This is a genomic window from Dyadobacter psychrophilus, from assembly GCF_900167945.1.
GTDB classification, from domain to species: domain Bacteria; phylum Bacteroidota; class Bacteroidia; order Cytophagales; family Spirosomataceae; genus Dyadobacter; species Dyadobacter psychrophilus.
This window is the reverse complement of the sequence record NZ_FUZA01000005.1, coordinates 1-115343: the sequence shown is the minus strand read 5'-3', so window position 1 is coordinate 115343 and position 115343 is coordinate 1. Positions and strand designations below refer to the sequence as shown.

99 protein-coding genes, 1 pseudogene and 2 riboswitches (1 of these 102 running past the window's edge) are annotated in these 115343 nt (G+C 45.9%); of the genes and pseudogenes, 57 read left to right on the top strand and 43 right to left on the bottom strand.

Translation table 11 applies throughout. The features are described 5' to 3' along the window. The 3 genes in view from B5X68_RS18540 to B5X68_RS18530 are tightly spaced (at most 18 nt apart) and all read right to left on the bottom strand, a layout consistent with a single transcriptional unit that may run on beyond the window. Positions 1-1307 carry the 5' portion of a magnesium chelatase subunit D family protein gene (locus tag B5X68_RS18540; RefSeq protein WP_082216265.1) on the bottom strand. The gene continues 511 nt to the left of window position 1, outside the view, so the window shows 1307 of its 1818 coding nt (coding positions 1-1307); its start codon is at positions 1305-1307; the stop codon falls past the left edge of the window. A gap of 18 nt (positions 1308-1325) precedes the next feature. Then, positions 1326-5609, bottom strand: coding sequence for a cobaltochelatase subunit CobN (gene cobN, locus B5X68_RS18535; RefSeq protein ID WP_082216264.1), 4284 nt, complete (start codon positions 5607-5609; stop codon positions 1326-1328). Positions 5610-5611: 2 nt separating this feature from the next. Continuing rightward, complete coding sequence (locus B5X68_RS18530) at positions 5612-6994, bottom strand: cobyrinic acid a,c-diamide synthase CobB (protein WP_229208478.1); 1383 nt, start codon at positions 6992-6994, stop codon at positions 5612-5614. A gap of 160 nt (positions 6995-7154) precedes the next feature. Next, a riboswitch (cobalamin riboswitch) is annotated at positions 7155-7339 on the bottom strand. A gap of 75 nt (positions 7340-7414) precedes the next feature. Further along, a riboswitch (cobalamin riboswitch) is annotated at positions 7415-7678 on the top strand. Positions 7679-7807: 129 nt separating this feature from the next. Between B5X68_RS18530 and B5X68_RS18525 the strand changes: the two genes are divergently transcribed. Then, a complete protein-coding gene (locus B5X68_RS18525) occupies positions 7808-8437 on the top strand; it encodes a cytochrome c biogenesis protein CcdA (RefSeq protein WP_082216263.1) in 630 nt (209 codons plus the stop codon). After that, the gene (locus B5X68_RS18520) at positions 8421-10601 is read left to right on the top strand and encodes a TonB-dependent receptor plug domain-containing protein (protein WP_082216262.1); all 2181 of its coding nucleotides are present in this window, start codon (positions 8421-8423) and stop codon (positions 10599-10601) included. Before B5X68_RS18525 ends, B5X68_RS18520 begins: the two co-directional genes overlap by 17 nt. Before the next feature lie 57 nt (positions 10602-10658). Here B5X68_RS18520 and B5X68_RS18515 read toward each other — a convergent pair whose 3' ends face one another. Continuing rightward, positions 10659-12986 (bottom strand): DUF7133 domain-containing protein, encoded by a 2328-nt coding sequence (locus B5X68_RS18515; RefSeq protein WP_082216261.1) that lies wholly within the window; start codon positions 12984-12986, stop codon positions 10659-10661. Between the two features lie 2 nt (positions 12987-12988). Continuing rightward, positions 12989-14077, bottom strand: a complete 1089-nt coding sequence (locus B5X68_RS18510; protein ID WP_082216260.1) for a Gfo/Idh/MocA family protein — start codon at positions 14075-14077, stop codon at positions 12989-12991. Between the two features lie 169 nt (positions 14078-14246). On the opposite strand from B5X68_RS18510, the gene B5X68_RS18505 reads away from it, so the two are divergent. Both B5X68_RS18505 and B5X68_RS18500 read left to right on the top strand, forming a co-directional pair. Next, positions 14247-15059, top strand: coding sequence for a pseudouridylate synthase (locus B5X68_RS18505; protein WP_082216259.1), 813 nt, complete (start codon positions 14247-14249; stop codon positions 15057-15059). Positions 15060-15123: 64 nt separating this feature from the next. Beyond that, on the top strand, positions 15124-15660 hold the full coding sequence (locus tag B5X68_RS18500) for a hypothetical protein (protein ID WP_141110341.1): 537 nt from the start codon (positions 15124-15126) through the stop codon (positions 15658-15660). A gap of 4 nt (positions 15661-15664) precedes the next feature. On the opposite strand, the gene B5X68_RS18495 is transcribed toward B5X68_RS18500, so the two are convergent. The 6 genes from B5X68_RS18495 to B5X68_RS18470 all read right to left on the bottom strand — a co-directional run bounded on the left by B5X68_RS18495 (position 15665) and on the right by B5X68_RS18470 (position 21005). Then, a complete protein-coding gene (locus B5X68_RS18495; RefSeq protein ID WP_082216257.1) occupies positions 15665-17368 on the bottom strand; it encodes an alpha-amylase family protein in 1704 nt (567 codons plus the stop codon). Further along, positions 17365-18075 (bottom strand): DUF421 domain-containing protein, encoded by a 711-nt coding sequence (locus B5X68_RS18490; RefSeq protein WP_082216256.1) that lies wholly within the window; start codon positions 18073-18075, stop codon positions 17365-17367. Before B5X68_RS18490 ends, B5X68_RS18495 begins: the two co-directional genes overlap by 4 nt. Positions 18076-18083: 8 nt before the next feature. After that, positions 18084-18773 carry a YetF domain-containing protein gene (locus tag B5X68_RS18485; RefSeq protein WP_082216255.1) on the bottom strand — a complete coding sequence of 230 codons (690 nt, stop codon included), beginning with the start codon at positions 18771-18773 and terminating at the stop codon, positions 18084-18086. A gap of 107 nt (positions 18774-18880) precedes the next feature. Beyond that, positions 18881-19786, bottom strand: a complete 906-nt coding sequence (locus B5X68_RS18480; RefSeq protein WP_082216254.1) for a histone deacetylase family protein — start codon at positions 19784-19786, stop codon at positions 18881-18883. Positions 19787-19792: 6 nt separating this feature from the next. Continuing rightward, entirely contained in the window at positions 19793-20212 is a 420-nt protein-coding gene (locus tag B5X68_RS18475) for a DUF1810 domain-containing protein (RefSeq protein ID WP_082216253.1), read from the bottom strand. A 112-nt stretch (positions 20213-20324) separates the two neighbouring features. After that, the gene (locus B5X68_RS18470) at positions 20325-21005 is read right to left on the bottom strand and encodes an Abi family protein (RefSeq protein WP_082216252.1); all 681 of its coding nucleotides are present in this window, start codon (positions 21003-21005) and stop codon (positions 20325-20327) included. Between the two features lie 352 nt (positions 21006-21357). Here B5X68_RS18470 and B5X68_RS18465 point away from each other — a divergent pair, with 352 nt between their 5' ends. From B5X68_RS18465 to B5X68_RS18445, 5 genes are all read left to right on the top strand, one after another. After that, a complete protein-coding gene (locus B5X68_RS18465; protein WP_082216251.1) occupies positions 21358-21867 on the top strand; it encodes an RNA polymerase sigma factor in 510 nt (169 codons plus the stop codon). An 8-nt stretch (positions 21868-21875) separates the two neighbouring features. Next, the gene (locus tag B5X68_RS18460) at positions 21876-22448 is read left to right on the top strand and encodes a hypothetical protein (RefSeq protein WP_082216540.1); all 573 of its coding nucleotides are present in this window, start codon (positions 21876-21878) and stop codon (positions 22446-22448) included. A gap of 10 nt (positions 22449-22458) precedes the next feature. Beyond that, a complete protein-coding gene (locus B5X68_RS18455; RefSeq protein WP_082216250.1) occupies positions 22459-23349 on the top strand; it encodes a DUF4097 family beta strand repeat-containing protein in 891 nt (296 codons plus the stop codon). A 21-nt stretch (positions 23350-23370) separates the two neighbouring features. Continuing rightward, a complete protein-coding gene (locus B5X68_RS18450; RefSeq protein WP_082216249.1) occupies positions 23371-24660 on the top strand; it encodes a hypothetical protein in 1290 nt (429 codons plus the stop codon). 69 nt (positions 24661-24729) lie between these two features. Continuing rightward, entirely contained in the window at positions 24730-25974 is a 1245-nt protein-coding gene (locus B5X68_RS18445; protein ID WP_082216248.1) for a hypothetical protein, read from the top strand. Between the two features lie 66 nt (positions 25975-26040). Here the strand turns inward: B5X68_RS18445 and B5X68_RS18440 are convergent, their stop codons facing one another. From B5X68_RS18440 to B5X68_RS18430, 3 genes are all read right to left on the bottom strand, one after another. Beyond that, on the bottom strand, positions 26041-28602 hold the full coding sequence (locus B5X68_RS18440) for a TonB-dependent receptor (protein ID WP_082216247.1): 2562 nt from the start codon (positions 28600-28602) through the stop codon (positions 26041-26043). 273 nt (positions 28603-28875) lie between these two features. Beyond that, positions 28876-30429 (bottom strand): SusD/RagB family nutrient-binding outer membrane lipoprotein, encoded by a 1554-nt coding sequence (locus B5X68_RS18435; protein ID WP_082216246.1) that lies wholly within the window; start codon positions 30427-30429, stop codon positions 28876-28878. Between the two features lie 32 nt (positions 30430-30461). Continuing rightward, entirely contained in the window at positions 30462-33641 is a 3180-nt protein-coding gene (locus tag B5X68_RS18430; RefSeq protein ID WP_082216245.1) for a SusC/RagA family TonB-linked outer membrane protein, read from the bottom strand. Positions 33642-33986: 345 nt separating this feature from the next. On the opposite strand from B5X68_RS18430, the gene B5X68_RS18425 reads away from it, so the two are divergent. The 3 genes from B5X68_RS18425 to B5X68_RS18415 are packed head-to-tail and all read left to right on the top strand — an operon-like array spanning position 33987 to position 39406. Beyond that, on the top strand, positions 33987-36011 hold the full coding sequence (locus B5X68_RS18425) for a beta-L-arabinofuranosidase domain-containing protein (RefSeq protein ID WP_082216244.1): 2025 nt from the start codon (positions 33987-33989) through the stop codon (positions 36009-36011). A gap of 26 nt (positions 36012-36037) precedes the next feature. Beyond that, positions 36038-38002 carry a glycoside hydrolase family 127 protein gene (locus B5X68_RS18420; protein ID WP_082216243.1) on the top strand — a complete coding sequence of 655 codons (1965 nt, stop codon included), beginning with the start codon at positions 36038-36040 and terminating at the stop codon, positions 38000-38002. Positions 38003-38032: 30 nt separating this feature from the next. Next, positions 38033-39406 carry a sulfatase family protein gene (locus B5X68_RS18415; RefSeq protein WP_082216539.1) on the top strand — a complete coding sequence of 458 codons (1374 nt, stop codon included), beginning with the start codon at positions 38033-38035 and terminating at the stop codon, positions 39404-39406. 83 nt (positions 39407-39489) lie between these two features. Here the strand turns inward: B5X68_RS18415 and B5X68_RS18410 are convergent, their stop codons facing one another. Next, complete coding sequence (locus B5X68_RS18410; protein ID WP_082216242.1) at positions 39490-41262, bottom strand: RagB/SusD family nutrient uptake outer membrane protein; 1773 nt, start codon at positions 41260-41262, stop codon at positions 39490-39492. A gap of 6 nt (positions 41263-41268) precedes the next feature. Beyond that, the gene (locus B5X68_RS18405; protein WP_229208477.1) at positions 41269-44610 is read right to left on the bottom strand and encodes a SusC/RagA family TonB-linked outer membrane protein; all 3342 of its coding nucleotides are present in this window, start codon (positions 44608-44610) and stop codon (positions 41269-41271) included. A gap of 347 nt (positions 44611-44957) precedes the next feature. On the opposite strand from B5X68_RS18405, the gene B5X68_RS18400 reads away from it, so the two are divergent. Together B5X68_RS18400 and B5X68_RS18395 are read left to right on the top strand one after the other, a co-directional pair. Then, the gene (locus B5X68_RS18400; protein WP_082216241.1) at positions 44958-48113 is read left to right on the top strand and encodes a TonB-dependent receptor; all 3156 of its coding nucleotides are present in this window, start codon (positions 44958-44960) and stop codon (positions 48111-48113) included. An 85-nt stretch (positions 48114-48198) separates the two neighbouring features. Next, a complete protein-coding gene (locus B5X68_RS18395) occupies positions 48199-49545 on the top strand; it encodes an alkaline phosphatase family protein (RefSeq protein WP_229208476.1) in 1347 nt (448 codons plus the stop codon). Positions 49546-49649: 104 nt separating this feature from the next. Here B5X68_RS18395 and B5X68_RS18390 read toward each other — a convergent pair whose 3' ends face one another. Genes B5X68_RS18390 through B5X68_RS18380 form a run of 3 tightly spaced genes read right to left on the bottom strand, consistent with a single transcriptional unit; the run spans position 49650 to position 51605 of the window. Then, on the bottom strand, positions 49650-50192 hold the full coding sequence (locus B5X68_RS18390; RefSeq protein ID WP_082216240.1) for a hypothetical protein: 543 nt from the start codon (positions 50190-50192) through the stop codon (positions 49650-49652). Positions 50193-50248: 56 nt separating this feature from the next. Beyond that, the gene (locus B5X68_RS18385) at positions 50249-51001 is read right to left on the bottom strand and encodes an esterase family protein (RefSeq protein WP_229208475.1); all 753 of its coding nucleotides are present in this window, start codon (positions 50999-51001) and stop codon (positions 50249-50251) included. A gap of 1 nt (position 51002) precedes the next feature. Next, positions 51003-51605 (bottom strand): GDSL-type esterase/lipase family protein, encoded by a 603-nt coding sequence (locus B5X68_RS18380; protein WP_082216239.1) that lies wholly within the window; start codon positions 51603-51605, stop codon positions 51003-51005. 227 nt (positions 51606-51832) lie between these two features. Here B5X68_RS18380 and B5X68_RS18375 point away from each other — a divergent pair, with 227 nt between their 5' ends. After that, positions 51833-53968 carry a hypothetical protein gene (locus B5X68_RS18375; protein ID WP_082216238.1) on the top strand — a complete coding sequence of 712 codons (2136 nt, stop codon included), beginning with the start codon at positions 51833-51835 and terminating at the stop codon, positions 53966-53968. A 93-nt stretch (positions 53969-54061) separates the two neighbouring features. On the opposite strand, the gene B5X68_RS18370 is transcribed toward B5X68_RS18375, so the two are convergent. The 4 genes from B5X68_RS18370 to B5X68_RS18355 form a co-directional block, all read right to left on the bottom strand. Next, complete coding sequence (locus B5X68_RS18370; RefSeq protein WP_082216237.1) at positions 54062-55471, bottom strand: sulfatase family protein; 1410 nt, start codon at positions 55469-55471, stop codon at positions 54062-54064. A gap of 37 nt (positions 55472-55508) precedes the next feature. Further along, positions 55509-56939: a RagB/SusD family nutrient uptake outer membrane protein gene (locus B5X68_RS18365; protein ID WP_082216236.1), complete on the bottom strand. Its 1431-nt coding sequence runs from the start codon at positions 56937-56939 to the stop codon at positions 55509-55511. Positions 56940-56961: 22 nt separating this feature from the next. Next, positions 56962-60030, bottom strand: a complete 3069-nt coding sequence (locus tag B5X68_RS18360; RefSeq protein WP_082216235.1) for a SusC/RagA family TonB-linked outer membrane protein — start codon at positions 60028-60030, stop codon at positions 56962-56964. Positions 60031-60190: 160 nt separating this feature from the next. After that, positions 60191-61348, bottom strand: coding sequence for a zinc-dependent alcohol dehydrogenase (locus tag B5X68_RS18355; protein ID WP_082216234.1), 1158 nt, complete (start codon positions 61346-61348; stop codon positions 60191-60193). Between the two features lie 363 nt (positions 61349-61711). Between B5X68_RS18355 and B5X68_RS18350 the strand changes: the two genes are divergently transcribed. Together B5X68_RS18350 and B5X68_RS18345 are read left to right on the top strand one after the other, a co-directional pair. Continuing rightward, positions 61712-62026 carry a hypothetical protein gene (locus B5X68_RS18350; protein WP_082216233.1) on the top strand — a complete coding sequence of 105 codons (315 nt, stop codon included), beginning with the start codon at positions 61712-61714 and terminating at the stop codon, positions 62024-62026. A gap of 107 nt (positions 62027-62133) precedes the next feature. Then, positions 62134-62565 (top strand): SRPBCC family protein, encoded by a 432-nt coding sequence (locus B5X68_RS18345; protein ID WP_082216232.1) that lies wholly within the window; start codon positions 62134-62136, stop codon positions 62563-62565. 58 nt (positions 62566-62623) lie between these two features. Here the strand turns inward: B5X68_RS18345 and B5X68_RS18340 are convergent, their stop codons facing one another. Then, positions 62624-62977, bottom strand: coding sequence for a nuclear transport factor 2 family protein (locus B5X68_RS18340; protein WP_082216231.1), 354 nt, complete (start codon positions 62975-62977; stop codon positions 62624-62626). A gap of 187 nt (positions 62978-63164) precedes the next feature. Between B5X68_RS18340 and B5X68_RS18335 the strand changes: the two genes are divergently transcribed. The 3 genes from B5X68_RS18335 to B5X68_RS18325 all read left to right on the top strand — a co-directional run bounded on the left by B5X68_RS18335 (position 63165) and on the right by B5X68_RS18325 (position 65788). After that, positions 63165-63716 carry a dihydrofolate reductase family protein gene (locus tag B5X68_RS18335; RefSeq protein WP_082216535.1) on the top strand — a complete coding sequence of 184 codons (552 nt, stop codon included), beginning with the start codon at positions 63165-63167 and terminating at the stop codon, positions 63714-63716. Between the two features lie 13 nt (positions 63717-63729). Next, positions 63730-64959, top strand: coding sequence for an exo-beta-N-acetylmuramidase NamZ family protein (locus B5X68_RS18330; protein WP_082216230.1), 1230 nt, complete (start codon positions 63730-63732; stop codon positions 64957-64959). Positions 64960-65266: 307 nt separating this feature from the next. Next, positions 65267-65788, top strand: coding sequence for a hypothetical protein (locus B5X68_RS18325; protein WP_082216229.1), 522 nt, complete (start codon positions 65267-65269; stop codon positions 65786-65788). Positions 65789-65900: 112 nt separating this feature from the next. Here the strand turns inward: B5X68_RS18325 and gdhA are convergent, their stop codons facing one another. Continuing rightward, positions 65901-67238, bottom strand: a complete 1338-nt coding sequence (gene gdhA, locus B5X68_RS18320; RefSeq protein WP_212568019.1) for an NADP-specific glutamate dehydrogenase — start codon at positions 67236-67238, stop codon at positions 65901-65903. Positions 67239-67478: 240 nt separating this feature from the next. On the opposite strand from gdhA, the gene B5X68_RS18315 reads away from it, so the two are divergent. Next, positions 67479-67856 carry a hypothetical protein gene (locus tag B5X68_RS18315; RefSeq protein WP_141110339.1) on the top strand — a complete coding sequence of 126 codons (378 nt, stop codon included), beginning with the start codon at positions 67479-67481 and terminating at the stop codon, positions 67854-67856. A 45-nt stretch (positions 67857-67901) separates the two neighbouring features. Here the strand turns inward: B5X68_RS18315 and B5X68_RS18310 are convergent, their stop codons facing one another. After that, positions 67902-69707 (bottom strand): sulfatase-like hydrolase/transferase, encoded by a 1806-nt coding sequence (locus tag B5X68_RS18310; RefSeq protein WP_082216226.1) that lies wholly within the window; start codon positions 69705-69707, stop codon positions 67902-67904. Between the two features lie 191 nt (positions 69708-69898). Between B5X68_RS18310 and B5X68_RS18305 the strand changes: the two genes are divergently transcribed. The 6 genes from B5X68_RS18305 to B5X68_RS18280 all read left to right on the top strand — a co-directional run bounded on the left by B5X68_RS18305 (position 69899) and on the right by B5X68_RS18280 (position 74932). Next, on the top strand, positions 69899-70228 hold the full coding sequence (locus tag B5X68_RS18305; protein ID WP_082216225.1) for an ArsR/SmtB family transcription factor: 330 nt from the start codon (positions 69899-69901) through the stop codon (positions 70226-70228). A 54-nt stretch (positions 70229-70282) separates the two neighbouring features. Then, the gene (locus B5X68_RS18300; RefSeq protein ID WP_082216224.1) at positions 70283-70828 is read left to right on the top strand and encodes a DUF6428 family protein; all 546 of its coding nucleotides are present in this window, start codon (positions 70283-70285) and stop codon (positions 70826-70828) included. Beyond that, positions 70828-71349 carry a GNAT family N-acetyltransferase gene (locus B5X68_RS18295; protein WP_082216223.1) on the top strand — a complete coding sequence of 174 codons (522 nt, stop codon included), beginning with the start codon at positions 70828-70830 and terminating at the stop codon, positions 71347-71349. Before B5X68_RS18300 ends, B5X68_RS18295 begins: the two co-directional genes overlap by 1 nt. Before the next feature lie 132 nt (positions 71350-71481). Then, a complete protein-coding gene (locus tag B5X68_RS29090; RefSeq protein WP_082216222.1) occupies positions 71482-71721 on the top strand; it encodes a hypothetical protein in 240 nt (79 codons plus the stop codon). A gap of 178 nt (positions 71722-71899) precedes the next feature. After that, positions 71900-72235 (top strand): PadR family transcriptional regulator, encoded by a 336-nt coding sequence (locus tag B5X68_RS18285; RefSeq protein ID WP_082216221.1) that lies wholly within the window; start codon positions 71900-71902, stop codon positions 72233-72235. A 21-nt stretch (positions 72236-72256) separates the two neighbouring features. Then, positions 72257-74932 (top strand): ABC transporter permease, encoded by a 2676-nt coding sequence (locus tag B5X68_RS18280; RefSeq protein WP_082216220.1) that lies wholly within the window; start codon positions 72257-72259, stop codon positions 74930-74932. Between the two features lie 83 nt (positions 74933-75015). Here the strand turns inward: B5X68_RS18280 and B5X68_RS18275 are convergent, their stop codons facing one another. After that, entirely contained in the window at positions 75016-75261 is a 246-nt protein-coding gene (locus B5X68_RS18275) for a DUF3253 domain-containing protein (protein WP_082216219.1), read from the bottom strand. A gap of 115 nt (positions 75262-75376) precedes the next feature. On the opposite strand from B5X68_RS18275, the gene B5X68_RS18270 reads away from it, so the two are divergent. From B5X68_RS18270 to B5X68_RS18260, 3 genes are read left to right on the top strand one after another with little or no spacing between them, the layout of a single operon-like run. Next, entirely contained in the window at positions 75377-75739 is a 363-nt protein-coding gene (locus tag B5X68_RS18270; RefSeq protein ID WP_082216218.1) for a YtxH domain-containing protein, read from the top strand. Further along, positions 75739-76170 carry a YsnF/AvaK domain-containing protein gene (locus tag B5X68_RS18265; protein ID WP_229208474.1) on the top strand — a complete coding sequence of 144 codons (432 nt, stop codon included), beginning with the start codon at positions 75739-75741 and terminating at the stop codon, positions 76168-76170. The genes B5X68_RS18270 and B5X68_RS18265 overlap by 1 nt, the downstream gene beginning before the upstream one ends. 46 nt (positions 76171-76216) lie before the next feature. Beyond that, positions 76217-77080, top strand: a complete 864-nt coding sequence (locus B5X68_RS18260) for a YsnF/AvaK domain-containing protein (protein WP_082216217.1) — start codon at positions 76217-76219, stop codon at positions 77078-77080. A 170-nt stretch (positions 77081-77250) separates the two neighbouring features. Here B5X68_RS18260 and B5X68_RS29365 read toward each other — a convergent pair whose 3' ends face one another. Beyond that, positions 77251-77382 carry a hypothetical protein gene (locus B5X68_RS29365; RefSeq protein WP_255700588.1) on the bottom strand — a complete coding sequence of 44 codons (132 nt, stop codon included), beginning with the start codon at positions 77380-77382 and terminating at the stop codon, positions 77251-77253. Between the two features lie 177 nt (positions 77383-77559). Here B5X68_RS29365 and uvrA point away from each other — a divergent pair, with 177 nt between their 5' ends. Continuing rightward, positions 77560-80073 carry an excinuclease ABC subunit UvrA gene (gene uvrA / locus B5X68_RS18255; protein ID WP_082216216.1) on the top strand — a complete coding sequence of 838 codons (2514 nt, stop codon included), beginning with the start codon at positions 77560-77562 and terminating at the stop codon, positions 80071-80073. A 117-nt stretch (positions 80074-80190) separates the two neighbouring features. After that, the gene (locus tag B5X68_RS18250) at positions 80191-80610 is read left to right on the top strand and encodes a helix-turn-helix domain-containing protein (RefSeq protein WP_082216215.1); all 420 of its coding nucleotides are present in this window, start codon (positions 80191-80193) and stop codon (positions 80608-80610) included. Between the two features lie 261 nt (positions 80611-80871). On the opposite strand, the gene B5X68_RS28960 is transcribed toward B5X68_RS18250, so the two are convergent. Beyond that, on the bottom strand, positions 80872-81084 hold the full coding sequence (locus B5X68_RS28960) for a hypothetical protein (RefSeq protein WP_170916681.1): 213 nt from the start codon (positions 81082-81084) through the stop codon (positions 80872-80874). A 213-nt stretch (positions 81085-81297) separates the two neighbouring features. On the opposite strand from B5X68_RS28960, the gene B5X68_RS18240 reads away from it, so the two are divergent. After that, positions 81298-81864 (top strand): Crp/Fnr family transcriptional regulator, encoded by a 567-nt coding sequence (locus tag B5X68_RS18240; protein WP_212568018.1) that lies wholly within the window; start codon positions 81298-81300, stop codon positions 81862-81864. A gap of 58 nt (positions 81865-81922) precedes the next feature. After that, positions 81923-82294, top strand: a complete 372-nt coding sequence (locus B5X68_RS18235) for a VOC family protein (RefSeq protein ID WP_082216212.1) — start codon at positions 81923-81925, stop codon at positions 82292-82294. A 210-nt stretch (positions 82295-82504) separates the two neighbouring features. Here the strand turns inward: B5X68_RS18235 and B5X68_RS18230 are convergent, their stop codons facing one another. The 6 genes from B5X68_RS18230 to B5X68_RS18205 form a co-directional block, all read right to left on the bottom strand. Next, positions 82505-83668, bottom strand: a complete 1164-nt coding sequence (locus tag B5X68_RS18230; protein WP_082216533.1) for an acetyltransferase domain-containing protein — start codon at positions 83666-83668, stop codon at positions 82505-82507. Between the two features lie 97 nt (positions 83669-83765). Next, positions 83766-84680: a helix-turn-helix domain-containing protein gene (locus B5X68_RS18225; RefSeq protein WP_229208473.1), complete on the bottom strand. Its 915-nt coding sequence runs from the start codon at positions 84678-84680 to the stop codon at positions 83766-83768. A gap of 42 nt (positions 84681-84722) precedes the next feature. After that, positions 84723-85463, bottom strand: coding sequence for an SDR family oxidoreductase (locus B5X68_RS18220; RefSeq protein WP_141110337.1), 741 nt, complete (start codon positions 85461-85463; stop codon positions 84723-84725). Between the two features lie 186 nt (positions 85464-85649). Next, the gene (locus B5X68_RS18215) at positions 85650-86618 is read right to left on the bottom strand and encodes a zinc-dependent alcohol dehydrogenase family protein (protein WP_082216211.1); all 969 of its coding nucleotides are present in this window, start codon (positions 86616-86618) and stop codon (positions 85650-85652) included. Between the two features lie 48 nt (positions 86619-86666). Continuing rightward, on the bottom strand, positions 86667-86972 hold the full coding sequence (locus B5X68_RS18210; RefSeq protein WP_082216210.1) for an ArsR/SmtB family transcription factor: 306 nt from the start codon (positions 86970-86972) through the stop codon (positions 86667-86669). Beyond that, positions 86950-87420: a sialate O-acetylesterase gene (locus B5X68_RS18205; RefSeq protein WP_212568017.1), complete on the bottom strand. Its 471-nt coding sequence runs from the start codon at positions 87418-87420 to the stop codon at positions 86950-86952. Before B5X68_RS18205 ends, B5X68_RS18210 begins: the two co-directional genes overlap by 23 nt. Before the next feature lie 31 nt (positions 87421-87451). On the opposite strand from B5X68_RS18205, the gene B5X68_RS18200 reads away from it, so the two are divergent. The 4 genes and pseudogenes from B5X68_RS18200 (at position 87452) to B5X68_RS29490 (ending at position 90803) form a co-directional block, all read left to right on the top strand. Further along, positions 87452-87784, top strand: a complete 333-nt coding sequence (locus B5X68_RS18200; protein ID WP_082216209.1) for a helix-turn-helix domain-containing protein — start codon at positions 87452-87454, stop codon at positions 87782-87784. A gap of 189 nt (positions 87785-87973) precedes the next feature. Beyond that, entirely contained in the window at positions 87974-88999 is a 1026-nt protein-coding gene (locus B5X68_RS18195) for a sensor histidine kinase (protein ID WP_082216208.1), read from the top strand. Continuing rightward, positions 88996-89751 (top strand): LytR/AlgR family response regulator transcription factor, encoded by a 756-nt coding sequence (locus tag B5X68_RS18190; protein ID WP_082216207.1) that lies wholly within the window; start codon positions 88996-88998, stop codon positions 89749-89751. Before B5X68_RS18195 ends, B5X68_RS18190 begins: the two co-directional genes overlap by 4 nt. A 132-nt stretch (positions 89752-89883) precedes the next feature. Next, positions 89884-90803, top strand: a pseudogene (locus B5X68_RS29490) (DUF6268 family outer membrane beta-barrel protein). On the opposite strand, the gene B5X68_RS18180 reads toward B5X68_RS29490, so the two are convergent. After that, a complete protein-coding gene (locus B5X68_RS18180; protein ID WP_082216206.1) occupies positions 90786-91133 on the bottom strand; it encodes a LysR substrate-binding domain-containing protein in 348 nt (115 codons plus the stop codon). The pseudogene B5X68_RS29490 and the gene B5X68_RS18180 sit on opposite strands and share 18 nt — an antisense overlap. A 102-nt stretch (positions 91134-91235) precedes the next feature. Between B5X68_RS18180 and B5X68_RS18175 the strand changes: the two genes are divergently transcribed. Beyond that, positions 91236-91472, top strand: a complete 237-nt coding sequence (locus tag B5X68_RS18175) for a hypothetical protein (RefSeq protein WP_082216205.1) — start codon at positions 91236-91238, stop codon at positions 91470-91472. Positions 91473-91627: 155 nt separating this feature from the next. On the opposite strand, the gene B5X68_RS18170 is transcribed toward B5X68_RS18175, so the two are convergent. From B5X68_RS18170 to B5X68_RS18160, 3 genes are all read right to left on the bottom strand, one after another. Then, on the bottom strand, positions 91628-92380 hold the full coding sequence (locus B5X68_RS18170) for an SDR family NAD(P)-dependent oxidoreductase (RefSeq protein ID WP_082216204.1): 753 nt from the start codon (positions 92378-92380) through the stop codon (positions 91628-91630). Between the two features lie 80 nt (positions 92381-92460). Then, positions 92461-93411: a helix-turn-helix domain-containing protein gene (locus B5X68_RS18165; protein ID WP_082216203.1), complete on the bottom strand. Its 951-nt coding sequence runs from the start codon at positions 93409-93411 to the stop codon at positions 92461-92463. Positions 93412-93532: 121 nt separating this feature from the next. Next, positions 93533-94411 carry an SDR family oxidoreductase gene (locus B5X68_RS18160; RefSeq protein ID WP_082216202.1) on the bottom strand — a complete coding sequence of 293 codons (879 nt, stop codon included), beginning with the start codon at positions 94409-94411 and terminating at the stop codon, positions 93533-93535. A 111-nt stretch (positions 94412-94522) separates the two neighbouring features. Here B5X68_RS18160 and B5X68_RS18155 point away from each other — a divergent pair, with 111 nt between their 5' ends. From B5X68_RS18155 to B5X68_RS18130, 6 genes are all read left to right on the top strand, one after another. Continuing rightward, positions 94523-94912, top strand: coding sequence for a winged helix-turn-helix transcriptional regulator (locus B5X68_RS18155; RefSeq protein ID WP_082216201.1), 390 nt, complete (start codon positions 94523-94525; stop codon positions 94910-94912). 176 nt (positions 94913-95088) lie between these two features. Then, positions 95089-95748, top strand: a complete 660-nt coding sequence (locus tag B5X68_RS18150; RefSeq protein WP_082216200.1) for a carbonic anhydrase — start codon at positions 95089-95091, stop codon at positions 95746-95748. A gap of 259 nt (positions 95749-96007) precedes the next feature. Beyond that, entirely contained in the window at positions 96008-96577 is a 570-nt protein-coding gene (locus B5X68_RS18145) for a Crp/Fnr family transcriptional regulator (protein ID WP_082216199.1), read from the top strand. A gap of 78 nt (positions 96578-96655) precedes the next feature. Next, complete coding sequence (locus B5X68_RS18140) at positions 96656-97519, top strand: SDR family oxidoreductase (RefSeq protein WP_082216198.1); 864 nt, start codon at positions 96656-96658, stop codon at positions 97517-97519. Positions 97520-97662: 143 nt separating this feature from the next. After that, positions 97663-98721: an LLM class flavin-dependent oxidoreductase gene (locus tag B5X68_RS18135; RefSeq protein WP_082216197.1), complete on the top strand. Its 1059-nt coding sequence runs from the start codon at positions 97663-97665 to the stop codon at positions 98719-98721. A 21-nt stretch (positions 98722-98742) separates the two neighbouring features. Then, positions 98743-99627 (top strand): pirin family protein, encoded by an 885-nt coding sequence (locus B5X68_RS18130; RefSeq protein WP_082216196.1) that lies wholly within the window; start codon positions 98743-98745, stop codon positions 99625-99627. Between the two features lie 78 nt (positions 99628-99705). Here the strand turns inward: B5X68_RS18130 and B5X68_RS18125 are convergent, their stop codons facing one another. From B5X68_RS18125 to B5X68_RS18115, 3 genes are read right to left on the bottom strand one after another with little or no spacing between them, the layout of a single operon-like run. Beyond that, a complete protein-coding gene (locus B5X68_RS18125; RefSeq protein WP_082216195.1) occupies positions 99706-100620 on the bottom strand; it encodes a helix-turn-helix domain-containing protein in 915 nt (304 codons plus the stop codon). Between the two features lie 34 nt (positions 100621-100654). Further along, positions 100655-101392: an SDR family oxidoreductase gene (locus tag B5X68_RS18120; protein ID WP_082216194.1), complete on the bottom strand. Its 738-nt coding sequence runs from the start codon at positions 101390-101392 to the stop codon at positions 100655-100657. A 1-nt stretch (position 101393) separates the two neighbouring features. Then, the gene (locus tag B5X68_RS18115) at positions 101394-102305 is read right to left on the bottom strand and encodes an NmrA family NAD(P)-binding protein (RefSeq protein ID WP_082216193.1); all 912 of its coding nucleotides are present in this window, start codon (positions 102303-102305) and stop codon (positions 101394-101396) included. Between the two features lie 220 nt (positions 102306-102525). Here B5X68_RS18115 and B5X68_RS18110 point away from each other — a divergent pair, with 220 nt between their 5' ends. The 3 genes from B5X68_RS18110 (at position 102526) to B5X68_RS18100 (ending at position 104312) form a co-directional block, all read left to right on the top strand. After that, the gene (locus tag B5X68_RS18110; RefSeq protein WP_082216529.1) at positions 102526-103119 is read left to right on the top strand and encodes a Crp/Fnr family transcriptional regulator; all 594 of its coding nucleotides are present in this window, start codon (positions 102526-102528) and stop codon (positions 103117-103119) included. A 100-nt stretch (positions 103120-103219) separates the two neighbouring features. After that, the gene (locus tag B5X68_RS18105) at positions 103220-103873 is read left to right on the top strand and encodes a hydrolase (protein WP_082216192.1); all 654 of its coding nucleotides are present in this window, start codon (positions 103220-103222) and stop codon (positions 103871-103873) included. A 73-nt stretch (positions 103874-103946) separates the two neighbouring features. Further along, the gene (locus tag B5X68_RS18100) at positions 103947-104312 is read left to right on the top strand and encodes a nuclear transport factor 2 family protein (RefSeq protein WP_082216191.1); all 366 of its coding nucleotides are present in this window, start codon (positions 103947-103949) and stop codon (positions 104310-104312) included. 108 nt (positions 104313-104420) lie between these two features. On the opposite strand, the gene B5X68_RS18095 is transcribed toward B5X68_RS18100, so the two are convergent. Further along, positions 104421-105317, bottom strand: coding sequence for an alpha/beta fold hydrolase (locus tag B5X68_RS18095; RefSeq protein ID WP_082216190.1), 897 nt, complete (start codon positions 105315-105317; stop codon positions 104421-104423). Between the two features lie 329 nt (positions 105318-105646). On the opposite strand from B5X68_RS18095, the gene B5X68_RS18090 reads away from it, so the two are divergent. The 9 genes from B5X68_RS18090 (at position 105647) to B5X68_RS18050 (ending at position 115291) form a co-directional block, all read left to right on the top strand. Then, on the top strand, positions 105647-106675 hold the full coding sequence (locus B5X68_RS18090; protein WP_141110336.1) for an alpha/beta fold hydrolase: 1029 nt from the start codon (positions 105647-105649) through the stop codon (positions 106673-106675). 29 nt (positions 106676-106704) lie between these two features. Next, on the top strand, positions 106705-107157 hold the full coding sequence (locus B5X68_RS18085) for an organic hydroperoxide resistance protein (RefSeq protein WP_082216189.1): 453 nt from the start codon (positions 106705-106707) through the stop codon (positions 107155-107157). Positions 107158-107249: 92 nt separating this feature from the next. Continuing rightward, positions 107250-108014 carry a DUF1223 domain-containing protein gene (locus B5X68_RS18080; protein WP_082216188.1) on the top strand — a complete coding sequence of 255 codons (765 nt, stop codon included), beginning with the start codon at positions 107250-107252 and terminating at the stop codon, positions 108012-108014. Positions 108015-108398: 384 nt separating this feature from the next. Next, positions 108399-109100 carry a peptidoglycan-binding domain-containing protein gene (locus B5X68_RS18075; protein ID WP_082216187.1) on the top strand — a complete coding sequence of 234 codons (702 nt, stop codon included), beginning with the start codon at positions 108399-108401 and terminating at the stop codon, positions 109098-109100. Positions 109101-109105: 5 nt separating this feature from the next. Beyond that, a complete protein-coding gene (gene hxsD / locus B5X68_RS18070; protein ID WP_082216186.1) occupies positions 109106-109480 on the top strand; it encodes a His-Xaa-Ser system protein HxsD in 375 nt (124 codons plus the stop codon). Beyond that, complete coding sequence (gene hxsB / locus B5X68_RS18065; protein WP_082216185.1) at positions 109477-110973, top strand: His-Xaa-Ser system radical SAM maturase HxsB; 1497 nt, start codon at positions 109477-109479, stop codon at positions 110971-110973. Before hxsD ends, hxsB begins: the two co-directional genes overlap by 4 nt. A gap of 2 nt (positions 110974-110975) precedes the next feature. Then, entirely contained in the window at positions 110976-112097 is a 1122-nt protein-coding gene (gene hxsC / locus B5X68_RS18060; RefSeq protein WP_212568015.1) for a His-Xaa-Ser system radical SAM maturase HxsC, read from the top strand. Between the two features lie 5 nt (positions 112098-112102). Then, positions 112103-114091 (top strand): PD40 domain-containing protein, encoded by a 1989-nt coding sequence (locus B5X68_RS18055; protein WP_082216184.1) that lies wholly within the window; start codon positions 112103-112105, stop codon positions 114089-114091. 6 nt (positions 114092-114097) lie between these two features. After that, positions 114098-115291, top strand: coding sequence for an MBOAT family O-acyltransferase (locus tag B5X68_RS18050; RefSeq protein WP_082216183.1), 1194 nt, complete (start codon positions 114098-114100; stop codon positions 115289-115291). The last annotated feature ends 52 nt before the right edge of the window (positions 115292-115343 follow it).

Below are 115343 nucleotides of genomic sequence, written 5' to 3'. Positions count from 1 at the left end.
GCGGCCATCGAGCCCGAAGCATCCACAACAAAGAGAATCAGATGTCCCGTTTTTCCAGCTTTAATTTTTTGATGCAAATCCTCCTTACTGATTTCAAAATGGTCGGGATTGCGCATCACCGCATGCCTGACCGTTTCCGAAACGGCCAGACTGCCAGCCGTTAATTTCTCAGCTTCGATCTGAAATCCCTTTGGCATATCCATTGTTTTCGTGCGGCGTCCTGCATTTAATTCAGGTGAAAAAATGGTTTTGTCTACATTTATTTCAGGGATTTGGGTCAAAACACCCGGCAGAATAACCTGCTCATTAGCATCCGGCGCGCAAGTTCCTTCTCCGCTTTCATTCTGATTATCATTATTGCCAGACTGAAATGCTTCCGATGCAGCATTCTGGCCGGTTTTTGGGTTGTTTTGTTTTTGCTCAAAAGGCTTTTTCCCTTTCCTATGCATCAAAACGAGTTCCGCAGCCTCGCGGATATCGTCAGCAATAACGGTTTTCCGATTCGCTAATGCGGCAATCGCAATGGCTGTTTTATACATCACAATGTCCGCGCGCAAGCTCGCCACCGACCATTGAATGCAGAGCTGGCTGATCAATGTCAACAAACCTTCGGGCATGACAACCTTAGAAAGCAGGTCCCTTGCTTGCGTGACCTGGTTTTGCATTGCGAGTTGATCGCTGTTCCAGTTTTCGATAAATGCTCCCGGGTCATTTTCAAATGCGATACGGCGCTTTACCACTTCGGTCCTTTCCAAAACGTCCTGCTGCGCCTCCACTTCCACCATCAATCCGAAACGGTCGAGAAACTGCGGGCGAAGATTGCCCTCTTCCGGGTTCATGGTGCCGATCAGCACAAACCGTGACGGATGAGACACAGAAAGTCCCTCGCGTTGAATCGTATTCACACCCGAAGCCGCCACATCCAGCAGAATGTCAACCAGATGATCGGGCAGCAGATTTACTTCATCCACATATAAAATGCCACCGTGCGCAGTAGCCAATAACCCTGGCAGCAGCTTTTGCTTCCGTTCAGAAATCATAGCAGCAATGTCCATGCTTCCGATTACCCGTTCTTCCGAAGCGCCCAGCGGCAGGTCCACAAAAGGAACCATGGTTTCTTTGGAAGATGTTTCTGACTTCGTGAAAGGCATCATGGCTGCTAGTCCTCTGGCCGCCGTGCTTTTGGCCGTGCCCTTCTCACCTTTGATCAATACACCGCCGATAGCGGGGTTCACCGCGCAAAGCAGCAAGGCTTTTTTCAGTTTCTGCTGCCCTACTATGGCAGAAAATGGATATTGTTGACTCATTTACAGTTCTTTAATGCGCTACTCCGCCCGCACTTCCAGCAGTGCCTCGCTTTTGATATACAAATCCTTTAAACCCTCCAAAGCCGATTGAGAAGGCGCCTCCCACATGCCCCGCTGGACTGCTTCAAGCAATCTTTCTGCAATTGCATTAAGCGCCCAGGGGTTACTTTCTTCAAAAAACTGCTGCATTTGCGGATCCAGCGCATAGGTTTGAGCCAGCTTTTCATACATCCAATCCTCGGCGACATGCGCCGTCGCGTCGTATCCGAAAATATAATCGACCGTTGCAGTCAGTTCCAATCCGCCCTTGTAACCATGTTTTTTAATGCTTTCTATCCATTTGGGATTGATCACCCGTGACCGGAAAACGCGCAATGTTTCCTCTTTTAGATCCCTGACAACCGGCAATGCCGGATTTTGTGAATCACCAAAATAATGTTTCGGCTGCTGGCCAGTGAGGCTACGGATCGTTGCAATCATGCCGCCGTGGAATTGCAGGTAATCATCGCTGTCGAAAATGTCGTGTTCGCGGTTATCCTGGTTATGCAGCGCCACTTCCACGCCCGCCAGTCGCTGCCTGAATTCGCTTTTCGCGTCCACGCCCTGCGCATTTCTTGAATAGGCAAAGCCACCCCAATTCACGTAAGCTTGTGCCAGGTCCGCATCCGAATGCCAGTTCCGCTCGTCGATCAGCGGCAAAATTCCTGCGCCGTACGTGCCCGGCGCTGCACCAAAAATCCGGTAAGCTGCCTTTTCCTCAGCCTCCTCGATGGTCAGATTATCGTCCTTTTGTAATGCTGACAGATCTTTTAAATAATGTTTCCGGACAAAATTATCTTCCAGCGGCTCGTCGCGGGCAATGACCATTTGTACCGCGTCATCCAGTAATTCGATTAAATGCGGGAATGCGTCCCTGAAAAAACCACTGATCCGTGTGGTGACGTCGATACGCGGGCGGCCCAGCTCAGCCAGTTCAATGATCTCAATGCCGTTTATGCGCCTGCTTTCCGCCTGCCAGACCGGACGCACGCCCAGCAACGCCAGCACTTCGGCCACATCGTCCCCATGCGTGCGCATAGCGCTTGTCCCCCAGATGCTTATCGCTACACTTTCGGGATAGCGACCGGTTTCTTTCAAATGTCTTTCCAAAACTTCCCGCGCAAGCTGCTGCCCAACTTCCCAGGCTGCTTTGGAAGGAAGTACGCGAGGATCCACCGCATAAAAATTGCGTCCGGTTGGCAAGATATGCGCCATCCCACGCGTAGGCGCGCCGCTCGGACCAGCGGGAATGTAGCCCCCCGAAAGCCCATGAAGCAGGTTTGTAATTTCCTCGTCCGTTCGGGCCAGGTTGGGTAGCAACTCGCCGCAAACGAATGCGAGAATGGATCTGATATGGTCAAAACCCGGATGTGCCGGCGTAATGTTAAGCGTTTCAAAAATCGCCTGATCAATCGACGCGGGCCTGAAACGGTAATATTCCAAAAGTTTGAATAAATGATTGCTCAGCTCATCCATCACTTCCAATGCATCCGCGCCGGTAACAATTGCCCTTCCGGCAAGCTGTTCAAAATGCAAATTAACGCCACTTAGCTTTTCGCCCTTTTTTGTGAGGATAACATTCAATTCAAGATCGAATAACGTCGCTAGTTCCGATTGCAGACCTGGAACTGAGCCGTTTTGGAGCCTTGTGAGTGCTTGTAACATGTCGGCAAGAGCGTCGCCGGCGGGCATTTCTCCCAATGTATGCAGTCCGTTACGGATCTGCGCAGCGCCCAGTTCGCATAAATAACCGTCAATGTCTTCAATAAGGTGGGCAATGTCCTTTCCATCCATTTCTGTCAGGCTTACGGGCACACCTTCTGGTGTCATTTCGTCGTCCCAGTCGTGCTTGTGATCCCCGTGGTCGCGGCTGAGCATGGCAGAAAGGTCGGCATCCAGGTTCGTTTGCCGGATCAATTCCCATATTTGTCTTTGCAACAGAGGCAATTTTGCAGGATCCAGACTTTCTACCTGATAATATTCGTCAACCAGCTGCGTAAGCTGCGCCAGTTCGCCATAGCTGTCCGCCGAAGTCATGGGTGGCGTAAGATGGTCGACGATAACTGCGTGAGCTCGCCGTTTCGCCTGAGAACCTTCGCCGGGATCATTGATGATAAACGGATAAAAGAGGGGCATATCGGCCAGGAAAGCGTCGGGAAAGCAATTTTCTGAGAGCCCTATGCCTTTTCCAGGCAACCATTCCAATGTTCCATGCTTGCCTACATGCACGATCGCGTCGGCACCCCAGCTGTCGCGGAGCCACCGGTACAATGCATAATAATGATGCGTTGGCGGCAGATCCGGCTGATGATAAATAGCATCCGGATCCATGCCGTAACCGCGCGGTGGCTGCAATGCCACGAACGCATTACCCAGGTCCAGTCCGGCCAAAGCGATCTGGCCGTTATGCACAAAAGTTTCTCCCGGTGCTGGCCCCCACTGTTTGGTAATCTTACTTTTCAATGCCTCCGGTAGCTCTTCAAACCATTTCTGATATCGTTGAACGGGAACATGCCCGGCTGCATGATCAAGCTGTTCATCGGTCAGATAATTCCGGTCATACGAGCAGCGATCGATCAATGTATGGATCAGTTCGTTGCCTGTCGCGGGCACATTCCGGATGTCGTAACCTTCTGCCTGCATCGCGTGCAGCATGTTCATCAGCGAGGCCGGGGCGTCCAATCCAACCGCATTTCCAACCTGGGAAGCTTTTGTATTTGAATTGGTAAAAATGAATGCAATGCGCTTTTCGGCATTATCCAAATGTCTTAACCGCGCAAAACGGAGCGCCAGGCCACTAACCCGCTCCACCCTGTTTTCGAGCGGCTCGTAGCCTTTTGTTTCTTTTCCCTTTTCCTTAAATGACACAGGAACCGTGATGATCCGGCCATCAAATTCCGGGATAGCAACATTCATCGCCGTATCGAGCGGGTTCAGGCCCCGCGACGAAGTTTCCCAGGGTCCGCGGCTCATGCCACTCGTAATCGCCTGTAAAATAGGCACATCCAGGGTTGTCAGTGCTGTTACCGGTTTGCTGATTGTCCCCGCAGGCTGAATGTCCGTGATCGCGAATGAAATGGTGTTGATCAAAACATCAACCTTAACCGATTCATCATCAAAATATTGAAAAGCAAGCGGCTTGCCGGTGATTGCGTCTGTGGATTTTAAGGAGGATGTAAAGACCGGCAGCACATTCAAATTCCGGCTTTCCAGCGAACGGATCATGGCATCCACAAAATGCGTATTGCCGCTGATCCAGTGTGCACGGTAAAAAGTGATGGCAACGGTTGGAAGAGCAGGATTTTTGTATTTCAACCAATCGGAAATGTCGGCGTTTTCAGGAAGGTCGGGATGGTAAATGCCGTGTTCGGGCAACTGAGCCGCAGGTTCCGCCCCGAAGCCTGTCATCAGCAAATGATCCGACAGATAGCACAGCAATGACGTAAAATTGGCATAACCGCCCGCTTGCAAATAATTTAACGTTTCCTGCAAAATAGCCGGCGAAACGGTGGAAACGGCCGCAAAATCCGGGTTTAGCTCGCCGGTTCCGCTGACAATAATCAAATGCTGCTGCCGCTCTTTCGCCAGTTTTACCAGCTCCCCATAGCCAGGGATACTGCTCAGTCTGCCATGAATGCGAACCACAATGATCTGCGCTTCCGCCAGTTCACGACCGAGTAACTGCTGCATCTGTTCTTCACTTTTTAAGGCCAGCAGACTGATTCCCATTGTTTTGGGAAAATCTTCGGGCAATGTTTCCATGGCGCGGTTCAATGTCAGCAAGTCCGTATCCGCGTGCGTCATGAACACAATGCCCTCTGTGGGAATGGCAGGCTGTCCGTTCATAGTCGCCGTTTCTGACCCCTTCCATGTATAAAATTGAAACACATACTCAGCAAGGTCCGAAGGTGGAACCAGATAGCGGTCCGCTTTTACCATGCTTTCGATATAATCAAAAATCGCAATGATCTGCCAGTCGTTATTAATGGAATGAAACCACACAGAATGCCCGTCAAACAGCAGCGTAACCACATTTGCAAGCGTGCACGGCCCCAGGCAGCCGCCTTTTGTCATGTGCACCACGTTGCGTAGCTTCCTTTTGAGCCACTCGCTTTTGTACAGTTCTACGGGAATCGCCGCGTAGCCCCGGTCAACCCTGCCGCAGCAGCAGGCGTTGTAGCAATACGACAAATGTCCCCGTCGCTGCACAAGGTTGATCGCTTTTCCGTCTGCTCGCGTGATGCGCTGGCGTTTTACCGACATTTTTAGTTTATGGCTAATAGATTTTCTATAAATGACTCATTATCTGCCCAGTACAGGTGCATGTAAGAAGCAACAGTATTTTGGAATCTGTAAAATTTTGTGTCCGTTTCGACACCTTTTGCATTCGTGACATTTATCGCTTCACACGGCATATCATTGTCGAGAAAATTGCTGTAGTGAAACTCGTGGCCTTTTATCCGGATATTATTCCAATCGGCGATGCGGTAACCCAATGTCATTTTTGCGCGCTGCATGGAAGTGGCACAATCCAGCACGCCCGCCATTGGAAATATATCTCCGCTTTGATCTGTGAGGTTTTTGGCGAGATACATCATGCCTCCGCATTCTGCCAGCGCACGGCCGCCGCGCTTGCAATAATCATTAATGCTGGCACGCATGGAGGTGTTTTCACTGAGCTTTTCTGCAAATAATTCCGGATAACCGCCAGGCAAATAAAGGAAATCTGTCTCTGGCAAAACTGCATCATGCAATGGACTGAACCATCGGATTTCGCCAAACCGCCCCAGCATTTCTATATTTTGCTTGTATATAAATGAAAAGGCCTCGTCCCTAGCAATGCTTATCTTTAGATTTGAAATTTTTGGTAATGCATGAACCGGTCCGGGGTAATTGTCTTCGTCGGGGCGCTGCGTGATTTCCAGTAACCGATTCAGGTCCACGGTTTTGGGGAGCGCCTCTGCGAGGTCTCCAATGATCTGCTCATAGTTCGTTTCGGCAGAAATATGCAGGCCCAGATGCCTGGATGGAATACTTAATGTATTGTTTTGTGGAAAGTAACCCAATGACTCCACGCCGGCATCCACGCAAGCCTCCTTCAAAAACCGGTAATGTGAGGGCGTACTCACAAAATTGAAGATCACACCTGCGACATTGACGCGCTTGTCAAAATTTTTGAAACCAAATAAAAGCGGAGCGGCTGAATAAGCCATGGATCTCGCATTCACTACCAGAATCACAGGTATATCCATCAAATGCGCAATTTCCGCGCTGCTGCCGCTCATTTTATCTGCTCCGTCAAACAGTCCCATCACCCCTTCCGTCACCGAAACATCGGCCCCGTCGCTGTATTTTGCGTAAACCCGGCGGACATGATTTTCCGAAGCCATGAATGTATCCAAATTAATGCTCTGACTTCCGGCGGCCGAAGTATGATGGATCGGATCGATGTAGTCCGGTCCGCATTTGAAAGGCTGCACGCTTAACCCCCTGTTTTTCAGCGCACGCAATAACGCCAGCGTAAGCGTAGTCTTACCAGAATTACTCGACGGCGCCGAGATCAGGAAGTGGGAACGGGTAAAGCTTTGCATTAATGTTGAATTGCTTCTGTCGTCAGTTCGCGGACGGCAGTTTTGTAGCGTTTGCATACTTTTAACATAAAATCATGTGAGTTAAAAGCTCTTGCCAAAATTTTAAAATGCAGACGAAACAAAGGCAGGATGGAGAAGAATGGGCGAATTACACCCGATAATCGCAGTTTAAAAAACCGGACATATCCAGACCAGACGAAGCTTCATTTCGCGGAAGCATTGTCAACAAAAAAAGGCAGGTCTCCTGACTTGTAACATTCACATCATCCTTCCCGGTTACCCAGTGGATATCATTCCGATGTAAACTTTAAGCGTTACTTACAGTTGCGCGACAGCTCGTGATTTGCACACGATTCCCTATTAATTCACGTGGTTAGTAAAACCTTTTCCTATTGGAAAAACAAAGCAAAGAACTATTTCATGACTGTAAAAGTAGGGGAATAATAGTTTTTCCCGTTGCATAAAACAAAAAAACTCCATCTTTGCGGCTCAATTGGTTTGCGCCTTTGGGCGTGATGAAAAGGGAATCCGGTGAAAATCCGGAGCAGTACCCGCTGCTGTAAGTTCATAATGAAGCGTTGCAACAAGTTTGTGCCACTGGGAAGAAATTTGAATGAGTGAATGAATGAATGAATAATAAAACATTCACTCATTCAATCATTCACTCATTCACTCATTAATCACCCGGGAAGGCGTTGCGACGGAACGAGCCAGAAGACCTGCCAGTCGATATTTTATCCGGATTGCTTTCGGGAAGAAAGGCAATAGGAAACCGGCAGTGGCTTTTTGGGCTATTGCCTGCTCCTGCATTGTTCCCTAAGTTTTTCGAGATAAGCACTTTTTACTTATCTAACCCAATACGAAAAACGAATGGTCAACATCCTTCTGATTGATTCCCTGTTACTTGGTGTCCAGCATTCTTTCGAGCCCGATCACATGGCGGCGGTGTCGGTGCTTGCCAGCGATGACACCAAAAATCCTGCCCGGCGCTGGAAACTGATCTGGCGATCGTCTCACTGGGCGCTCGGACATTCCTTTACGCTGATCCTTTTTGCAGTGCTGGTTTTGCTGCTGAAATCAACCATTACCCTCGACGTTTCAGAAAAAGTAGAGCTACTCGTCGGGCCGTTGATGATCTGGCTGGGGGTGGTTGCCATCCGCCGGAATCTTGTGAAAGACACGACTTTACATTTTCCCAATTCCCAGCAAAAGTTCAGCCGCTCGTTTTGGGTGGGCATGGTGCACGGACTCGCAGGAACGGGCGGCGCCTGCGCAGTGGCCCTTACCCTCGCAGCGAGTGATGCGTCCACAGCTGTGTGGATCATTATCCTGCAAAGTGTCGGCATTATCCTTTCCATGTCCGCATATGGATACTTTTTTGCGACTTCCATCAACCGCTTTGCCAGTAAAAGAGAAACTTTTCTCAAAATAATCAACTACTCGGTAGGCACATTTTCAACTATTATCGGAGCAATCACCTTATATGAATCCCTTGCATAGCACTTTACCTTTATCCGTCTTCTGCCTTACATTCGCAGGCTGTTTTTCCGTAGCGGCCCAGGACGCGACTACCGATTCTGCCGACGTGAATCTGCTGAACCCGATTGTGGTTACGGCAACACGTTTTGACACGCAGAAAGAACGGATCGCCCAAAAAATAGACCTTATTTCCTCAGAGGACATTCGCCTGACGCCGGCGCAGGATCTTACCGACATAGTCCGTAAATCAGCAGCTGTGGATGTGATCCAGTATCCTAACCTGTCCAGCGGAATCGGAATTCGTGGTTTCCGGCCTCAATTTTCAGGACTTAACCAGCGGACATTGCTCCTCATAGACGGTCGTGCGGCGGGTGCGACGAATTTATCGCAGATCAATTTGAATGGCATTGAAAGGATCGAGGTTTTGAAAGGCCCCGCTTCTTCTCTTTACGGTTCTCAGGCTATGGGAGGCGTTATTAATGTGATCACGAAGCATTCAAAAGGCCCGGCAAGCGGCAATGGTTTCGTGGAATACGGGAGTTTTAATACAGTTCAGGCTGGCATCAATACAGGTGGAAATTTGACCAAGAAATTCGATTTCGACCTTTCATTTGCTTATTTGGAAAGGTCAAAAGATTATAAAACAGGAAGCAATAACTGGCTGCGAGATGCTTTTGGCTATCGTTCGGCACAAAAAAATTACAACGACCGGCCGATTGAAAAAGTCGACGAAACTGTAAACGATGGGGCAAAACGGCCTTATACACAGCTGCATTATTACTCCGGGGCGTTGCGGCTGGGTTATCAGTTGAACCAATATTTCAGGTTGGATGTGCGGGGTGAGACATTTCAGGCGAAAAATGTTGAGTCACCGGGCGAGATCTCGTCCGGCAGCACGGAAGCAAGCACCAAAGACATCGGCCGATCTGCATTGGACATTTCGCTTACCGGGCAAATTGGCTCACACAGTCCGACCGTTAAAATTTTTGGAGCAGGAGAAAACACGTCCAATTACACCCTCAATGTTTCGGGCAAGCCCGTGGTTCCTTTCCGTTCTGCTGCGGGGAAAAACGAGTGGAAGGGAATCCAGGTTAAGGATGTCTGGAAGATCGGGCAACATTCAATAATCGTGGGTTATGACTATCTGAACGCTTCCACCAAAAGTCGCCGCTGGACGAATGACACCACGGAGCGCGCTCCCACGCAGCCCGAATATGCGATCATTTCGTCCGCATTTTTTGCACAGGCATTGCTGGAATTTGGAAAAATAACCTTGCAGCCGGGCGTTCGCCACGACAACATTACATTCGATGTGCGCCAAACAGCATTGCTACCAACTTATAAAGCGGGCAGAGAGCACACGCCGTTTACAAGTCCGAGTCTCGGGATCACCTATAACCCTGTGCGTAATGTATTTATAAAGGCAAATGTTGGCCGTGCATTCGTTACGACGGATGCGTACAGTGTGGCCGGTTACAACGAGATAAGGGATTCAAAAGGCAGGATTGCGGTCACTGCGGGAAACCCCGGCCTAAAAAACGAAAGCAGCCTGAGCTGGGACCTGGGTTTGCACTTGGACAAACCAAAATCGGGGCTATCGGCCGGTGTCACCTACTTTTCGACCCAGGTTGAAAACCGGATAGCCAAGATTATCCGGACGGTGAATGAGCCGCTGCAGAATGGTGATGTGATCGTTTCCAGGGCCACTTTTGTCAATGCTGCCGACGCAAATATCAATGGTTTGGAAACGGAAATCTCCTACGATTTCGGGGCGTTAAACGATTTCCATTATACATTAAGAGCATTCTGGAACGGCACCTCCCTACTTAAAGCAAAAGAATTGATCATCGGATCGGACGCTTCGGAAACGGTCCGCAATATTCAGAATGTGGCCAGAAATACATTCAATTATGGACTTGAATATGACAATTTGAAATGGCTGCGACTTCGGTTATCGGGCCGGACGGTGGGCATGCGGACGGATATCGATTATACCGATCCGATCAATCCTGAAATTGAGTATCCGAATTATATGGTGCTTGATTTTGCCGCTGCATTCAAAATAACCGGAAATCATTCAATAACCTTCAAAATCGCGAATGTAACGGACGAGAATTACTACGAAAAAAGAGGTTATAACCTGCCGGGAAGGGCTATTTCTGCTCGATATTCTTTTAATTTTTAGACACATTGCGATCCGTGTAAAATACCCGGATCGCAACATTGTTTTTCGCACTAGTTTTTACTCCTGAATTTCCGGTTTCAGCTCCTGGATTGTCCAGGCCGTTGTCCGTGAAGCACTTTCCTCCCTTATTTTTTTGACTTCCCCGGCCGTTACAATAGGTGAAGATGCTTTCCTGACTGGAAAACCGGATTCATTATTGACAGCCGCGGGTGCCATGCCTGGAATCTCACCCTTTTTCCGTGGAGGCTTGCCGCCAAAGTCGTGGCGGATGTAGCTCACAACCGATGCCACCCATTCGTCGCTATTGGCTTCCATTGCGGGCATAATGCTGGTATATTCTTTGCCTTCAACCGGGCCGGTCAGGCCTTTCAGCACGATGCGGACCAGGTTATTTTTTTCGATGAATTCCAGTCTTGGTGAGCCAACGAGTGCTGGCGCGGCCATTCCTGCCCCGCCTATCGCAAGTCCTTTGGCATCCGCACCATGGCAGCTCGCACACAATGATTTAAAAATCGCTGCGCCACTGATAATCAGTTTCCGCGACTCCTCATCCATTTGCCCTAGCCTGCTGCCGAATGTTCTCACATTTTCGTTTTTGTCCAAAGCCGTTTTGGTAGCCAGCAGCATTTCATGGTTTTTACCTTTGTCCAAAATCTCACTCACAATTACTTTCGCCTGATCAGATTTGCTGTTATATAATGACAACAACACCTGAACGCGCACGTCATCATCTGTATCACTCGCCAATTTCCCAACCTGCGTAGTCAGCTTTTCATCACCCGACTTTAAATATGGCTCGCTAATCCAAACAGCCGTCTTCCTGACCCGCGCGTCGGCATCATTCATTGCGGTTATTAATAATGCAGTATCCATGGCGTCCAAGCCTTCCAACGTCCACAATGCGTGGATTCTAGCCAAATGTTCAAATTCGTTCGTTGCAATGTTGCGCTTACCGGTTGCGATGTCTTTCAGTGCGGGAATTACTGATTTATCTGCGCGGGCGATGAGTTCTTTTTGTGCATTATCTCGCCACCAGCCGTTCGGATGGCCCAGATGAAGGAGCAGTTCTGCTGATTTCTCGTTCAGCATTTGCGGTTTAGCGGCCATTTTGGAGCTTTCATGAACGATCCGGTAAATGCGGCCGTGCCCCACGTTTTTGGCGAGGCCAATGCTGTCGATCTTTTGTCTGAGAAATGATCCCGGCGGCGTCCAGTTGCCTTGCTGAATGATCCCGCGGTGCATATCCACGATGTAGAGGTTGCCATCGGGCCCTGTTGCGGAATTTACAGGCCTGAAATTCATGTCCGAAGACGATAGGAATTCTTTGCGCTGATATACATTTCGGAGCGTCGTTTTTCCATTTTGGTGCACCACTTTTGCGCGCCTTACTGCCCTAGCAACCGGCTCACAAACAATGTAATCGCCCGAGAAATCGGCGGGATACTGCTCACCCCTGTAAATGGATTGACCGGTTGGCGCAGTAAAATGGTTCAGCGTTTCATTCGGACGTAGCCGCGGAGGCCCGCCCTGTACATCAGGCGTAGCAATGATCGGCCACACTTCGGAAAATTCAGCATTATATTGGTCTGGAAAATCCAGCGTTCCGTATTTTGGATTGATCTGAAAACCGAGTGCCGGTATTTCACCGCCTGCGCGTGAGTAGAAAATCCGGCCATAGTTATCATGGGTTAGCCCCCACTGTCCGCTCGACCCGCTCACAATCGTATCCACCTGCATTTTGCCATTGGTGTAACGAAAACGGACCGCGTCGTACGTGAGATACATCCAGTTGTCCAGGTTCCAATCCAGCCCACTGCGCTGGTGTTCCATGTTCACGTCATTGACCACATATTTGTCATTTTGGTAAACAGGCTTTTTCAAATCAGCTTTTCCATCCCCGTTCGTATCGCGGTAACTGTAAATGTCGATGGTGTTGGTTTCATTCACGAGCAGCTCATTACCAACAGTCTGCATCATTCTTGGCAGCAGCAGGCTATCGATAAAGACGGTGCTTTTATCCATTACACCATCGTTATTTGTATCTTCTAAAAGTGAGATCCGGCTGATTTTTTGTTGCTCGCCCACCGCGTCTGCATCCTGCATGTAAGTGAGCATTTCAGCCACATACATTCGGCCATTGCCATCCCACGCAATCGCCACCGGCTCTTTGATCATCGGCTCGCTCGCAACGAGCTGCAACCGATATCCCGGCGGAAGGTGCATGGTTGCCATGCTTTCCTTCGGCGATAAATATTTGCCGGTTGGATTAGGATTGAATTCGGGCGTCAGAAACTCGGCAGTAACCCCGTTTTTCTTGGTTCCGGTACAATTATAAATCAGCAGGGAAGCCAGCAGCAGCCCTGAAAACGCAATGGCATGTTTCATTTCTAGATTTTTACGGACTGGCCGGATTTAACCGACTTATAAATAGCTTCCACGACGCGGATATCGCGAAGTCCTTCTTCTCCCGGAGCGATCAGGTCTGTGTTGTTCATGATGGCCAGGCAGTCCTCATCCATTTGCTTCGCTTGCTGGCTTTTGATAGGAAAATTAATAATGGTGCCGTCCGACATACTGCCTTTGTTGCCACTATAACCCGATTGCGGCTCCATTTTTACCCAGCCTTTTTCGTAATTAATTTGCAAATGGTTCATATTGATCCCAAAACTCGTCTGGCATGCTGCACGCGCTCCGCTTGGAAAATCGAGCATGAACATCATTGTTTCTTCTACTTCCTTATATATTTCCGGCCGGGTGGTTGAAGCCTGCGCAATCACACTGATCGGCTCTTCGCCCGTGGCAAGCCTGGCGCCCTGCAATGCGTAAACGCCCATATCGCCCATTACGCCGCCGCCCAAGGCTTTGTTTTGTTTCCAATGCGTGGTGCGATTGTCTACATAACCCGCCGCACTATTTACCATTTTTACCTTACCAAATTTCTGCTCTTTGGCCACTTTCATATAAGCCTGAATGTTCGGATCGTGCTGGCAGCGGTAACCAATGGCCAGCTTCACCTTATTACTTTTGCAGGCACTTATCATCGCCTCGCAGTCTGCAACAGACGGTGCCATCGGTTTTTCACAGAACACATGCTTGCCAGCCTTGGCCGCCCGCACCACAAACTCGCGGTGCATAGAAGGCGGAAGGACTACATATACGATGTCAATGTCCGGATTATTGGCGATCTGGTCGAAATTCTGATAGTTATAAATGTTCTTTTCCGGGATGTTGTATTTAGCTTTCCAGGTTTCGGCTTTTGACGGTGTGCCGGTAACGATCCCCACGAGTTGACATTTTTCAGTCAATTGCAAAGCCGGTGCAAGCAAATCGGTGCTGTAATATCCCAGACCGACCAGGGCGATGCCCAATTTTTCTTTTTTGGGAGCCGTAGCAGCCAGCAATGAGCTGCCCGTAAATAAGGTGGCCGCACTGGCCAAAGTCAATGAGGATAGGAAATCGCGCCTTTCTAATAGCATAGCTCAAATTGTTATATTATAACTCACTCTGCAAATATCAATATTTATTTAAATTGAAGTGTTGGATTTACAATTATTATCCCTGAATAAATTTTCATGTTGTATTTTTGATGTCGGATACGCCTGTTGTATTCAGCAGGATTTTGTAATTGAAGTATCCCTATCACTTTTGTTAACGCCCTCAACTTTACCCGCAGACACTTTCTTCACACCGTTTGAAGATTTTACGGCCGATTATCCCTTACCTGATAAATTCGGTTTCCCGTTTCAATACGAACCTCATCCGATCAGTTTACTGGCTGTTAAAATGCTGCAAACGCACCTTGGAAACCAGCAGGACTGGGATCATAATTTCGGTTTGACAAATGACATGGAAAATGTAATTGGTAAAATGTTCGGGGTCCTTGTTGTTGAAACCGAGCAAGCTCAGATCGGATACATTGCTGCATTTTCGGGGAAGCTGGCTGGCGGAAACCATCATCCAAAATTTGTCCCTCCCATTTTCGATGGGGTCGCAAAAGACGGCTTCCTTAACACGGGAATGACGGCCCTTTCGAAGATGAATGATGAGATTCGGATGTTAGAGAAACTCGAAAATGAGGCATTTGCAACAGAAATTACAGACCTGAAAGTTTTACGCAAAAAGCATTCTGTTTCATTGCAAAACGAGATTTTTGATCAATACAAATTCCTGAACCAAGCCGGGGAGCACAAAAGTCTGCGTACGATATTTGCTGATGCATCCTACAAAAATCCTCCCGCAGGCGCCGGCGAATGTGCGGCCCCGAAACTACTGCAATATGCCTTTCAAAATAAGATGAAGCCGCTCGCGCTGGCTGAATTTTGGTGGGGAAAGTCCCCCAAATCGGCTTTCTGGAAACACGGCCATTTTTATCCTGCGTGCCGTGAAAAATGCGCACCGATTCTGGCACATATGCTGGCAGGAATTGAAATGGATGCGGTTCCAGCAGGTGAAAATTAAGTTTTCAGCGTTATTAAGGAAATTTCGCTCAACTGCTATGAAATATTCCTTCATTTTTGGCTTCATGCTAACTTTATTGACATTAACCGCGCATTGTCAAACCGTTGCCGATATCACGCAAATTGCCTTGATGAAACCCGGTAATGATTCTATCGGGGTTGTCGCGGGAGACAGCGCGGCACAATTAATCGCTATTTTAGGAGAACCTGATCAAATTTCTGATTACTACTCGGAGATCGACGAGGACACATTGAAGCTTTATAAATATGGAAAGAACAATATTTTTTTCCTGCACGATAAGCTCGTAAACTGGGATTTGTCGGACAGTGGCATTTGGGTGGGTGCGGTTCACGGCCAGACATTTAAGGTTGGTGATAAACTGGTTAGCCAAAACCAAAACTTTCGTCAGAAGCCCGGAACCAGGCCTACCGCTCAATTCCTCGGTTTTCCCGTCACACACAAAACAGGCATTTCCCGAAACCTGCATTTCGATTCTGCATGTGTGCTGCAACTTACGAAAGGGGCCATACAACTCGATTCGCGCGTTGAGTTGCTTTTTGACAGGACAAACAAGCTGTTTTCAATTGCACTGCTTGACTAGGATTTTATTTAAGCCGGAACCATTTATAGCCATATCCTCTGAGTTTGATGTTGTATTTTCCGGAGGATGCGTTTTGATCTTCCTTTTGCATCAAGTCTGTTAAAGCCTTATTCCCAGTTAAGTTAAATGTGGACTGTTGCGGCTGATCGCTGAAATTATGCAGGATCAACAGCGACTTACCTTCATGCTCATACTGAATAGCAAAAACATACGGTGAGCCAGCTTCGATCACCTTATAAGTGCCTAAGCCAATCTCAGGACAGGATTTTCTGAGTTTGATCAATTCCGTGGTCCAGTTGAGCATGGATGCGGAATCGCGCAGTTGCTGCTCCACGTTGATCTTTTTGTAACTATAATCGCCAAAATCGATAACGGGACGAAACGCAGTGTCAGCCGTCGTGAAACCAGCATTCTTGTCGCTTGTCCATTGCATAGGCGTGCGGACGGAAATACGCTCTTTCAAACGCAGGTCGTCCCCCATCCCCAGCTCGTCGCCGTAGCGGATAACCGCAGTTCCCGGAAGCGAAAATAACAAGCTGTAAGCCAGTTCCATATGCTTGCGGTTATTGCCGAGCATTGTGGCCAGCCGCCGCCGGATGCCCCGGTCGTACAGCTGCATGCTCGTATCAGGGCCAAATTTGTCATACACTTCCTGCCGTTGTTTGTCTGTAAGCCTGCCAAGGTCAATTTCATCGTGATTTCTAAGAAAATGTGCCCATTGGGATGCCTCCGGAATGGTTTGTGTTTCTGAGATCGCTTTCTTGAACGGATCGAGTTTTCCTGTTGCCAGAGCGTAAAATAAATGTTGGTTAGCAAAGAAATTGAACATCATTTGCATTCCCTCACCGTTCTTTCCAAAATAATTTTGATTTTCTTCGGGCATCACATTTGCTTCGCCCAGAATAGCAACATCCGCTTTCCGGGACTGAGCAAACTGCCGGATATCCATCAAAAACTTGTAATCCAGCTTGGGTTTTTCACTACCCGTTTTGGGCACTTCGATGATAAAAGGAACCGCGTCCAGACGAAAGCCGGAAATGCCGTGGTTGAGCCAGTAACCAATGATCTTTTGACTTTCTGTCACCACATCCGGATTAGCGAAGTTCAGATCTGGCTGAAAGTCGTAAAAACGATGGTAATAATACTGCCCGGAAAGCGAATCCAACTTCCAAACAGCCTTTTGCACGCCTGGAAACACCATTCCCTTGTCATAGTCCTTCGGCAATTTATCCGACCAAATGTACCAGTCGCGATACTTGGAGTCCTTGCTTTTTCTCGCATTCTTAAACCAGGGATGCTGATCTGACGTATGATTGATCACCAGATCCATAATGACCCGCAAGCCCCTTTTTTCTGCTTGGAAAACCAGTTCCGCAAAGTCGCCACTGGTTCCCAGCTTTTCATCAACCCCATAAAAATCCGCGACATCATAACCGTCATCCTTACCCGGCGAAGGCTGAAACGGTGCCAGCCAGATCGCATCCACGCCCAGTGCACGGATATAGTCAAGTTTTTCGATCAGCCCCTGGAAATCGCCACGGCCGTCCCCGTCGCTATCTTTAAAAACACCCACTTCAAGGTTGTATATAATGCTGTTTTTGTACCACAAATGGTTTTTCAGATCGACACCCGCGAGTTTTTCCTGCGCTTCGCAAAGGGCCGGGAACATTAAAATAATGAGCATTAAAATCCTGACTGGCTGCTTCATTCGGTTTTTTCTTTGGTGTTAATGACTGCCTTAATCCATTCCTTTTTACCACAATTATTGCATTTCTTGATTTCTGTGCCCGCTTGCGCCAGCAGGTTCCCGCAATGGTTACAGACTATTTTTCCAGTGTCATTGCAAAGCTTATTAATGTATTCCTGATCCCAATCCGGCAATATGCACAGTCCGGGCACAGCGCGCTCGTGCTTGATAACCGTGAAGGTCCCGTTTGCTTCCAGATACATTCTCCGGACCTCACCCAACTGGCAATAACCCTGGTTACGGAGCTGGCCGAAAACGCGTTCGCGTGTCAATCTGGTTCTTGACATTTCTTTTAATTCCAACCTGCTTTCAGAAACCAGCGTACTGATCTTGTCCTGCGTAATGGTTTCAAAATTCTCGCTGGTCGTGGTTTTGCCGGCTATTAACTGCTGAATTGCAACAACAATGCCCGCAATGATCACAGCTGGCAACAAACCTCTGTCGGGAGACTGCAAGGGCACCCCTATTGCTGCCGCCATCGAAATCATTGCGATCATTTCGTTCCTTCCCAGCTGAGATGCAATTTTTTTTCCCATTAACCGCATTGCAACCATCAGGATGAGGTAAATGAACGCCGTGCGAAAGATGACTTCTATAAAAAACGAAAACGGGACTTCACCAAAAAATATCCTTGGCCAGTCAAATGGATGTATATCTTCTTTTTTCATAGGAGTTTTTAAATAGATATTGTGGCTTGCAACCAGGCACTGGCCTCGCAAACGGGACATTTATCCTCCGGCGCTGCTTCATCCTGCACATGCCCGCAGCTTGTGCACGCAACCTGTGGAGCTTGATTTCGGGCATTGATAGGTAAATTTTCCTTAGGCGGAAGCACGGAAAGCCCTGGCCTGGCCTGGTCAAATTTGTACACGCTGAACATACCGAATGATTCGAGGTAAACCCGCTCAACCTCGCCCAGGTTAAAAATCCCTTCGTTCCGCAACACCGCGAACAACTGCTGCCTGGACATTTTCGCCCGGTTCATCTCATGCAGCATGAGCGTTCCGTTTTTCACCAGCATTACCACTTTCCCGTGGCTGAGCTCTTCCAGTTTGCTGCTCCTGAATTCCAGCCAGTTGAGGCCGCGTTGAAACAAGAGAGCTAACAGCAAAATAAGGGTTCCTTGTAATAAACCCACATTAGGAATCTGCATAGCAGGTGAGACAATCGCACCTAATGTGAGCATAACCGCCATTTCGGCAATTGTTAGCTGGCCGCTCATTCTTTTGCCCATTAACCGGACCGCGATAAGCAGCATTACGTAAATCAGGGCTGTTCGCACGAACACCTCAATTAGAAACGATGCGGGAGCCTCCCCTATCAAGATCCGCTGCACATCCCAGAGATGTATATCTTCCTTTTTCATAATTTTTTTTCGTCACCGCGGTGCTGTTTAAAAATTATGCCTGATGTTTTTCAAAGCCGGCTCCGGTTAGAAAACTTTACAATCGTGCAATTTCTGTCCCGAAAAAGTCACAGGTGAAAAATTTGACCAGCTACACGGTAAGTGTTTGCGTGTGCGTTCAGGATTGTCCTCAGTTGAGAGGAATAGCCGCCGCCCATGCTGCATTGAACCGGAATATTGTGCTTTCTGGCCATTTGTAAGACCATTTCGTCCCGACGCTCGCAGCCTTGCACGGTGCAGGACATACGTCCGATTTTGTCGGTTTGCAGAATGTCAACTCCCGCCTGATAAAAGATGAAGTCCGGCCTGACCTGCTCAAATAATTTGGGAAGTGTGTCTTTTAGGATTTGCAGATATGCATTATCGTCCGTTCGGTCATCCAAAGGCACATCCAGGTCACTTTTTTCCTTTCTGAAAGGATAATTATTTTTTCCGTGCATTGAAAACGTGAAAATGCGCGGCTCATCAGCAAAAATATGGGCCGTTCCGTTTCCCTGGTGTACATCAAGATCAATGATGAGCACTTGTTTCGCTTTGTTGTGATCGAGCAGATATTTCGCCGCAACGGCCTGGTCGTTGATCATACAAAAGCCTTCCCCAAAATCCCGGCCGGCATGATGCGTTCCGCCGGCAATGTTAAAGGCAATGCCCGTATCCAATGCTTTCAACGCGCCTTGCACTGTTCCGTTTGTAATCCTCAGCTCGCGTTCAGCCAGCAAGGGCGTTTGAGTGAAACCAATCCGCCTCATTTCCTGCTTACTCAGCTTTCCCTGTACAAAGCGGTCTGCATAGGCACGGTCATGAACCGCGTATACTGCTTGCATATCAACGGGTTCGGGGCTAAAAAAATCAGCAGGCTCTGCAATGCCTTCCCGTAACAATTGCACCGGAAGCAATTCGTATTTATCCATCGGGAAACGATGTCCGTCCGGCACCGGGTATTTGTATATGGGGTCAAATGCGATTGGGAACATGCAAAGTCATTTATTGAGGATTTCAATGGTTTTCTGATCGGGCTTGCCATCGAAATATTTATTCAAAACCTCCTGAAATACCGGATCCCCATTCGTGACCATACTAAACAGCGTCATACTCGACCGCAACTTTAAATCATCCGGAGAACCCATGATCTCGTTGGCCGTTTTGCCCTCAACAGCCAATATTGCAGCTGCAATTTCTACCAATCTTTTTCCGAGCACCGGATGTTTAAAATAACGGCTTGCCTGTTCCAGATCCTCAATCGCATAGTGCACCGAAGTGCTGCTCATCCCCAACCCCGCTATCTGCGGAAAAACATACCATATCCAATGCCCCCGCTTCCTGCCGCTCCTCATCTCCGCCAGCGCCCCCGCATAATCCCGCTCCTGAGCCGCAAGGTATTTATTCAAGTCCGAATCCATTTGTTTGATTTGAGTTTGTTGATTAGGATTGTATTGAACAAAAGCTTGCCAGGGCAGCAACTAAGCCAGTATTTCTATTTGGCACTGCCCATTGCTTTGTATTTTTTAAACATTAAACGGCTAATAGTTGGTCCACGCTTTCTGTAACATTGTCAATCTCATTAAAAAATGGCAACAGTTCCGGTTCAATCCACTCAATTAATTCATACAAATTCATTCTTACTGCAAGGGCTTGCGTACAGTCTATATAATTTGCATGAAAACAAAGTGGTTCGCAATGATTTACCCTGTTTCGAAAATTCCTGATCATTTCCAGCCTACCGTATATGCTTGCACGGTTCTCGGTAGACGGCTTGTACTTAAATACTTTTATGGGCTGACCTTGCAATAATCTGTAGTGCGCAGGCTCAAAGATTGAAGACCAAAATCCAAATGTCTGATCAGAGACTATCTTCGCATTTGTTACGGGCAATCTGGCCTTCCGGGATTTGTTTTCAACAGCTTCCACACATTTATGTAGGTAAAAATTAGATTTGCGAAGCGATTGATCACTCATGAATCCTTGCTTTTCATTGATAATCCAGTTCTTATCCATGAAGTGTTCTATCAAGACAGAATCAATACTATTTCGGAGGATCACCTCAAACTGGCTTATTAGTGGATGGAATGCTTTTGAAAGAATAATATTTGCATGATAGAGACTGGCGGCCCGTTCGTGGTCATTCGTCCCAGCTATTAAATATCTGCTATATCTTGGTTTGGATAAGTACTTATTTCTTAAATTATTTTTCATGCAATTTTTGGAACTTTCGACAAAAGGTATTTTGTTTGCAACACGTAGGCCTGGTCAAGCCTCTTTCCTTCGTGGAAACGTAACCAGGTAAGTTTAGGGAGTTCTTAACGGAGCTCCCTTTTTTTGTGTCAAATCCCTGGTTACTGCAAAAATTTCAATCATCGGTCTTCATTATTTTAAGTGTGTAAATTCTGTTAATCCTGAACGCGAATATTTCAAGGATTTCCATGGAAAACAAGCTCGGCAGAAACGTTATAGGTGTAGCCTATATTTTTTAATAATTTTCCATTTCCCATACAACCTTTTCCCCTTCTTGCGGCCTCTTTGAGTTGAATACATTAAAAAACAATGCATGACATCTGAGGCCGAGCTTATTTCAGGATGCCTTTTACATGACCGGATTGCCCAACGGCAATTGTATGATCGCTACAAAAAAGCGATGTATACGCTTGCTTACCGCATCACGGGAGATTTTGATGATGCCAATGATGTGTTGCAGGATGCATTTATGGACGTTTTCAAACATTTGAGCCAGTTCCGCGGCGACTCGGCGCTTGGGGCGTGGATCAAGCAGATCGTTATCAGAAAATCTACCAAGAAGAAAAGGATTGTGGTCTGGCAGGATCTGGATGAGTATACAGGTGAAATCATTGATTGGAACGAAATAGAGATTAATACCGCGCATCTGGAAACTGCTGTCCTTTCTCTGCCCGACGGTTTCCGCACCATTTTCGTGCTGGCACAAGTGGAAGGTTACACGCATAAAGAAATCGCCGTGATGCTCAGCATTTCGGAAGGAACGTCCAAATCACAACTGTTTCATGCCAAAAGAAAGCTGCGTAGCATGCTTTTACCAAAATGATTGCCAATATGGAAAAGAACCAGCATATCCTAAAAAACGCTCTCACCAAACTTCCACATTACTCACCGGGCGACGGCGTATGGACTTCCATAAACCAGGAAATGAATGAGTTACCCTTAAAATCGGCAACGCAATCCCTGCCGGAATATGAGCCGGACGAAAAATTGTGGGATCTGATCGCGAAAGGTCCTGCTGTAAACAGAATGGCTTATTTCTGGCAGTATGCCGCCGCAGTAATATTGCTGATAGGCGTTGCAGGGGTGTGGTTTGTAGGTAAAAAATCAGGAAAACAAATTGCTTTTACCCAGGAAACAGTTGATAAACGACTGCAAACCAAAGCAGACCAGGTGACAGACCGGCAATATGAAAAACTCAAAGCATACTGCGAAACGGAAACCTTGATTTGCGCCAGCAGCGACTATAAGCAATTACAGAACGAGTACGAGGAATTGGTCAGCGCAGCTACTCGATTGCAGCAAGCCATAGGCGAGTACAATGCCGAACCCGACCTGGTGCGCCAGTTTGCAAACATTGAACAACAAAAGGCCGAATTATTGAACGAAATGGCCAAAATGATATAATTCCTAAGACATGAAACGAGCTTTTTATCTCAAATTACTACTGCTCGCTATGCTTGCGGCCGCCAACATGGGCGTCGTCAAAGCTCAGGGCGTTTTGCAGGTCGCGACTAAAGTTGTGGAAAAAAATATAGCGGCGCCTGCTATACGCACGTTGCATATCAACGCGGAAAAAGCTGACATTGAACTGACAACCTGGGACAAATCGGAGATATCGATTGTGATGGAACTGTCTGCGAGGCATCCGGATAAGAACACTGCTGCAAATGACCTTTCGAAGGTTCAGTATATAGCCGACCGTAATGGCAAAGATTATTTCCTGCGCAACTACATTGTGCTGAAAGATGGTGAAAGCAAACCTGTCTCCAACCTCAGAGCCCGTTACAAAATTCATTTACCTGCATCCTGCGCAGTGAATCTGAAAAACTCATTTGGCACCATCACATTGAAGGGACTAACGAACAGCTTGCAGTTGAAAGCCGATTTTTGCATAACAACCCTGGCTGAAATTAAAGGAAAAGGTCAAATGCAGACGTCATTCGGAGAGCTGAAAGTGAATGAGATCTCAGGAATTTTCACCTTTACAAGTGACCATACGAAGGTGTCCCTGCAAAGCATCGCCGGCGTTATCAAGGTCGATGCGCTTTATGGAGATATCGAGCTTTTCCCCACCAGCGGGCTGACGAGTCTGGCTATCAAGTCCCGGAAGGCAGAGGTTACATTACAGACCAAAAACTGGCAGAATTTCGATTACACCATTCAAAGCGCCTACGCAAATATGAAGCTCCCGAATGGTTTCAAATGGAAGCGCAACACCACTGATTTTAAGGAAGCATTCTTCTCGAAAAACCAGCTAGCAAACGTCGACATCAACGCCGAGTTCGGCCGTGTCACGATTAAGTAAATATCATTCAATGTATTAGCTATGAAAAAAGCCCTCACGCCGCTTTTGTTTTTACTCCTTATCCAGCGCGCCTTCGCCCAGGACAGCATTCCCGTAAGCTTCCACCAGGAGACCGACACGTTGGTGAAGCAGCGCTTTATTGACCGTTATGAAAATGTGTTCATGACAAAGGTGCCTACGCGGCAAATGTTTAAGATTGCGGCGGTTAGTTCGGAGATACAGGGGACGGGTGTTGTTTTGGGTTATGAGTATAAGCTGTTTCCGTCGCTGTCTGTTGAAGCATCTGTTTATGCGCAGCTGAGCCGCTACAATGTCAGCATTGTGCGCGATCTGATCATTTCGCAGCATAAGAAGGTCAACATTTGGGCGAATGCAAAAGTGCGCTGGTATTACAACATGAATAATCGGATGCGAGAGGGTTTGAACGCAAACAATTTTAGTGGAGCGTACCTGGCCATTTCCTATGACCAGCAGTTGCACTTGCCGGATATGTCCGGTGGTAAAAGGCAGGGCTGGCCGGGGTTACTTTATGGTTTTCAAAGCCGCTTCCTGAACAATGGTTTTTTTGATTTCAGTTTAGGCGTCTATCACAAAGACATTGGCAATAACCCTTATTTTCAGTCAAGTCCAGCGATTTTTGGCATTAAAAATTATGTTCTTGGTAGTCAGGCAAGGATCGGGATTGCCTTGGGCGATTGGAAAAAGAGCGGAAAAAATCCTTTATGCGATGTTATTGTCTGCGATGAAATTGTCCATAATCAGCTCAAAATCGAGATGCCTAACATGGCCATTGGCATCGGGAAACAAACCATTAATGCTGGTTTGGCTTACGAAAAGAAACTTGGAAACAGCCCTGTTTCCGTTCAGGCGAATACAAACTTTTTCTTATATAACCAGTCGGGGCAGGATTCTTACAAGATTAGCTTCCTGGCAGCCAGCGCAGGTCTCGAATTACGCTATTATTTTCTGCAACGGTTCCTGATCAGAAACGGGAAAACCGGAGGCAACCTTTCCGGACCATATACCGCATTAAAGGGCGGCTACGATTTTTCGAGATTCAAAAGAAGATATCCGTTCGATGGTCAAGTTACACTCCAAAAATCCTTTCACGAGCTGAATACGGCTGTTGTGCTCGGTTATCAGCAGCGGCTTTTCAAAAGAATTTACATTGACGGTTCCGTTTTTTATAATAAACCATTCTTGATAACGGCCCCTTTTTCCGAAGGCTCCCCATTCCCTTATTCCTACCGGACATTCGGCACTGCAAGACCATATATAATGTCAAAACTGGCGATCGGATTTACAATATAGAAAAGAAATTCCTAACGGTGAAACGGGTCGTTAATCGATCTAAAAACCTTGTATTCAACATCCTTCACTATGAAAAAAGCCCTCACCCTGCTTTTGTTTTTACTCCTTATCCAGCGCGCCTTTGCCCAGGACAGCATTCCCGTAAGCTTCCACCAAGAGACCGATACGCTGGTGAAGCAGCGCTTTATTGACCGTTATGAAAATGTGTTCATGACAAAGGTGCCTACGCGGCAAATGTTTAAGATTGCGGCGGTTGGTTCGGAGATACAGGGGACGGGTTTCAATTTTGGTTATGAGTATAAATTGCTGCCGTCATTGTCCGTGGAAGCATCTGTTTATACGCAGCTCAGCCCGTTTAATAGCGGGCTCGCGCAGGAGCTGCAACATCTCAATCTGAAAAGTGTAAGTATCTGGGGTAATGCGAAAGCGCGCTGGTATTACAACATGAACAGGCGTATCGAAAAGGGACTTAATGCAAACAATTTCAGCGGTTCATATTTTGGATTGTCGTTTGAGCAACGTCTTTATGATGAACATTACAGCAATACAACAAGATTAGGGCTGCTCTACGGGTTTCAAAGCAGGTTTTTAAACCGCGGCTACATTGATTTTTCTGTGGGACTTTTCCAAAAGAGGAGCACAGGTTCAAGCTTTTCCGAAGGGAACCCCGCTTTTTTTAAAGTAAAAAACTTTGTTTTGAGCACACAGGCTAACATAGGCATTGCATTTGGCGATTGGAAAAAAACTGCAACCAATCCGATTTGTGACGTTATTATGTGCGACGAGTCGATCAAAGGCCAGCTTAAAATTGAAATGCCTTACATTGCCATCGGCTTCCGTGATCAGGTTGTGCGGGCCGGACTTTCCTATGAACGGCAATTCGGACAAAGCCCTCTTTCCATTCAGGGCGGCACCGATATGTATTTTGCCAACCAGAACGTCAACGGTGCTTTGAATTCCCGATATTTCAGTATTGGCGCGGCGCTTGAACTCCGCTACTACTTCCTGCAAAGGTTCCTGATGCGCAGCGGCAAAGGTGGAAACAACCTTTCAGGGCCCTACCTGGGACTACGGGGCGGTTACGAAATTTTTAGTGCAAAAATAAGCAACCATTATTCGCCGGAATACAATAACAGCCTGACTTATAAGGCTGTTAGAACAGAACTGCATCTGGGATATCAGCAACGCCTGTTTAAAACAATGTACATTAATGGTTCCATCAATTATGGGAAACAATTCTTGCACGGTTATCATTATACCGGCGCTTCAAAGCCTTTCCTGTCGTCCAAAATGGCTATTGGTTTCACATTTTAACAAAAAGGAGAAGCCACATTACGCAGCTTCTCCTTTGACTATGAACCCCTTATACTTCTATGCTAATTACAGGGAATATCTGATAGTCACCCCGTAAGTTCTCTGATCCCCAACGATCCCGGCGTATTGTCCGTAGCTTCCCGGAGCGGCAAGTAGTTGTTCGTAATAATCTTTGTTGAGAATGTTGCGTCCCCAAACAAAGAACGTAAGTCCGTTGGAAGCCCGGAAACCCGCTCTGGCATTGCTCAATGCATAGCCATCAATATTCAGGTATTCCGAAGGTGACGGGCTCGATGAGAATTCTGAGCGATAATATTCGTCAATTCCCAGAAAGTAATTTCCTTTCAAACCAAGCAATGCTCCCTTTGCAACCACTTCGGCGCCTATAGAACCGGACCATTTGGAAATCCCCGGCAAACGTCCGCCAGACACATCCTTAAATGCCTGTGGCCCGCCTACTTCTTCCAGAGGCACAGGTGCATTGGTGAATTTCACATATTTACCATCTGTATAAGCAACGGCGGCATTCAATGTCAACGCCCCAAAACGAATGTTACCATCCAATTCTGCACCCTGCACGCGCACGTTTTCGGCATTAGCCAGATAGCCTCTGTTCACACCCGGCTCTGGCGTTTGCACCTGCGTTTGAAAATCATCGATATCTGAGCGGAAGAATGTCAGGTTCAAGACCGAATTGCCCGAGGGTTTTGTTTTAATACCAAATTCCTTGTGCTCAACAAACTCCGGTTTTACTTTGGCAAGGTCAAGCAAAATAGCCCCGCTTGCCGTTGGCAAACCACCCACATTCACGCCAATTGGCTTAAAACCAACCGAGTAAGTAGCGTAGGCATTGAACCTTGTGCTGGCCCTGTATTGCACAGACAACTGTCCTGAAAAATTACCTTCCGCATAATCCGTGTTGAACGCCTGGTTGCTGTAAACCCCGTTTTTCAGGGCCAGCAGTGCCGCGTCGTTTGTTTGCAGCCCGCCGTAAGCTACCCTGCTGTAGTCAACCACTTTCTTGTCATAGTTGTAACGGATACCAGGCAAAATGTGGAATTTGCTGGCGATCGCCCAGTCAGCTTGTGCGAAAACGGCCAAACTTGTGCTCTTAATGCGGTTCGTTGTTCTGATACCAAAGTTGTCAAACAAACCTGGCGTCTGCCATAACGGGCTGGTAGAGCTTTGGGCAAATCTCCATTGTGCAGAACCGGCCTCTTCCGTTTGCACCGGATCGGATGTGAGGTCTTGCCAAAGGCCAAATACGCCTATTACACCGCTCAACTTAGGGGAAATTTTCCCGGAATAACGCAATTCCTGCGACCATTGATCGTGGGCGGAGTTACCCGAGGATATTGTAAAAACAGGTAATCCAATATAATCCCTGTCGTTCAACGGCGTCCATTTCCAGTAACGCCATGCAGAGGTTGAGGTTAGTGTTCCGTTACCGATTTTGATATCTGCATTCACCGAAACACCGCCAAGCTGGTTATCTGCCTTTGAAGGCGTGTCCAGGTCCAGTCTGCGTTCGAAAGCGCTTTTGTAAGGAAGTGTGTATCCCAAATCGGCGATAATGTTGTTGAATTGTCTGTAATCAGCTCTTTTTGTCTTCACAACACCAGCCACCGGCCAGCCGTAACCTGTTGGTTTCTGATTTGAAATGTCCCCGATAACCGTAATGTTTACCTTTTCCGAAGGTGCATAAAGCAGCTGCCCTCTCACCCCGATATTGTTAATGTCGTTGATCGGCAATTGCGTATGTTCATTAAAGAACGTTCCATTACGCTGCGTTCCTGTGAAAGAAACTCTTGCCGCTAATTTTTTGCTTAAAGGACCTGTTACAGAAGCTTTTGCCTGGACGTAACCCAGGTTGCCATAGCTCAATTCCAGGTTCGCACCAGGTGTGAAGCTTGCAGCACGGGTTGTAATGTTAAAGGCACCTGCTGTCGTGTTTTTGCCAAATAGCGTTCCCTGTGGTCCACGCAAAACTTCAACACGCTCGATATCAATAAAGTCAAGCGCTGTGGCTGCCGGACGTGCATAATAAACACCATCCACATAAAAGCCCACACCCGGGTCAATCCCGTCGTTGGTAAGTCCGTAAGTGGATCCTAATCCGCGAATGTTCAATGTGGTGTTCCTTGCATTGGAAGCGTAAAGCTGAACAGTCGGCACCAGCTCCTTCAAGCGGTTTACGTTGAATGCACCGGCGTCCTCAGCCCGCGTTCCACCGATCACCGAAATAGGAATGGGCACTTCCTGAGCTGATTCCTGACGGCGACGGGAAGAAATCACCACGTCTTCCAGCTGTGTATTATTGACTTCAAGCTTGATCTCGACTTTACTTTCGTTGATCAAAATTTCCTTTTTGGTATAACCCACATAGGTAACGATCAGTGTAAATGGTAAAATCTGGCCGGTAACGAGGCTGAATTCACCGTTTGCGTCCGTAACATCCCCATTAGTCGTTCCCTTGATGGTTACTGTGGCGCCGATCAAAGGCTCATCCGTGCGGGCGTCCAGCACTTTTCCGGTTACCGTGGCATTGACGGTGGCATCCTGTGCGAATACATAGAGGGGAAAAAGAAATGCAAATGTCAGAATGGCTGACTTAAAATAATTTTTCATGCTTACTGCAATAGCGATATAATGGTTGTCTGGATTTTAAAGTGGGAATCAGAAAGTCAAAACGTAACCTCCTGGTTATAAGGAAACATTGCACCGCCAACAATAAAGGCCCTTCGTTAGGATATCTGAATGCATAGGGGAGTTTGATTAGTTTGGGCACAAATATATAAAAAACATAAACTATATAGAGTTTATAGGATAATAAAAATCCAAAAATAAAACGCAACAGCGGCCCGGCAGGCCACCATTGCGTTTATATAATCTAATTCCCTACTATTTATTCCACCAAAGAGAAGTCGTAATATCGTCGTTACCTTGCGCTTTTACAGCGTTCTGGTAGTTGACCAGGTTCACGCTTTGTTCCTTCGGCGGGTAATACAAGCGAAGCGGAACGCCTTCTCCAAATAATGGCTGAAACTTATATTCGGCCGTCTGTCCATTCGCTGTTCTACGCCAGACCACGTCACCGGCTTTCACGAGAAATGTCGGGTAACCTGTGCGGCGAATTTCACTCCACGCTTCGTCACCCTGCGTGTAAAGTGCCAGGTATTTTTGGTTGAGGACATTGGCCTTATCAGCCTTTGGAAGCGCCGCCAGATAGGTCGTGATATCGGCCGGCGCAACGCCCCATTTCTGCAAAGACGCTGTAACACCATTGATATAGGCCTGCTGATCCCAGTTTTTGTATTCCGAAATCAGGAAAGAAACCTCCGCATATTCCTGCAAAACCTCTCCATAGCTGGCCGCATTCACAGCCGCACCCGGAAGGCTTACGTCTGTCGCCGTCAATAAGCCCGCAGCTGCAACAGGTAATCCGTATGGCTGGCCAACATATTCGCCCGCAGCATTCTTCGTTGCGTAGATCGGCAATCTCGGATCCTGCACTTTTACAGTGCCCAGCTCGCCTTTCAACACATTGATCAGCACGTGGGAAACAGCGAAATCTTTCCGGTTTGCCGTAACAGTCGCGCGGTAAAGCGGGGCTTCGTTGGGTGCCAGTGCCTGGTATTTAAACACCGCGTTGTCTGCGTTGGAAGTGAAGACACCTTTTGCCAAAGCATCTTCGAAATGCGTTTTCGATTCGGCCGGAAGTTTGGTCCTGATCCGCGTAGCAATGCGCAAGCGGAGCGAGTTTGCAAATTTGGCCCACAACTCATTTTTTCCTTTATAAATCACGTCATAGTTACCGAACGTGGTCGCCGTTTTATTTTTGATCAATGTGTCACCAGCTGCTTTCAGCTCATTGAGAATATCCTGATAAATCTTTTGCTGACTTGCATAAGCCGGACTCAGGTTCTCGGGAGTCTGCTGCAAAGCCTGAAATTCTGGGTCGGCATTGCCATAAGATTGATAGGGAACATTGCCGAAAACGTCGGTTAATCCTTGAAAAACATACGCTTTCAAAATCCGGGCAATCGCGATCTGGTTCGCATTCGTACCCGCGACGCCCGCCGCTGCCACGTCTTTTTTGGCCGGATCGGTGTTCAGGATAATGATCTCGTTCAGGTTATTCAGCGCTTTGTAAGCATTGCTCCAGTAAGTGTCTGAGTAAGACCGCGGAATATCGTAACGTGACTGGTCGCTGTAAATGTTCTGACTGTAATATTGCGCAAACAACTGTGAGCCGCGCAGGGAGAAATTTTCGTTGCGGATGTTATCGATCAGTTGTTTTTCGGCGGATAGTAAGATCGTCGTCGTCGTCGCATTTTCGGGACGGTTCGGATCTTTGTTTATTTCCTCAAAGTGGCTGTCGCTGCAAGAAGCAAGCAATGTCACCGCGCCAATTGCAAGGAAAAATATGCTTTTTTGATATATGGACTTTTTCATGATCTTCAATTTTATCTTAATAAATAGCTGCTTCAGAACTTCACATTGACATTCAAACCGTAGGTTGCAGGCACTGGAATGCTTCCGCCTTCAAGGCCCTGAATGTTACCGCCGCTGCTCGTAAATTCGGGATCAATGTATTTGCTGGCGGTATAGATGTTGACCAAATTGCGTCCGTACAAGCCAAAATAGATCGACTTCACCGCTTTGTCGGCCAATGGCAGGCTGTAACCGAATGTAATTTCTCTCAACTTCACAAATGTGGCATCGAAGATCGTCTGTGGCGTCGGGCCGCTATATTCGCCACGCGCCCAGGCCTGCGCCGTAATGCGCGTGTCATTAACCGAAGTATTGGTTACTTCGTAAGTTCCGTCGGCATTGTAAGTAACAGTTCCTTTCACGCCGTCCAGCACCACGCCGGTTTCACGCACATTGTTGGCAGCGGTTTTGTCCAGCACACCCGAGTACATGCCCACTTTATAAGTTTGCGAGAAGAATTTTCCACCTACGCGACCATCTACCAGGAAGCCCAGATTAAAGTTTTTGTAAGTAAAGCTGTTTTGGAAACCAAAAAGATATTTTGGCAAAACGCTTCCCAGCGGCGTCAATTGCTGGCCCCGATCGTAGGTTCCGTCTGCCTTAATCACTTTCTGGCCATCGGCTGCGTAAATAAAGTCGTTCCCTAAGATCTGTCCGTAAGGCTGGCCTTCACGCGCAACCAATGTTACCAGGCTGTTTGCAAGCTGGAACGTGTTCACGCCCGGTGCCAATTGGATAACCTTATTGCGGTTCCGCGACCAGTTCAGGCTTGAATTCCATTCGAAACCATTCTGGCGGATCGGTGAGCCTGTTAATGTCACTTCCACACCTTTATTATTGATCTTACCCGCATTAATTACCTTCGAATCATACCCGAAAGCGGAAGAAACCGGGATGTTAATGATCTGGTTGCGGCTCACATTATCATAATAAGTCACGTCCAGCCCTACCCTGTTTTTAAATGCCTGAATGCTCAGGCCTGTTTCCCAGGAACTTGTGATCTCTGGTTTGAGAGCTTGGTTATTGAGCTGATTTGGCAATTTATAGGAAGCCAGCCCATCGAACGATTGTGTGGCTTCGTAAGCACGCTGCAACTGGTAAGGATCGGTATCGTTACCCACCTGAGCCCAGCCCAGGCGGACCTTCGCAAAATCCAGCCAGCCGATGTCTTTCACACCATTCAGTTCACTTAATATTAAACTCGTTGTCAATGAAGGATATGCGAATGAATTTTTGCCGATCGGCAATGTCGAAGACCAGTCGTTACGCAATGTTCCGTCTACGAAAAGTAAACTTTTCCAGCCGAGCGAGAAACTTGCAAAAAGGGAGTTGATCTGCTTGCGGTAAGCATTTGAATTGACCAACACAGAGCTTGCGTTTTTAAGATTGTAATATTCAGGAATGATCAGCCCGCCCTGCGTCACAGCATCGCTGATTCTGCGTTTCTGGCTCATAATGTTGCCCCCTGCGTTCACATTCAATGATATATCGCCCCAGCTTTTGTTGGCAGACGCCAGCAGCTCGTAGTTGAACTCGCTGAAATTATTGATGTATTCCTGGTATTGCGATTGGGTCCGTGAATAAACCGCGATACGATCCTGATATTGGTAATTGTAGACATCAGCATTCACTTTTCCACTCACTTTCAGCCAGCTGTTCACATCGTAAACCAATCCCACGTTTCCATAAAAACGGTCACGGTTTTCGTCCAGATAACTTTCATAAGCCGACCAGTACGGATTATCGATAAACTTGGCAGCTTCGCCTGCCGGTGTGTTCTGATAGCCGCTGCGGTTCCACAAAATCTGCGTTCCGTCCGCTCTTTTGTAATTTTTAAGCTTTTCATAATCCACCTGAACTTGTCCCCACTGAAATGCTTCGAGGATAATGTTCCGGTTAGTCGCTCCTGTCCACGGACGGCCGGTCGACTGGTTTTTGATATAATTAAAATTGTTGTAAACCTTCAACTTTCCCAGCTGCGTGGACCCCGAAAAGTTGATCGAATTCCTTTTCAGTGAAGAATTCGGAACAGTTCCCTTTACATTTTTATTGGTATATGAAAGCCGGTAAGTGGAATTGGCATTTCCCCCACTCACAGACAGGCTGTTCGTATTAGCCACACCGGTTTCAAAGAAGGAATGCACGTCATTTTTAGGATAGCTCCATGGCTGTGGTTTCAGATATTCTGCCGTGTTTTCAGGATCAAGATTATACCAATGCAAAACAGGCGTTCCGTCCAGTTTCGGGCCCCAGCTCTCGTCCACGGCATATTCGGCAATGTTATAATCCGTGCCGCCAATGTTTGCTTGCTGGAATGTACTGGAAAAACCGCCACCGTATAGTTTCTGACGCTTGGGCAACCGCACGATCTGTTCAAACTCAATGCCGGTGTTCAGCGTAATGTTCACTTTGCTGTTTTCCTTGCCTTTTTTGGTTGTGATCAAAATCACCCCGTTTGCTGCACGGGTTCCATAAAGCGCTGCCGCAGATGGCCCTTTCAGCACCGAAATGTTTTCAATATCGTCCGGGTTAATGTCCTGGATCATGTTACCTACATCTTTCCCGCCGCTTCCAGCACTTGTGGCTGCGCTGTTCAGGTCCGCATTGTCGATCGGCGTTCCGTCGATTACGTACAAAGGCTGGTTGTTGCCCGAAATGGAATTGATTCCGCGCAAAAGCACACGTGACGATCCGCCCATGTTCCCACCCGAAGTCGTAACCTGCAAGCCAGCGACTTTGCCCGAAAGTGCGCTCAATGCATTGGTAGGCCTTGTTTGCAATGCGTCACCTTTGATTTCCTGCACCGCATAACCCAGTGCACGTTTCTCGCGCGAGATTCCAAGTGCCGTAACCACCACTTCGTTCAGGATCTTGGTGTCGGCTTTCAATGCAATGGCAATTTTGTCACTATTACCAATGGCCACATCCTGGGCCAGGTAACCAATGAAAGATACAACCAGAATGGAAGCATCATTATTCACATTCAGCGTGAAAGAACCGTCCGCATCCGAAAGCGTGCCGGATGAAGTGCCTTTTACAGCCACGGAAGCTCCCGGAAGCGGCGAGCCGTCGCCGGCATCGGTAATAGTCCCGGTTACGACCCTTTGCTGGGCCACGACAGATCCCGCCAGGAGAAATGTCAGATAAAACAGATATAGAAGCCGTGTTTTCATAAATTGTATTTTTATAAGAGTGGCAATATTAAGTTTTGTAAAAATTACATAACACTTTTCGTAGTATTCAATTGTCGATCGTTCTCTTTCATAGTTGTTTTACGATATTTTATTTGGCTAATACTTATTTATTTGATTCTAAATACATTTGACAATCATAATTCTTCTGCAAACATATTAAAAAGAAATTAAATATTTATTGTCTATCGAATTTATAGAATAATAAATTTCATTTGTCTTATTCGTTGATTATTGAATGACAGAGCAGATAATAATAATGGCCCTGGAACTTTCCATATCATTAGTTTTATAAATTGACAAAATTCCCAGCCCATCTGACCACATATGAAAAAAGTGAAAACGTTATTCCTTCTTTTTCTATCCTTTATTACAATGTTCCAGGCGGCGGCGCAAACTGGCAACAATCGTGCCGCATATACTGGCAGCCGCGCTCCGCTACGGGCAAATCCTTACAGCGAACTCCCGCTTGGTGCCATTAAACCGCAGGGATGGCTCAAAGAAATGCTTCTCACCCAGAAAAACGGCGCAACCGGCAAGCTGGATGAGCTTTACCCGCTGGTGATGGGCAAACGCAACGGCTGGCTCGGCGGCGATGGGGATCAGTGGGAAAGAGGGCCTTACTGGATAGACGGTTTGCTTCCGCTGGCTTACATTCTCGACGATAAAGAGTTGATCGCGAAAACAAAACCCTGGGTGGAATGGGCACTCGGCAGCCAGCAACCCGACGGATATTTCGGCCCGTCGAAAGATTACGGGCACGAGCCGGGCGTGCAGCGTGACAACAGCCGCGACTGGTGGCCTAAAATGGTGATGCTGAAAATACTAAAGCAATATTACTCGGCAACCGCAGACAAGCGCGTGATCACATTGATGACAAATTATTTTAAATATCAGCTTAAAGAACTGCCTTCAAAACCACTGGATCACTGGACATTCTGGGCGCGTTATCGCGGTGCGGACAACCTGATGATCGTGTATTGGCTCTATAACATTACGGGCGATAAATTTCTGCTGGATCTGGGTAATTTGATCCATAACCAGACATTTGATTATACAAATGCATTCTTAAATACAGACCTTTTATCGACCCGCGGCAGCATCCATTGCGTAAATCTGGCGCAGGGAATCAAAGCCCCGCTTATTTATTTCCAGCATCATCCCGATCAAAAATATCTGGATGCAACCAGGAAAGGATTTGCGGACATCCGCAAATTCAATGGCATGGCGCACGGGTTGTATGGCGGCGACGAAGCGTTGCATGGCAATGATCCTACGCAGGGCTCTGAGCTGTGTTCAGCAGTTGAAATGATGTTTTCACTCGAAAGCATTCTTGAAATCACTGGTGATGTAGGCTATGCGGATATGCTCGAAAAAGTCGCATTCAATGCATTGCCTACGCAGATATCGGACGATTTCATGACTCGGCAGTATTTTCAGCAGGCCAACCAGGTCATGACCACGCGCCATCACCGGAACTTTGATGTGAACCACGGAGGCACCGATCTCAGCACGGGATTACTCACCGGTTATCCTTGCTGCACTTCCAACATGCACCAGGGCTGGCCCAAATTTGTCCAGAATCTCTGGTATGCGACTGCCGACAAAGGCATAGCGGCACTGACCTATGCTGCCAGTGAAGCCAAAATCAAGCTTCCGAGCGGTATCGATGTGGCAGTGAAGGAAGAAACCTCCTACCCTTTTGAAGAAACCATCAAGTTCACCATTAACCCTTCCGCCAAATCGGTGTTCCCTTTTCATTTGCGCATTCCCGAATGGTGCCGCAAAGGAGCCGTTAAGATAAATGGTAAACTCTGGCTTGAACCTGATGGGAATCAGATCATTAAACTCACCCGCGAGTGGGAAAAAGGAGATGTTGTGGAACTGACATTGCCGATGCATATTTTTAAAAACACATGGGTTGAAAACTCCGTTTCGGTGGAACGCGGGCCGCTGACTTATGCATTAAAAGTGGGCGAATCTGCCAAAACCGTTAAGAATGACAAAGATCCAATCGATTATGGATCGGTTTATAACGAGTTGCGGCCAACCACACCCTGGAACTACGGGCTTATATTGACACCAGACGACAAACTGGAAGAGCAGTACAAATGGGAAGTAGCCAAGCCGGTTTCTGCTTACCCGTGGAATCCCGACAATGCACCTTTGCAGATCAAAACGAAGGCCAGACGCATTCCTTCGTGGGGTCTATATAATGAAATGGCAGGCCCGGTTCCATACAGTGTCACCTATCAGCTCGAAACGGAGGACCGGGAAGAAGACATTATCCTGATCCCTTATGGCTGTACAAACCTGCGGATCTCGCAATTTCCTGTAATCCGGAAAAAATAGAACCTTTTATCAAAACGAAATTCACTATGCAGTATACCACCAAAATATCCCTGATCGCGGCCAGCGTGCTCTGTTTGCATGCAGCTCATACTCAGGCGCAGCGGATTCAACCCGTAGGGTTTTCGGACGTGACAATTCAGGACAATTTCTGGAAGCCCAAACAGGAAAAAGTGGCCACGGCGACGCTTAATGCCTGTATCATTCAGACTGAGGAAAAATCGGGGCGGATCAGGAATTTTGAAAAAGTTGCCCGTAAACAGGGAGAGAAACACGAGGGAATTTACTACGACGACAGCGACGTTTACAAGGCCATCGAGGCTATGGCCTACTCGCTGAAAAACCGGCCCGACGCTGCCTTGGAAAAAAAAGCAGACGAATGGATCGACAAAATTGCGGCGGCACAACAGCCTGACGGTTACCTGAACACCTATTATACGCTGACTGACATGAACCAGCGCTGGACCGACATGGAGAAACACGAAGATTACTGCGCCGGACATTTAATGGAAGCCGCCGTTGCTTACTATAATACAACCGGCAAGCGAAAATTACTCGGCGTAGCCATTCGTTTCGCCGACCACATTGATTCCACATTCCGGGTTGCGAACCGCCCGTGGGTGTCGGGGCATCAGGAGATTGAACTGGCGCTGATGAAAATGTATCATTTGACCAAAGAGGATCGATATTTGAAACTGGCCGACTGGTTTTTGGAGCAGCGCGGTCATGGCCACGGAAAAGGAAAAATCTGGGACGATTGGAAAGATCCCGCATATTGCCAGGACAACGTTCCTGTAAAACAGCAAAAAGAGATCACCGGACACGCCGTGCGGGCCATGTACCAATACACGGGCGCGGCTGACGTCGCCTCCGTAACCCAGGACCCCGGTTACCTGAATGCGATGACCACTGTTTGGGAAGATGTGGTTTACCGCAACATGTATCTCACTGGAGGGATTGGCTCCTCCGGCAGCAATGAAGGATTTTCACAGGATTTTGATCTGCCAAATGGTTCCGCATACAGCGAAACCTGCGCCTCCGTAGGCATGGTGTTCTGGAACCAGCGGATGAATTCCCTGACCGGCGATGCCAAATACACAGATGTGCTGGAACGCAGCCTTTACAATGGAGCATTGGATGGATTGAGCCTGACCGGCGACCTGTTCTTTTATGGAAATCCGCTTTCGTCAATGGGCAACAATGCCCGTAGTGCCTGGTTTGGAACAGCCTGCTGCCCGTCCAACATTGCCAGGCTGGTGGCTTCGGTAGGTGACTATATTTATGGAAAGTCGGAAACCAAAATCTGGGTAAATCTTTTTGTTGGCAGCAATACCAGCTTCCAGATAGGCAAAACCAATGTTCCCCTTCGCATGGAAACGAATTATCCCTGGGAGGGTAATGTCAGAATTAAGATGACCCCTAGTCAGAAGGTAAAATATGCATTGAACATCCGCATTCCCGGCTGGGCGGCGAACACGGCGGTTCCGGGAGAACTTTATAGCTTTAAAAGCGCAGGAAATGAGAAAGTTGAGATTTTACTCAATGGCAAAACAGTTACCTATCACCTCGAAAAAGGCTATGCAGTGATCGACCGCATATGGCAGAATGGTGACGAAATTGAAGTTAAACTCCCGATGGAAGTGCGCCAGGTAAGGGCACGAAAAGAGCTAAAAGCAAACGAAGGCCGCATTGCATTGCAGCGCGGGCCGCTTGTTTATTGCGTGGAAGGCGCGGATAATGCAGGCGAAGTTTGGGATTTGCTGATGCCGGAAAATCCAACATTCAGTATACAAAATGGCCGGATCCTGGATGAGCCGATCATTTCCATACAAGCCAATTTGCTAAAAGTTGAAGCCGCTGCTGACGGTTTGAATGTAAAAACAAAGCCGCAGCTGGTCACGGCTATTCCCTATTATTCCTGGGCCAATCGCGGCAAAGGCCCTATGCAGGTTTGGCTGCCTTCTAAAATCAAAAATATCAGGATAGCAGAATAAAAAACGAAACCGCTCAATTTAATGAAAGGAATGAATCTGTTAAAAATATCGGTGGGATTTTGGCTATCGCTTCAATGTCTGCCGGTGACCGGGCAACGCAATGAAGCAGACAGAAACAAGTCTCGGCCCAATGTGATCATTATCCTTACCGACGACATGGGTGTGGGCGACGTCGGCGCCTTCGGAGGCACTATCATGCCGACGCCCAATATCGACAAGCTTGCATCGAGCGGATTGAAACTCACTCATTATTACAGTGGAGCACCCATCTGCTCTCCTTCAAGAGCCAGCATACTAACCGGAATGTATCCCGGAAAATGGAATTTCGTCACCTATCTTGACAAAAAAAGCCATAACAAAGATGCCGGGCAAATTGATTTCCTGAATCCGGAAGCGCCTTCCATAGCGAGGTTCTTCAAAAACTCAGGATACGCAACGGGCCATTTCGGCAAGTGGCACATGGGCGGCGGCAGGGATGTTACGGATGCCCCGAAGTTTGTCCAATACGGAATCGACGAGCACGCCAGCACATACGAAAGCCCCGAGCCTGACCCGCTGCTTACCGCTACAAACTGGATCTGGTCCGATAAGGACAGCATTAAAAGATGGAACCGCACTGCTTATTTTGTTGATAAAACACTGGATTTCATGAGCCGTCACAAAGATCAGCCCTGCTTCGTAAATCTCTGGCCCGACGAAGTCCACACGCCCTGGGTGCCGGAACCAGAGAATGGTGAAGAAGCATTGAAGCCCCAGTCAGAAGCAGCATTTAAACGCGTTCTCAAAGAATACGACATGCAGATCGGTCGCCTGACCGATGGCTTGAAAGAGCGTGGACTTTTCGATAACACCATTATTATTTTCACCAGCGACAATGGGGCCCTTCCTAGATTCGGCTCGCGAAGTGGCGGATTCCGGGGCTCAAAACTCTCATTGTACGAAGGCGGAATCCGGATGCCTTTCATCGTCAGCTGGCCGGGACACATTCCTGCCGGAAAAACCGACGAACGGTCGGAATTACATGCGATGGACCTGCTGCCTACGTTATCAAAATTGTCGGGGATAACCATTCCCGCTACATACAAGGCCGACGGCGTCGACCGCTCTACCGTTCTGCTAGGCAAATCATCGCTGCGAAAAAAGGAAATGTTCTGGGAATACGGCCGCAACACCATTGCCTACGCCTACCCCAAAGGCAAAGACAAAAGCCCCCAACTGGCCGTTCGCTCCGGCGAATGGAAGCTTTTGATGAATCACGACGGCAGCAATGCGGAGCTTTACAACATTGTCAAGGATCCGGCAGAAGCCAGTAATGTAGCATCAGGCGAAAGTAAGAAGGCTAACGAATTAAGCACCAAGTTGCTGGCTTGGTGGAAATCGCTGCCGGAGCTGGGAAATCAGTAATCACACATCAGTACAAAAAACGGCAACCCGAAATCTGGTTGCCGTTTTTTATGTCTTTATCCAATTAAGTCCAAACTTTCCGATCACCAGCCTGGATTCTGTCCCAGTGCAGGGTTTCTTGTGATGTCGGATTCAGGAATGGGGAACAGGTATTTTCTGTCGGCCCATTCGCGGGGTCCCGGATTCCACAGGATTTCTCCCGAAGTTCCGTTTGAAAGCTGCAATCTTCCAACTGCCGTGGATGGACTTACGTCTACGAAAGCGATCCCCGGAGTGGTGGATGTTGGTTTTGTTCCCTGATAAAAATAGACATCTTTTGTTCCGTCGCCATTCAGGTCATATTCACCTAGTGCAGGCACATACATGCCATTCATCGGCGCCTCCTGAAACAGTTCGCCGAGTTTCCATCTTTTAAGATCATCCATGCGAAGCCCTTCAAAAATGAGCTCCACACCTCTTTCGCGAAGCACTTCCAGCAACACCGGATTCGTGAATTTGCCATTGAAAAAGGAAACCATATACGGATCGGCAACGGTCGGTGGCGTTGTCAGGGTCGCGCCTGTTATGCCGGCCCTTTTCCGTAGTGCACCAATTGTCGCAGTCCAGTCCGGAACGGTCATTTTATTCAGTTCAGCCAATGCTTCCGCCTTGTTGAGCAACACTTCGCCCCAGCGCATGATAATGTGCGCATTGTCGTTGCGGCTCTCATCGTCGTATGGAAAACGCTCGTCGTAGGACCATTTGATAGGCTGGTAACCCGTGTATGTTTGGCTGAAATTCGGTGGCGCAACCACGCCAACGCCATTTTCTGTTCTCCGGTAATCGCCCAGGCGGATGGTTTGTTTCAATCGCAGATCGCGGTTTTTCACTTCTTCCACAAACGGCGTCGTCTTGTAAGCTGGCTTGCTGGTAAAAGGTGTTCCGTCGAGGTTCAGGTAGGTGTTTACAAAACGGCGTGTCAAACTCGGGCGGTTTCCGTAAGTAGGGCTGATAAAACGGCGGTTCGCAGAGCTGAAAACCTGTAAACTGGCACTTAATGCAACCGAAAGAATGGTTTCATCCGTAAATGCTGATCGGGCGATGAACATTTCACGGTAAGCTTTATCCAACGAAACACCTTCATGCAATGTAAAACCTGTTATGCTGTTGGCCTCTTTAACCACTTCTTCATACCACTTGTTGGCCGTTGGCCCCTTGTCGTAACTAATGTGATATTTCCGGAATGATGCTTCAAAAAGGCAAATGCGTGTCTTGTAAGCGCGCGCCACATTTTTGGTAATCCGCGTTACCGTCGGGTCGGACGTCAGCGTAATGTTCTCGATAGCAAAATCAAGATCGGCCAGCACCTTGTCCATAACATCAAAACGGTTGTCACGCTTTCCGTACAACGTTTCCTCATCTTTTACATCAATTGTTTTGTCGATCCAGGGTACATCTCCGAACCTTTTAACCTTGTCGTAATAAAACAACGCCCGGAAAAACCGCGCAACACCCAAATAATGGTTCTTGGTAGACACGGCACTTTTTTCCGTATTCTCGATGAAATAATTGATATTCCGAAGCTCAGACCAGCTCCATCCTCCGCTGGTGATCGGGCTGAGTGCGTTTGGGGCCAGATAAGTATCCACACCGTTCCGCGCAACCAGGTCTGAGTTGTCATCAATTTGAAATACACCCACATCCGTGTCGGGCAGCAGTTCGTAAAATGAATTTGCATAAATTTCAAGACCGCTTTCAGACCCGAATATTGCTTCGTTAGTAGCCGTGTCAACGGGGACTTCGGTCAGGTCGCAGGAGCTCGCGGTGCCGAGTAATGCCAGGGTCAGTATATAGTTAAATAGCTTTGTAGTTTTCATGATAGATCAGAAGTTGAGTGAAAGACCTATTGATATTGCTTTCAGCATCGGGTAATTGTAACCGTCACCGCTGGAACCGCCACCCAAATCCCGGTCGGATCCGTAAATGCTGGTGACGTCCGTATCGCGCGTCCATTTATACATAGGTGACCACGTCCAGAGGTTTTCCGCCGACACGTACACTTTCAGGTCACGGGCGTGGATTTTGGAAATGATACGGTTCGGGATTGTATAGCCAACTTGCAGGTTCCTTAACCGGATATATGCTGCATTTTGCAGGAAACGGTCGTTTGCAACCTGCAACGCGCGGCCTGTACCCTGTGCTGTATAACCTACGAGACGCGGCAGGTAAGCATCAAAATTACCAAGCTCCTCACGGAACATATTGTCTTGCTGCCAACGTGGATAGGCATTATATGGGCGGTTATATTGTCCCCAAAAGCGTGCCTCCGAAGACGGGTACCAATCCTGTTTTAAAACGCCCTGGAAAAGGGATCCTAAGAAAAAGCCATTCCAGTCACCCGAAAGGTTTACCCCGAAAATATACCGCGACTCGGAATTGCCAATGATCGTTTTGTCACCCGAATTCCCCACACGGTTCAGGCCTTGATAAATCACATTATCACCATCCAGGTTTTTGAATTTGAGGTCACCCACATAATTCTTTCTTGTGTTGGTGTTTGGAATGTTGCTCTGTGAAGGTGAGTCTGCAATTTCAGCCTGCGACCTGAAAAGGCCTTCTACACGGTAACCCCAGATTTCGCCAACGCGCTGGCCTTCGTAATAATCCGTAAGGTTTTTATCAGGGTTATTATATTTGGTAATGATCGCTTTTGAGTCTGCAAGAGTGAAGCGCGCACTGTAATTGAAAGGTTTTGATGCCAATGTGAAATGATCTTCCCAGTTGATCGAAAGCTCCCACCCTGTCGTTTTCAAATCGGCATAGTTACCATTTGGAACACCCGTTCCAAAAACCGCAGGCAATGTAGGCCCGGGCGTAAACATGTCGGTCGTCCAGCGGCGATACAGGTCTCCAACGAATGTCAGTTTTTTATTTAAGCTGTTGAATTCAAATCCAATGTTGCCTGTTGTGGAAGTTTCCCAGGTGAGTCCGTCGGGAACAACATTGGGCTGGCGTGTTGCCTGCGGGCGGATTCCATTAATGACCCGTCCCGACTGTCCAATGGCAAATCTTTCGTTAAATGTGTAAGGGGCAATGTTTCCGTTACCAAGCGAACCATAGGAAACGCGCAGTTTTACATTGGAAAGCACTTTGGGGCTTACTTGCCAGAACGGCTCTTCGGAGATCCTCCAACCGGCAGATGCCGACGGGAAAAATGCCCATTGTTGGTCCGTCGGAAACTTTGAAGATCCGTCGTAACGTCCGTTCACTTCGAGCAGATAGCGTTCGCGGAAGTTGTAATTCACACGGAAAAACCCTCCGGCAATGGCCCATTTCTGGTAACCTCCATTGGTCACAATGCTCTGTCCCAATGCGAGATTAATGTCCTCCACACCCGAGTAAACGATCCCGTTCCGCTGCGCTGTCAGGTTGCTGTAAATGGACTGCTCGTAGTTGACCCCGGCCAACAAAGTGAGATTGTGCGCCTGATTAAATGATTTGTTATAATCCGCATAAAAGTTGGTGGCCAGATAATTGGTTGTTCTTTTACGCTCCTGGATATCGTTGGTATTGGTTCCTGTATAACCGATAATGCCCTTTGCACGACTGTAAGGCACCTGCACACGGTTTTGTTGTGAACCAATGTCCGTGCTTTGGAAGGTCATGTTGGCACGGATCGACAGCGCCTTATCGAAGAACTGCGCTTTGGCGGCAATCTGGTTTTTCAGAAAACGCTGCGTCTGGTCAATCGCATTTTTGCCATAATAATAATCTCCTACTGTGTAAGCCGCTGAGAAAGATAATGTTCCGTCGGGATTAAGCAATGGGGCCAATGGGTGGCCCTCATCAGCAATGTTCCGGTAAATACCGCTGCCTTCTCCAACATTAAGCGGCTGGTGATATTTCTGGGATGAATATTCTGTGTTATTATCAATGCGCAACCACGGTGTAAGCTGAATGGCTCCTTTCGCACGCAAGTTGTACATTTGGTATTTATCAGAATTATAACGGAACAAACCGTCCTGCCCATTGAAACGTCCGCTAAGCAAGAACGTAGCTTTATCGCTGCCGCCCGAAATGGACATGTTATGATCTTGCGCAGTGAAACGCTCCTTGTAAAGCTCTTTATACCAATCCGTACTGTAATAATACTGATACTCACCAGTGGTAGGGTTAACTTCCACGCGTGGCAGGGAAGGATCTTCATACCGTCTTTTCAGTTCGGCCAGATAAGCTGGTGAAAAACTGATTGTTTTGTTGATCGCAGTCGGTGTACTTCCGTTATCATTCCATCTCGACCATGCGTCGCTGAATCCCTGCGCCCAGGGATAGGAATCGGTAATGTTATCAGGAACTTCGGTAGGCGACTTGATCGCGAAGTTGGTTGAATAAGAGAAAGAAGTTTTCCCTTCCACGGGCATTCTGGTGGTGATAAGCACTACGCCAAATGCAGCCCGCGCGCCATAAATAGATGCTGAAGCAGCGTCTTTCAAAACCGACACACTTTCAATATCATTCGGGTTTAACATGCGCGGATCACCTTCGACGCCATCGATGAGCACCAGCGCGCTTCCACCTTGTCCGATCGAGGTCGTTCCACGAATGTTGAAGCTCGGCGACTGGGTTGGCTTTCCATCAAACATGCGGAGGTTCAGGTTGGGAATTGCCCCTACAAGTCCTTGCGCAATGTTCGAGATGGGACGGTTTTGAAATACTTCCTGTCCAACCTGGTCTACTGCGCCGGTAAGGTTCACTTTCTTTTGTGTTCCGTAGCCCACAACAACCACTTCACTCAACGCTTTGGAGTCTGCGGCAAGTTGGAGGTCAATGGTGCTTCTTGTACCCACTTCAGCCTCCTGGCTGATATATCCAACATATGAAAAAACCAATATGGCTCCTTCATCCGGAATGCTCATTGAATAGTTCCCGGAAACATCCGTAACGGTTCCGGTCTGGCTGCCTTTAATAACCACGTTCACACCCGGCAATCCTTCCGAGGTGGCTGCATCGGTAACTTTACCACTGATTTGCCGCTCAGCATTGACATTGGCAATGCTTGGTTTTAACACTGCTGATGCAATTTTTACGCCATTTCTGGCCACTTTCGCCTGGCTCGGGCTGCCAGTTAGGGCGATCAGCGAGAAGAGCAAAGCTGTTTTTGAGATGTTGCTTCCCAGGAGAAACAACCTGCTCTTACAGCCATGCATAAGGTAGATCTTGTTCATGAGAAATAGGTCATGTTTAGTAGATAACGCAATTTTGAGGCCGCAAAATTGAATAATTCCGATAACATGTTCTTTTGAGGAAATGCTATTTAACAATTTAATAATTTGACCTCATGGCCTTATAAAGTAGAACTAACTAGCACTATACTTGTATTAAATTGCATTTTTACGTAGACTTTTTTCAAACTTCCCCTATCCTAATCTGCTTCCTTCAACCTTAATTATCCGTTAACGCACCGTTAACACAGCCTTAACATTGCCTGTCTACTTTTGCGGGCGTTAAACCTCCCTGCCCTGACAAGGCATTTTTATCCAATCACAACTATTACTCATTTAACTCACCAAACATGAATCGATTAATTACCGGACTCATTGTGGTCATCGCAATGTGCTTCTGCTCCGCCAATCTTTACGCGCAGGGTAACGAAGCAACCATCATTGGGAAAGTCACCGAAGTAAATGCAGGCCCGATCCCGGGCGCAACCGTTTTGGTCAGAAACGAATCCACTGGTTTTCAGGCGGGTACAGTTACAGACATGAACGGAGACTACATTATCAAGCAATTGCCGCTTGGTTCGCCTTACTCCATCACCGTTTCCTTTATTGGTTTTGGAGAGCAAAAGAAAACAGGATACGCATTGAACCAGGGCGATCAGCTGAGGCTGAATTTCGCGATGGAAAACAGCGCTACCGAGTTGCAAGCCGTAGACATTAAGGCTAACTCGTTGAAAAACACTGTTGTAACATTGGGTTCTTCTACACCGATCACGGCGAAAGACATTGCCAAGTTGCCTGTTAATGGTAGAAATTTCACATCCCTTATCGATCTTTCGCCTTTGAGCAACGGAAGCAGTTTGGGTGGACAGCTCGCGTCTTCTACCAACTTTACTTTGGATGGTATGACATCGCGCGGAACTATTGCGGGTGGATCAACGCAGGGAGCTTATTCCATTTCAATGGAAGCAATCCGCGAATTTAAAGTAGTTACTAACGAATATGACGTTACAATGGGCCGTGCAGGTGGTGGTACAATTAGTACAGTTACCAAATCCGGAACGAACAAACTTTCAGGAAGCGCATTTACATTTATGCGTACAGATTGGCTTTCAAGCGGTTATGATTTGAGAGGAAACAAAAGGGTGCAGGATTTCTCCACCTATCAATATGGAGCTTCATTGGGCGGAGCGATCAAAAAAGACAAGGCGCATTTCTTCGTAGCATGGGATCACCAGGCCGACTCACGTCCTTTATACATTGCCAACATTCAGTCCCCTGCTGATGAAGCTGCCAACAAAGTGACGCAGGAAACTTTGGACAAGTTCTCTGACATCGCCAGAACAAAATACGGCGTTTCAAATAACCCTCAGTTTGGTGCTTTTGGAAAGAAAAAGGGAACTGACGCTATTTTTGCGAAGATCGACTGGCAGTTGAATTCAAGGAACCTTTTGACGCTGCGCAATAACATGGTGATTGAAAACGACGCGCTTTCGGAAGGTGACAATAGTGGTATCAATGCTTATGAGTCCTATATCGACCGGAAAAGATTTGATAACAGCATCATGGCATCGTTGCGGACCATTATCAACCCAAAAATCACCAATGAGCTGAAATTGCAGCACTTTTATGAAGATCAGGCTATCATTCCAAGCTCTGAACTTCCTTCGGATGGTATCCCGCGCGCAATCGTTGAAAACGTGCAATCTGTTTCAGGAACAAACAATTACAACACTTCAATCCAAATCGGTGGACAGCGTTTCTCGCCTGAATGGTTTAAAGGAACTGTGGTTCAGCTGGTTGATAACTTTTATTACAATACAGGAAAGATCAACTTTACTTTCGGTCTTGACGTGATGTACAACCGGATGAAATCGCGTTACGGAAGCGAGATGAACGGACGTTTTTACTTCACTGGTCTGGAAAATTTCAACAACCTGACGCCTTATCGTTATGCAAGGGAAATTAACCTGCTTGAAGATCCAAGCAATGTTGTAAACTCTCTGAGCACAGGAATTTATGCTCAAATGGACACAAAACTGGCGCTCGGTCTCGAAATGATGGCAGGCTTGCGTTTGGACAACACACAATATCTGAACAAAGCGAATTTCAGCCAGGTGGTTTTCGATGAACTGGGCTTGCGTACGGACAATGTGATCAACACGACGCAATTACAGCCACGTGTACAATTTACATGGGATGTAAATGAGCAGAGCAAGGATATCGTTCGTTTCGGTGCGGGTGTTTTTGGCTCGGCTTTGAACCCTTACTCGATGATCAACAACATGCTGTTTGACGGAACAAGAGTTGCTTCGGTGGAAATCCAGGGCGACCTGGTTCCAAAGCCAAACTTCCCCGGCTACCGCGCAGATCCTTCCACAGCACCAGGCGCAGAGCTTTTCAACATTCCTGGCATTGAAAGACTGGTAACTATCAACACCAATAGCAAAGACGCGAAAATCCCGGTTGTTTATAAAACCAACTTCTCTTACAACCACTTTTTCAGCGACCGTCTGCGTGTGGGTGTGAGCGGATATGCTTCATGGGCGCGTAACAACTATATGTATGTAGACCGCAACATGGTAGAAGATCCATTCTTCCGCATCGCAGCGGAAGCTAACCGTGGCGTATATGTGCCGGCTGAGAGTATTAATGCTAAAAACGGTGCAACCAACTGGTTGAACAGCCGTAAGACCAAAAATGTAGGTCGCGTGCTTGAACTGAACAGCGAAGGCAAGAAAAACCAGTATGCAGTTGTAATCGACGGAACATATCGTTACTTCAAAGACGGACAGATTACTGCATCTTACACATGGAATGATTCAAAAGACAACACATCTTACAACGGAAACGTGGCCAACACAGCAACGCTCGATTTGATGGTGGCTGATGATCCGCGCAATTTGAGCAAGATGGCTTATGCCAACAACCAGTTCCGCAGCAAAATCGTATTCTACGGAACAGCGCCAAGCATTTATGGTGTAACAATCGGTCTTCGCTACTCAGGAATTGGCGGAACGCGCTACTCGATGGCAGTAAGCGGTAACATGAACGGTGACTTCGTATCGTCGAATGACTTGGCTTACATTTATAATCCGAATAACCCGGAAACACCAGAATATATCCGCAAAGGCATCCAGACAATTCTTGACAACCCGGAAGCAGAGCAGAGCATTAAGGATTATATCACAAGGGATATGGGCAAAATGGCTGAGCGCAACGGTGGTATCAACGATTTCTATGGTGTGTTTGACTTGCGTCTTGCGAAACGTTTCAAACTGTTCCAGGGACATGGATTGGAAGCTTCTGTTGATATTTTCAATGTTGCCAACATGTTGAACCACGATTGGGGCGTTGGTAAAAACCTTGGAAAACAGAACCTTTACACCATCAAAAGTTTCGATCCTGCAACACAGCAATATGTTTACAACATGAGTGCAGGAACCGGTGTATCCAGCTTGAACGGTAACCCTTACCAAATTCAGCTTGGTTTGAGATACGGGTTTTAATAAAAAATAAAAAGCTACCCTTGTCCGCTCAGGCGGACAAGGGTAGCTTTTTATTTTAGCAGAATGCATTAAAAAAATAAATACAATGAAAAAAATATTTGCCTCCATAGGCCTTTTCGCTCTTTCATTCTCCACATTCGCGCAAGATTCTCACGTGATCCTCATCAGCATTGACGGGCTTCGTCCTGAATTTTACAAAGACGCAAACTGGTCCATGGTGAACCTGCGCCAGGGTATGCAAACCGGCGCTTACTCCGATGGTGTTACCGGGGTTTTCCCAACTGTAACCTACCCTTCCCACACCACCATTATCACCGGAGTTAAACCTATTAAGCACGGCGTTTATTATAACACGCCTTCTGAGCCGCTCGAAGTGACGGGCAAGTGGATCTGGGATTACAGCACGATTAAAGTGCCCACGATTTTTAGTGTTGCAAAAGAGAAAGGGTTAAAAACAGCCTCGGTTTTCTGGCCGGTTTCCGTAGGCAGCCCCGCTGATTATAACATTCCTGAGTTTTGGTATTTACCTGAAACAAAAGGCGGAAAACGCAATATGACCAAAGCGCTTTCTGAAAATTCGTTTCCAAAAGGTCTGTATGAAGAAATCCAGCAGAATGCCACCGGAAAGCTTGAAGAAATTGATTTTGACGGCGATTACCTGAGCATTGACGACAACATGTCACGCATCAGCAGTTACCTGATCCGCCAGTACAAGCCGTCATTTCTGGCTGTACACCTTGTTGCCGTCGACCATTTCGAGCATGAGCAGGGACGTGACGGCGACAAAGTGAGGGCTTCTCTATCCAGCGTGGACCGGGGCATTAAGGCTATCATTGAGGCCACTGAAAAAGCAGGCATCCGAGAGAAGACAACATTCATTATTACGGGCGACCACGGTTTTGTAGACATCCACACCGCCATTGCACCTAATATTTTGTTAGCGAAAGCAGGACTTTACGACCCGAACAACAAGGCAGCCTGGAAAGCCTATTTCCACAGCTCCGGCGGCTCAGCGTTTTTACATTTGAAAGATAAAAACGATACAAAAACGCTTGAAAAAGTGAAGCAAATCCTGGATCAACTGCCAGCAAATCAGAAAAATCTTTTCGCAGTAAAAGACCGCGCAGCACTGGACGCAGTAGGTTCCGATCCTAATGCATCTCTCGCCATCGCGCCTGTGCAAGGCATCACCATCAGCGGAGCTGCAACTGGCGATTTCATGCGCGCATCCAGCGGAGGCACCCACGGCTTCTTCCCCGACTTTAAAGAGATCCAAACCGGCTTCGTAGCATTCGGAAAAGGCATCAAACCAGGCGCCGTAGTTCCTGAAATGGGCCTGCAAGACATCGCCCCGATCATTGCCAAGCTATTAGGGTTAAATTTTCCAAGCGCCGACGGGACTTTGTATCCGGGGTTGTTGGTGAACGAGTAGGATTGCCAGGAATGATATACGTTGGAAGCAAAATCGGTCATTAGCACACATTCTAAGATAAAATGTGTGCTAATGACCGATTTGCATTATCACTGAGATTGAGTTTACTTAAACATCTTAGTCAGATCATTCAGATCCACATCGCCGTCGCCGTCTTTATCCAGCCCTAACTTGGCGCCCATACTGCCGAGGTTTCCACCTAAGCCGCCGCCGGAAGACGTGCTGCTTCCACCCAGGTTCCCACCGCCGAACCTGCCGCCGGTTAGTGAGCCGAGTAAGCCGCCGAGGTCGAGTCCTCCGGCCCCGCCTTGTCCGCCGCGGTTGGCCATTTTAGCGAGGACAACCGGTATAATTGCCGAAGCAATGCTTGCCGCTGTGCTGCCATTGATGCCGAACTTCTGCATAATGTTGCCTGTAAAATTATTTGAGATTTGCTGAACCGCCGGGTTACTTTCGGCCTGGCCGTTCTGCACTGACTCGAACAGGCTATTCACCTGATCCGGCTCTTTGATATTACTCAAACCATCTACGATGGACGACTGAGCTTCCTGCATAACGGCCTCGTTGTGCTCGTTTGGCACTTCGTTATTCTCAACAACTGCCTGTTGTCCGTTTTGTTTTATGAGATTGAACAATTCATCAAGCATGGTTTTTCAGTTTAAAATTTGAAATCTTTAAACTAAACAAACCATGCCAAGTCATCCTACAAATACAACTTGACCATTTCGCGCCAATATCGCGGGCGGTGCGCCTCCTCATCCCATATGTACAGTTTGTGCGGCACGCCTATTTGAGATAATGCAGCGCTTAACCGCTCGTTATCGGCCAGAAACGAATCTTCGCGGCCTATTACCAGGGTAATGTCTATCTTTCTGATTTGTTGCAGGAGTTTTTTATCACAAATGCCGGGCACAAAGTGGTTGGGCATATTGTAATAAATATTCTCATCGAAATAGCCGTCAAACAGGTCGGCGAAAAAAGGCAGGGGTTTGGTAAGGTCGTAGCGGGCGCTCATGCCCACAATTTTGGTAAAAACTGTGGGATGTTTTAATCCAATGTTCACAGCATGATAACCGCCGAGGCTGCATCCGGTGACAGTTAATTGTTTTGATTTGTTTCTTTTTTTGATAAAAGGAATAACTTCTTTCAAAATATAGCGTTCGTATTGCAAATGTCTGATTATCCGCTGGTTAGGCGGATCAGATGAATAGAAACTTTCCTGATCAACGCTGTCAACACAAAAAACCTGGATTTCTCCATTGACGATCCGCTCGCGCATGGCCTCAATAATTTTCCAGTTTTCCAGATCATAAAAATGGGCGGCGCGGGTCGGGAAGAACAGAATAGGAACGCCTCCGGAACCGAAAATCAGCATTTCCATATGTCTGTTCAAGGCGGGGCTGAACCATTTCTGGTACTCCCTTTCCATGACAACGGCATGCGGTGCGCTTATCATATTAATCGTTCGTTGAGAGGTTTAACGCGTTTCGGATTGCCTTCTTCCATAATGCATAGCCGGACGGACTTAAGTGTAATCCGTCCTGTTCAAACAATTCCCTCGCAGGCGTGCCTTGCTCATCAAGCATGGCGGGAAAAATGTTAATATAATGCTGATTAGGATCTTCATTGATCTCCTGCAGGATCAGCCTGTTCGCCGTTTTTATCTGAGAAATGATTTCCCAACGTTGTAAACTGGGCTTAATGCTAATATAATAGCAGGGGATATCGCCAAATTTCACGCGGATCTGGCCGATGAGCTGCCTGTAATAAAGGCAAACTTCCATCGGATTCCGGCCATCGCCCAGGTCGTTGTCGCCTGCATAAATAATTACCGTCTTTGCGGAACTGACTTGCGCCATGATCCGGTCGAAAAACCAGGAACATGCTGCCAATGTTGAACCTCCAAAACCCAGATTAACAGGTTTAATATCCTCAAAATCCGTATACAATGTAGTCCAGAGATTAATGCTGGAACTACCATAAAACAATGTTTCCGGCTGAAAAGACAACTTTTGACATTCCTTTTCCACCCTCACAACTTCATCCTCATACCAATTCATACGCAATATAATGTTCGCCCAAAATCCGACTTCTTAAAAGTACGATCTTAATGTTACGCGTCTGTGAACTCCACATGTTTTAATGTTACTTTTTGCGTATCAAATTCGATCCTTCGCGGCAAATACAATGTAATCAAAGAACATACCAGGTGCATAACGAGTAGCCTCTTTGTGATAGCTACAAGTATAAAGTGTGTTCCTTTTCCTAAACTCTCCTATTTATATTCATGAAATCGCTCTTTTACTGGGTCCTTTTTTTTCCGTTTCACCTCCTAGCACAATCCGTGCCAGACCAGAAGTTTGTTCAGGAAGTAGTTACAATACACGGCTCTGGAACGGGTTTGCCGAATGGGAAAGTGATTCAGATCGCATTCAAAAATAATCAGCCGGTTGCGTCGATTGCAGGTAAATCCGCACAGTTCAGTAACGGCAAATGGATTACAGTCTCCAATGAAAAACCGGCTCCCAAAGCTTCGTTACCAGTCATCCCCGGAACAAAAATATTGGCTGCCATACCTTACAAGAATGGTCAGGCAATTGGTTGTGCCGAAGGTTTATATTTTTTTCAAAAAGGCAAAAACCCCGAAAGGATCTTCCCGGAAAACGAACATTATAGCTGGTCGCTCCGGAATGTTGCAGCGCTGGTAACCGATTCCAAAGGTCGCCTTTGGTTTGGGTCTGAGGAAGGTGTTGGTTATCTGGATGGAAATAAATGGAAATTATTTACGGGAAAGGAAGGTTTGCCCTATAACCAGTTCACGTGCGCTGCGGCAGGACCTGACGGAATCGTTTGGTTTGGCACAAAAAAAGGAGCTATTCAAGTTGATAATGATCAGTTTAAATATCGTTTCAGCCGCCGCTGGCTTCCAGACGACCACGTGAATGCCATCGCCATTCAGGCTAACAACGGCACCGTGTGGATTGGGACGGATAAGGGTATCAGCCAGATTGTACGGCAGTCCATATCACTTGAAGAAAAAGCCCGGATCTTTACCAGACAGGTGGAAGAACGCCATAACCGCATGGGTTTTGTGGCGCAAAGTCATTTGAAAGAGCAGTTTAATGTAGCCAGTTCCGAGGTTGCCATTTCGGATAATGATGGCATGTACACCTCCATGTACGGAGCCGCACAAGCATTCCGATATGCCGCTACGGGTGATCCTGAGGCAAAAGCACTGGCGGACAGAAGTTTCAAAGCCTGTAAATGGCTCGTGGACATCACGCATGAAAAGGGCTTTCCCGCAAGGGTTATTATCCCGGTGGACTGGCCCGAAAAAGTAAACGAAACACACAGTCGCGAGGATAATCTCCGTAACCAGCAGCACGATCCGATGTGGAAGGACATTTACCCGCGTTTTCCCAAAAGCAAAGACGGCAAATATTACTGGAAATGTGATACCAGCTCGGATGAGCTGGCCGGACACTTTTTCTTCTATGGCATTTATTATGATCTGGTTGCCAAGACCGAAGAAGAAAAGCAGGCAGTACGGGATGTGGTCGGCGACATGACCGATCATTTGATACGCCATGGGTACAAACTTGTAGATCACGATGGCAAAGTGACGCGCTGGGGTGATTTTTCTCCCGAATATTTCAATTCTGTGTATGGCTATGATCAGCGAGGCCTGAATTCAGCGGTGATGCTCTCGTTCCTGAATGTTGCCAGGCACGTTACGGGAGATAAAAAATATGATGCGGAGGCCAAAATCCTGCGCGACAAGTATAATTATCATATCAATGCCATGCATCCAAAGGAGTTTTTCCCGCCGGAAAACGTCGTTCCCTGGGACAACAACATTTGCTTGATGAGTCTTTACGGATTAATTAATTACGAAACGGATCCTTCACTCTTGCTCATGTACCGGCAGGGATTGGAAGTGGCTTGGCAGCACATTAGCAAGCAAAAAAATGCATTCTGGGATGCAATTTACGCAGCTCTTGCAAATCGCTTTACCCAACAGGCTGACCAGAAAATGTTTGAAAACAAAGGGCTTTTTCCAGAAAACAGATTATATGCATCAAAAGTCGTAAAAGCGCACCAAAAAGGAAGTTACCGCACCGACTTCATCCTTGAAAACCTGCAAAAGATCCCGCTGGACCTGATTGGCTACACCATGGACAACACCCATCGCCTCGACATCGTTTTTGATTCCTCTCCCATGCAGGAAAAAAATATCGGGTGGCGCACAGACGGCTACGCCCTGCCCATCGACGAGCGCGGCCACGTACGGCAAGACCGTGACGGCTTCGCCCTCCTGGCATCCGAAGGCGACGGCCACGACGAACACGAAGGAACATTTTTCCTCCTGCCGTACTACATGGCCTATTATCACGGATTACTCGGAAGCGGTGAAGCAAAGTAAGGTTGTGTTTTCCTCACCTACGGGTGCTTTCCAGTGCCCGGCACCTGTGCCTGAAATTCTTTCCTCGCAAAAGTCAGATGGCTGATTCCTTCCCTACTTTCGCACTTCACGTTTATCCAGCTCGGCATCGACGGGAACCACGCCTTCCAGATGCTTTTTATAAGCCGCTGTCAACTCTTCGATTACTTGCGGGTTTTTGTTTCCAATCTCAAATTTCTCGGAAGGATCGTGTTCCAGATTATATAATAATGGCGGATTGTGCTCAGCAGCAGGCTTTTGCGAATATGAAGGATTTGTTTTGAAATGCGCTTTGTATGCTCCCTTTCTGATCGCATATAAATTGTTGGCATCATAGTAATACACAATGTCGGTCACCTTGTCCGATTTGCCGGTGAGAATGTCTGCGATATTATTCCCGTCGAGGGGTATGTTTGCAGGTGCCTCTGCCCCAGCCCATTTTAAAATTGTCGGATACAGGTCCATGGAAGTTGCAATGGCAGATGAAATCTGAGGCTTTACAGTTCCAGGCATCCATGCAATCGCGGGAACGCGCATGCCGCCTTCGTAAGTGGACGCTTTTGCTTCGTAAAGCAAGCCAGACGAACCGCCATTTTCATCGATCAGCGACTTCATTAGCCATGGGCCATTGTCGCTCAGGAACACCACAAATGTGTTGCTATCGAGTTTAAGCTCTCTCAATTTATTCAAAATCTGCCCCACACTCCAGTCCAGCTCCTCCACCACATCACCATACAAGCCGCGCTTGCTTTTTCCAGCAAAATCAGGTGACGCATGCAATGGCACATGGGGGAAAGGGCTCGCGTAGTAAATAAAGAATGGTTTGTTTTTGTTTTTGGTGATCAGATCCGTAACCTCAGTCGTAAATCTTTTTGTCAACAGATCCTGGTTCGGCTCGGTTTCAAGCAATTTGGAATCACGATACAATGGTAAGGGCGGATTTTCAGTGGATAAAATGGGTTTCCCGTCCTTACTGGTGCGGAATGATTCCTTGCCCATGTCATTGGAGTAAGGAATGCCGAAATAGGAATCGAAACCATAGTTAAGCGGCAAAAACTCAGGAAGTGAGCCCAGATGCCATTTCCCAACAATGGCAGTTTGGTAACCCTTCGATTTTAGTGCTTTGGGCAAAGTCGTCTCGCGTTTGGGAAGCCCGCTGGTGGAATTGATAAAAAAAACTTTGTTGGCACTGTTTGTCCCAAAAACGCCGTTTCGGATTGGTAACCGGCCAGTTAGCAATGCGGCGCGACTAGGCGAACACACATTGGCTGCGACGTAAAATTGCGTAAAACGCGTTCCTTCCAGCGCCATTTTGTCCAGATTCGGCGTGCGGATCGTGGGATGACCGTAAGAACTCAAATCGCCATAACCGAGGTCATCTGCCAGGATAATAATAAAGTTTGGCTGCTTGACTTTCTGGGAAAAACCGGTCAGAGAAAGTAGAAACAATGCTGTCGCAAAAACAGAAAAGAGGCTTTTTTTCATATTTATATTTTATAAAAACCAGTGTAAAGTCCAGAGCTTATTTGTACCCTTCATTCTGTTTCAGGCTGGGGTTACGATCAATTTCGCTTTGCGGCAATGGGAATAGCACCTGGTAATCAAATGCGACTTTGCCCCTTCCTTTGGCCAGCTCAATGAATTTACCATGGCGGATCAGGTCCTGGCGGCGAAGTTCCTCCGAGAAAAACTCCCACCCTCTTTCCTTCAATATCTGCGCACGGAAAGCATCTTTGGTCGATACGCTGGCTAATGTTAAGGCAGTAAGGCCTGCTTTTACGTGAACCTGATTTAAAAGTGCAAGCGCTTCGGGCGTAGGGCCTGTCAATTCGTTTAATGCTTCGGCTTTGCTCAAAAGAATGTCGGCATAACGGACCACAGGAAAATCGTTCCCTAAATCCGCACCTGTCGCATTCAGATCTTCTTCAAATTTGAAGCTCCGCTTGTCGTCCTGGCCCAATATAATGTGCTTTCCATTCAGATCGTCATATTCAGTTAGAAAAACCTGACGCCGTTGATCCTTAGGGTCAAATGAATCATAAAAACCAGACAATGTTTTGAGCTGGGTAGCATAATTTGCTTTGGCTGTGCCTTTGTACTTATAATTGGGCGGCGCTGCGTGAGGCAGATAGTTGGTGCCCAATCCAGGCTGCGCAACGTGCGGACGAACGTAAATGAACTCGCTGTTCACCTCATTGGCCAGCTTGAAAAGATCCGCGCGATTTGTCGAATTGAAAAGACTGTAACTGTTCAGGTCGATTACCTTTTGGGCAGTCTCGTCGGTTTTAGCCCAATTTTTATTATTTAAATAAAACTTCGTCAAAAACGCCAGCGCGGCACCCTTTGTGGCTCTTCCGTACTGTGTTGCTTTCACGGGCAGGATTTCGCTTACGGCTGTCAATTCATCCGTTACAAACTTCACAAACTCATCCTTGGAAGCCCTGGCTGGCCGGTCCTCGCTGGTGCTGATGCTGCTCGTAATGATCGGTGTGGGGCCAAAAAGGTCGTACAGATAAATGTATCCGCTCGCCCGCAGGAACCTGGCTTCGGCCACGATCTGCTTTTTTCTTTCTGCGTCAAAATCGATGTTCGGCACATTATCAATGACCAGGTTAGCGCGGTAAATGCCGCTGTAATAGCGCGTCCAGGCCGCATCAAAGAATTCGTGAGACGCATTCCAGGTGAAATCTTCGAGCGGTTGCGCCAGTCCGCGAAGTCCGCCTTCCCGAATGATAATTAAGTCCGTGGTCACCTCGGCCATTACAAAAATATTGCGAAAGCCATCCGTGCCCTGCTTTTGTTCAAGGGAATAGGCAGCATTCAGAAGTGCCTCCGCGTCGTCGGCAGTATTAAAAAAATTATTGGGGCCAAAGGACGAAAATACTTCTTCTTCCAGGGGTTTATCGCAACCCAAAACGGTCAGCAACAAAAAGATATATATCAGCTTTTTCATTTTATTAGGATCTTCTGCAATGTTATAAATTGATACTCAGACCTGCTGTGTAGGTGCGCGATAGCGGGAACGCATTGTAATCCGCACGCACATTGGACGTTCCGAATGCACTTACTTCGGGATCGTAGCCGGTGTATTTGGTAATGGTGAACAAGTTTTGTCCGGTCACATAAATCTGCACATTACGCACAAATTTCCACTTCGCCGTCGGGAAGTTGTAAGTCAGTTGCAATGTTTTCAAACGCAGGTAAGACGCATCTTCCACCGCCCTGCTGTTGACATTGCTTGTGTAAGCCACGGCCACAGGAATTGCTGATGAATTTGCATTCGTCGGATTAGCCGGCGTCCAGCGGTCGGTGTAGGTTTCCACCAATCGGTTCCGGCGGAACGAGATCGGATTTTCAGATTCGGTGCGGTTCAGGTTGAAGATCTGGCTTCCCTGTACGCCCTGGAAAAAGAAAGAAAGATTAAAGGGGCCGTATGTAAAATCGTTGTTCAGGCCGTAAGTAAATTTGGGAAAAGGAGAGCCCAGAATCGTGCGATCCTGCGAATTGATCGTACCGTCACCGTTCACATCGCGGTATTTGTATTCTCCTGGTCGCGACAATGGCTGCGCGGAACTGGCAATGTTATCGCCCGTTTGAAAAACGCCGTCAACAATGTAACCATAGTAAGCATTCAACGGGTCGCCTTTGCGGATGATCGTAAAATCATTGGTAAAACCCGCCGAACCACCCAGAATAAACGGCAGCGCGCCCAGATCCGTCACCTCATTTTTGATCGTAGAGAAATTTGCGGAAGTTCTCCATGTGAACGGGGCCGTAATGTTGATTGAATTTAAACCCAACTCAAACCCGGAGTTTTTCAACCCGCCTATATTTTTGAATGTTGTCGTAAAACCGGTCGTACGCGGCACGGGAAGTTGCAGCAGCAAGTCTTTTGTTTCTTTTTGAAAATAATCAATGCTACCCGTCAGCCTGTTATCAAATACACCGAAGTCAATTCCTAAGTCCAGCTGTGTGGTTGTTTCCCATTTCAGGTCCGGGTTTGGCAACTGCGTTGTGGAGATTCCTACATAAGGCGTGCCGTCAAAAATCGCCTGGCCCTGCGGTCCGAGCAATACCAGTGATTTGTAGCTTCCGATATCCTGGTTACCGGTCACACCATAGCTGGCGCGGAATTTCAGGTCAGTGATCGCATTCACATTTTTCAGAAAAAGCTCGTCCTTAATCCGCCAGCCCAATGCTACGGATGGAAAGACGCCATATTTATTGTTATCTCCGAATCTTGACGAACCGTCTGCACGAATGGACGCGGTCAGCAAATATTTATCATACAAATTATAGTTAACACGCCCCAGGTAAGACAGCAGCTGGTTTTTGGTCCGGCCGGTTCCCAGCGAAAAAGTGCTTTGCGCACCCGCCGCGAGATTATCGGTTCCCAATGCATCCAGCGGGAAATTCTGTGCACCCGCCGTCAATGTGCTCGTTTCGAATTCCTGAAAAGTATATCCGCCCAGGATTTCCAGCTGGTGATTTTTATTAAAAGCTTTATTGTAACGGGCCGTGACCTCGATCAGGTTATTGTACGAATTGCTGGTCAGTACATTTGCAACGCCTTTTGTTCCTTCCGCCCTTTTCGTAAGCCTGGAAGTGAAAATATCGCGGCGGGAATCTTGCCGGTCGGTTCCAAAATTCACCTTTGCAGAAAGTTCAGGGAGGAAAAAGTACTCCGCAAAAACGCTGGCGAACGTCCGGTTAGTGGTTGCAAAGTCGCTTACTTCATTAGCCAGTCCAACCGGATTTTCCAGGTTTACGATCTGTGTTTGCGTCCAGGTCCCGTTCGGATTTTTGATGGTCAGCGTCGGATCCTGGAAGATGGCGGTGTTGATCACACCTGCGCCTTCATTTACGCTCACACCATTGGGCACGAAATCGTCTTTAACATTACTGGAATTGAGATTCAATCCGAATTTGAATTTATCATCGGTGTAATTGAGGTTTACGCGCCCCGTGTATTTTTTAATACCTGAGCTGATCACCACTCCTTTCTGGTCCAGGTAATTCAGCGACGCATAGTAATTGAATTTGTCCTGCCCGCCCGAAAAGCTCAGCTGATGATTTTGAACTGAGCCTTTCCGGAAAATTTCATCCTGCCAGTAAGTACCATCCCCTATCTGCTCAATTTGCTCCGCAGAGAACTCGGGTGCCTGTTTCTGGTCGGCTCGCAGGTCATTGAGCAGGCTGGTATACTGTTTCGCATTCAGCACCGGGACTTGTTTGGTAACTTCCGAAATCCCCCCTGAAACTGCATAATTGACATTCAGCTTGCCTTTTACACCCTTTTTTGTTGTGATCAGGATCACCCCGTTCGCGCCGCGGGAACCGTAGATGGCCGTTGCGGAAGCATCTTTCAGGATTTCTACCGATTCAATATCATTCGGGTTCAATGCATTCAGGGGGTTACGTGGCGCCTGCTCGGTTACCACCGTTGAGCCGGGCACAACGGAAGTGTTGTTAATTGGCAAACCGTCAATCACATATAGTGGCTCGTTGTTAGCATTTATCGAGTTTGCCCCACGGATACGAATTGTAACGCCGCCGCCCGGTTCCGAGCTCGACTGTGTGACCTGCACTCCCGGCGACCTTCCCGCGATGAGCTGATCCACAGATGTTTGAACGCCTTTGTTAAAGTCTTTGGCGTCCAGCGAACTCACTGAGCCTGTCAAATCCCGCTTCTTTTGTGTGCCGTAACCGACTACTACAAGTTCGTTAAGCTGTCGCGTATCGTCGCTCAGCTGCACATTCACTTGAGAACGGCGTTTAACCGGTATTTCCTGCGTGAGGTAACCAATCCCGGAAATCACCAGTATGGCATCGTCGCCGGCTTGCAGCTCGTAAAATCCTTCGGTGTTGGTTGTGGTTCCGGTCGTTGAACCTTTTATCAGCACATTAATGCCGGGCAGCGCGGACTGATCGTTGGTTGAGGTTACTTTTCCTTTGATTAAAGTTTGCGCGAGGCCTGGGAAAGCCAGCAGCAGCAAGCCAAAGGTTAATGTCCTTAAATGAGGGGAATGGAAAGGTTGAGGCATTGTAAGGTGACGGGATTAATGTTATTAATAAAATATTTGATTGATAGGCTTTATAGATTTGAATCGCAAAATTAGATAAACTATTTATTCTACCAAGTTTATAGATTAATTATTCAAATAAAAATCCTGCCGATGAAATGGTCAGGCAGGATTCCTATGCTTATGGCTTTAAAACTACCTTCACGCAGTCTTCTTCTTTGTTATTGAAAATCTCATACATCCTGCTGGCTTCGGCAAGCGGCACCTTATGCGTAATGATGTCTTGCAGGACCACTTTTCCCTCCTGTACCAGTGAAATCAGGTGGTCAATGTACTTGTGGACCGTCGCCTGGCCGCCTTTCATCTGAATGCCTTTGTCAAACCATTGGTGCAAGGGGAAATTATCAAACGGCGTTCCGTAAACGCCCACAACGGTTACCACGCCTCCCCGGCGCACGGCATCAAGGCAGTATCCCAGCGTTTTCATCGTTCCTGCCTGTGCCCGAACAACGCCCATTGCTTTTTCAACAAGGCTTCGGTCTGCCTCCATACCCACGGCATCCACACATACATCCGCTCCGTAACCTCCTGTCATCTGGCGGATCTGATCCACAGCATCGGTTTCGGATGCATTAATTGTTTCAACGTTGGCGGCTTTCCTGGCCATATCCAGTCTGTAAGGAAGAATATCCACACCGATCACCCGGCTGGCACCCCGGATCCAAGCCGCCTTCATAGCCATAATCCCAACCGGACCGCAGCCAAATACAACCACAACTTCACCACCTTTGAGATTGGCCCAGTCAATTGCTGCCCAACCCGTTGGAAAAATATCAGTCAAAAACAAAACCTGTTCGTCACTCAGGTTCTCCGGCACCACGCGCGGGCCAAAATCGGAATAAGGGATTCGCACATATTCGGCCTGCCCACCGCTGTAACCTCCGTAAAGATCTGTGTAACCAAACAGCGCCCCTCCTTTGCCTTTCAGTAACCCACCTTCTGGTCCGTAATTTTCCGGGTTTGAATTTTCACAATGTGTAGGTAAATCCATACTGCAAAAATGGCAATGACCGCAGGCGATGGGGAACGGGACCACTACCCTATCTCCTTTTTTAAGATTACTCACCCCTGCACCCACCTCTTCTACAATTCCCATGAATTCGTGCCCCAATACCATGTCGCGCGGTTGTGGTATCAACCCATTATAAATATGTAAATCCGATCCGCAAATAGCGGTTGAAGTTACCTTCAAAATCGTGTCCCGCGGATTCTCAATACGCGGGTCGTCAACTTGATCGACGCTCACTTCTTTCCTTCCATGAAAAACCAGTGCTTTCATATCGTTGATGATTTGGTGAAGCGGTGTGGCCAACAATAATCGTACCAAATGATCCGATATTATCCTTTTTGCATTCTCAATTTTTCAATTCCGGTGCAAAATGACAAGTTTAAAACGTACGGCTGTAATAGCGTGATTTTGGGTCACTTAATGTGGGCCGTGATCGAGAAATTACTCAGCTACGGAGACCCTCCGATTCCCACGCTCACTCCGCAGCGGGCCCGTATGACCATACTGTGAAAGACGCCGTATCAGATGGCAATATTTTGGCATGTTTTTTGTAAAAAGATACTGCGAAATTCACCGTACTCAACTGATAACGAATTACTTAGCTAGAACATATTTGACGTTAATGTAGAAGAAATGATGAAAGATAACTATCGAGAGGAATACGTTAGGCTGTTGAGAATGCAACAGCAGCGACAGAGGCAGCAGGAATCTGACTCGGAACAATTGAAGGCCCAGCTGGGCTATAAGCACTTAAAGGAGCTTGAAGCTTTGGAATCAGACGTTTCATTTATCAAACAAGCCCTGGTCATGCGGAGACATTATATGGAAGTGCAAAATTTGAAAAGGCAGGAGAAAAGGGAGCGTATGGAATTGATACATAAACATTCATCGGAGATCAAACAATTGAAGTCTAAGTGGGAAGATGTGGATCAAAGCCAACTGAGTTAGGATTCTGACGCATATCACCCTGCATTTTGTCATAATCGGCACCTGACCGTTTCACCAACTTCGCCCATCTTTGTAATATCAAAATTTACAAAAAAATCAAAAACAAAATGGGAACCTTAGCACAAAAAATCACCGTTGAAACAACCGTAAATGCACCTATCGCAAAAGTATGGGAACAGTTTAATGCCCCGGAACATATTACAAAATGGTGCTTTGCTTCTGACGACTGGCACGCGCCGTTTGCAGAGAATGATGTTCGCACCGGTGGCAAGTTCAAAACCACCATGGCCGCAAAAGACGGCAGCTTCAGCTTCGATTTCGGAGGAGTTTATTCTAATGTAATTCCGGAGAATCTTATCGAATATGGTATGGAAGATGGCAGAACGGTTCAGGTGACCTTTACAGATAACGGCGACAGCACGACAGTAACGGAGATTTTCGATGCCGAACAGACCAATCCTGCGGAAATGCAAAAATCAGGCTGGCAGGCGATTCTTGACAATTTCAAGAAGCATGTTGAAGCGAACCAGGAAAAATGAATGCTAAAAGGAAGCCATCGGCCATGATGGCTTTCACCTTTTTGGCATTTCCTGATTCCTATTCCTTAGCTTCGATGACAAACGCCGTCAACTCGGCCATTTTACCATCCCGAAATCGCCAGACATCGCAATATGCAAAGCTGGCCATTTCTCCATTTGCATCCTTCATGTCAATTTTGCCCAATGCGGTTACAAAATCGCCTTCTGCAATCAGTTGTTCCACCATGAATTTCGGTGGCTCCAGGTAGGTTGCCGCCATATATTCCCGAACGGCCTCTTTTCCCTGCAGCGTTTGCTCGCCTACAAACGTCCAGGTGGTGTCATCCGTACAGGAAAATAGAAATCCCTCGTAATCTCCCTTTGTGATTGCAGCATTTGCTTCTTCCAGTATTTGTTTATTGGTCGTATTCATATGTTGTCTTTTAAAATCTAATTCCCTCCGCTAAAATCTATGCCATCTGAACTTTGGATGCTGTTGTCTGCGAAATGCAACATGTCCTGAATCCCCCCTGAATTTGGTCAAAATGGCTTCATAACCCGGTATTACATTGACCTATTTTTGTGGACGTTCAATATGTGTTAACTAAATGCAAAATGATATGAGAAAAATAATCGCAGCGATCAATATGACACTCGACGGATTTTGCGACCACACGGCCATCATTCCGGATGATGAAATGCATGAACATTATAATCAATTTATGCGAAGCGGAGATGTTGCCCTGTATGGAAGGACAACCTATCAGTTGATGGAATATTGGAAAGACGTTGTAGAAAATCCGACCGGCAACAAACCAACGGATGACTTTGCAGTGAGTATGGACCGCATTCCGAAAGTTGTGTTTTCACATACATTGAAAAATGTAGACTGGAAAACTGCCAGGATCGCGAAACGGGACTTGAAAGACGAAGTTTTGTGGCTTAGAAATCAACCCGGAAAGGATATTTTGGTAGGCAGCCGGAGTTTAATCATCTCTTTGATAAATCTCGGGCTCGTGGACGAATTCCAGATTATGATCCATCCTGTTATCGCAGGAAACGGATTGCCATTGTTCGAAATGATAAGTGACAGAACGGTTATGAAACTCGTAAAGACGAAAATATTCGATTTTGGCGCAGTGACGCTTTATTACGAACTTTCGGGAAAGTAAACCGGTAAAATCAATGCTACGACTTATTTCCTTATTCTTTTTAACACTTTCGGCGATCAACAGCACTGCATACCCAGCACAATTTGCATCGTCGGGGGAGCGGATATATGATAAGTCGGAGATCATTACCGGTGCCGACCAGACTGAAAAATACTTGCCTTTTCTAAAAGGAAAACGAATTGGCGTGGTTGCTAATCAGAGTTCCATGATCGGTCAAAAAAGCATCGTAGACAGTTTGGTGAGCCTTGGGATAAAAATTGTGAAAGTGTTTGGGCCTGAGCACGGTTTCAGAGGCAATGCAAGTAACGGGGCAGCGGTGAACAACGAGATAGATGCTAAAACTGGCATTCCAATCATTTCGTTATATGGCAAAAACCAGAAGCCAACAAAGGAACAGCTCGCAGATATTGACCTGATGGTCTTTGATATTCAGGACGTAGGCTGCCGTTATTATACGAATATCAATACGCTTGAATATGTGATGGAAGCCTGCGCAGAAAACAACAAAGAACTGCTCATTCTCGACAGACCTAATCCTAATGCATATGTAGTAGACGGACCGGTTATGACAGATGATAAGTTTAAATCTGCCATTGGGATCCATTACATACCGATGACGCACGGCATGACTATCGGCGAATTTGCACAATACCTTAATGGTGAAGGTTACCTGAAAGAACAGTGCAAACTAAATATTATAAAGGTCGCCAACTATGATCACGACATGCCGTATGAGCTTCCGATAAACCCATCGCCGAATTTGAATACACAGCAAGCAGTGATGCTTTTCCCCAGCCTGTGTATGTTTGAAGGAACTGCTATCAATGAAGGCCGGGGCACCTATATGCCATTCACCGTTTTGGGAGCACCGGCATTGAAAGGCAAGTATTCATTTTCATACAAACCGGTAAGCATTCCGGGAATGAGCGAGAGGCCGAATCACAAAGATTCCGTGTGTTACGGCCTCGATCTTCGCAATTATGACATTAATAAGCTTCGCAGGAGCCGCCAGATAGATCTATCGTTGTTGATTGAACTGTACAATGCCTATCCGGATAAGGCTCATTTCTTCACTCCCGGAAGAGCCAACCAGGATATATCCGCCTTCGATTTACGCATCGGCACTGATCAACTCAGAAAGCAGATCATAGCCGGCGTATCGGAAGCGGATATCAGAAAAAGCTGGGAACCCGGATTGCAAAACTTCAAGGCCACACGGATGAAGTATCTTCTGTATCCCTGATGAGGAAGAAGGCTTTATTCATATAAGCTTTATATGTGTAGGGAGGCAAGTATTACCTTACCGGGTCCAAAGGTGGAAGCGAGGGGCCGCAGGGATTTTCATTTTTAGAATTGAAAGATCTTAAAACATGGTCATTGCCCGCCAGGTCAAAAGATGGCCCGAATGGCGAATCGGCCACAGCATAGCCAATGGCATAAGCAAAAATTGCGGACTTTTCCCTATCCTATTCCTGGATCCTGCCAACTCAAAGCGCTGCTGGAACGGAAATTGATGGACTCCCCGCATTCATCAACATTAACTTTATATCATGAAGAAAATAATAACAGGTATCGCCGCATTAATGCTGTTAGCAGGCGGAACGCTTTATGCACAAAGCACGACCAACCAGACCACGCCGAAACAAGGAACAAGCACGACAACTCAGCAGGGTAGCTCTGCTTCCGGTACGCAAAATAGCAGCACTACCAACAACGCCATTAATCCGACAGGACAGCGCGACACTAATCCGGGTAACACCACTCCGGCAACGCAAAGCAATACGCAGGGCAATACAAGTTCGGATACAGTGAATAACAGCACTACCAATAACGCGATAAATCCCACGGGACAGCAGAACGGAAGCCCGTTCAGCACCAATCCGGCAACGCAAAACAACAGTAACACACAGGGAAACAGCACCACCGGAAGTCCTGCCAGCACCACCGAAATGGATTCAACAAAAAGTAATTTGAACGCAAATTCGGGTAGCAGCAACGCGGAAAAATCCGATATGTCAGACAACAAATCAAAGAAGAGAAAGGACAAAAAACGTAATTCAGACCCGAATTGATGCGAGTATTATGATGCATTGAAGAAAGCAAAAGTTGTTATTTGCTTTCCTCAATGCATCAATGCCAAACCCGCCTTATTGCCGATCCGTTTGAGCAATAACCGGATTACGCCTAAACCAGCCCTTGCGCAAGCATGGCGTCGGCTACGCGAACGAAGCCACCGATATTCGCGCCTTGTACATAGCTGATGCGACCGTCGGGCTTGTGGCCATAACGCAGACATGTGGAATGGATATTGAACATAATTTCCTGCAATTTTTTATCCACTTCCTCTCGCGACCAGGACAAACGGAGCGAATTTTGTGACATTTCAAGACCCGAAACGGCCACGCCGCCCGCATTTGCAGCTTTTCCGGGCGCATACAGAATGTCGTTATTTTCAAACACTTCGATTGCCTCCGGAGTGCAGGGCATATTGGCACCTTCCGCTACACACATGCAACCATTTTTGATCAATAGCCGGGCGTCATCCACACTCAGTTCGTTTTGGGTGGCATTTGGCAAAGCAATGTCACATGGCACTTCCCACGGTGATTTTCCAGGAATGAATTCACATCCGAACTTGTCAGCATAGGCATTAATCCGGCCTCGCGCTTCATTTTTTAAATGCATGATGTAAGCGAATTTTTCTGCATCAATTCCTTTTTCATCATATATGTAACCCGACGAGTCTGAAAGCGTTACTACTTTGGCGCCGAGCTCAATGCACTTTTCCAATGTATACTGCGCAACATTACCGGAGCCTGAAATGACCACGCGTTTCCCTTTGATACTGTCGCGGCGCTGATTAAGCATTTGTTCTACGAAGTAAACGACGCCATAACCAGTTGCCTCAGGACGGATCAGGCTGCCGCCGTAGCTGGCGCCTTTTCCCGTTAATACGCCGGTAAATTCATTTTTGAGTCTTTTATATTGGCCAAACAAAAATCCGATTTCCCTTGCTCCTACCCCGATATCTCCTGCTGGAACGTCATTGTCAGAACTAATGTGGCGAAACAGCTCAGTCATAAAGCTTTGGCAAAAAAACATTACCTCACGGTCGGAACGGCCTTTTGGATCAAAATCGGATCCTCCTTTGCCGCCGCCCATGGGAAGCTGGGTTAGGCTGTTTTTGAAAATTTGTTCAAAGGCCAAAAATTTGAGCGTGCTCAGATTTACTGAAGGATGGAAACGGAGACCGCCCTTGTACGGGCCGATCGCGCTGTTCATCTGCACCCGGTAACCGCGGTTGATTTCCACTTCGCCTTGATCATTCATCCAGGGAACCCGGAAAATAATGACGCGCTCAGGCTCTGCGATCCGTTCCAGGATTTTGGCTTTTTGATACTGCGGCTTATTGTGTATAAAGGGAATAATCGTTTCGGCGACCTCGTGGACTGCCTGGTGGAATTCATTTTCGCCGGGATTCCGATCAATGATCCGGGTCATGAAGGATTGTACTGAAGTCAATGTTTGGTGGTTATTATTTGGAATACTATCAATTCTCTGGTCGTAATTAGGGCTAAGATAATTTATGAGGGCCAAAAAACTGCAATGCAGAAGATATCGCATGTGGCAAACCCACCACCTTGAAGTCATGGCGTACATTTGTTTTTCTCGAGAAATGATAAATTTTCAACGCAATTATAAAATTCCGTTTAACTTTGCTACCATTCAATACATAGTACCTTGTTAAACATCATTATAGCCATGAAATCAAAATTATTTTCTCTCAGCATTGTGTATGCCATAATGTTATTGTTCACATCTTGTTCAAATCATAAGGACCTCGCCGTTTCGGTTAAGGACTCGGAAACGGACTACATCTTTGCTGCTCAGTATGATCGCAGCAAAACCATTGCTGTGCAGCAGTATATCAATGAAGCACTGAAACCCAACCGCATATTTGCCGATCATAGCGAGGAAGTGGTAAAAGATATCAAGCTCACAGATGGTTCGGTATTTCATCTGGAATCGTCGCCAGGGGACTTCACCGTTGAATTTGAAAAGAACAAAAACAGTAAAGGTTCTTACGACAATATGAGAAAAGTGTGTCTGGGCGTCAGGGAGATTGTTGCGGGTAAGTAGTACATCAACTCATTCATTTCCAAACCAGCGTCGGTCTGATAAAAATCACTTAATCAATTCCAATTCGATGGCGCGGATGTCAGCAAATTTTTGTCCTTTCAACTCCAAGATCGAAAGCCTTAATTCACCCGTCCCTTTTGCCAATGTCCAGTCTCCGACATAAAGCGTTTTGAATTCTTTTTCATAAGACTCCCCCTGCCGTTTTACACGGTCCGGACTTGGAATCAGCTCAGGATCATAAATTTCCGTGATTTTTCCGGAGATACTTTTTCCATTCAATTCTGCCCTGAAAGCATTACCAACACCAGCTGCCGGATTGGTATAGCGGATATTGAGCCTGTATTTGCCAGCCGTGTGAACGTTTACCTGCCAGGTTACATATGATTGGGTATCATTCCAATTCGTGATCCACGATGAATTCGGTGCCGAGGCACTGTAAGAGAGCGTCCCTGCTGGCGAGCGATGTAAAATAGCGTCTTGCGAAGGCAGCGTCGTCCTTGGAAACTGGGAATAACCTACCGGAATCCATCGCACTGAATCTATTTCATGAAAAGTGGTTTTATACCAGTTATCAAGCTCTGTTTTAAGTTTTTTGGCAAGATCAGGGTCCTGTTCTGCAATGTTATTCTGCTGCGTGGAATCTTTTGACAGATCGTACAAACCACCATTGCCGTAGACATAATGGCCTTTTCTAACACTATGCGTTTTATTAATTGAAGAAAACAGCAATCTTTCCGGGACATGAGTTGATTTGCCTGTCAGCACCGGTTTCAGGCTGATGCCATCGAGTGGTTTTGTGCCTTTGGAAGAGATACCTGACAAATCCGCTAAGGTTGGAAGCACATCAATGTAGGCAGCATTGCCTTCGACTACTTTTCCGGCGGGGATCACGCCGGGCCAGCGGATAAAAAACGGAACACGAACGCCTCCCTCATCAGCCATGCCTTTGCGGCCCTTCATATCCCCATTCCACCGCCAGGAGTTCGGGCCGTTGTCAGTGAGATAGATGACGATGGTATTGTCTGCGATTTTCAGGTCATCCAGCTTTTTCAGAATCCGTCCTACATTGTCGTCGATATTCTCACACATCGCCAGTGCCGAGATTGTCACTTCTATTTCCTCTTGTGATTTATTGTGGCTGAATTGCTTTATACCCCTCGCTTTTACGCGGTCGTAATATTTATCCGGAACCTGAAAAGGCGAATGCGGCGCATTGAACGGGATATAGCAGACAAATGGCTTATCCTTATTTTTTTCAATAAAACCAATCGCCTTGTCTGTCAGGTCGTCGGTAATGTAACCTTGGCTCCTGACCTCCTCGCCATTATGGTCTAGCACGGTATTAAAATAATTGGCATAATGACCGCTCAGAAAACCATAAAATTCATCGAAACCCCGACCATTGGGATGGTATGGATACTGGCTTCCGTTATGCCATTTCCCGAAGGCGCCGGTCGAGTAGCCCGCTTTTTTGAATAAGTCGGCAAATGTTACCTCGTCCAGGTTCAAGAACTCTTTTGAATTGCTGACTCCCCAAACACCAGCTTTATAATGATAGCGCCCTGTAAGTAGTCCTGCACGTGTGGGTGCGCACAGCGGTGCTACATAGAAACGCGAAAAGCGTGCGCCATCCCGTGCGAGTTTGTCAATATGGGGCGTCTGCACATTCGTATTTCCGTTAATGCTCAAATCACCCCAGCCCTGATCATCGGTCAGGATGAATACAATGTTCGGGCGCTTTTGTGCATTCGCAACTTGGACTGAAATGCATGAACATAACGTCAGACAAAATGTAAACAAAAAGGCAACCGGCGATTTACCGGTGCTTTTTAATAATCCTGTTATTCTCATTTAATAAGCCGTCAGCCTGTTTGACTTTTATTTTTTCAAATGTATTCATTAAGGCGTCAACTCCTTCTTTGGACTGATATATTTACCCGGGTCATCTACCGGCCGCGGATCGGCGAAATGTAGGATCGATAGGTGCAAAAAATATAATCGCAATATTACGATATGAAAAATGTTATGCTTATGTTTGCAACATGGGACTTACAAAAACCGAAATATTCACCGCGCAGCAGAACCGGATTGCAGACCTGGCAAAAGCATTTGCACATCCGGCCCGCGTAGCGATTTTGCAGTTGCTGATTGCCCGCAAAGCGTGTGTTTGCGGTGACCTGGTGGACGAGCTGGAACTGGCGCAGGCGACCGTATCCCAGCACTTGAAAGAATTGAAACGAATTGGCATTATACATGGGGAAATTAATCCACCCCGTGTTTGCTACTGCATCAATCCGCCGGTTTGGGAAGAGGCACGGCAGGCATTTGGTGCAATATTGGGATCATTTGATGGAGTGAGCTGCTGTAACTAGGCGGTATTTTTTTATGTAAATCAATCGTAATATTACATTTAATTAAAGGAAACTATGACCAATCAATCGAATCCGACGAGCCGGGGCGCGCTGACCTGGCAGGTATTTAAAAATGCACTTGAGCAATATCCGGATCTGCATTTGCAATTCGAATACGAAGCGGGCAGGTTTGTGGACCGTTCATTCCACATTACCGAGATTAAACAAGCTCCGATTGTTTCGGTGGATTGCGGAGGAGTAGTGAATAGCTGGACGGAAGTGATCGTGCAGCTCTGGGAGCCGCCGGTAAAAGAGGCTGATCGTTCGATGCAAGTTAGCAAGGCACTGAAAATTGTTAAGCTGGTTGAAAAATCTCTTCCCCTGAATCCGAATGCTGTTGTGAAAGTCGAATTTGGCAATTCTAAGTTCGACACACGCCAAATGTACCCGGGTGATTTTCTCGTAGAAGGCGATAGTTTCACAGTCAGCCTGGTTCCCGATTTTACACAATGCAAAGCGCTAGCGCGTAACCAGGCTTGCGGGACGACCACAGCTGATGCAGCATGTTGTGGTCCTGCTTCCGAAAAAAAAGAATTGGAGCTTGTGAAAATGCCTGACTAATGGCTTACACAATCCGCGCTCTTATTGCATCAGACTGGCCGGCGATTAAGGAGATTTATCAGCTGGGCATTGATACTGGCGATGCGACCTATGAAACCCAGGCACCGGAAACGGAAGTTCTGAAAAGCAAATTTCTGGCTGATCCGCAGCTTGTTGCGGAAAATAACGGCCAGGTCATTGGCTGGGCAATGCTATCGGCTGTTTCGAGCAGGTGTGTATATGGTGGAGTTGCCGAGACGAGCATCTACGTTAACCCGGAACATCATGGGCTTGGCGTAGGGCGGGCGCTTCTATCAGCACTTGTCCTAATGAGTGAAAAGCTTGGCTTCTGGACATTGCAGGCGCAGATATTTCCTGAAAATAAACCGAGCATTGCTCTTCATAAGCAACAAGGATTTCGGGAGGTCGGTTATCGGGAAAGGCTTGGGAAACGTAACGGAATTTGGCGCGACGTCCTTTTTTTGGAACGCCGTAGCGCAGTAGTTGGATCTTCCGATTCGGATCAATGCTTAAAATCGTAAACTTAATTAAAATAGCATACGGCCAAGCCCTTTTGTCCCCGTTCTGAGAGCTACTTAAACGTGACTAACCTTGAAAGGTCAACAATCACATAATGGGTTCTGGCTCATCTGTTCCGGCAGGAATATGCTAAAATGACGGCAGCATTATGCCGTCATTTTGGTCTAGTCAATATTGAAGTAGCCGAAGACATTGCTAGTGAAACCTTTCCAAAAGCCTCAGAATACTGGGCCGTTAATGGAGTTCCTGAAAATCCAACAGCCCGGCTCTACACTGTGGCTAAAAAAGCACTTAGTTTAATAAAATCCAATATTCAAAAAAGTGCCTTGCTAAAGGAGATCACTCGCCTTTCCCAGATGATCAACAACGCATGAAATTGATCTGATTCATTGTCCGAAGCAGAACACCCGTTGTCCGATTTTGAACGATCCTTACGAAATCTTTTTCAACAAAAACACGATACAGAAGCTAAAACCGGCTCTCGCTATACTGGCATATCATTTGTTATACAGAAATAGATTATATGAGTAGAACGTTAGACGTGAGTTAACGATGAGACGAAGTGATTTAGGTGAATTTGAAGAAGTAGTGCTGCTCGCAGTTGCTGCCTTGTCGCCCAATGCATATACCGTAGCTATTGCCGAAGAGTTGGAACGTGAAACGGGTAACATGGTCACTTCCGGGGCGGTGCATGCGGCTATGCAGCGCCTTGAACAAAAAGGCTATCTGCGGTCTGTATGGGGCGAGGCAACGGCCGAAAGAGGGGGCCGCAGGAAGCGCTTGTATACGGTTACAGCCCTGGGTGGCCGCATTCTGGAAGAGGCAAGAGCCGTTCGCAACCGGTTATGGGACCGGATCCTGCCCGCTATTCGCTTGGAATGGACCTGATAACCCAACAATGCCAATCCTATGAAGCAAGATGAATCTAAACAAAATCCCATAGCCGAACAGCCACCCCGGTGCTGTACGCGTTGCATTAATTGGCTGGTTGCTCCACATCTGCGCGAGGAAATTCTGGGTGACCTGCAGGAGCGTTATGCACACCGGGTAAGGACGCAAGGATTATTGCTCGCCCGAAGACGTTACTGGCTGGAAGCAACTGCATACGTTCGTCCTGCATTTATCAAAAGACAAAGAAGCAACAATCCATCAAACGCGGGCCTATCCGCACCTTTCTATAATCCAGCCATGATCCAAAATTATTTTAAGATCGCTTTCCGCAGCCTTGCCAAAAACAAAGGTTACTCTTTCATTAATATTGTCGGGCTTGCCGTCGGCATGGCCTGTACTGTGTTGATTTTCATGGTTGTCATACATGAAACGAGTTATGATAAAGCCGTGTCAGGCGGAGATCGTATTTACCGCGTTGAAACGGAGAACATTAAAGAAAAATATACGTATCCGGGCACTTATACAGGCATGGCACAGGCCCTGAGAACCGATTTGCCCGAAGTAGAGCTGGTGACTCCAATGCTTCAAATCCACGGAAACACTCTGGCTATACCCAATGCAGATAAACGTTTCAAGGAATCGGTGATTTTTACAGACAATAACATATTTAATCTTCTTGGCTATCAATGGCTTGCGGGTAATGCGGAGCGCGCACTTGTTCAGCCAAACACAATGGTGCTTACGAAATCTTATGCGCTGAAATATTTTGGAACGGAAGATGTTATAGGCAAAACGATACGCTTTGATAATAAACAAGACCTCGAAATCACCGGTGTTTTGGAAGATCACCCTGTTACAACCAGTTTCCCATTCAAAATGCTTGTCTCGGTTTCAACATTGAAAACACTCAACCCCGATCTGGATTTAAACCGGTGGAACGGCTGGGGAGACAATTATCAAGTGTTTGTCCGACTAAAAGATGGCGTTTTGCCTGATAAATTAGCTAAAAGATTTGAGTCAATTGTAGTCAAATACATCGGTAAGGAAGCTTTGTCCGAAAAGAGATTTAAGCTAAACGCGTTGTCAGAAATACATTATTCATCAAACCTGAGTGGCAGGACCGCAAATCCCGGCCTGCTGAAAACACTGTCGTTCATCGGCCTGCTGGTGCTGGTCATCGCCTGTTTTAACTTTATAAATCTCAGCACGGCACAGGCTCTTAAACGTGCCCGGGAAGTTGGGATCCGCAAGGCAATTGGCAGTAATCGTCGATCCCTCATTTTTCAGTTTTTGGCAGAGGCTGCATTGGTTACCTTTCTTGCTCTTTTGCTAGCAGGCATGGTTTCAATGCTAGCTATACAGCCCGTTGCCGATACGCTCAGCATTCCCCTAAGCCTGGCTGACTTGTTCAATCTGCAAACGTTGCTGTTTATGGTAGGTCTGTCCATCTTGACAACTTTATTAGCAGGTCTTTACCCAGCCTTTCGCTTGTCTGCAATGTCGCCGATGTGGGCCATGAAAAAAATCGCAGTAGTACAGGGAAATCAGTGGTTCTCGACTCGTCAAGGCCTGGTTGTGGCCCAATTTACCGTCTCGCTGATTTTGATCAGCAGCGCCTTTTTAATCAAAAGGCAGCTGAATTTTTTCAGGAATGCTGACCTTGGTTTCGATAAATCCGCAATAATTACAGTGGGACTTCCTGAAAACAGACCCGAGAAATTGCAAGCACTTCGGAACAGATTGACAAGTATTGCTCAGATTCAAGAGGTTAGCTTTTCTATGAATAGTGTTTCTTCTGAGAGTAACTGGATGCAGGGAATGGAATACCGCCAAGGCCCGTCTGTTACGCAAGTCAAGACACAGATGAAAATGGGCGATTCCCACTATTTGAGCACGTATGGGGTTCAGTTATTAGCAGGAAACGCTTTGCAGGATTCCGATACAGCTAATTTTAAAGTGCTGGCAAATGAAGTCTTTATAAACCGGCTTGGCATATCGCGGCCACTCGACGCCGTTGGAATTACGGTTTATTATGGCGACAGCAAGCAATTTGCTACCATTGCAGGAGTAGTGAAAAACTTTCATGTCAATTCGCTACATCAAAAGATCGACCCAACATTGATTCAGGTTGTACCAAATAATTTTTATCAGGCAGGAATTAAGCTAAAAAGTGCGCAGCCGGACAGAGAAAGTATAAAGGCGGCATTAACGCAAATCGAAAAGGGATGGATGGCTATATTTCCAGGGCATGTTTTTGAATACGGCTTTCTGGATGAAACATTGGCGCAGGCTTATCAGTCAGAAGCCCGGACAGGAAAATTAATTGAAGCATCGACTTTCCTGGCTGTTTTGATCGCATGTCTTGGTCTGTTTGGCTTAGCCACTTTTACCGCCGAACAGCGGACAAAGGAGATTGGTGTGCGGAAAGTCTTAGGCGCATCAGTTGCAAATATTACGGCTTTGTTATCCAAAGACTTTTTAAAACTAATCTTAATTGCTATTATAATTGCTTCACCAATCGCCTGGTATATAATGAACCAATGGTTGCAGAATTTTGAATTTAAGATTAAGATTCAATGGTGGATGTTCGCGCTCACCGGCTTGTCGATGACACTGATCGCTATGCTTACCGTAAGTTTTCAAAGCATTAAAGCCGCGCTGCTAAACCCGGTGAAAAGCCTGCGTAGCGAATAAATTTTTCATGAAGCTGGTCATGTTTAAAACATCGGCAGCAAGTAGCAAAAGCGTACACAAGAGAATTTCAACATACCGCTATGTTAGATAATTTTAATGCGGACCGGCCCCTTGAAATCCTTAACGTCAACAGGTATTCCCTTTTGTGTTATTGCTACGCTCCCTGTTTTATGCAAATCAATTGCTACCTCCAGTACGTCTTTCATATGCTTACGCCAGTCATCAGGAAACAGCATGCGTGCAATTTCAGAGGGACATGTACTTTTCTCAGCGCCACGATGAATGGCAGTAGATAGGATGGTTGTTGCTATTTTGTGGTAATGCTGCATGCGTATGCTAGTGGAACAGGTTGTTGAAAATACTACATCAAAGATCCAGCTTTGCTGCTTCTTGGCACTGGCACATTTTTAGTTTACGCTTCTGCTCACCATTAAACTTTATGTGATGAGCTCGAAAAATAATTATGAAGAACGGGAAGTGTCTAATGGCGGTTTTGCGCTAGGGCTTTTAGTTGGTGCTACCATTGGCGCATTAGCTGCAATGCTATTCGCACCAAAATCAGGCCCGGAGACACGTCAACAGCTGAAAGATTTGGCAAACCAGCAAAAAGACAAACTGCGAAACCAATGGGAAGACACTAAAATTAATGCTGCCATAGCGGTCGACGAGGCAAAAGAAAAACTTGACACTGTTGCCGATCAGACCAAAGAGGCAGTGGATGTTTATGCCGATAAAGCCAAAGGAACAGTTGATCAGGTGGCTGAGGGGACAAAGGCAACAGTGGAAAAATTTCAAAAACGCTATTAATGTCCACCGGCAAGCAGTACCTAACAGATACGGGCAATGATTTGTCTTCCGATGAAGCGCAAAAGATGCTTGTAATTGAAGAAAAGCTGGTCGTTACCTCTGAAAGTGTTGAAACAGGGCGCGTGCTGGTTTCTAAGAAGGTTTTTGAAGAAGAAGCGGTGTTTAATGGCACAATCAAAAGCGAAGAAATCACCGTAGAAAGGAAGGAAATCAACCAGTACGTACAGACGGCCCCACCGGCCGTCCGCCAGGAAGGGGATGTGACTATTGTCTCGGTTGTAAAGGAGGTATTGGTTGTCGAAAAGCGCCTGATGCTCGTGGAAGAACTGCATATCACCAAGCGTGATCTTCATCACCAAAAGACTTTTACAGAAAAACTTAGAAAAGAGGAAGTAACGGTTTCCAGAAGCGGTTCTGGCATGGATATTTAACAGCCGACCGCAATTCAACAAACTAAAACTTTTTAAACTAGGAATCATGGCAAATACAGTAATTGGAATTTTCGAAAACGCAAATGATGCGCAGCAAGCGCAAAGTCATTTACTGGCAAACGGTTTTGCAGCCAGCGACATCGATATTACCACATCATCATCGTATAATTCAGATACGACCACATCAACAGTTAATAGGGATGATGATGATTTTGGAGACCGCATTGGCAATTTCTTCAAAGACTTATTTGATGGAGATGAAGATGAGACCAGGCGTTATTCGCATGCCGGAAGGAGGGGCACAATTGTGACTGTGCATGCGGCCGATGCTGAGCAGGCAGAAATAGCAGCGGATATCCTGGACCAGTATGGCGCAGTAGACGTCAATGAAACCGCCGGCAGTTATGGTGCAAGCCAAGAATACACCGGCACGGTAACAGATTCTACGGCAAACACTTATACTGACGATTCAATCAACCCCTATACGAATAGATCTATTGACATCGATTCAGATCAAACAGATTCGCTGCCTGTAATAAATGAAGAATTGCAGGTTGGAAAACGAGAAGTTGAAACAGGTGGTGTGCGTTTAAGGAGCCGCATTATCGAGCGCCCCGTACAGGAAAGTATCCGGCTTCGCCAGGAGCAGGTCAATGTTAACCGGACACCCGTAGACAGGGTTGCGTCTGAGTCTGATTTTGACACTTTCAAGGAAGGCACTATCGAAATGAAGGAGTACGCAGAAGTGCCTGTGGTAAACAAGGAAGCACGGGTCGTTGAAGAAGTAAGCTTGAATAAAACCGTCGATGAGCGCGAAGAAACAATCAATGAAACCTTGCGTAATACCGAAGTTGAAGTTGAAGACCTTACCGATGAAGAAAGGCTGAGAAGATCAGGTTTAGATCTATAACACATTTTAGCAAAAAGTTAAAAGGCACCTTCGAGGTGCCTTTTTGTTCCTGCCCGCAAGCAATCCTATTTCCCTCCTACCCGTCCGCCCCGTTTGTGGTAAGCGCATCCCCACATTCCCGTCTATGCGAATACCAACTTTCATACAATATTCTTGAAGCTGTGAAAAAGCTAATCGCCTTTTTTATGCTTGTGCGGTTTTAAGGAAGGCGTATTGCCTGGAGATTCCTTATTGTCCCGCTGACGTTTGTCCGGCTCTTCCGTTGACTTGGCAACTTTTTTAGGTCCCGTCTTTATTCCCATTTCGATAATAGTGTTTTGTTATAAATAGATAATTGTTTATTACAAAAAAGCTATGCCATCGATTCGAATACGCAGGCATAAAAATAGTTGCGAGATTTGTGCTTAACACGAACCTCCAGAAAGACTGTTACCAGCGTTCAGGGGCTCTTTTTATGGTTACTTTTTATCCCAGATCTAATGTCAGAAAAATCAGCATCGAAACCTGTCTCCAATTTTGTCAAAGTACGGGGAGCAAAAGAGAATAACCTGAAAAATGTTGATCTGGAAATTCCAAGAGATGCGCTGGTCGTATTTACCGGTGTCTCCGGTTCGGGTAAATCTTCACTTGCTTTCGGAACATTGTATGCCGAAGCGCAGCGCCGTTATCTGGAGTCGGTCTCTCCGTATGCGAGGCGACTTTTTAATCAAATGTCCATTCCCCAGGTCGATAGTATAGATGGTCTCCCTCCGGCTATCGCTTTGCAGCAGCAGCGGGGAGCGACAAGCACACGTTCGTCTGTGGGCAGCGTCACAACGATTTCAAATCTGATCAGGATGCTGTATTCAAGGGCGGGGGATTATCCTGCCGGTCAGTCCATCGTATATGCAGAATCATTTTCGCCAAACACCCCGGAAGGCGCCTGTCCGGAATGCCATGGACTGGGGGTTGTTTATGAAGTCACAGCGCATTCGATGGTCCCCGATGATTCACTTTCGATCAGAGAAAAAGCCATCGCAGCCTGGCCTACCGCCTGGCAGGGGCAGAACTTGCGGGAAATATTGATGACGCTTGGTTACAATGTGGACATACCCTGGCGTGATCTGCCGCAGAAAGACAGGGATTGGATCTTGTTTACGGAGGAGCAGCCGGTTGTCCCGGTCTATTCCGGACTTAATATGGCACAAGTTCAGCAAGCCCTGGCGCGAAAAATGGAACCCAGCTATATGGGTACATTTACGGGAGCCAAACGGTATGTAATGCAAACTTTTGCGAATTCACCGAGCCAGGCGATGAAAAAGCGTGTTTCAAAATTTATGCTGAGTGCGCAATGTCCCGTCTGCCATGGTAAGCGCCTGCGTCCGGAGCCATTATCTGTGAAATTTGCCGGGATGGATATCGCGGAATTTTATCGGCTCAATATCAAAAGCTTACGTGATATTATATCTTCATCCCTAAAACCTAAAAGTAACCGCCCAGACCAGGAACATCCCGAAAAGGCATTGGTGATGCAACGTATAGGTCACGACCTTTTATCCCGCCTGGACGTGCTCATCGATCTCGGGCTTGGGTATCTGACACTTGAAAGAAGCACCCCCACCCTTTCGCCGGGAGAATTGCAACGCCTGCGGTTGGGGACACAGATACATTCCAATCTTTTTGGCGTCGTTTATGTGCTCGACGAACCATCGGCAGGTCTTCACCCTGCCGACACACAGTCATTACTCCGAGCCCTGGACCGGTTAAAAGCAGCTGGAAATTCACTTTTTGTAGTCGAACATGAGGTCGAAATCATACGCCATGCGGACTGGGTTGTTGATGTAGGGCCAGGCGCGGGTGAAAAGGGAGGTGAAATACTTTACAGTGGCCCGTTACAGGGATTGGAAAAGATTCGCAAGTCCGTTACAAGGCGATATCTCTTTAATGTAAATCAAAGTCAAAAGCCTGCAAGAGAGGCGAAAGGATGGCTGCGGCTAAGAGACGTAAGCCGAAATAATTTAAAGCATGTTGATGCCGACTTTCCATTAGGCGTATTGACCAGCGTCACTGGCATATCGGGCTCCGGGAAAAGTAGTCTGGTCAGTCAGGCGCTTGTAGAGCTTGTTTTGGAAAAATTAGGACACCAAATACCGGGCACAGATGATCAGGAAGATAATCTTCTTCAAACAGAAAACCCAAAAACAACAACCGGGTATATCTCAGAAGGGATAACTCATATTCGCAGGTTAATACCGGTAGATCAAAAGCCCATCGGACGTACGCCCCGGTCAAACCTGGCAACCTACACAGGTCTTTTTGATCATGTCCGTAAATTGTTTGCAAATACCAAAATGGCAAAGAGCCGAAAATACGATGCGGGTCGTTTCTCCTTTAATGTCGCAAAAGGGCGCTGTCCGAACTGCGAAGGCGAAGGCTTTGTAATGGTTGAGCTTTTGTTTCTTCCGAGTGTTTATACTCCTTGTCCGGCCTGTCATGGAAGTCGTTACAATGAAAAAACGCTGGAAGTTACATATAACGACAAAAATATTGCCCAGGTGCTCGCCCTGACTGTGGATGAGGCGTTTGACTTTTTTGAGTCTGAGCCTCAGATCAACCGGGCGCTGGACGTCGTTCGTCAGGTTGGACTGGGATACCTGCGTCTTGGGCAACCCGCTACCGAGCTGTCAGGCGGTGAAGCGCAGAGAATTAAGCTGGCCACCGAGTTGCAACGGTCTCAGAATGGCAATACATTATATGTTCTTGATGAGCCCACAACAGGACTGCATCCTTCGGATGTAGACAATTTACTGGTCCAGCTCAATAAGTTGGTCGATCAGGGAAATACGGTCATTGTAATCGAACACGATTTGCACGTTGTTGCAAACAGTGACTGGGTAATCGACGTTGGGCCGGGTGCCGGGGATGAAGGTGGAGAAATCGTAATTTGCGGTTCCGCAGCAACTGTTGCCAATGAACCATCAAGTCAAACGGGAAAGTATCTAAACCTGAAATGACAATGATGAAACAACATCCAACAGCCTTGTAAAATACATTGCAGTGCATGTAAGATATCCGGGTAGTTCCCGGGAGATTTATATAAATTGCTTTTTCAAACAAAACACCCTTTCCACATGGCACATACTACCTCCAATCCAACGATCCATGAGGGCCGCAACTTAAAGCGATTTCGTGAGATGCTTTCGATCAAACAAGATCACCTCGCATTTGAACTCGGCGAAGACTGGAACCAGCAGAAGATTTCCCTGCTAGAACAAAAAGAAAAGATCGATTCGGATATTTTGGAGCAAGTTGCGGCCATTTTGAAAATCCCAGCCGAGGCGATTCGGAATTTTGATGAGGAGAAGGCTATTACTATTATCTCAAATACATTCAATGATCAATCAAGTGGCGTGAGTGTAAATGCCACATTTAACATCAATCCTGTTGAAGAAATCAGAAAGCTACATGATGAGAAAATGGAGCTATATGAGCGGATGTTGAAGGAGAAGGATGAGATGATGGGGCGTTTGGAGCGGTTGGTTGGGGGTTAGACAAAAGAAGCTTAACTCCGAAGAAGCTACCTTTTTATAGAAAAGAACAGATCATATCTGCAAAGGCCCCCGCGGGGCCTCCTTGGAATTGACAATCAATCAGGAGGCTACGCTGGGGCCTTTTCAATAAACTTGGTATAACCCTACTTCAATACATTTGTTTACATGCATTCGTACACCTATGAGAATCATATCAGCTAGGGAATTTCGGGCGAAGCAGAAGGATTATTTGGATCTGGCCGAAAAGGAACGTGTGATCATTCACCGGGGAAAGAACAAGAAGTCAGTTTTACTCACGCCTATTGATGAAAGTACTGAAACTGATGTCTTTTTTTCCAACCCAATGGCTATAATTCTTGACTTTTCAAGGGCTTTTGGATTTTCGGCTTTACGGGCTGCACGTTCCTTCCACTGGCTCGATTCTGCAGCTGTGACCGATTCTAATTTTTCTAAAATATCTTTTCTCGTTTGCATAGTCATTCAAAATCAATGTATCCCCAATCTAAGGCCAGAGCACCATTTAATTCAGCAACATCCGCTGTCGGCGACAACCTAGCAGCGAACATCAAAAAAATGGGGCAAATCTGGAAACGATTAGGTCATTTACTTCGATTCGTTGGTAGTTGCGGTGCCCACAGAAACGAAATGTTACAATTGTCGTACTTTCACATGATAGATTCAGAGCCAATGTATTCAGAAATATTACGGGCAACCGGCACTTATACAGATGAAGAGGAAAGGCTTTTTGAAGAAGCCGTTATGGCGCTGCAGATTAACCGAAACGAAGTTATTCTCCACAAAGGCGAGGTAGCGAAATCAATTTATTATTTGTTAAGTGGAGCCGTTTACCAATATGAACAGGTGTCCCAGATGGATCGAAATATCATCGACTTGCGCGTTCAAAATGAATGGTTTTTTGATTATCAAAGCCTGATTTCTCAACGCCCTTCTGAAACTTACATTCAAGCTTTCAGCGACTGCCACCTGCTCGAACTCAGACTGGATACCGTGCATTACTTAACGGGAAGGTCAATTGCATTTTTGCAGCTGAATAAGGTTTTGCAAGGTGCGTCAGAAAGACTGAGGTTCTTCGATCAAGCAATGACCCCTGGTGAAAAATATGCATTTATTCTTGATAACCGCCCAAGGCTGATACAAGCATTTCCTTTAAAGATGATCGCGTCTTATCTCAAACTCACTCCTGAAACGCTGAGCAGGGTCAGGAAATCAATTATCAGGACAGCCATTTCTTGATTTGGATCAATAGGTCAAATCAAACGGAAGACATACTTTTGATCTAAAACTCACTAATATGCAGCAATCATCACGATCTATCCGGCCATTTATAGGCTGCCGGAATTTTGAATTATCCCGGAATTTCTATCGCGATCTGGGCTTCGAGGAAGTCGTAATCTCATCCGACATGTCGCTTTTCAAAACAGAAAATGTCGGCTTTTACTTGCAAGATGCATTTGTCCAGGACTGGATCGACAACACAATGATTTTCCTCGAAGTGAAAAATGTACAAAATACGTGGGATCAATTAGTGTCGCTCAATCTTCCCGATAAATACCAAGGCGTGCGCCTTACGCCCATTCGCGTTGAGCATTGGGGTCGTGAATGCTTCGTCCACGATCCATCAGGCGTCTTATGGCATTTCGGAGAGTTCTTCAATAAATCGTAAGTTCTGACAAACGGAACCTTCGAAACCATTCTATGTTTTTGAAGAATTCCTTTCTGTTTGTCTTCGGCTGTTAATCCCGCAAAAAATAACAGAGCACCCAAAGCGCGATAACAGTGCCGCCATGAATGAGCATCCCCTACAGATTACTGCCGGGAGTACGCCACACGATCAGCATATCGACCAAGGGAATGAGAGAACCTGCCAGTAATGTCACAGATAACTCAGCCACCATTGCTGGCGGTGGCTTTGCTTATAGCGGTCAAATTTTTTGCAAACAGGATAAAGTGCGACAATAACGGCTATCCAGATCAGATACACGACCGGCAGGCTAAAACCGAAACCCTTCAAATCGATCTCAAAATCGTGCTGGATTGCGGACTTCCAGCCGTAACCTGTCAACTGGGCGAGTACCATGCCCAAGATGCGGATTGTGTAAAGATGCAGGATATAATAGAAAAAAGGTACCCTGCCGAAAACGCAGAAAAAGTCGACCAGTTTGCCCTTCCACTTTTCAGAATTAGCCAGAAACAGGAAGGTAAATGTTAGTGTAAATAATAAATAGCAGAGCGAAGGCGGATATTTGTTGACGTTAAAAAACGACATGAATGTCCTGCCCGTCGTACGTAAATGTATCCAGGGCACCGGGTCGCCATATACATTTGCCCATCGTATTACTATGAAAAGGAAAATGCTACCCAGCCCGATCAGGTTAAAGAGCTTCTGCCGATATTCGGTTTTAAAAGAAGACTGATAAAACTGTCCGAAATAATAGCCCAAAGACATCACGGCGATCCAGGGAATGATGGGATAAACAATTGTAAGCGTAACATTGCCGCCCAGGATTTTGGTTGAATAAACCTCATGCAATATCCCCCACCACATCGTGTTCAAATGAACGCTGTCCAGCAAATTATGCCCGGCGATCAGCAGAATTGAGATCATGAAAATCACATTGAGAGGTAAATGAATAAGCCCGGCCAAAGCGATCATACTCACGCCCAAAACCCAGATCACCGCCAGGTCTATGTTGGTGAATTCCACATTGAGGTACCAGGCGAAGGCAATGATCGTCAGTTCCATAAAAATCAGCCACAGACCACGTTTGATCAAGATGACAGACAGATTTGCTTTCGTCCGGTGCCTGCCCGACATGAAGGCCGAAACCCCGGCCAGAAAGCTGAAAGTCGGTGCGCAGACGTGCGTTATAATGCGCGTCAGATACACTGGCAACGTTGCATGCGCGGGATTGCTGATATCAAAAAACGCGGCCGAATGGTAAAAGTAGTCGCGTGTATGGTCAAGCGCCATCAGTACCATTACAAATCCTTTCAAAAGGTCGATAGATTCTATGCGAGAATTAGTTAGGGAGGTCATATAGAGCGGTTTATCTACAAAGACCTGCACCATTAATATATATTCATTACTACTTATTGAATGGTAAATGAAACCGAAGTAAATAAATGTTCAGTTTCTAATTCGGATTCAGCGACTTACGAAAAGCAGCGGGTGACATGCCTGTTTTCTGTTTGAATAATTTGTTGAAAGATTGCGGATGCTCAAAGCCTAATGCATAAGCCACATCTGCTGTGGTGAGCGAATCGCTGCCCATCATTTCCTTCGCTTTCTCAACCATCTTCAAATGAATATGCTGCTGGGTAGTCTGACCGGTAAGGGATTTCAGCATGTCGGACAAGTATCGCTGGGAAACTTTCAATTGCTCTGCTATTTCCTGGGTCGTCGGCAAGCCTTTGACCAGCGCTTCTTTCTTCTCAAATCGCTCATTCAAAAAGGCATTCATCTGATCGATCAGATCGTGATGAACTACGTTGCGCGTCAGGAATTGGCGGTTGTAAAACCGATTGCAATGATGAAGTAGCAGCTCGATCTGCGAAACCAGCACATCCAGGCTAAAATGATCCGTGTGCGTTCCCAACTCCGTCGCTATTGATTCAAATACAGCTTTAATTACACCCTTCTCTTTTTCGGAAAGAAACAATGCTTCAGAGACTGAATACGCGAAAAATCCGTAGCGGTGAATGCGGGATGCAAGGGGATGCTTGTAAAAAATATCAGGGTGAAAGTATAATGCGTAGCCTTCGTGCTCCTCCAAATCATCGGACAGCTCAACGAGCTGATTTGGCCCTACGAAAGCAAGCCCGCCATCGCGAAAATCATAAGAACCAGGCCCATATTTGGCCTTCCCGTTAAAATTCAACTTAAATGCTATTTTATAAAAATGCAGCAGATACTGACTTCCCGCATCAGCCAGACAGGGTTTGTTTTCGTCATAGTTGACCAATGTGATCAGCGGATGCAGAGGGCCCGGCAAACCAACCCGCTGCATTAGAGCCGAAATATTGTTGAAAACTACTGGTTGTCCCTGCATGTCTATTTGCCGCTTTTTGCAAATAAAAATTAATACTACACCTTAATCCTGAACAGTGGGACGGATCACGATGTCGCCAATATCCACTTGATCTGCCTGAGCGATCGCGTAGGCAACCGCTTCTGCAATGGCCGTTGCAGGAATGGCAATTTCGCTTGCCCGCTGCGTCAGAACATCCCGGATGGATTCATTCTTAATATTGCCCACAAATGGAGTATCCACAAACCCGGGTGAAATCCCTGTCACACGCCAGCGGCCTTTTGACTCTTGTCGCAAAGCTTCGCTGATGGTGCGAACTGCGTTTTTGGTAGCCGCATAAACGCCCATCGTCGGCACAATACTAATACCAGCTGTCGACATGATGTTGATAATATGTCCGGAACCCTGCATTTTGAAAATCGGCAACGCGGCGGCAATGCCATAAAGCGTGCCTTTCAGGTTCACGTCTATCATTTGCTCCCAACCTTCCACATCAGTATCTTCCAATAATTGCAGCTGACTGATGCCTGCATTGTTAATGATCACATCTAAACGGCCAAATTCGTTCAATGCCAATTGTATCAGCGAGGCGACATCAGTCCGTTTTGTTACATCCATTTGCAGGTAAACCGCCTGGCCGCCTGCTTTCTGAAAGCGTTCTGTCAGACTGGCTAATGCATCTGCCCTTCTGGCACCAAGAACGACTTTCGCTCCCTTCGCTGCCAGCAGTTCCGCCGTTGATTCACCTATGCCACTGCTTGCACCGGTGATGGCGACCACTTTATTTTCGATTCCATTTATCATATCGTATGGTTGAATGTTACGATACAAAATTCCGGAAACGAAAAGACCTAAGTGTAGCCATAACTGTCGAATGTGTAGCCGGTGGAACCGTCAATGCAATGCAAATAACAATGGACGGAAGGCATCCGGAAATAGAGAGGCAGGCTATATCTGCCTGCGCCACCTGATTTGGTTAAGGATCATGTTTTATTTGTCAACCTCTATTCCGATTTTGCCGTAGAAATCCTTATCACCGACTTTGTTTTCCAGGAGATCATGCGCTTTGCTGATCTCCGACAACGAAAAGACTTTATTAAGAACAGGTTTTAACTTGCCAGTTTCGACGAGTTTCGTTATCTCGTCCAGTTTATTTCTGTTTTGCCGGGTAAATACAAAATGGTAAGTCGCATTTTTCCCCCAAGCGTGAATCAGGTTTTGCGGTTTTTCAATGTCGACAATGGTAACTACCTGACCCAGTTGGCTGAGGATCTGTCCACTATCGGAAAGTGTATTGCCTCCTATGGTGTCAATCACAACATCAACTCCTTTTCCGGCCGTAAGTTGCTGGATAACGTCAATGTAGTTTTCATTTGCGTAGTCGATGACATGGTCGGCCCCTAATTCGAGGAGAACCTGGTGATGGACTTTTCTGGCTGTCGTGAAAACGACAGCCTCCATTGCTTTGGCGATCTGAATGGTCAGCATTCCCACGCCACCGGCACCACCATGGATCAGGATAGTCTGATTGACTTTCAACTGCGCCCGGGTAACCAACATTTCCCAGGCTGTTCCGGCTGCCAAAGGAAGCGTTGCAGCTTCCAGATGGCTGATATTTTTAGGTTTTAGAGCAATGATAGACTCATGAACGCTGTGATACTGGGCATAACTCCCCTGCCCCTTGAATATCTCAGGCGTGTAATAAACCTGGTCACCAACCTTGAAGTTTTGCACACCCTGACCTACTTCCACAATTTCACCCGAAACATCATGACCTGTGATGACCGGTAAAGTCAGCTCATCTTTATAATCGCCGCGACGGACCTGGTAGTCCAAAGGGTTCACAGATGTTGCAAAGACTTTGACCAAAACTTCCCCGAAGCCTGGCGTAGGCGTAGGCACATCGACAATTTCAAAATTATCAACCGGACCGAACTGATTTAAAATCGCTGCTTTCATTTTGTTTTTAGCTAATTAGGTAAATACCTAAGTAATTAATCAAAAAAATTATAAATTGTCTTTAATATGCTGTGCTAATTCCTGGATCGACTGTTCATTTCTTTTATAATAAGTCCATTGATCCTTCCTAGTGGCGATTAAAATGTTGGCGGCCAACATTGTTTTTAAATAAACAGAAACGGTTGGAACAGACATTCCCGCTTTTTTTGCAATGTCAGAAACGCACACGCCCATGTCCGGCGAATAATCAGCTAGCTCCTCGGCAGGAAAGTGTGCATAAGGCTCTTTTAACCATTCAAGAATGCTTAACCGGGTCTGATTTGACAATGACTTAATGACTTCTAATAATATCATGATGCAAATTTAGGAAATTACCTAAATCCCTACAAGTCTTTCTTGAAATATCTGACAGACTGGTGCCACCTTCTGCACAGGGAATCAACCCTATCTGCAAATTTTCATTTTTCAAGCGCCAAGCACCCGCAAAGGACACAGCAAGACCAATTCCCGAAGTGGGCCGGTCATGATTGATTGGCTCAGTCATTGTTTGCCATTTCCCGTTTACCAGCATTTTAATATGCTCTTCATAAATAGGTTTTACATCTTTTACATAACCACGGCCCGCCATATTGGACTGGCCGATCATTAAAAATGAATGCAGGGTATTTTCTTTTCTATCCGTAGGTAAAATTCGGTTTGTATACGCACGCAATACAGATTCAAAATCACAACCAAACCAATTTGGACACAACGAACCGTAATCTGGAAACATTCCTCTTTTGATATCTGCTGACTTTTGCATTGTAAATATTTAAACTTGTTAAAATGGTGATTTGCTGGCGAAAACCGAAAGCCTTATTAATGCGTATTTTAATAATGAGTCAGGCTTGAAAAATGGTGTGCTAACCGTTGAATATCTGGCGCGGCAACTCAGTTTATCACCCAATTATTTGAGTGATGCGCTTCGATCGCTCACCGGGCAAGGCGCACAGCAACACATTCAGGATAAATTAGTTGGAAAAGCGAAAGAATATTTAACTGCAAGTAATTTATCAGTTTCTGAAATCGCCTATAATTTAGGCTTCGAGCGCCCTCAATCATTCAATAAATTGTTTAAAAACAAAACCGACATGTCTCCATTGAAATTCAGGCAATCCTTTAACTGAAAGGTGAAACAGCAAAGATTTAAGCTTTTGTCTGCCTTTGCTATCCTGCCTGGCGAACCGCAGGTTTGTTGATACAGACATTCAATTCATAGCCCCAATAATGAACTCCATCAGAATATCAGGTCTGTTTTGCTAAGAATCCCACGGTAAAACTTTACTTTTTGGGCTTGAATCGCTTAAACCCTTATTATGATTCGCGCAGAAAGACTTCATGTAAAACGCGGGCTGATCTTTTTCTTTTCGTCGCTGCTCTATGCATTGTGCCAAATGCTTTTGAGCAACATTGTGATGGAAGATGATTTATGGAAGAATTTTCATATCCAATTATCAGCCCATTACATCGTGGTTTTCGCAATGTGTGTGGCCGACTACCAGTTGTTGCTTTTCCTGAATAAACATCTGCCCTACTCAAAAAATATCATTTACCGGATCATTGCCGAGCTTACAGGACTGATCGCCATTTGCTTTATACTGCTGTTGGTATTTAATTTTCTGATCTACAATGTATTGCTGGTTCCGCATGAAGGAATGCCTTCTTTGCTGACGAAATTTGCATTGGCAATGCTTACCAACACTCCTATTCTGCTTGTCTTCGAACTGATCCATTATTTTCAGTCTGAACAAAAGGCGATTGCGGATTCGGAAAAGGCACAACGTGAAGCGCTGCTATTTGAGCATGAAACATTGAAATCCCAAATCAATCCCCATTTCCTTTTCAATTCGTTAAATGTCCTTTCGTCTTTAATTTATATCAACCTCGAAAACGCGAATAAATTCACCAAGGCACTTTCAAAAACATACCGGTATGTGCTTTCACTCAACCGCCAACCTCAGGTAACCGTTGCCGAGGAACTGGACGCACTTGATTCATACCTCTTTCTGATGAGGATGCGTTTTGAGGATTCTTTCTACTTTACCATTGAAAAGACCGCTTCCCGCCAGGAAAGTAAAATTATTCCGCTCACTTTACAGCTGCTTTTAGAAAATGCATTCAAACATAATATTGCAACCGAAGAATCGCCATTAAATATCCGTCTGACCATTGGCAGTGAATACATTACTCTCGAAAATAGCATACAGCCCACAAGCGATACAGACAAAGGTGGGATCGGATTAAAATATCTTTCGAAGCAATATGAATTATATGGCAAAAAAGTAGTTGTGCAACACACGGGCAGTCTGTTTATTGTCAAAATCCCTTACATAGCGCCATGAATTATTTGATAGTTGAAGATGAGCGGTTTGCGTATGAAGAATTAAAACGCATGATGACGCAATTGCGCCCTCATTACCAATTTGAAAAGCGGACCAAAACGGTCATTGATACCATTGCATTCCTGAAATCCAATACGGTCGATTTAATCTTGATGGACATTCGGCTTGCTGATGGAAACTGCTTTGAAATATTCAATCACGTCGAAGTTACCACACCCGTTATTTTTACCACCGCTTATGACGAACACGCGATTAAAGCCTTCAAGTTTAACAGCATAGATTATCTTTTAAAGCCATTTGACGAGAAAGAATTAGAATCGGCACTCATTAAATTTGAAAATATCTTCCACAGCAATTCCTATAAACCGGTTTCGAAGGATTTTGAGCAAATCCTTTTTACCAAACTCAAAAACCGATTCCTGATATCAAAAGGTGAAAATTACCATTATATAGAAACGCAGGATATCGCCCACTTTTACAGCGAAGACGGCGTGGTTTTCCTGCACACTTTCGAAAATAAAAGGCATATTATCAATTACACGTTGGACCAATTGGAACAGCAACTCGATAACAGTTTGTTTTTCCGGGTTTCGCGCAATTGCATCGGCAATGTGAAAGCGATTGAGAATGTTGCAAAGTACTTTAATACCCGTTTGCAACTCACTTTTTCACCGCCTTGTCCCCACGAAGTGCTCGTCAGTCGCGTCCGCGTTCCCGACTTCTTGAAATGGATGGACGGAGTGCTTGAATAATTCCATTTCCCCGCTGCTGCACTTTAACCTGCCGATTCTAAACTCCATGGTTTATCGATTTCTGTGCCGGGCGATTCGCCGTTCTTTTGAGGAATCAAAACGAATGTAAACGTCAAAGACAAGGTCAAAACCATGAAACGAGTATTATTAGTGGCTACATTATTCGTAGCACTATTTTCCAAAAAAGCAGAAGCGCAGCAAGTATCTTTCAAAACAGAATTCATTGGAAATTCGGGCTATTGGTTTCTTCCCAATGGCGATAAACCGAAGGAAAGGATCGGCGACGGCACAGGTTCGGCGATCATTTATCAGGGCGCATTTAATATGCCGATCTCCTCGAAAATGAATAAAAATAAGCGCCCGACCGTCTGGGGAGTTGGCCTCAGCGGGGCATATGCATCACTCAACAACAAAAATTTCGAGGATGAAATGGTTTCAAAAATCCTGAATCTTCAAGTGGGCATTTATCACTTGCGGCCACTGAATGACAAATGGTCTATGCGGGCCAGTGTGGGTGTGGGCGTGTTTACACCGTCTGCGAACCTATCCAAAATCAGGTTCAAAAACGTGCTTGCAGTGCAGGCGTCGTCTTTATCCGCCACCTGAAACCCAACCTGGCCATTGGCGGCGGATTAGCAATCAACAGTTCCCTGGGCTATCCAATGCTATTTCCGGCCGTTTACCTGAACTGGAAACGCGAGGGCAACTTCGACCTTAAAGCCGAGCTGATTGACGGGCTGGATATTTCGGCGACTTATGGGTTCAATAAACAGGTTAAGCTGGCGCTCGCTTTCGAAATGAACGGACAAATGGCGCTGCTTGAAAAGGACGGCAGGGATAAGATATTCTCTCACCAATATATTGTCACAGGCCTTCGCCCGGAAGTCAAATTAGGTAAAACGGGCCTTTCAATGTCGGCTATGGTCGGGCTGAATTTGTACCGCCCCGCCGCTTACAGCGACCGGACTTTGAAAGGCATGTTTGCTGGTAATAATGATTACTATTTCGCTGTTTCACCTTATGCTTCGGTTGGTTTAAAAATGGGGTTTTAGTTTGAGTTTGCCGTTCTTACCGACTGGCGCGACTTCATTAAGCGGCGCTGTTATTTCCGGCTTTTCCTGACTGGAATACATATCAATAAATGCCTTTAATGCGGCTGATTGTGATTTATCCTGCCTGAAAATCAGGACGGTGATCATTGTTCCCAGCTGTTTGTCCAACACATTGCTTGTAATTTTTCTGCCTGCATAATATTGGGAAACAACCTCTTCGGGCAATATGGTCATCCCCAAACCGGCTTCGAAGAAGTTGATAATTCCTTCAATAGAATTGAGCACGGTGCTTTTGTACTGGACGATGCCTTTGGAGCTTAGCCAGCATATCCTTCATTTTTCGTTTATCTCAGAGACACAGCACTCCAGTCTATTTTGGCTCATGAGTTTGGCCACCACACTCAATATGATTTGGGCATTTTACAACCAGGTATGAAATTAACTCCAAAAATCTCCCGACGCACCGAATTAATGGCCGATGCATACGCAGCCTACTTTCTGGCGTACACCAAAGGAGCCGCGATGAAGCTCAATGATTTGCAACAAGTTGCAGAAGTATTTTATAACATAGGTTATTCCAGAAACGCAGACAAAAAAGACCATATTATCGGCAGCCGCGAATTTGCGAGTCTGTTTGACGCAGACTTGAATGAGCTTGTCAAAAAGTAGCCTCCGCGCACCGCTGCTTAAAAATCTTACCCATTACAATTAACTTCAACCTCCTTTCGGAACCCGCAGTTAGCTCGCCGAAGCGCGCAAAAGACCAGAGCGTATAAAGGAAACCGTCATTAACAGTTTACTATATACGCTCTGGTGTTTTACAATTAAAGATTCATTCCGCCCGTCAGTTCGATCCGCTGGCCATTGACCCATTTGGCATCTTCGCTGCACAGGAATGCAACTACTCCACCCACGTCGTCTGGCAAACCTACACGTCCCAGTGCGGTTGCGCCCGCTACATACGCACGGATTTGCGGTGTATCCTCCATTGCTCCACCTCCAAAAATCGCCCCGGGCGCAACAACATTGGCGGTAATTCCACGCGGGCCCAGTTCAAGTGCCAGGAATCTGGTATACACATCGACTCCGCCCTTCATAATTCCGTAAGCAGAAACGCCCTGAAAGCTCACACGAGAAACAGCGGAAGAAATATTAATGATCCGTCCCCCGTCTTGAAGATGGTCAAGCGATTTTTGGGTAAGAAAATAAACTCCTTTGAGATGAATGTTAAACATTTCATCGAATTGCGCCTCAGTGGTTTCCCAAACGGGTGCTGTAAGGCTGGTTCCCGCATTATTAATCAGGAAATCAAAACGATCTGTGCCGAAGCCCGTTCTTAGTACCGAGTCGACTTTTAGAAAAAAATCTTCAAAGCCGCTTGAATCGGCCGTATTGAGCTGTAACGCTACGGCCTTCCTTCCAAGAGATGTAATAGCGTCCACGGTTTTTTCTGCCTCAGCCGCATTGCTATTGTATGTAAGCAAGACATCGATTCCCTTTTGCGCAAGTTTTATTGCAATTTCTCTACCAATTCCACGGCTTCCGCCGGTTACCAAAGCGATTTTTTGAGTTGTCATCAGATTATATTTGTACGGATTAAAAACTGTACAAAAGTCCGTCGAATGACCACGTGCTGGTTAGTGCGAGCCAATCAATTTTATGTATAATTCAAACTTTTAGTCTGACTGCGAAAAGCTCCCGGCGATAAGGAGGTTTCATTTTTGAAGAATTTGGCAAAATGCGCGAAATCTGAAAAGCCAAGACTATCCGCTATTTCGGCTATACTCCAATCCGTGAGCCTTAACAATGCCCGCGCTTCCTGAAGGATTCTGCCCGAGATTAGTTCGGTCGTTGTTAGACCCGTGGTGTCTTTTAGTATTTTGTTTAAATGGTTGATGTGCACGGCAAGGTGATCAGCATACTGTTTGGCTGTGCGCAGAGCCACCTTTTGCTGCGGGCTTTCTAGTGGAAATTGTCGTTCCAGCAGCTCTAAAAACAAGGACGTAGTTCGGGCCGAAGCGCTGTGGTTGGGATGAAGCATAACGGTAGACTGTAGCTTCTGACCAATGTGTATCAATTCAAGGGTGTAGGCCCGAAGCAGGTCATATTTGTAAGCATAGTTAGAGCCGATTTCAGCCTCCATATTGTCGAATATGCCTTGAACCCGGGAAATGTCCGAATCCGAAAGTGCATAAACGGGATGCTCAGGAGATTTAAAAATGGGTAATTCGTCTAATGTGACACCGCTCATCGCAGGATGAAAAAATTCAGCTGTAAACACACAGAATTGTCCGGTTTGCCTGCCTATGGGCGACCAGTAATAGGGACTTTTGGGTGTAGTAAAAATCAATGTTGGCCGCGTGATTTCAACGGTGCCGTCCGGATACTCAGCCAGCGAATTACCTGTGAGAAAGCTTATTTTATAATAAGCGCGGGAAGCGCAGGACATTGTCCTTTTTTCCCGCGCTTCCTGCACAATATCGGTCAAATTAAAGACATTGAAATGTCCAACTTCCTGTTGTATTCCTTCCGGCAACAGCGCACTCAAATCCACCGACGAGCCGCTGGAAAGGTGGTAACAAAGATCTTCGAAAGAGCGCTTGGGCATGACTTCGTTTTTGTAAAAAACAAAGGTAGCAATAATTAGATAAAGCTGAGAACAATAGAAGTTTACCAAGGAGCACTGAAATGAAAGACACGCTAAACATCGGTAGCGATCTCAAAATATCCTATGCGTAAACCTGCGCAATAAACTGCTTCAGAGTGGTTGGCTTTCTGCCTAAAAAGCGCTCCAAAGTAGGATCATCCGCATCCATTGTATGCTGTGATAATGCCGTAGCCCAGGTGATAAACATGCCGATATACTGATCCGGCACGCCAAAGCTTTTCAGCATTGATTCAAATTCATCGACCGATAGAGATTGATAGGATACTTCTTTTCCGAGCACTCTGGACAGCTCACCCGCGATGTCCGAAAAAGATACCGAATCGGTGTTTGTCAATTGGTAGAGCTTATTTTCGTGGCCATCCGAAGCCAGGATGTGCGCCGCGGCTTCTGCTAACTCCTCCCGAAGCACGTAACTGGCTTTGCCATTTTGAGCCGGGAACACTATGTTTCCTGTCTCTGCAACCTTTTCGCCCGCGAAGACGGGAATCATTTCCAGATACATGCCATTTTGCAGGATCGTGTAATCGATGCCGCTATTCATCAAAGATGCCTCTGACTCGACATGCGAGTTTTGAAATGCAGCAATGGCGGAATTTTCAAAGCCTGGTTTTCTTACAAATGATGTATACACAAGGTGCTTGACGCCAGCCTCTTTTGCTGCTTTAATCACATTTAAATGGTGCGCTGTCCTGTTTTCAAAAGCCTGCCGGTCATTGCTCGACACCAGTAATAGCTTGTCTACGCCATTAAAAGCCTGGACCAGTGAATCGTAATCTGCATAATCCCCAACTCTTATTTCAATGCCCTTTTCTTGAAGCGCCTGCGCCTTTGCTGCGTCTCTTACCAAAGCGGAAATCTGAGATGGTTCAATTCCTTTTTTTAACAAATGGTCAATGGCATTGCGGCCGAACTGCCCTGTTGCACCCGTAACTAGTATCATGTTGTTTTTGTTTTATGATGGACAAAATTAATGCTTCCACTATATAAAGTATAGTTTGTTATCATAAAATATCAGTATACTTTTGTATACTGAACATTATAAACAGCTGATATGAGTGACTTTAAAGATTTCATTGGAAGTGATAAAGGGCCGCAATGTCCGCGGACTTACATTCTGGCTTTGACAGATACATTGAATGTCGTCAGCGGCAAGTGGAAATTGCCCATTATCGCAGCGCTACTCCGTGGTGTAAGCAGGTTTAAAGACCTGTTAGACAGCACCGAAAAGATAACGCCGCGCATGTTATCAAAGGAATTGAAGGAGCTTGAAATGAACAGCATTGTCGAGCGCAAGGTGTACAGTCAGACGCCCGTGCTGATCGAATACAAATTAACAAAGTCCGGCAAAGAGATTGCCAATGTGATTGATTCCATGATCGATTGGGGAATGGTTCACAGAACGCAGGTGATCACGGATGGCGATGCAGTAAAAACAAGCTAACCTGATCCCCTTTACACAGGTGATTCCCACAAAGTACGACTAAGAGAAATTGCAGCCAAATGCTAATGTCGTCTAGCCCGCGATAGAAGTTTCCCTTAGAAAGATGATCCGAAAATTGTCTGGATTCAGGAAATTTGATTTAAACTTGATTGAAATTTAATATAACCTGCATCGAAATGGATATCTCACAAATTTTTAAAAACAACCAGAATTGGGTTCAAAGCAAGCTTAATCAGGAAGCGAATTACTTCAGTGACCTTTCCAAGGGACAGACTCCCGACATTCTCTACATAGGCTGTTCAGACAGCCGTGTGTCAGCAGAAGAGCTGATGGGTATCGCACCTGGCGAAGCATTTATTCACAGAAACATCGCGAATATGGTGCCGAACACCGATTTGAGCGTCATGTCAGTGATCAACTATGCCGTGGAGCATCTTAAAGTAAATCACATAGTTGTCTGCGGACATTACTATTGCGGCGGTGTGCAGGCAGCCATGAAATCCGGCGATCTTGGGATATTAAATCCTTGGTTAAGAAATATTCGTGACGTTTACAGGACTCATAAAAATGAATTGACTGCCATAGAAAATGAAGAACTGCGTTACAAAAGATTGGTTGAATTGAACGTCGAGGAGCAATGCATTAATGTAATCAAAACGGCTGAAGTGCAAAAAGCGCAACGTGACCGGGGTCTGACCGTTCATGGTTGGGTATTCGATATACACTCCGGAAACCTGATTGACCTGAACATCAACTTCAAAAAGTTATTGGAAAATATCATGGAAATTTATCGCCTCGATTTGACCGAACCAGAGGTTCAGACTGCCAAACCGTAAAATTTTGATCAAAGAATTGCTTTAAGTAAGGCAAGTGAATTGATCCGTCCTTATGCGCGGGCATGGAAGCTAAGATGGGTACATCGTTAGTCTAAATGTCCGCGTATCCTCTGAGAGTAGACACCCTAGCTTGTCACGGCGCAAGGACCTCCACGGCAATGGAGATTGATCAGCAGCTGATAAATGGAAGTTGGATCGCTGACTGAACTTTTTACCATATGGTAAATGAAAACCTCACAACAGTTTCGAATTTTAATTTATGGAAGAGCTCATCAATTACATATTACAGTTTGGGAATCTGAACAGGCAACAAACAGATTTCATTTTGAGCAAAGCGAAGACACTGGAACTTCATAAGGAGGAATATTTTTCTGAGGCCGGAAAGGTGCCTCGGCACGTAGGATTTTTAACGGAAGGTGTCGTCCGTTTTTGCTATTACAACAATAAAGGAGAAGAGATCACCCATCATTTTATTGACGAGAACAACTTCGTTTCGGACCAACAAAAATTTGAGGCACAAATGGTGGCTTCCGAGTATATTCAGGCAGTCACCCATTGCAAATTGCTCGTTTTTTCAAAAAAAGATTGGGATCAGATCGGAAACACAATCGTTGGCTGGGGCGCTATTGAAAATCTTATTTTAAAAAATTGTTTACTAAAAACGATCGAAAGAAGGAGTCCGTTGGTTTCAGAAGATGCCACCACCCGTTATTTATCTTTCATAGAACAATTCCCGGGTCTTGTCAATCGCATTCCGCTTTCTCATATTGCTTCTTACCTGGGAATTACACAACAATCACTAAGCAGAATAAGAAGAAACATTCGTTAAAATCGCTTTTTACCATTTGGTAAAAGGTGGGCTTTTTCAGATACCGACCTTTGCATCATTACTTTAATCAATGAAGAAATGAGCAAGAAAGTCGTATTAATAACAGGAACAAATAGCGGGTTTGGATGGCTTACAGCTAACAGTGTTGCCGCTTTGGGGCACAAAGTTTATGCTACCATGCGCGATACCGAAGGAAAGAATTCTGATAAAGCAAAGGCTTTGTCACAAGTTGAAAACGTGACGGTTCTGGATGTATCGCTTACAGACGAAGCGAGCGTGAAAAATGCGTTTGACAAAATTATTGCTGCGGAAGGAACAATCGACGTGCTCGTCAACAATGCGGGTGTCGGGATGTTTGGCGTGGCTGAAAGTTCCACGACCGCTGATGTGCAACGCATGTTCGATGTGAATGTTTTCGCCCCTTGGAGGCTGATAAAGCTGGTTTTGCCCGCTATGCGCAAGCAGTCAGATGGTTTGATCATCAATGTTTCGAGTGGATTCGGAGCAGTTTCTTTTCCGTTTTCGACGGTGTATAGTGCTTCGAAATTTGGTTTGGAAGGATTAAGTGAAGGGTTACATTATGAATTAAGACCTCTGGGAGTGGACGTTGCCATTATTCAACCCGGCACTTTCCCAACCGAAATGTCACAGAAAATACAGTCTGGCTCTGACACATCCATTGTTGACGATTATACAGCCATATCGGAGTATCCGAATAAAATGTTTGCTGCCATCAGCCAGATTTTTGAAACGGTAAAACCTGATCCACAGGACGTTGCCGATGCAGTGGTTAAGCTCATCAATTTACCGAAAGGACAGAGACCATTAAGAACAGTTGTTGACCCGTCCACAGGAGAATTTATTAAAAAGGCCAACGACGCTGTCAGTGTGGAATATGCCAAAGCTCTAACAGCATTTGGAATGGAAGGACTTTTGACGTAGACAAATGTCTATGATATTTTACTGCAAATATCATCTTTTTAGTCAAGCATTATGAGGACATTTGCGTGATCTAATCGAGCAAGCCGATATGAAAAACCGACAGGTGTATCTGCACTCATATATGTAAAAACGGAAGACCAAATATGGAAATAGGCATAGATAGTTTCGCATCGGCTATGTACGGAAGTAATGAACTGAATAGCGTTGATGCAATGGAGCAACTGCTGGACAGGATTGTAGCGGCGGACGAGGCTGGGCTCGATGTTTTCGGAATCGGGGAACATCATAAAAAAGAATTCCTTGATTCCGTTCCGGCGGTGATACTCGCGGCTGCTGCTGCCCGCACCAAAAGAATCAGGCTGATGAGTGCGGTGACCGTACTGAGCACATCGGATCCGGTTCGCGTGTTTCAACAATTCGCTACACTGGATATTATCTCAAAGGGACGTGCGGAAATTATTGCAGGTCGGGGTTCTGCCACCGAAGCGTTTCCATTGTTCGGTTATAACCTGAATGATTATGACGCCTTGTTCAAAGAGAAGTTAAAATTGTTGTTGCAAATAAGGGACGAGGAATTCGTTACCTGGTCAGGTAAGTTCAGGCCCGCTTTGCATAATCAGCCAGTCTATCCGCGTCCGGTACAGAAGAAATTGCCGGTTTGGGTTGGCGTCGGCGGAACTGCGCAATCATTTGTCCGCGCCGGTACGCTGGGGCTTCCCCTGATGGTGGCCGTCATAGGCGGGCAGACCGAAAGTTTCAGGCCGCTGGTAGATCTTTACAGAAAGGCCGGAAAAGAGGCTGGTTTCAAGCCGGAAGATCTGAAAGTCGGACTGCATTCACCGGGTTATGTGGGCGATACCGATCAGTCCGCGATCGCAGATTATTATCCTGGCTATATGGAATCTTGGTCTAAAATAGGTCGGGAGCGCGGCTGGCCGCCGGTTACCAAAGCGCAATTTGATGCAGGTGTCTCTCCAAAAGGAGTCCTGGTAGTCGGCGGGCCGGAAACGGTGGCCGAAAAGTTGAAAAGACACAGCGAAGCACTCGGTGGCATCGATCTTTTTACATTCCAAATGGACATTGCTGGGCTGACACACCAGCAGCTAACGCGGTCTATCAAACTGATCGGCAGCAAAGTTATCCCCTTGGTCAATCAGCATATAGAGAAGCCTTCTCCACCTAAAAGTTTACCTAAAGTTTAATTACCGAGATCATTTTTTATCATGAAAAAGAAAAGCAGTTTTTCAACCGATGGACAAAGGGCTGACATTGGCGGAATGGAAATACACAGAATGCTGCCTAACAGGTATGCCGACGCCGTTGGCCCATTCGTTTTTCTTGACCATATCGTTCCGCAGATTCAGCCCAAAATCAGCAATGATGGCACCGGCGCACATCCGCACAGAGGCATCGCTACACTCACGTATATACTTAATGGTGAGGACGAACATTTTGACAGTGCGGGAAACTATGCCGTTGTACATTCTGGCGGTTTGCAATGGATGAATGCAGGCAACGGGATCATCCATGACGAGACGCTTAATCACGATTCACAGTCGGATTCCAAACTGGTTCATGCATTACAATTCTGGATCAACCTTCCCTCGGAAATTAAAGACGGCAAACCGGGATACTTGGCAGTTGAAGGAAACAAAGTGCCATTTAAAAACCTGCCGCATGGAAAAGGATGGATCAAAGTAATCGCCGGTTCGTTCGAGGACCTGAATGCTGAGATCCCTAGTTTTTCAGAACAGTTCCTGTACCACATCCATCTGGAAGCGGGTGCCGTATTTGAGATTGACTTTGCTGATAAACTGGAAGTTGCCGCTTACCTGCCCGAATTGCCAGGCATTATCAACGATGAAATCGTCAATGCTGGCAACTTTATAGAGTTTGACAGAGAAGAAGGAAGTATTGAACTGCGGAATGAGAATGCAGCTGCGTGTGATTTTCTACTATTTGGCGGCGCATCTTATCAGGAGCCGATCTTTGCAGAAGGACCATTCGTTATGAATTCCAAGCTGGATATCGCAAACGCGTATCGCGACTATTATAATGGCAATTACGGCAAGATCGATCACGAAAAACAAAGGGCGAAAGCGCAGTAAGAGTCGCTTTATTTTTCATCAATTATCACCCACTTATCGGATATTTTTAGGAAATTAAAAGTGGTAACTGTTGCATTTTCAGTTAAATGATTGCCTGAAAGCAAGCGGGGAAAGATTTGTTTTAGTTTTGAAAAGTCGGCTGAAAGATTGCGGGTATTCAAATCCGAGTTCGTAGGCGATTTCAGAGACGGACGAGTTGGAAGTTGAAAGTCTTTCCTTCGCTTTTTCAACAAGCTTTTCCTGAATGTGGTGCTGGGCATTTTCACCTGTCAACGACCGCAGCATATCACTCAAATAGCTTGCCGACATGCCTAATTTGTCGGCAAGCATTTGAACGGTTGGAACGCCGCTTTCGGAAGCGGTTCCATTTTTAAAATAATCATCTAAAATATCCTCGATCTTTTGCAGCAGGTTATTATTGCCAACTTTTCTGGTAATAAACTGCCTTCCATAAAAACGGTTGCTGTAATTAAGCAGTAGTTCAATCTGGGAAATCAGCACATCCTGACTGAATTGATCGATCCTGTTATTGAGTTCTTCTTCGATAATATTGAAAACTGCAAAAATAGCGACACGCTCTTTTTCTGAAAGATGCAATGCCTCATTAGCTGCATAGTTGAAGAAGCCATACTGCTTCATTGTACTGGCCAGCGGGTAGGAAAGCAGAAAGTCAGGGTGAACAAGCAGCAGGTAGCCGGAAGTTGCACTCGCGCTTGGACTTTCAAAAATTTGGCCCGGCGCGGTAAACACCAGGCCACCTTCGCCAAAGTCATAATAATTTTGCCCGTACTTGGCCTTCCCGCACAGATTCATTTTGTAAGCGATCTTGTAAAAAGGCATAACCATTGAGGGTGGCAATGCACCCGGAGTTATGGTCATGTCTTTGATATTGATAAAACTTACCATCGGGTGCAAAGGCTTGGGAAGCCCAAACACCCGGTGAAAGTCGGTCAATGATTCAAATTTGTATAAAGCAGGCGCTTCTGTTTTCATAACTTAAAGATATTGAACTTTGACCAAATATGCCCTACCAGGGCGTTACGCCTGTCTCCGGATTATATTCTTCGCTAAAAAACTGCCCGGTTGGCCCGTCGCCATCGATCATCACGTATTTGGCGATTCTCGCTCCCCCTTCCTGAACTGTTCCAGTGCCGCGGTGACCGTTGAAGTCCGTAGCTACAAAGCCAGGGCAAACTGCATTGACCTTAAATGGCGTGTCCCGAAGCTCGTAGGCCAGGTTAATGGTGTACATATTCATCGCAGCTTTGGAGGAAGTGTAAACCGCAGCTTTGTGATCGTAATATTTCCAGGTTGGATCGCTGTGCAGCGTCAAAGAGCAGCCACTCGATGACACATTGACGATCCGAGGCTCAGGCGCATTGCGCAGCAGGTCAATGAACGCCTGTGTTACCCGGACTACTCCATATAAATTGGTATCAAATACTTTTTCGTATTGATCAATATCCGCTTCCAAAGCCGACTGCGGCATTCCGCCATTGATCCCTGCATTGTTGATCAGTGCATCCAGCGACTGGGTCTTCTGTCCAATGGTTGCACGTGCAGCAAGCACTGAGGCGGCATGTGTAACATCCAGTTCGATTGCTTCGGCATGATCGAGGCCTTCGGCTTTCAACTTTTCGATTGCGTCTAAGCCATTTGATAATGTGCGGCTTCCGAGATATACATAATATCCTTGCAGCAGAAGCTGGCGTGCGGTTTCAAAGCCAACACCTTTGTTAGCTCCGGTAATCAGTACTTTTTTCATGTTACTTGGATTGGTTGTGATAGGTTAGTGCAAATTCTTTTGCAAAATCAGCCAGCTTTACTTTGCCCAGTGCTGGTTTGTTGCGATAATAATCTTCGTAAAGGCTTCCGTCATGTTGCGCGGCCTGCATTTCAACCAGGCCCTTTGCGATCCATTCGTTCATCCCTGCGTCCAGCATTTGTTGCAGCATCTGTTCACGCGGGATCACCAGCCATTTTAGAACGGGCATTCCAATAGCGTCTCCTAGCGCTTTTGCAATTTCATTTGGAGAAACTTCATCGCTTGCCAGATAATGAACTGACCTTCCCTTGAAAGGTTTTTCCATTTCTTCTGCAATGACTGCCGCAATGTCCAGGGGAGAGACCCAAGGCTCTTTCTGGTCGCCTCCATAGGTTTGAATGATGGCTGATTGTGACTTAATAGAAGGGACATACCGGTATAAATTGGTGAAAAACCCAACCGGCCGCATGAACTTAATAGCAACAGATTCGGGAAGTTGATTCAGGATCGTCTCGACCGTGTTGTGCAGATACAGGCTCCCGATCCCTTGGTTTGTATGGGCGCCAATGCTGCTTAAATGTACAATGTGTTTTACCCCAGAATCTTCAATGGCTTGTTTGTAGTTGTTTCCGACTTTGGTAAAAGCAGCAACAAAATCTGCGTTTTTATCAAATAGGTTTCCAATGCCTTCCCATGCTTCCATCAGATAAACAATGTCGGCTTCTTTAAACGTGGCTGTTAGAAAATCGACATCTTGAATGCTGCCAATTGCCGCTTTTGCGCCTAATGCTTCAATGGCCTGCCGCCGCTCTTCTTTACTGCTAATGATGGTCAGGGAATGGTTTTTTCGGATTAATTCTTCTGCTAGCGGCTTGCTGATATTTCCCAGGGAACCCGTGATTACAATGTTCATTCTGTTTCTGTTTTTTTGTATTACAAAGGTGCGCAACCTTCAAAAAGCAGATCTAACAGAATCGGAGCATGTCATAACTAAATTGAGGAAACAGGATAATGCTACGTCTTGGGTAAACTTTGATTTGCCGTTACTTTCTAGCTATTTTCATCGTATTTGAATAATTTACATGGATGAGCACCAAGGCTAACGTGTGGCCTGGCAGAAATATCTTAATTATATGTACGAGGCGTTTTTTAATTATCTGGAAAAATTCAGTTCTGAACCCGTTTCAGAAGATGACAAGGTTTTGCTTAAAAAAGCCTTCGTTCCATCCAAATTACGGAAAAGACAATATTTTTTACAGGCTGGCGACCAGTGCAAAAATTTTGCTTTTATTGTAAAAGGAGCCATGCGGCAATATTCAGTGGATGATAAAGGCACTGAATATATCGTCAGATTAGGGGTTGAAGAGTGGTGGATGGGCGACCGTGAAAGCTGGGTGATGCTTTCGCCAAGCATTTACAACATTGATGCATGGGAGGATACTGAAATGCTTTTGATCAACAGGGCCAACGTCTTGGAACTCATCAAGACGATCCATCCATTTTGTGAAATGATCCAGCAGCTGGACGAGAAAAATAACATTGCTAATCAGCGCAGGCTCACTTCAACCATCAGCTCCACTGCCCAAAAACGCTATACAGAATTTGTCGACTGTTATCCGGAATTAGTACAGCGATTTCCGCAGCATATCATCGCGTCATACCTCGGCATCACGAAAGATACATTAAGCCGCGTCAGACGACAACTATTACAAAATAAGGCCATTTAGCCGTAAGTAGTCATTTGTCTACTGTATTTTTCGGCTTAGATCATCTTTAACTTTTACGCTGCATCGGAACTTTGCCTTTATAAATTAAAAGCAAAGTATCATGCAAAATGTAAAAACAGGCCTTGAAGCGCTTCTGCGTCCCGAGGACAGCATTCTCGTCCTAATTGATCACCAGCCTTACCAGTTCACTAACCTGAACAGCCACGAGCCTACCATCATTATTAACAATGTTACAGGTCTCTCAAAGGCAGCAAAAGTGTTCAATGTCCCCACCATCCTGACGACGGTTATTGAAGAACGCGGCGGCTACATCATCAAACAGATCCAGGATGTTTTCCCTGAACAAAAACCGATCAACCGGACATTTATCAATACATGGGAAGATCCCAAGGTGACTGATATTGTAAGGGAAAGTGGTCGTAAGCAACTGATCCTATGCGGCTTGTGGACAGAGGTTTGTGTTGCCATGCCAGCGATCCAGGCATTAAGCGAAGGGTATGATGTATTTGTGGTTACCGATGCATGTGGAAGCGTCACAGCAGAAGCACACGATATGGCAGTACGCAGGATGGTTCAGGCCGGTGTGGTGCCGATTAATTGGATGGCCGTTGCTGCCGAATGGCAACGCGACTGGGCCCGGATGGAAACAGCCCGTCCATTATCCAGTGTTATATTAGAACACGGCGGAGGAAGCGGCATATCACTCGCTTGGGAACTGCAACTTTTAGCGACTCCTGTACAAGAAAATAATTGACAATCGGAAAGCAACATCCTGATCAATTCAGGGTGTTGCTTTTTGTTTTTTTTCACAACAAAAATTAAAGAACATGAACAATGAAGCAGCCCAAATGATGGAAGATAATCTCAACCAGGTTTGGAATGAAAAAGACCCGGATGCCAGGTTGAAGGCCATTGAGAAAATTTACGATCCCGCAGCAAATTTGTACCACGTAGGCGACCAGGTTACAGGTCTTGATGCCATCAACAACAGCGTAACAACTACATTGAAACATTTGCCCGCCGACTTTGTATTTACCAAACTTAAACCGGTGATAATCAATAACAGCATTGGCAGGCTGATCTGGGGAGCTGGCCCCAAAGGCGAGTCCCCTGTCGCGACCGGAATGGATATCGCCCATTTCGAGAATGGCAAAATTAAGTCACTGTATGTTTTTCTCGACAGCCGTCCTTAATTCTGCTTTCAATTTCTGACTTCCGTGCTGGTAGTATTCGAGCCAGTCTTTATCTCTTTTGAAAGCTGATAATATTGATTGTCTAATTCCGAGAGCGCTTCCAGCCGCTCATCTCAAAGCTTTTAACATCATTCTTATATTCCCAATCACCATCGCCGCGTCGTCCCGATGCACAAAGTGCCCGCTGTTACTCAGATAGATTACTGCACCACCTTTACTGGAAGAATGAATAAAACGTCTCCATCTCAGCATATTCGAGCTATTTTTTACTTCAAAAAATTGCTTGTGATCATATTCTTTACTTCGGCGTTCCATTGGAACTTCAAGCTTCCCGCCGACAAAAAACAGGACGGGCACCTGAGGCACGGATAAGCTGGTAAGCTCAGCGAAGTCGGTTTTTCGGAGATCCGTTAAAACCTGTCCCTCGCTCCATGCGGCATAGCGCGACGAATCAACTTTTGAAGCGGTATATAGCCGCTTCTGGAGCATTTCGTCAATCCGCTTTTCCGAGACCCCTATATCTCTAAAGATCTGATTCCAATCGGCTTTTGTCTCTGTAAAATCGGCGGGGTCAACAAACACGAGTCCCGCCACATCATTGGGATAATATCCTGCGAAAGCCCGCACATATACGCCACCCATCGAGTGACCGACCAAGATGTACGGCGGTTCTATTTTCAGTTCCGTCAAAAGTGATTTTAGGGTCGCTGCTATCTTCTGAGGAGTGGGCAGCTGAAAAACCTTTTCTGATTTCTCCACGCCCTGCCTGTCATAGAGAAAAACAGGAGTATTTTTAGCAAGCGAATCCGTTATGGTATTCCAATTTCCTAGCCCCATACCCATGCCATTTTCAAAAACTAATACCGGCTGACCTGGCTTTCTTTGCTCCAAGCTTCTCGTGAGGACATGGTAATTGACGCCGTTTACATTAACCATTTTTTCCTGGGAGAAAGCGGAGAGCGTGGATGCCAGCAGAGTTAGAATAGTCAGGATTTTTATCGACATACGGTGAGTGTTTAAGAATGACTAACGTAAAAGGCGAATGTTGTCAAAATCTTGTCGTACGACAACACGAATCTATCCATTTTCCTCGGCTTTCTCTATTTTACAGGAAGCCATCCATCTTGTGGTCAGACTGCTCCTAAATATGAAGTTCAGGTCGGTTATGGGCCATTTGCAAGGTGGCGTAGGTGAAAAGTTTTAAGTGAGCCAGCCGCCTTAACAGTTAACCTGTCTAACCCACCCTCCAGATTGTCCACCTGCCGGTTTATTTGCTATTCTTTTCTTGTCTGAGCTTGTAGGTTTGAGTCATCATATCACCAATAAACCGTCAGATGATGAAGACACAGATCACATTCAGAGGCCTCTTACTTATCGCGCTGCAGCTTTTTGGAATTTCGGCAGTGCTCGCTCAATCATCCGCAGAACCCATAAGCAGCGGCGGCAATCGTAACGAACAAACTTTCAGCGATATAAAGCAGATCAAAGCTGGCGTTCTGGATGTGGGCTATGTGGAGGCCGGTCCCATTGACGGCCAGCCTGTCCTGCTCCTTCATGGCTGGCCTTATGATATTTACAGCTATAAAAAGGTTTCAGAAATATTGGCTGCGAAAGGCTTCCGGGTGCTGATCCCATACTTGCGGGGCTACGGAAGTACGACATTTCTTTCGCAGGAAACACGCCGAAACGGCCAGCAATCAGCTTTTGCGGTGGATATTATTGCATTTATGGATGTGTTAAATGTAAAAAATGCAATCGTAGGTGGTTTCGACTGGGGAGCGCGCACTGCGGATATCATGGCTGCATTGTGGCCGGAACGTGTGAAAGGGCTCGTCTCGGTGAGCGGTTATCTGATAGGAAGCCAAAAAGGTAATCAAGCGCCTTTGCAACCGCAAGCTGAACAATTGTGGTGGTACCAATATTATTTTGCTACGGAGCGAGGCGCCGCAGGTTATGAAGCCAATACTTACGAATTCAATAAACTCATCTGGCAGACTGCTTCGCCGACCTGGAAATTTGACAAGTATACATATGACCGTTCCGCGGCTTCCTTCAAAAATCCCGATCACATTAAGATCGTCATAGATAACTGTCGCTGGCGGCTCGGGCTTGCAAAAGGAGAGGTAAAATACGATGAGCTGGAAGCCAAGCTCGCGAAATTTCCGTCGATCAACGTGCCGACAATCACTCTGGAAGGGGATGCAAACGGCGCGCCGCATCCTGATCCCGGCACTTACGCGGCCCGTTTCACAGGCAAGTATGCACATTATACCATCAAGGGCATTGGCCACAATTTACCTCAGGAAGATCCCGAAGCATTTGCGAATGCGATCCTGGAAGTGGCCGGGTGGATCAATCAATAATTTCAAAACAACTTTTAATATCAATAACAATGGAAAATCAAATCGTTTTTGCAGCCAAAGCCGCTGCATCAGTAAGTAAAGTCTTATATACAGCAAAAGTGCACATCACGGGCGGCCGCGAAGGCGCAGCAAAAAGCTCAGACGGGCGTTTGGATATTAATCTTTCTTCGCCAGGAACTTCTGGCCAGGGTACTAATCCGGAACAACTTTTCGCGGCTGGCTGGTCTGCCTGTTTTCTCGGAGCCATGCAGATCAATGCGTCGGCTTTAAAGATCAAGCTCCCTGCGGAAACCTCCGTGGACGCGGAAGTTGACCTGGCTGCCGGCGATGAAGGTTACGCATTACAGGCGCGGTTGCAGGTTAATCTTCCAGGCTTGTCGCAAGATGACGCGGCCCAGGTTGTGCAGGCCGCGCACCAAACTTGTCCTTATTCGAAGGCGACCAAAGGCAATATCAATGTGCAGATTGTAGTGGCAGTTTAATGTCGCGTATTCAAAACAGACGCTACAAAGGTAAGTAGCAAGCTTATGTCACGTGATGTACTGGTTTGGATCACAATTAAAAATTAAAACTTATGAAAAAGACAAAAAACATTTTAGCGCTGGCAGCAGGCTTATTCTTCATGGTAACTCTTTCCAGTGGAGCCGCAATTAAAAAACCAGCCGATAAAAAAGACGTAAAAAGTGACGGCTTCGTAGTCTTGGAATTATTCACGTCCGAAGGTTGCTCGAGCTGCCCGCGCGCTGATGAGTTACTCGGAAATGTTCAGAAGCAAACTGGTGACAAACCGATTTACATCCTTGCTTACCACATCGATTACTGGGATCACCAGGGATGGAGGGACATTTTCAGCAGCCCCGAACACACCAAACGCCAATATTGGTATGCCACGAAGCTGAATTCGCAAGTCTATACGCCACAGGTGGTTGTCAACGGCAAAGCAGAGTTTGTCGGATCCGATGAGGCTGCTTTAACCAATGTGCTGCGAAATAGCCTGGAAGGTGTCCCAGCCAACACCTTAAAAATAACCGGAAAACCAGAAACAGGGAAAATGGCTGTTGCGTACGAGGCATCTGGAAATAGGAATGTTGACCTAATGATAGCAGTCGTTCAAAAAAACGCAATTCGTCAAATCAAACGCGGTGAAAATGGCGGACGTACATTGCGGCACGTTCAGATTGTGAGGAAATTAGAGTCCTTTAAACTGAGTAACACCGGAATCGGAGAGGTAAGCGTTTCATTGCCAGGTGAATTCAGCTCGGGCGAATGGGAAGTCATCGGTTTTTTACAGGATACGAAAACAGGGGAAATATTTGCAGCGGATAAGCTCAATTCATAAGGCCTGAATCAAATAGGCATTAGTCACCCGTTGAAGCATCTTATTTTCAACTGAGCGCAGGCGCTATTGTTACTTAAAGTAAAAAGTGATGGGTTTACCCCTTGACTTCAAATCCAGAGGGCTGTTTAAGCAGCGGCGAGAGCCGTGGTAAATAGCCCTCTGGATTTGAAGTCGTCATTTTTTTGCTTTTGTAGCTTTCGTTGTTACAGTTGCAAAGTATTAATCAAGTTCTTCTTTATCCACGTAAAGCTATTCTGACTACGAATAATAACTTGTCCTAACCGGTAAGCTTCGTCATACTAGGGTCATTCGTAGATAAATTAGAATTAATTTGATTTATATGTTTTATTTCCTGAGATTTAAGAAGTAACCTTTACTCTATCAATGAAAGAAAATTTACGTAAGCTTCTGAAAGATATCTTTCTCAGTTCGCTGGCTAGCCTGACAGTATCATCACCATATTCTGCTGAACACATATCTGAAATTGGAAACTCAGGGGTCGATGAAAACCAAGAGCCTTACAAATTTACGGCGAATAGTAATTTCTTATTGAATAGACCCGAGCTAACTAAGCCATTCATTTTAAAGCGATTTGACGAGTTCCATGCAGTAAATCTGTCTCATAGAAGTCACCGGTCTCATAGTTCACATCGCTCCCACTATTCGGGAAGTAGTGGCTCTTCGTCTGGAAGCAGCTCTGGATCCACATACAGAAGCCCAAACACTTCCTCGGGAAGTGCTGGTTCTTCAAGCACGACCCAGTCAGGTTTATACCAATCAAACCCATCAACCCCACCTAATAAATCAGAGCAACCGGTATTAAGGCTTGCTCCGCCAAAAGTCTTTAAGTTGGGAGACCGGATTATTCGCCGGGGAATGACCGGTATGGATGTAACGGAAGTTGTTAATATACTTTTGAAGAAGAAATATCTGGAGGGGGATAGTTCATCAAATTCATTTACCGTTGAGTTGGAATATACATATGTGATCGAGGATGCTGTTAAGCGCTTTCAATCTGACAATGGGATTGACCCCGTTGGCATTGTTAATCCCCAGACCGTTACCTTTTTAAAATTGAACAATTAGCAATTATGGATGTGCTTGCGAGTACGGATGAATTACTCCAATTTATTGTAAACGAAGATATTTATAGTGAAACCGTAATATTTAAAACCATATATTGGCTTGCTCCAATTGCTTCATTTGATATTTTAAAGTTTCCTCCTAAGTCGTTTTTAATCACAGCTAGGCCAAATACAGCTTCGTTTTCAGAAGAAATCAAGAAGGAAATCGAGATTCAACTGAGAAAGGGATTGGTAGACTTCAAGGTGAGAGATCTGATCAATCAGGAAACAAGTTCTGTACGGAGCATGATCATTGCCAAAGCTTTTGATAATGATGGGTTTCTTGATATCGAGCCTCAAAGTCAGATTAGTGATCCAATAGGCTTTGATCCAACCCGATGAAAAACATCATTTCTAATACATACTCACGAAAATTCAGAGGCATATCAACGTTCGAAAGCGAGGCTGAAAGCATATATTTTCTGCTGCCTTTTAAATTCCATTCAATTAGTATTGATCGGGAAGTGCTTGTAAATGAGATAGGTGACTATTTAATAGTACCTCAGGGAACCGCAAAGGCAATAGTCCATAGAGAAATTGACTTTTCTTCCAATCTTTACCGTGATCTTGTTGCCAACTTTTTCATTAGCCCTACACCTGTACCCGAATTATTGAATGTTATTTCTACTCGCTATCGAACAAAGAAAAAATCACTCGGAAGCTTTACGTCGCTTCATATTTTTGTAGTCACTTTAAGATGCAATCATTCTTGTCACTATTGTCAAGTTTCTCGCGCAGCCGAAAGCAAGAGCGAATTTGATATTTCATACAAAGACCTCGACGCAGGGATTAATCATATGTTCTTATCTCCCTCTGAGGAGCTAACAGTGGAATTTCAAGGTGGTGAGCCTCTCCTGGCCTTCGATAAAGTTAGATATGCTGTTGAGCGAATTCAACTACTAAATGAGGACTTTAAAAAGGAGATTAGTTATGTGATCTGTACAAATTCGACTATTCTAAATGATGAAATATTATTGTTTTGTAAGAATTATAATATCCTAATCTCAACTTCACTTGACGGACCGGCTTTCATTCACAATGCAAATAGGTTCAAGTCGGGTCGAGCCAGTTATGATTTAGTAATCGAAGGGATAGATAGAACGCGCCAAGCATTGGGTCATGATAAGGTATCAGCTTTGATGACCACCACAGCACTAAGTTTGAAATATCCCAAGGAGATAATAGACAATTATGTTGAGAATGGTTTTGGGAACATATTCCTGAGGCCAATAAGCCCATATGGTTTTGCTCTGAAGAATCAAAAAAAGAATCACTATCAAACAGCTGAATTCCTCGACTTTTATAAGCAAGGATTAGAACATATCTTGAATCTTAACGCGCAGGGTGTCTTTTTCAAAGAAGATTATACTTCTATAATTCTTCAAAAAATTCTCACTCCCTTCACTGAAAACTATGTTGATTTACAATCACCCACGGGCTTGGTTAGTAGTGTAATTGTTTTCAATTATGACGGCTTTGTCTATGCGTCAGATGAATCTAGAATGCTGGCTGAAATTAAAGATTACACCTTTCAGCTTGGCCACGTTACTCAGCCTTATGAAGAGTTGTTTTTGGGAGACAAGGCTAAACAAATTTTAAACAACGGCGTCGCTGAATGCCTTGCCGGTTGTAGCGACTGCGCGTTTTTGACGTATTGCGGAGCTGATCCCGTTCTCCATTATGCTACGCAAAATGATATGCAGGGACATCGTGCGTTCTCCATATTTTGCAAAAAAAACATGGAGATCATTCGCTACCTCTTTGAGATGCTTGACATCAGGAAGGGATATGTTGAATCGACATTCCAATCGTGGATACATAAACCGGCAGCATAGTCATGATGGAACTTAGATCAAAAGGAAAACCCCTTTCTTTCACACAACCAATCATAGGCAGAATCACTTATGGCCTAGCTGCCGAATCATCCATTTTAATAGATCATAGTCTTGATAATACCGATGTCAGCGATGGGTACCTGGCCGTGCTTACAAAACGTTCAGTCACAACACATTTGAGTCCTATTATTCACTCAATACCCTCTATTCAACCTTTAAGTGAAGGTGACGTCATAATGATGCTGCCGAATGGAATAATACAGACACTATTTCGAGTCAACTCTTTGGATAACACATTATTTACTACGGATAGATGTAATAGCAATTGTTTGATGTGCTCCCAGCCACCAAAAGACATTGATGACATCGAATACTATTATAATGTGAATCATCAGGTCATCAGTCTGATTCCCTCCACCACTGAGATCATTGGGATCACGGGCGGAGAGCCTACGCTTCTGGGGAAACGCTTTTTCGACATGATTAGCCATATAAACCGAAAGTTACCAGCTACAACAATACATATATTGACCAACGGCAGGTCGTTCGCATGGAAAAACTTTACGACCCGGTTTGAATCTGTGAATTCCTCAAATCTCGTGTTAGGAATTCCATTGTATTCCGACTACTACCTGGATCATGATTATATTGTTCAAGCCTCCCATGCGTTCAATCAGACTGTTTTGGGCTTGCATAATTTAGCATCCATCGGAGCTAGAATAGAACTTCGCGTCGTGCTGCACAAACTAACTTTTAAAAGATTGCCAGAACTGGCAAAATTCATTTTCCTTAACTTACCTTTTGTCGAGCAGGTTGCATTTATGGGATTAGAGTATACAGGTTATACACCGCATAACGACAAACTACTTTGGATTGATCCTTTGGAATATGCTGACGAGCTGGATATAGCTGTAACTTACCTAAATAATAATGGAATAAATGTTTCCATTTACAATCATCCATTGTGCTTATTGCCAAAACCAATGTGGAGATTCTCGGTAAAGTCAATTTCTGACTGGAAAAGGCATTTTCTGCCAAAATGTGACAGTTGCCTCGTGAAAGCGGATTGTGGCGGAATTTTCGCGACTTCGAGAAAAGTAAGTTTAAATATAAATCCTCAGTAAAAGGCATGTCAAGAGATTATTTTCGACCGATAGCTTTACTGATGTTTTGCTTACTACTTATCAATCCAGTTTTGTTGTTCTTAATTTCAAAGAACTTGTTCTTTGTGTTACTAAGTGAAGCTGTCATGTTGTTGACCTTCGCATTTGTAATTTATAAGGCGCCAAGATTACAGGTGTATTATTTCAATTTTGTTTTTTTGATTGGTATCTTCATTCAAGCAGAGGCAGTTTTTTCCTTTGTATTTGCTGATTACAACATCCGAGATATCTATTCGGTAGAAAGGCACTACTATTTTAATAAACCGCTACTCAGGGAAAGGTTCGTAGATAAGGAATTTATAGTTGATTATGTTACAAATGCTCAGGGGTATAGAATAGGTTCCGAAGATGATCCTGAGACGACAGTAGAAAAAGTTGACTGGTTGTTTCTGGGCGATTCGTACACACAAGGTGCACAAGTGTCAAACGAGCAGCTGTACACATCGTTGCTGTACAGAGACTTTCCTAATAAGATAATTTTGAATGCAGGCATCAGCGGCTTCGGTATCGCTGACGAGTACCATTTTTTCAAGCAAAAGGGGTCTAAACTTAAGCCTAAAAAGGTCTTTCTGCAGATTTGCAATTTTAATGATTTCATGAAGGTCGAAGAGCGCACAAGCAATCTCACCGACTATTTCATGAACTACTCTAACTTTTACCGTTACCTCGTCTACCCTATTAAATTCGCTAATCCCGCTCAACTTCCACTAGGTCGATGGACGGAGCCTTTTTATCCGGGCCAGCAGGCTAACGCTGACTACAACATATTTTACAAACAGCAGTCAAAACAAAAGAAGCAGGATCTCAAAAATTTTGAAGAATTTCTTGATATGCTATCTAATGATGTAATTGAAGCTGGGGGCGAATTGATTGTTTTACAAATCCCTACCAAAGAGCAACTATACTACCATTACTTGGAAGAAGTTGTGAGCAATTTTAAGCTGGATATTAGTCAGTTGGATATGCATCTGCCAAACAAATTTTTGAACAACCTGTGCAGTAGCAAAAAAATCAAGTACCTGGATCTATTTGAAGCCTTTAGCTCAGTGGAATCTGAGGTGTTCTATCAGTACGACGAGCATCTGAATGCTTCTGGCCATATGGCCATGTCGTCAGCGATAGGAGAATTCATGAAGAGTGACGGCAGCTCCATCCAATATCTAAGTAAACATAATGCAGGTGACAGATATCCTAGTTTTAGCAGTGATGGTCAATCAATGTGTTTCCAGTCTGTGAGAGATCAGAACATGGAATTGTTTATATCGGACGTGGATATGACCAATGAATTCAGGCTGACTTTTAACCAAATCGACGAGCTTCATCCATCATTCTTAGAGGGAAATTCCAAGATCGTTTTTACAGAGGGCAACCAAGATTCTGGCGATACGAAATTAACCACATTAGATGTTGGCGGAGGCACAAGAGCTTACTTGGATAAAGATTACTACGGAGCAATACCGTCTATCGGAAAGCAAAATACACTAGCTTTCGCTCGTTGGAACAAAGCTAGTGATGGCAGAATGACTAACCCGGCAATTGTGTTTAGTGACTTATCATCTGGAAAAACACGCACTATAACAAATAATGAGTATGAGAGCTGGCGGCCTGTTCAGTTTGGAGATTCACTAGCTTACATATCAAAGCGTGGGGGTAATTTTAACTTATATATGTACAGCTTAAAGACTCAAAAGGAAAGCCAACTCACCAATAGTATCTATGAGATATGGGATCCCAATTTTTCGCCGCATGGAGAGAAGTTGGTGTTTTCCATGAAGGTTGATGATAACTGGGATTTGTTTATTCTTGATCTTAGGACCAGGAAATCTACCCGGTTGACTAAAACACCCGGTGACGAATGGGATCCTGTTTTTTCACCAGATGGATGCTATATCTATTTTGCTGGTGTTTTTGGATTGAGAAATGGTATATATCGGCTACCTATTTCACAAAAATAAATCACTATGGATTTGTACTCGGCGGAGCATCTAGGTATAATTCTGCCGATAGAACTAATCCTCTTCTATATACTTCCAATTCGCTTTCGGAATTACTGGCTTGCATTTGTTAGTCTTACCTTTTTGTCGACTTATAATTTAGCAAGCGCTTTTGTTGCCATAGCTATCACATTAGTGATTTATATTTGTAGTAGGTTGATAATTTTATCAAAAGAGGCTAGCGCAAAGTACTGGCTATCAACAGGAGTTGCCTTAGTACTCGCATTGCTTATACTTTCCAGGCAGGGGAGCGATCGCATATTTGGGGTACAGTATAGTTGGGTAGGAATATCCTATTATAGCTTAATGGCAATTGCCTATCTGATCGAGGTTAAGGCTGGAAGATTGAAGATCCTGCCAACTTTTCATAACCTCCTGCTTTACATTACCTTTTTCCCTCAACTGCTGGCTGGCCCGATTGACAATTCTCTTAAACTCCTTATTCAATTGGGAGATGGAGTCAACTTTTCATGGCACAGGACTTGGATTGCAGTTAAGCACATGATTTATGGCCTTTTCTGTAAGCTAGTTTTAGCAGATCGGTTGTCGGAAATTGTCGAACCTGTTTTTGATGGTAATGAGAAAATTGAAGCCTTGAATCTATTCATTGGCTCGATTGGCTTTTCTATTCAGATTTACTTCGATTTTCTTGGCTATACCTACCTCGTTATGGGAATAGCAATGCTATTTGGGCTGAATCTAACTCACAACTTTAATAAGCCTTATGCTGCAAGTAATACCAAAGATTTTTGGAAAAGATGGCATATATCGTTGACTGAATGGTTTCGACGATACATTTTCATTCCGTTGGGTGGCAATAGAGATAAAAAACGCTTACCGGTTCTGATAATTTTTGTGTTCATATTAAGCGGCTTATGGCACGGCTTCTACTGGAATTATTTTGTTTGGGCGTGTCTACATTCCTTTCACTACCTGATCGGTATCTATCTAATGAACTATTCTGTGCCCATTACAAATAGGTTTTCAAAATCGATAGCTTTTCTAGAATGGGTCGCCTTTATACTTTGGATTAATCTAACTTGGATCGTATTTCGAACTTACGATTTGCGGGCGTTAGCGAGTCGATTGACTTTCACACTAACCACCGAAGGGACATTTGAGGTGGCTCCAAAAAGCGGCACACATTTTTGCACAACCTGATGCAAAATGGGAGTTCAGAAGGGGAGCAAAACCAGAAAGAGTTACGATGCTG

What these genes read in the sequence shown, in the direction of transcription:
- cobN (WP_082216264.1), bottom strand. Translation starts at nt 5,609, where the DNA reads ATGTCGGTAAAACGCCAGCGCATCACGCGAGCAGACGGAAAAGCGATC.
- B5X68_RS18530 (WP_229208478.1), bottom strand. Translation starts at nt 6,994, where the DNA reads ATGCAAACGCTACAAAACTGCCGTCCGCGAACTGACGACAGAAGCAAT.
- B5X68_RS18525 (WP_082216263.1), top strand. Translation starts at nt 7,808, where the DNA reads ATGGTCAACATCCTTCTGATTGATTCCCTGTTACTTGGTGTCCAGCAT.
- B5X68_RS18520 (WP_082216262.1), top strand. Translation starts at nt 8,421, where the DNA reads ATGAATCCCTTGCATAGCACTTTACCTTTATCCGTCTTCTGCCTTACA.
- B5X68_RS18515 (WP_082216261.1), bottom strand. Translation starts at nt 12,986, where the DNA reads ATGAAACATGCCATTGCGTTTTCAGGGCTGCTGCTGGCTTCCCTGCTG.
- B5X68_RS18510 (WP_082216260.1), bottom strand. Translation starts at nt 14,077, where the DNA reads ATGCTATTAGAAAGGCGCGATTTCCTATCCTCATTGACTTTGGCCAGT.
- B5X68_RS18500 (WP_141110341.1), top strand. Translation starts at nt 15,124, where the DNA reads ATGCTAACTTTATTGACATTAACCGCGCATTGTCAAACCGTTGCCGAT.
- B5X68_RS18495 (WP_082216257.1), bottom strand. Translation starts at nt 17,368, where the DNA reads ATGAAGCAGCCAGTCAGGATTTTAATGCTCATTATTTTAATGTTCCCG.
- B5X68_RS18490 (WP_082216256.1), bottom strand. Translation starts at nt 18,075, where the DNA reads ATGAAAAAAGAAGATATACATCCATTTGACTGGCCAAGGATATTTTTT.
- B5X68_RS18485 (WP_082216255.1), bottom strand. Translation starts at nt 18,773, where the DNA reads ATGAAAAAGGAAGATATACATCTCTGGGATGTGCAGCGGATCTTGATA.
- B5X68_RS18480 (WP_082216254.1), bottom strand. Translation starts at nt 19,786, where the DNA reads ATGTTCCCAATCGCATTTGACCCCATATACAAATACCCGGTGCCGGAC.
- B5X68_RS18475 (WP_082216253.1), bottom strand. Translation starts at nt 20,212, where the DNA reads ATGGATTCGGACTTGAATAAATACCTTGCGGCTCAGGAGCGGGATTAT.
- B5X68_RS18470 (WP_082216252.1), bottom strand. Translation starts at nt 21,005, where the DNA reads ATGAAAAATAATTTAAGAAATAAGTACTTATCCAAACCAAGATATAGC.
- B5X68_RS18465 (WP_082216251.1), top strand. Translation starts at nt 21,358, where the DNA reads ATGACATCTGAGGCCGAGCTTATTTCAGGATGCCTTTTACATGACCGG.
- B5X68_RS18460 (WP_082216540.1), top strand. Translation starts at nt 21,876, where the DNA reads ATGGAAAAGAACCAGCATATCCTAAAAAACGCTCTCACCAAACTTCCA.
- B5X68_RS18455 (WP_082216250.1), top strand. Translation starts at nt 22,459, where the DNA reads ATGAAACGAGCTTTTTATCTCAAATTACTACTGCTCGCTATGCTTGCG.
- B5X68_RS18450 (WP_082216249.1), top strand. Translation starts at nt 23,371, where the DNA reads ATGAAAAAAGCCCTCACGCCGCTTTTGTTTTTACTCCTTATCCAGCGC.
- B5X68_RS18445 (WP_082216248.1), top strand. Translation starts at nt 24,730, where the DNA reads ATGAAAAAAGCCCTCACCCTGCTTTTGTTTTTACTCCTTATCCAGCGC.
- B5X68_RS18440 (WP_082216247.1), bottom strand. Translation starts at nt 28,602, where the DNA reads ATGAAAAATTATTTTAAGTCAGCCATTCTGACATTTGCATTTCTTTTT.
- B5X68_RS18435 (WP_082216246.1), bottom strand. Translation starts at nt 30,429, where the DNA reads ATGAAAAAGTCCATATATCAAAAAAGCATATTTTTCCTTGCAATTGGC.
- B5X68_RS18430 (WP_082216245.1), bottom strand. Translation starts at nt 33,641, where the DNA reads ATGAAAACACGGCTTCTATATCTGTTTTATCTGACATTTCTCCTGGCG.
- B5X68_RS18425 (WP_082216244.1), top strand. Translation starts at nt 33,987, where the DNA reads ATGAAAAAAGTGAAAACGTTATTCCTTCTTTTTCTATCCTTTATTACA.
- B5X68_RS18420 (WP_082216243.1), top strand. Translation starts at nt 36,038, where the DNA reads ATGCAGTATACCACCAAAATATCCCTGATCGCGGCCAGCGTGCTCTGT.
- B5X68_RS18415 (WP_082216539.1), top strand. Translation starts at nt 38,033, where the DNA reads ATGAATCTGTTAAAAATATCGGTGGGATTTTGGCTATCGCTTCAATGT.
- B5X68_RS18410 (WP_082216242.1), bottom strand. Translation starts at nt 41,262, where the DNA reads ATGAAAACTACAAAGCTATTTAACTATATACTGACCCTGGCATTACTC.
- B5X68_RS18405 (WP_229208477.1), bottom strand. Translation starts at nt 44,610, where the DNA reads ATGAACAAGATCTACCTTATGCATGGCTGTAAGAGCAGGTTGTTTCTC.
- B5X68_RS18400 (WP_082216241.1), top strand. Translation starts at nt 44,958, where the DNA reads ATGAATCGATTAATTACCGGACTCATTGTGGTCATCGCAATGTGCTTC.
- B5X68_RS18395 (WP_229208476.1), top strand. Translation starts at nt 48,199, where the DNA reads ATGAAAAAAATATTTGCCTCCATAGGCCTTTTCGCTCTTTCATTCTCC.
- B5X68_RS18390 (WP_082216240.1), bottom strand. Translation starts at nt 50,192, where the DNA reads ATGCTTGATGAATTGTTCAATCTCATAAAACAAAACGGACAACAGGCA.
- B5X68_RS18385 (WP_229208475.1), bottom strand. Translation starts at nt 51,001, where the DNA reads ATGATAAGCGCACCGCATGCCGTTGTCATGGAAAGGGAGTACCAGAAA.
- B5X68_RS18380 (WP_082216239.1), bottom strand. Translation starts at nt 51,605, where the DNA reads ATGAATTGGTATGAGGATGAAGTTGTGAGGGTGGAAAAGGAATGTCAA.
- B5X68_RS18375 (WP_082216238.1), top strand. Translation starts at nt 51,833, where the DNA reads ATGAAATCGCTCTTTTACTGGGTCCTTTTTTTTCCGTTTCACCTCCTA.
- B5X68_RS18370 (WP_082216237.1), bottom strand. Translation starts at nt 55,471, where the DNA reads ATGAAAAAAAGCCTCTTTTCTGTTTTTGCGACAGCATTGTTTCTACTT.
- B5X68_RS18365 (WP_082216236.1), bottom strand. Translation starts at nt 56,939, where the DNA reads ATGAAAAAGCTGATATATATCTTTTTGTTGCTGACCGTTTTGGGTTGC.
- B5X68_RS18360 (WP_082216235.1), bottom strand. Translation starts at nt 60,030, where the DNA reads ATGCCTCAACCTTTCCATTCCCCTCATTTAAGGACATTAACCTTTGGC.
- B5X68_RS18355 (WP_082216234.1), bottom strand. Translation starts at nt 61,348, where the DNA reads ATGAAAGCACTGGTTTTTCATGGAAGGAAAGAAGTGAGCGTCGATCAA.
- B5X68_RS18350 (WP_082216233.1), top strand. Translation starts at nt 61,712, where the DNA reads ATGATGAAAGATAACTATCGAGAGGAATACGTTAGGCTGTTGAGAATG.
- B5X68_RS18345 (WP_082216232.1), top strand. Translation starts at nt 62,134, where the DNA reads ATGGGAACCTTAGCACAAAAAATCACCGTTGAAACAACCGTAAATGCA.
- B5X68_RS18340 (WP_082216231.1), bottom strand. Translation starts at nt 62,977, where the DNA reads ATGAATACGACCAATAAACAAATACTGGAAGAAGCAAATGCTGCAATC.
- B5X68_RS18335 (WP_082216535.1), top strand. Translation starts at nt 63,165, where the DNA reads ATGAGAAAAATAATCGCAGCGATCAATATGACACTCGACGGATTTTGC.
- B5X68_RS18330 (WP_082216230.1), top strand. Translation starts at nt 63,730, where the DNA reads ATGCTACGACTTATTTCCTTATTCTTTTTAACACTTTCGGCGATCAAC.
- B5X68_RS18325 (WP_082216229.1), top strand. Translation starts at nt 65,267, where the DNA reads ATGAAGAAAATAATAACAGGTATCGCCGCATTAATGCTGTTAGCAGGC.
- B5X68_RS18315 (WP_141110339.1), top strand. Translation starts at nt 67,479, where the DNA reads ATGAAATCAAAATTATTTTCTCTCAGCATTGTGTATGCCATAATGTTA.
- B5X68_RS18310 (WP_082216226.1), bottom strand. Translation starts at nt 69,707, where the DNA reads ATGAGAATAACAGGATTATTAAAAAGCACCGGTAAATCGCCGGTTGCC.
- B5X68_RS18305 (WP_082216225.1), top strand. Translation starts at nt 69,899, where the DNA reads ATGGGACTTACAAAAACCGAAATATTCACCGCGCAGCAGAACCGGATT.
- B5X68_RS18300 (WP_082216224.1), top strand. Translation starts at nt 70,283, where the DNA reads ATGACCAATCAATCGAATCCGACGAGCCGGGGCGCGCTGACCTGGCAG.
- B5X68_RS18295 (WP_082216223.1), top strand. Translation starts at nt 70,828, where the DNA reads ATGGCTTACACAATCCGCGCTCTTATTGCATCAGACTGGCCGGCGATT.
- B5X68_RS29090 (WP_082216222.1), top strand. Translation starts at nt 71,482, where the DNA reads ATGACGGCAGCATTATGCCGTCATTTTGGTCTAGTCAATATTGAAGTA.
- B5X68_RS18285 (WP_082216221.1), top strand. Translation starts at nt 71,900, where the DNA reads ATGAGACGAAGTGATTTAGGTGAATTTGAAGAAGTAGTGCTGCTCGCA.
- B5X68_RS18280 (WP_082216220.1), top strand. Translation starts at nt 72,257, where the DNA reads ATGAAGCAAGATGAATCTAAACAAAATCCCATAGCCGAACAGCCACCC.
- B5X68_RS18275 (WP_082216219.1), bottom strand. Translation starts at nt 75,261, where the DNA reads ATGCAGCATTACCACAAAATAGCAACAACCATCCTATCTACTGCCATT.
- B5X68_RS18270 (WP_082216218.1), top strand. Translation starts at nt 75,377, where the DNA reads ATGAGCTCGAAAAATAATTATGAAGAACGGGAAGTGTCTAATGGCGGT.
- B5X68_RS18265 (WP_229208474.1), top strand. Translation starts at nt 75,739, where the DNA reads ATGTCCACCGGCAAGCAGTACCTAACAGATACGGGCAATGATTTGTCT.
- B5X68_RS18260 (WP_082216217.1), top strand. Translation starts at nt 76,217, where the DNA reads ATGGCAAATACAGTAATTGGAATTTTCGAAAACGCAAATGATGCGCAG.
- B5X68_RS29365 (WP_255700588.1), bottom strand. Translation starts at nt 77,382, where the DNA reads ATGGGAATAAAGACGGGACCTAAAAAAGTTGCCAAGTCAACGGAAGAG.
- uvrA (WP_082216216.1), top strand. Translation starts at nt 77,560, where the DNA reads ATGTCAGAAAAATCAGCATCGAAACCTGTCTCCAATTTTGTCAAAGTA.
- B5X68_RS18250 (WP_082216215.1), top strand. Translation starts at nt 80,191, where the DNA reads ATGGCACATACTACCTCCAATCCAACGATCCATGAGGGCCGCAACTTA.
- B5X68_RS28960 (WP_170916681.1), bottom strand. Translation starts at nt 81,084, where the DNA reads ATGCAAACGAGAAAAGATATTTTAGAAAAATTAGAATCGGTCACAGCT.
- B5X68_RS18240 (WP_212568018.1), top strand. Translation starts at nt 81,298, where the DNA reads ATGTATTCAGAAATATTACGGGCAACCGGCACTTATACAGATGAAGAG.
- B5X68_RS18235 (WP_082216212.1), top strand. Translation starts at nt 81,923, where the DNA reads ATGCAGCAATCATCACGATCTATCCGGCCATTTATAGGCTGCCGGAAT.
- B5X68_RS18230 (WP_082216533.1), bottom strand. Translation starts at nt 83,668, where the DNA reads ATGACCTCCCTAACTAATTCTCGCATAGAATCTATCGACCTTTTGAAA.
- B5X68_RS18225 (WP_229208473.1), bottom strand. Translation starts at nt 84,680, where the DNA reads ATGCAGGGACAACCAGTAGTTTTCAACAATATTTCGGCTCTAATGCAG.
- B5X68_RS18220 (WP_141110337.1), bottom strand. Translation starts at nt 85,463, where the DNA reads ATGATAAATGGAATCGAAAATAAAGTGGTCGCCATCACCGGTGCAAGC.
- B5X68_RS18215 (WP_082216211.1), bottom strand. Translation starts at nt 86,618, where the DNA reads ATGAAAGCAGCGATTTTAAATCAGTTCGGTCCGGTTGATAATTTTGAA.
- B5X68_RS18210 (WP_082216210.1), bottom strand. Translation starts at nt 86,972, where the DNA reads ATGATATTATTAGAAGTCATTAAGTCATTGTCAAATCAGACCCGGTTA.
- B5X68_RS18205 (WP_212568017.1), bottom strand. Translation starts at nt 87,420, where the DNA reads ATGCAAAAGTCAGCAGATATCAAAAGAGGAATGTTTCCAGATTACGGT.
- B5X68_RS18195 (WP_082216208.1), top strand. Translation starts at nt 87,974, where the DNA reads ATGATTCGCGCAGAAAGACTTCATGTAAAACGCGGGCTGATCTTTTTC.
- B5X68_RS18190 (WP_082216207.1), top strand. Translation starts at nt 88,996, where the DNA reads ATGAATTATTTGATAGTTGAAGATGAGCGGTTTGCGTATGAAGAATTA.
- B5X68_RS18175 (WP_082216205.1), top strand. Translation starts at nt 91,236, where the DNA reads ATGAAATTAACTCCAAAAATCTCCCGACGCACCGAATTAATGGCCGAT.
- B5X68_RS18170 (WP_082216204.1), bottom strand. Translation starts at nt 92,380, where the DNA reads ATGACAACTCAAAAAATCGCTTTGGTAACCGGCGGAAGCCGTGGAATT.
- B5X68_RS18165 (WP_082216203.1), bottom strand. Translation starts at nt 93,411, where the DNA reads ATGCCCAAGCGCTCTTTCGAAGATCTTTGTTACCACCTTTCCAGCGGC.
- B5X68_RS18160 (WP_082216202.1), bottom strand. Translation starts at nt 94,411, where the DNA reads ATGATACTAGTTACGGGTGCAACAGGGCAGTTCGGCCGCAATGCCATT.
- B5X68_RS18155 (WP_082216201.1), top strand. Translation starts at nt 94,523, where the DNA reads ATGAGTGACTTTAAAGATTTCATTGGAAGTGATAAAGGGCCGCAATGT.
- B5X68_RS18150 (WP_082216200.1), top strand. Translation starts at nt 95,089, where the DNA reads ATGGATATCTCACAAATTTTTAAAAACAACCAGAATTGGGTTCAAAGC.
- B5X68_RS18145 (WP_082216199.1), top strand. Translation starts at nt 96,008, where the DNA reads ATGGAAGAGCTCATCAATTACATATTACAGTTTGGGAATCTGAACAGG.
- B5X68_RS18140 (WP_082216198.1), top strand. Translation starts at nt 96,656, where the DNA reads ATGAGCAAGAAAGTCGTATTAATAACAGGAACAAATAGCGGGTTTGGA.
- B5X68_RS18135 (WP_082216197.1), top strand. Translation starts at nt 97,663, where the DNA reads ATGGAAATAGGCATAGATAGTTTCGCATCGGCTATGTACGGAAGTAAT.
- B5X68_RS18130 (WP_082216196.1), top strand. Translation starts at nt 98,743, where the DNA reads ATGAAAAAGAAAAGCAGTTTTTCAACCGATGGACAAAGGGCTGACATT.
- B5X68_RS18125 (WP_082216195.1), bottom strand. Translation starts at nt 100,620, where the DNA reads ATGAAAACAGAAGCGCCTGCTTTATACAAATTTGAATCATTGACCGAC.
- B5X68_RS18120 (WP_082216194.1), bottom strand. Translation starts at nt 101,392, where the DNA reads ATGAAAAAAGTACTGATTACCGGAGCTAACAAAGGTGTTGGCTTTGAA.
- B5X68_RS18115 (WP_082216193.1), bottom strand. Translation starts at nt 102,305, where the DNA reads ATGAACATTGTAATCACGGGTTCCCTGGGAAATATCAGCAAGCCGCTA.
- B5X68_RS18110 (WP_082216529.1), top strand. Translation starts at nt 102,526, where the DNA reads ATGTACGAGGCGTTTTTTAATTATCTGGAAAAATTCAGTTCTGAACCC.
- B5X68_RS18105 (WP_082216192.1), top strand. Translation starts at nt 103,220, where the DNA reads ATGCAAAATGTAAAAACAGGCCTTGAAGCGCTTCTGCGTCCCGAGGAC.
- B5X68_RS18100 (WP_082216191.1), top strand. Translation starts at nt 103,947, where the DNA reads ATGAACAATGAAGCAGCCCAAATGATGGAAGATAATCTCAACCAGGTT.
- B5X68_RS18095 (WP_082216190.1), bottom strand. Translation starts at nt 105,317, where the DNA reads ATGTCGATAAAAATCCTGACTATTCTAACTCTGCTGGCATCCACGCTC.
- B5X68_RS18090 (WP_141110336.1), top strand. Translation starts at nt 105,647, where the DNA reads ATGATGAAGACACAGATCACATTCAGAGGCCTCTTACTTATCGCGCTG.
- B5X68_RS18085 (WP_082216189.1), top strand. Translation starts at nt 106,705, where the DNA reads ATGGAAAATCAAATCGTTTTTGCAGCCAAAGCCGCTGCATCAGTAAGT.
- B5X68_RS18080 (WP_082216188.1), top strand. Translation starts at nt 107,250, where the DNA reads ATGAAAAAGACAAAAAACATTTTAGCGCTGGCAGCAGGCTTATTCTTC.
- B5X68_RS18075 (WP_082216187.1), top strand. Translation starts at nt 108,399, where the DNA reads ATGAAAGAAAATTTACGTAAGCTTCTGAAAGATATCTTTCTCAGTTCG.
- hxsD (WP_082216186.1), top strand. Translation starts at nt 109,106, where the DNA reads ATGGATGTGCTTGCGAGTACGGATGAATTACTCCAATTTATTGTAAAC.
- hxsB (WP_082216185.1), top strand. Translation starts at nt 109,477, where the DNA reads ATGAAAAACATCATTTCTAATACATACTCACGAAAATTCAGAGGCATA.
- hxsC (WP_212568015.1), top strand. Translation starts at nt 110,976, where the DNA reads ATGATGGAACTTAGATCAAAAGGAAAACCCCTTTCTTTCACACAACCA.
- B5X68_RS18055 (WP_082216184.1), top strand. Translation starts at nt 112,103, where the DNA reads ATGTCAAGAGATTATTTTCGACCGATAGCTTTACTGATGTTTTGCTTA.
- B5X68_RS18050 (WP_082216183.1), top strand. Translation starts at nt 114,098, where the DNA reads ATGGATTTGTACTCGGCGGAGCATCTAGGTATAATTCTGCCGATAGAA.